The organism is Catenulispora sp. EB89 (genome assembly GCF_041261445.1).
Classification (GTDB): domain Bacteria; phylum Actinomycetota; class Actinomycetes; order Streptomycetales; family Catenulisporaceae; genus Catenulispora.
On record NZ_JBGCCU010000033.1, the window covers coordinates 1 to 112,843 of the forward strand.

The following is a 112,843-nucleotide window of genomic DNA, read 5'->3' on the forward strand; positions in this document are numbered from 1 at the left end:
GACCTCGCCGCCGTCGCCGCCCAACTCAACCGCCGACCCCGCAAAACCCTCGGCTGGGACACCCCCGCCGAACGCCTCGCTAAACTCCTGAACACAAATCAGTAGCCGCCGTTGCAACGACCACTGAAATCCGCCCCTCGAGGTGCCCGCCAAACGCGGCAGACGGCCGCCAGACCAAACGCGTGCGCAGTGACTCGGACCCATGCGCGGTCGTGGACACGAAAACCGCCAGCCGCCAGTGCATTGCCCCAGAGATCTGAACCAGCGCGTGGTCGTGCACGCGGAAACCGGCGGCCGCCAGCGCAACCTGCTGCGCTCAACCGAACTGCGTCCCCCCGCGAGGTCACCAAACCTTAGGCGAAGCCGTAAAAGGCCTCTAAAACCACAGCCCAACCGCATCCCGTGCAACGCACAGGACCCCTGCCCGACATCGACAACCACTCACAAAAGCCAGGGGCACCAAGTCACCGCACCAGAGATCGATCAGCGACAGCAGCAGCATCGGCACCGACACCGACACCGGCGACAGCAGCACCGACACCAGCGACAGCAGCATCGGCAGCGGCACCAGCGACACCGGCATCGGCATCGGCAACAGCGACACCGGCACCGACACCAGCAGCAACAGCAGCGGCGACCTCGGCGGCGGCCCGCACAAAACCCGCCACCGCCACCGACCGCGAATCCTGCGGCCAGGCGACCGCGAGCATCGCCGGCCGCAGGTCCTTCACCGGCAGGTACACAATGTCAGGGCGCGGATACCGCGCGGTGAGCGAGGCGGGGAAGAAGCACACCGTGCGGCCCAACTCGATGAGTCGGAAGATCTCCGGCAGGTCGGAGCCGCCGCTCCGCGAGCCCCCGCTCGCCCGCCCGAAGCTGTCGGAACCGGACTGCGACGTACCGTCGAAGCCGAGGCTACACACCTGCGCCGACACAGGCCCCTGATCCGCCGGCTCGCCGCCGGGCATCGAGCGTCCGGCCAGGTCGGCGAGGCAGACCTCCGAGTAGGCCGCCAGCGGGTCGGTCGCCGCGACGGCGAGCAGGAACGGCTCGCTCAGCAGCGGCTCGAAGTCCACGCCGCCGCCTCGGGCGTCGCCCGGGTCCAGTACCAGCGCGACGTCCGCGCGGCCGTCGCGCAGGGCCGCCACCTGCTCTCCGTACCGCCCGAGCACGAATGCGACCGGCTGCCCGGTCTCCTGCGCCGCGTACGCGTCCAGGATCCGCGGCAGCAGCCCGCCGTCGACGTCCGCCTTCAGCGCCACCCGCAGCTGCGGGCTCGCCTCCCCCGCGTGCTGCGCGCGCCGGCCCGCGGCGCTGACTGCGTCCAGCGCCGTCCGCGCGTCGCGCAGCAGCACCTCGCCGGACGGTGTCAGCTCCACCCGCCGCGTCGTGCGCTCCAGCAGCGACACGCCGAGTTGGCGCTCCAGCTCCCGGATCGCGCGCGACAGCGGCGGCTGCGCCATGCCCAGGCGCTCGGCCGCGCGCCCGAAGTTCAGCTCCTCCGCCACCGCGACGAAGTAGCGGAGCTGGCGCGTCTCCAGCTCATTCATACCTCCAGGGTATCAAAGGTGACCGAAGCGGTCCTTCAGCTCGGCGTGCGCCGCGGATTGACTGGGCGGTGGGGATCCGCCGGCATCGGGCGGACCGAACGAAACAGGAGACATCCATGCGTGCCATCGCAGTATCCGAAATCGGCGGCAAGCCCGCGCTCGTGGACCTGCCGGTGCCGAGCCCGGGTCCGGGGGAGATTCTGGTGCGGATGACCGCGGCCTCGCTGAACCCGGTCGACATGAGCGTCGCCGACGGCCTGTTGTCGCTGCCGACGACCCGGCCGCTCGTCCTGGGAACGGACGGCGTGGGCACCGTCGTCGAGGTCGGCGCGTCGGCGACCGGGTTCGCCCCGGGGGATGTCGTCCACGGCCAGTTCTTCGACGCCCCCCTTGGTCGCGGCACCTTCGCCGACTACGCGGTCATCGCCGGATCGCCGAGCCACGGAGCGCTGCGTCGTGTGCCGGACGGCCTGTCCGCCGAGGTCGCCGCCGCGCTGCCCACCGCGGGCATGACGGCCCTCGGCGTCGTCGAGTCGCTGGACCTGGGACCCGGACGATCGATCCTGATCGTGGGCGCCACGGGCGGCGTCGGGGTGTTCGCCGTACAACTGGCGGCGGCACGCGGAGCCGAGGTCATCGCCACGGCACGGGCCGACGCGGACGCGTGGATCCGCGGCCTCGGGGCGTCGCAGACCATCGACTACGCCACGCACGATGTCGCCGAGCTGGTGCGCAAGACCCATCCCGACGGCGTCGACGTGTTCCTGGACCTCACCCGCGACCGGGACCGCTTCGGCACGTACACCGCCGTGGTCCGCGATGGCGGCTTCGCGATCTCGGCGACCAACACGGCCTCCCCGGAGCTGCTCGCCTCCGAGCGGATCACCGTCATCAACTACATGATGCAGGACAAGCCGGGCCTGCTGGCCCGCATCGCCGACGAAGCCGTCGCCGGCCGGATCAGCGTGCCGGTCGAGCAGACCATCGCGCTGGACCAGGTCCCCGAATCCCTGGCCCGGTACGCGGTCGGCGGGGCGCGGGGCAAGACCGTCGTGCTGATCTGAGCGCGGCTCCGGCGCTCCCAGCGTTCCCGGCGTTCCCAGCGCTCCCGGCGCGCCTACTCCGACCAGTCGGAGTTCCTGATCACCTCGACGAAGTCCCCCCGCACGAAGCCGGGCACAAAGTGCTCCAGCACGTCCGCCTTCACATTGCCGAACGTGGTCTCCGGACGCTCGCGGATGCCTTCGGTGAAGGCGGCGAGGATCTGGTTCTTGAAGTCAGGCCGAGGATGCGCCGCCACCACCGCGGCCCGCTCCTCGTCGGAAACCGCGTGATAGCCGATGCCCAGGACGTCCAGCTCGACGCCCCGGGTGACCAGCGCGATCTCCGGCGCCATGTGGAGCGGGATCTCGGGGGTGGTGTGCAGGGCGATACCGGTCCAGACCCGGTCGGCCGGGTCGCCGGTGATGCCGTGCACGGCCAGGAAGCGGCGCGCCTCGTCGGCACCGTCGAGCTCGAAGCGCTGGTCGGTGCGGCGGTAGCGGGAGGTCAGGCCGAGGTCGTGGAACAGGGCGCCGATGTAGAGGAGTTCGGGGTCGAAGGTGAGGCCTTGCTCGCGGCCGCGAAGGGCGCCCCAGAGGTAGACGCGGCGGGAGTGGTGGAAGAGCAGGGGCGAGGCGGCGTCGCGCACGAGGTCGGTCGCTTCGCGAGCGAGGGTGCTGTCGGGGATCTGGATGCCGGCGATGGTTTCGACGGTCCTCGTTGTCTCGGTCATGGTTCCTCCATCAGTGGCTCTTTTGCTGTGCCTCCACAGTCGCTCGGGGACGTAGGCTGGGGCCATGTCCTTCCAGCCACATGAACCACAGATTCAGACATGACGACGCACCGCGTGGGCATCGTCGTGTTCGACGGAGTCACCATGCTCGACGTGAGCGGCCCCTCGGACGTGCTGCACCAGGCCGGCCGCGTCGCCGAGCCGTACGAGCTGGTGCTGGTCGCGGCACGCGGCGGGCAGGTCGCGACGTCCAACGGCCTGGCGCTGTCCGGCGCCGTGACCCCCGCCGACGCCGGCGCGCTGGACACCGTCGTCGTGGCCGGCGGCGACCGGCTCGCCGAGGAGCCGCTGGAGCGGGAGCTGCTGGACGCGGTCGCCGAGGTGGCCGCGCCCGCCGACCGCGTCGCCTCGGTCTGCACCGGCGCGTTCGTGCTGGCCGAGCTGGGCATGCTCGACGAGCGCCGGGCGACGACGCACTGGCGTCACGCCGGGCGGCTGGCGCGCCGGTATCCGCGCGTGCGGGTCGAGCCGGACGCGATCCACATCCGCGACGGCCGCTACGTCACCTCGGCGGGGATCAGCGCCGGCATCGACCTGACGCTCGCGCTGGTCGAGGAGGACCACGGCGCCGACGCGGCCCGGGCCGTGGCCCGCGAACTGGTCGTCTTCATGCAGCGCCCCGGCGGCCAGTCGCAGTTCTCGACCGCGCTGCAGACCCCGCCGCCGCACACGGACCTGCTGCGCGACCTGATCGCCGACGTCCTCGCCGACCCGGCCGCCGACCACACGCTGCCGACGATGGCCGCCCGCGCGGCGGTGAGCTCCCGGCACCTGACGCGCTTGTTCAACTCCGAGCTGAACACCACGCCGGCCCGCTGGCTGGAGAACGTGCGCCTGGACCGCGCGCGGCAGCTGCTGCTGTCCGGGCACAGCGTGACGACGGCCGCGCGTGCCAGCGGGCTCGGGAGCGACGAGACGCTGCGGCGGGTGTTCGCGAAGCACCTGGGGACGACGCCGAGCGAGTACCGGACGCGGTTCGCGACGACCGCGCGGGTGTCAGGGGACTGACGGGCGCGGGCCAGCTCGCAAACGAGCGCGGGCCGATCGGATCGCCCCTACGATCGCGCCCATGACGATCTCGCTGGAGGACCTGGCCGCACGCCTCGACCGCGTCGAATCCGAGCTGGCGCTGCACCGCCTGGCGCACGACTACTGCATCGGCGCCGACCACCGCGACCTGCCGCGCTGGGAGTCGGTGTGGACGTCCGACGCGGTGTGGGAGGCGGGCCCCGACCACGTGCTGACCGGCATCGACGCCATCCGCACCGCGGTGCGGGAGCAGTGGGAGACCTTCCCGGTGATGCAGCACGCCACCGCCAACCACACCGTCGAGGTCGCCGGCGCCACCGCGACCGGCCGCAGCGACCTGGTACTGCTGCTGCAACTGCCGGACCGGCGCTGGGTCGTCGGCGGCGGCACGTACGAGGACGAATACCGCCGCGAGGACGACGGCCGCTGGCGGATCGCGCGCCGACGGGTGCTGCGGCCCTTCGACCTGGCCCCGCTGGCCGCGAGCGATGGTGCGGGGCATGTCGAGGAGGACGGGACTTATGTCAGCGGGATGGAGATCGCTGAGGCGGAATCAGGGTCCTGACCGACGCCGGTACCGGCACCGGCACCGGCACCAGCACCGCGCACCGACACAGGCCCGGCTCGCCAGCTCGAGCGTCGCCCAGCTCCCCGCGCCGGCACCGATGCCGACCCGGGACCAGTTCCAGCGCCGACTCGGCCCTGCGCTCCAGCCTCGGCTCGCGCGCCAGCTCCAACTCCTGCTGCGGCACCGGCACCGCCACCAGCTCCGGCGCGCGCTCCGAGCCCGCGCCTCACCCCACCGGCGCCTCCCAATCGATCCGATACCGCTGCTCGGCCCCCATCACCTTGTCGAAGTTCATCATCCGGAAGAACAGCGGCATCATCACGTGCATCGCCTTCCGCCCCACCGGCCCCGGCGTCTTCGTCCGGTTCGTCCGGGCGCCGCGCTTCGTGATGCGCTCGACGCGTTCGCGGCGCAACGCCTCGTACGCCGCGAACGCCGCTGCCGGGTTCGGGATGTCGCGCAGGCAGCGTGCCAGTTGGAGCGCGCTCTCGATGGCCATCGAGGCCCCTTGCCCGGTGCTGTTCGAGGGCGCGTGGACCGCGTCGCCGACCAGGACCATGCGGTCGCTGTGCCAGTGCGGGACCGGCGGCATGATGTGGATGGCGCCGGTGACGTCGAGGTTGTCCGGGGTGGTGCGTTCGGCGAGCAGGCGGCCCGGGGCGTCGTCGCGGTAGGTCTCGCGCAGCTGGCGCAGCCACTGGTCGGCGGGGACGGCGCGCGCCTCGGTCAGCGACGTGTACTGCTTCGACGGCAGGTTCGCGCCCCACGTCAGGCGGCCGTCGGCCATCTTCCAGTACAGGTAGTAGGCGCGCTTGCCGAAGGCGAAGGTCATGACGCCCGGTTCGGTGTCGAGGTCGGCGGCCGCTTCCACGTAGCCCTGGAAGGCGAGCAGGCCGGTGTAGTCGGCGCCGGGGGCGGCCGGGTCGATGAGGGTTCGCACGGTCGAACGCACGCCGTCCGCGCCGATCAGCACGTCGGCGGTGGCGGTGCCGCCGTCGGCGAAGCGGGCCTCGACGCCGTCGGCCGTCTCGGCGGCGCCGGTCAGGCGCCGGCCGTACTCGAAGCGCACGCCGGCCTGCGCCGCGCGGTCGCGCAGCACGCGGTGCAGGTCGCCGCGGCCGACGATCTGCAGCGGCTCGACGCCGGCCAGGGCCGGCAGGGCGTGCGGCCGGCCGTCGATCGCCATCCGGGTGTGCGTCACCGGCGTGGCCACGGCGCGGACCGCGTCGGCGGCGCCGATGAGGTCGAGTGCGGCCATGCCGTTCGGGGCCAGCGCCAGGCCGCCGCCGATGCCTTCGCCGAGTTCGGGGTAGGCCTCGTAGACGGTGGCCTCGATGCCGGCCTTGCGCAGCGCGGTGGCCGTCACCGGGCCGGCGATGCCGCCGCCGATGACGATGGCGGTGCGGACGCCGGTCGGGCGCGATGAACTGGCAGTGTTTTGGGATGCAGCGTTCTGAGATGCAGTGTTCTGAGACGTGGACATGGGATCCCTCCGCGGTGCGTGATTGATCAGCCGCGCTGCGCGCAAAGGCGCGGCGGCTCCGACATCACGCCCGGGAGGCCCCCGTAAACTGGGGTTGGCACCTCGTGGCCGGGGTTCGCCCGTGCGGACGTCGGTCCGAGAGCAGGTCCCGGCGGCGGTGTTGGCGCATCGCCGCCGGGGCATATCGCGTGTTGCGTGTGGCGTATCGCGTGTGGCGTATCGCCTGGTGTCAGTCCTGTGGCTGGTCCAGACCCCTTTCCTGGAGTTCGAGCATCTCCGGCGGCAGCCCGGCCCCGTCGTGGAACGCCTGCCAGCCGTCGAGCCCCGGGAACGTCCCCGAGCTCAGCTCCGCCAGCAGCCCGCGCACCCACGCCGCCTCGGCCTCGACCATCGCCAGCGCGTACTCGTCCTCGACGAGGAACAGCCGCGGCACCGTCTGCAGCGTCCTGTCCAGCGCGGCCTTTCGCGCGCCGATCCCCTCCTCCAACGCCGCCAGCCGCGTCCGCAGCAGCTCGATCACCTCGGCCGGCGGCAGGATCATCTGCACCGACAGCCCGGCGGCGAACCGCGTGTGCTCGGGCTCGGGCGTGCTGATCAGCTCGCGGGTCCAGTCGGCTAGTTCGGCGCGTCCGGCGTCGGTGATCCGGTACACGGTCCGCTCCGGCCGCGCGCCCTGCCGGCTGGTGCCGACGACCTCCAGGAACCCGTGCTTGGCCAGGTTCTGGACGACGGTGTAGAGCGACCCCCACTTGACGTCCATCTGCTGGTCCTTGCCGTGCGCCCGGATCAGCGAGGCGATCTCGTACCGGTGCATCGACCGCTGGACGACGGTGGCCAGCACCGCGAGCGCGAGCAGGTTGTCGACCTTGCGTTTCGCGGCCACGGCCACCTCCCGGTTCCGACACTGCCGGCGGCATCCCCGAGATCCGCCGATTACTCGTCTACAAATATACGTCGACGAGTATTAGCGGGCAACCGCATCCTCCGACTAGCCGCGAGGCACCGCGACCGCGAAGCTGAAGGCAGCCGTCGAGCGCGACCGATGAGGAGACACGCACTGTGCGCCGTTCCGTCTACACCGAAGACCACGAGGCCTTCCGCCAGATGATCAGGGACTTCATCGCCGAGGAGGTGGTCCCGGTCTATCCCGAGTGGGAGAAGCAGGGGCACGCCCCGCGCGAGTTCTACTACAAGCTCGGCGAGCTCGGCCTGTTCGGCATCGAGGTGCCCGAGGAGTACGGCGGCGCCGGCGAGGCCAACGGCTTCAAGTACCAGGCCGTCACCACCGAGGAGCTGATGCGCGCCGGGGTGAGCTTCGGCGGCTCGTCGGTGCACACCGGGCTGGTGCTCCCGTATCTGCTGGAGTTCGCGAACGACGAGCAGAAGCAGCGCTGGCTGCCGGACTTCGTCTCCGGCGCGATGATGACCGCGATCGCGATGACCGAGCCGGGCACCGGCAGCGACCTGGCGGGCATCAAGACCACGGCGAAGCTGTCGGAGGACGGCACGCACTACGTGCTCAACGGCGCCAAGACCTTCATCACCGGCGGCGTGCTGGCCGACCGCGTCCTGGTGGTGGCGCGCACCTCGCCGTACGACCCGGACAACCGCCGCGCCGGCCTGTCGATCCTGGTCGTGGACACCAAGTCCCCGGGCTACGCGGTCGGCCGCAAGCTGGAGAAGATCGGCCTGCGCACCTCCGACACCGCCGAGCTGTCCTTCACCGACGTGAAGGTGCCGGTGGAGGACCTGCTCGGCGAGGAGGGCAAGGCGTTCTCCTACCTCACGCACAACCTGGTCCCCGAGCGGCTGGGCATCGCGGTGTCCGCGGTCGCCGCCGCCGACGCCGCGATCCAGTTCGCGCTCGCGTACACCAAGGAGCGCGAGGTGTTCGGCACGCCGGTGGCCTCGTTCCAGAACACGAAGTTCGTGCTCGCCGAGTGCACCGCCGAAGTGACCGCCGGGCAGGCGATGATCGACCGCGCCATGGACCTGTACGAGGCCGGGGAGCTGACGGTCGCCGACGCCGCCGGGGTGAAGCTGTTCACGACGGAGATGGCGAGCCGGGTCATCGACAAGTGCCTACAGCTGCACGGCGGATACGGCTACATGCTGGAGTTCCCCATCGCGAAGCTGTACGCCGACAACCGCGTGTACCGGATCTACGGCGGCACGAGCGAGGTCATGAAGTCGGTGGTCGCCAAGTCGCTCGGGCTGTAGCCGCTGGGAGCCGCCACACCGGGTTTCGCGGCTACCACACCAGGTTCAGCTCCTGGAGCGAGCCGTCACGCGGCACGACGCTGCGGCCCATCGTCCCGGTCTCCTGCGGCGCGAGTCGCAGGTTCGGCAGGCGCTCGGTGAGGACCCGCAGCGTCGCGCGCGCTTCCTCGCGGAACAGCTGCGCGCCGACGCACGCGTGCGGGCCGTGGCCGAACGACAGGTGCTTGGCGGCGGTGGCAGCGGTCGGACGGGTGATGTCGAAGGTGTCGGGCTGGTCGTGGATCCCCGCGTCGCGGTTCGCGGAGGCGAGCGCCACCAGCAGCGTCGCGCCGGCCGGGATCTCGACGCCGGCCAGCGTCACCGGGGCGGTGGTGATGCGGCGGACGCTCTGCATGGAGGTGTCGTAGCGCGTGGCCTCCTCGACGGCGGCGGGGATCAACTCAGGCTTCGCACACAGCAGCTCCCACTGCTCGCGGTGTCGCAGCAGATTGAGAACCATCGTGCCGAGCAGCGGGGTGGCGGTGATGAAGCCGGCGATGAACAGGTTCAGGACGTTCGAGGCGACTTCGTGGCGCTGGTCGAGGGTGAGCTCGGCGCCGTTTCCGGGCGCCAGAGCCGCGAGCAGCGTGCTGGACAAGTCATCGCGCGGCTCGGCGTGCCGCCGCCGGACGTGCGCGTCGATCATCGCCCGCATCTCGGCGAACTTCCGCGCGGCCTCGGCCTTCTGCCCGTCGCCGACCGGGAAGAAGTACATGACCAGCGCCTGCGTGGTGCCGTGCACCGCCTGCGCGACCTCCTCCGGCTCCAGCCCGATCAGCCGGCCGATCGTCTCGCTGGCCAGGACGGACGTGTAGCGGCTGACGAACTCGACATGGCCGTCCCCGGCGAAGCCGTCGACCAGCTCCGTCGCCCGCTCCTCGATGAACGGCACCACCTGCTGCACCCGCGCCGGCGTGAGCCCCGCGAGCAACGGCGCACGGTAGCGCCGGTGCGCGGCGCCGTCGGAGTTCACCACGACCGGCCGGCCGCCGATGCTGTCGGCCAGCTCGGCCCGCGCCGCCGGCGGCAGCATCTCGTCGCGCGGCAGGGTGTTGGCCGAGGAGAACTCGTCGGCGCGCCGCAGCACCTCCAGCACGTCGTCGTGCCGGGCCACCACCCACGCGCCGACCGCCGGGACGAAAGCCGGGCCCGCGCTCTGGCGGCCCTGGGCGAAGGCGGCGTACGGGTCCTGAAACCAGATCTCTGATTCGGTCATGGTTCGAGTCAACCGCAGCACGCGGCACAGGCCAACGGGTACCGCACGGGCCGGAGGCCCAATGCTGCCGTGGCCGACCGTCAGTGGATTGATTCGGGGCCGCGGGCAGAGGCCAGCGGCGCCGGGAGCGGGCCACTGTCGAGCATCGCGGCCAGACTCTGCGTCATACCGGTGCCGAAGTCGCCGGTGATCTGCAGACGGCCGTCGGCGATGGGCTGCTTGATCACCAGCGCCGCACAGACGAATCCGTCCACGGTGACCGCGACCTGCCGCCCGGAGCCGGCCAGCGTGATCGTCAGCGTCCTGAGCCGGGCCGCGCCCTCGCTGGTGAGCTGGATGTCCAGCTGATCAGTGCCCTGCGGACTGACGGACGCGCCTGCCGAGGCGACAGAAGTCCGGTCCAGCACGCTGGCGTCCAGCGCGTACTCCCGCGAATCGTCCCACTGGCAGGCGGCGATCTGCTCGCTCGGCTGCTCGACCAGCAGCTCGGAGCAGTCCAGCGTCTCGTACCAGTGCCAGAGGTCCGCCGACATGCCCTGCGGCGCGGGTCCGCCGGGCCGCGGGGCGGAAGTCATGGCCAGCACCGGCCGCAGTCCGAGGACTCCGGTATCCGCCAGCAGCACCAGTTGCTGGGTGTTCACGGTCAGGCCCTGCAGGACGACGTCGTGACCGTCCGGACTGAGGCTGGCCGTGGCGTTCTTCAGCTGCTCGAACGCGATCCGCCGCCTGATGACCGCCAGCTCCTGGCTCTGTGTTTCCGACGTCGTTCCGGACGTCATGAACGCGAAGGAGACCGATTCTCTCGGAGGCGGCGTGGGAGAGAAGGTCACGGTGGCGGGGTGATCGACGTGAATCGGTGGGACTTGACCTGGCGAACCGGCCCCGTCGCACCCCCCGACAGCAACCGCCAGCCCCGCCCCGACAACCGCCGCGACCGCCTGAACCCACCGCCCGAACGCAGACATGATCTGCCCCCATAAGACCGATTCCGCACCCTCTGTACGAAGGCTGACACGGCGGCGGAGGCTGGGGAACCTCCGCCGCCGCGGTCTTATGCGATCGGTATCGAAGCTAGTTCAGGGCGTAATGCTGGAAGTACAGGAAGATGGACTTCCAGCCGGAGCCGACGTTCAGGATGTGCAGCTGGCCGCCGGAGGGCCCGAGGTCCAGGGCCACCAGGCCCTCGACTTCGTCGTTGGGCTGGACGTCCTGGGTGAACTGCTCGGTGGTGGCGCCGGTGGTGGGGTCGATCGTCCAGACCGACTTGTTGCCCGCGATGTCGGCCGAGGCCCAGAGCTGGCCGCGCCACACCTTTGCGCCCTGGATGCGGCTCAGCGGCTGCGACAGTTTCACGGTGCGCAGGACTGGCAGGGCCGCGCCGGCCGGGAGGGTGAGCAGGTCGTGGAGGCTGTAGACGACCAGGTGGTCGCTGCCGTCGGCGGTGCTCTGGTTCCACGGCGCGGTGTAGACCAGGCCGGCCGCGGCGTCGACGGCCACCCACGGGACGCCGCCGGGCATCAGGTTCAGCGGCAGCTGCACGTACCGGCCGGTGTAGCTCAGGTTCGAGGCGTTGAACAGCGCCAGCAGCGGGTGCTGGTAGGCGCTGCCGTCCTCGATGCCGGTGATGACGTAGCCGCCGTAGTAGTCGTTGTCGCCGATGTGGTTGGAGCCGTACTGCGAGGAGAGCTGGGAGGGGATGGCCGTCGCGTTGGACGTGACGTCGTTGATGCCGTTGACGGTGGCCTTGTCCAGGGAGTACGTGCCGGAGAAGTAGTAGTAGGTGCCGTCGGTCGAGACGCCCTGGCCGCGCTCCAGCGCGGTCACCAGCGTCCAGGTCTGGTAGCCCGGCAGCCGGGTCCAGCCCGATGCCGAGGCGGAGGCCAGGGGGAACAGGGCGAGCAGCGCGGCGATCACGGCGGCGCGCCACGACCACGAACGGTGCTTCATGAGGCAGGTGTCCTTTCTCAGGGGACAGAGAGGGTGTCCAACAGCTGTCACGACGCCGGCGGCTCGGTGCACGGCGCACCGCCGCAGACGTCGATGACCACACCGGTGGTGAGGAACACGGCTTTCTGCAGCCGTACCGCCGGCGAGTTTCGGGGATCCTCGTGCGGATCGTGGCCGTATTGGGGGCCGGTCGGCGCGGTGTTCGTCGGCGGCGCCGGGGGCGTGCCGCTGTCCCAGACCACCATCGCCGAGCCCTGATAACCGGGGCGGCGGATCGGGCTGATGCCCCAGTACGGGACGGTGTCGGGCGACCGGCCGGGCGCTGCTGCCGGGACGTGCAGGCGGGCGCCGATGGTGCGGGCCTCGACGTCGGCCGCGACGTTCGCCACCTGGTGGTCGCCGAACGCGACGTCCATGAGGACCTGGTGGTGGTCGGTGAGGTGTTGGGCGTAGCCGTCGGTCTCGGCGTGGTCCCAGAGCAGTTGCATCAGCTGGAAGACCACTTGCTGCTGGAGTTTGTCGGGGTAGCCCGCGTCGAGCGCCGGTTGCAGGGCGGTGAAGTCGACGGAGCGGTTCAGCAGGAGGCTGTAGTTCATCGCGGTGACGCCGAGGACGCCGCGCTTCACGTCCGGCGAGACCGCGACGAGGACGCCGCCGAGGATACCGCCCTGGCTGTTGCCGTCGTAGACGACGCCAGCGTGGGGGTCGAGGAGGGGGCGGCCGTCGGGGGTCTGGAAGGCCGGGGAGGTGGCGAAGCCGTCGGCGGCCGGGTCGGGGGCGGGGCCGGGGGCGGCGTCGGGGGCCGGGTCGGGGCCGGCGAGGTCGCGGCCGAGGAACAGGGCGTTCAGCACACCTTGCTGCGTGCGCTCGGTGACTTCGGGGAACGCGCTGAGGTTCGCCAGCGCGGACACGACAGTGTTCTGATCCCCCGCCGCCATACCGATCCAGTCCGTCGCGCAGAAGGTGAAGTCGTGCTCGCCGGCCATGGCCCGGACGTTGGCGGCGCCGACCTCGTCGCGGCTGCCGAGCAGGCCGTGGCCGTAGAGCGCGGCTTGCGACGGCTTCGTGAACGCCGCGCGGGGGATCTCGCAGCGGAAGTCGGCGGTCTGGGTGTTGCCGGGGAGTTGCGCGGGACGGCCGTCGGGTGCGCGGTGGAAGACCGAGCCGGTCGGGCCGCCGGGCTGGGACAGGTAGCTCGGGAGCTGGATCGTGCCTTCGACGACGCGGGCTATGTTCGGGTCCTGAGCCGGGGTCGGGTCGGTCACGGACGTGACGGTGAACGCCGGCGCGGCCGAGCCGAGGCGGGCGAAGGCGTCGTCGCGGATCGAGGTCAGGTCGCCGGTCAGGCTCACGGTGCTGGCGACGGTGAAGTCCCAGGCGAGGTAGAGGTCTGAGGTGCGGATGCCGTTACCGCGCAACGCTTTGAGCGCCGGTTGGAGTTCGCGCTGGCGCTCGCGCAGCGGATCGCGGCGCGGCAGATGGCCGAGGATGCGTGCGAACGGCGCGGGTGCCGGGATCGGGGCGCCGGTCGCGGTTCGCAGGTTCCTGATACCGACGACGTAGTGGTGGCCGTCGAGGAAGTCGCGCGCGGGGTGCACGAGCAGGGCGCGGTGCTGCAGGTCGTTGGCGTCGAGCTCGGCCCAGTAGGGCCAGCGGGCGCCGGTGGTCGCGTCGAGGATGACGATCGGCGCGTCCGGGGCGAGGGAGCGGCCGATGTCGGTGACCGGCGCGAGGCCGCTGGCGGCCGGATCGAGGCCGGGGACGGTGAGGACCAGCGCCGAGCCCGGAGAGAAGCCGTCGAGGCGGTTCCAGGCGGTCGGGTCGGCGGAGCCTGCAAGAGCGCTGGCCGGCAGGTCGGAGGCGGAGAAATCGATGCGCCGGCCGGTCGGGGTGGAGGGGTCGGGGCGGGTGTACCAGTCGTCGGGGAACGGCAGGAGGCAGGCGGGGCCGGCGATCGGGTCGCAGCCGGTGTGGGCCGGCGAGGGTGCCGAGGGCGGTGGTACCTGCGCGTCGTCAGCGTCCGCCGGCGAGGTGAGACCGGCGACAAGAGCGGCGGCGAGCGCCAGGCCCGCCGCCGACCTCAGCAAAGAACGTGCACGCATGATCCTGGCTAGCCGTTCGCGACCACGGCGCCGATGATGCGCGCGTAAGCCGCCTCGCCGGACTGGTTCGGGTGCAGCGGCGCGGCCAGCGACAGCGGCACGAAGCCCTCGACCCAGCGCGAGCCCTCGCCCTGGCACGAGTCGTGCCCGGCGCTCGGCGTGCGCACGTCGACGTAGGTCGCGCCGTTGGCGGCGGCGGTCGTGGCGATGGTGCTGTTCAGGTAGTCGACCTCGCTCTGCAGCCAGGTGGCGTCCGAGCCGAGCAGCGGTTCGACCGGCCAGCAGCCGCCGGCCTTGATGTAGAGCCCGTATCCGGTGACCAGGACGCGGGCCTGCGGGGAGCGCTGGTGGATGCCGGCCAGGACGGCGGCCAGCTTCGGGGCGAAGGCGTCCGTGCGCGCGGCCACTGAGTCGACGCCGTTGACCACGTACTTGCCCTCGCAGGGTGCGGCGAAGGGGTTCAGCTGCTCGCAGTTCTGCGCGACGCCGACCAGGCCGACGTCGTTGCCGCCGATGGTGAGCGTCACCAGGGTGGTGTCCGGGGTCAGGGCGTCGAACTGGGGCGGCGCGGTGCCGGCGGACACCCCGGCGATCGACAGCGGCTGCGGGTTCGTCATGTGGAACGTGCTGGCGCCGCTGCACGTCACGTCGCGCAGGACCGGGATGCCGAGCGCGGCGGCCATGTCGTGCGCGTAGTTGTGGGTGGAGCGGGCGCAGGCGAGCTCGCCGGTCGGGTTCGGGATCAGCGGCCCGGAGGCCATCGAGTCGCCGAGTGCGACGTAGACCTGCGGGATCGCGCCGGCCTGGGCCGTGCCCGAGGTGGCGGCGGTGGCGAAGACCGCGCCGAGCAGAGCGCAGAGCCCTGCGGCGGCCTTGACGGTGCGAGACGCTTTCACGGTAGGTAGTCCTCCGGGCTTCTGCACGCTGGGGGGTTGGACGCTGTCGTCTGTCATCATGCAGACTCTTCGGGCACTGATTAACTGGACGGTGACCCAGACTTCAGCGAGGGATTCTGTGACGCGTCACAAAGGCGTTGAGGATCCGGACGCGCGTCAAGGCGGTGCGGATGAACGGCGGCTGACGGCTGCGGGACCGCCCGACGCGCTGCGCATCGGAGGCCGGCCGGTCGCCGCCGACCTGCGCGCCATGGCGCCGGACCTGTCGCGCCGCGTCCTGGCCCGCCTGCTCGACGAGCTGCCGGTCTACGCGACGCTGCCGAGCGAGGAAGTCGCCGGGGACATCGCCGAGATCGTGCAGCAGTCGGTGCGGATGTTCGCCGACGCGGTCGAGGCGCGGCGCGTCCCGGACGAGACCGAGCTGGCCGCTCAGCGCCGGTCGGCCCAGCGCCGCGCCGAGGAAGGCGTGCCGCTGGACGCGATCCTGGCGGCGTACCAGCTCGGCATCTCCATGGTGTGGTCGCAGGTGTCAGCCGGTGCCACACCCGCGGATCACACCGACCTGCGCGAGCTGCTGGAGATGCTGCTGGACATCCAGCGCCGGATCCTGTGCTCGGTCACGGAAAGCTACCTGGCCGCGCGGCGCGCGATCGACAGCGAGGAACACAGCGGCCGGCACGCATTAATGGCGGCGTTACTTTCCGGGACGGAGCCGGACGGGACCGCGCAAGCGGCACCGCGCTATGCCGTGTTGACGCTGCATCTCGAACGCCATCCCGACGAGGACGCGGCCGCTCCCGGGGTAGCGGCGCGTCGAAAGATCCGGCGCGTACGGGAGGCGTTGGACGCGTTCGCGCAGCAGCCTTGCCTGACCGCGTTCCGGTCGGATCGTGGCACGGTCCTGATGCCGCTCGACGACGACGCGGCCGTCCTGAACCACGACGAACTACGAACCCTGATCACCGACGCGGCCGACGTCGCCGGGGCTCCGTTGACGGCGGCGGTCGCGGTCGCCGACGTCGCGGAGGTGCCGACCGCGGTCGCGCACACGGCCGAGATCGTCGATCTGGCGCGGGCGACGAAGCGTCCGCCGGGGTTGTACCGGCTTGCGGACGTGCTGCTGGACTACCAGCTCAGCCGGCCGTCGGCGGCGCTGCCGGCGCTCGCGGCGCGGCTGGAGCCGCTGGCGGGCAAGCCGGAGTTGCTGGCGACCTTGCAGACGTACCTGAACCTGGACCGCGACCGCCGGACGACGGCCGTCGCGCTGCATGTCCACCCCAACACCGTCGACTACCGGCTGCGCCGTATCAGTGAGCTGACGGGGTTGTCGGCACACCGCACCGAGGACCTGGGCGAACTGCACGCGTCGCTGGTCGCGCGGCAGGCGCTCGGCGAGCGCTCGTAGCGGCGGCACGCCGGCGACTCAGCACGGAGCACTACAGGGCCTTATGGGGGAATTATCCGTCCATCAGGCATTCATCCACCGTCCCCGGGAATCCGCTGGAAGTGATCAAAGGACTTTCTCGCAAGCTCAGAGCCCTCGCCGTCGCGACCGTCCTCGCCCTGGTCGGCGTCACGCTCTCGGCGGCGCCCGCCGCCGCGGCGGGCAAGGTCGTCTACATCACGTTCGACGACGGGCCCAGCCTCTACACGCCGCAGGTCCTCAGGATCCTGGCGCAGTACGGGGTGCACGCCACGTTCTTCGAGGTGGGCCAGAACGTGGCCGCGCACCCGGCGGCGACCTCGCAGGTCTACCGGCAGGGCAACAGCGTGCAGAACCACACCTGGTCCCACCCCGACCTGCGGAAGCTGTCGGCCTCGCAGTTCGCCTACCAGGTGAGCGCCACCGACCGGCAGATCCGCGCGCACACCGGCTACCGCCCCTGCTGCCTGCGGCCGCCGTACGGCGCGGTGAACGCCGGCGTGCGGTCGCGGGCGTCGGCACTGGGCAAGAAGATCGCGCTGTGGACGGTCGACCCGCGCGACTGGTCGCGCCCCGGCACCGCCGCGATCCGGAACCGGGTGCTCAGCCAGGTCCGGCCGGGGTCGGTGGTGCTGATGCACGACGGCGGCGGGGACCGCAGCCAGACCGTCGCGGCGCTCGGCGGGATCCTCAAGACCCTGAAGGCGCGGGGATACACCTTTGCGATCTGGGCCCGCTGAACGCCTGACAAGCCATCGGGTCTGCCGCGACGGTACGAGAGTCTGTCAGACCCCTGTGTCGATCAGACTCACCAGGTGGTCCCCCGCCAGATCCAGCGCTGCCCGGCACGAAGCATCGTCGCCCTCGTTCAGCCACAGCAGCGTCATCCCGTCCATGACCGAGATCAGGTAGCGCGCGATGACCGGCGTCGGCGCCTTCCACCCCACGTCCAGCGACTCGATCAGCGTCGAGGCCGCCGCGATGTACGCCTCGTACTGCCGCTTCGCGATCGTCGCGAGCCCGGGATGGCGGAGCGCGTACTGCGTCAGTTCGTAAGTGACCCGGTGCTCCCCCGGGTTGGCGACCACGTGGCTCCAGTACGTCTCCAGCGCCGAGCGCACCTTGTCCTCGGCGCTGCCGTCGCCGACGAGGACCTCGACCGCGAGGTCGAGGGTGTGCGCGGTGATGGTCTCGATGACGTTCTCCAGGAGTTCCTGCTTGGAGCGGAAGCTGTAGTGGAACGTGGCCAGCGCCATGCCGGCCTCCGCGACGATCGACCGCGTGGTGGCCTTGGCCACGCCGTCGCGCACCATCACCCGGATCGCCGCCTCGACGAGGAGTTCACGGCGTTCGTCGACGGCTATTCGCGGCATGCGGTGATCCATCCCTATGTGCTCGGGCCCCGACCGGCCTCGCCCGGACCGCGAGGCGGTCCGGGCGAGGCCAGGTGGGGTTTCAGTGGTGCTGGTCCTGGTGGTTACAGGGCGTAGACCTGGAACTGGTACAGAGAGTAACCCCAACCGGTGCCGCGTTGGACGCCCTGCATCCGTACATAGCGCGCGGTGGTGGCCGGGAACCGGTCGACTTCCTGGCCGCCGTGGCCGGTGGTCGTGGAGTAGACGGTCTGCCAGTTCTTGCCGTCGGTGGAGACCTCGATGTTGTACGCCTTGCCGTACGCGGCCTCCCAGTTGAGCATCACGCGTCCGACCTGGCGGACCGAGCCGAGGTCCACCTGCAGCCACTCGTTGTCGTCCCAGTTGCTGGCCCAGCGGTTGGCGCCGTTGCCGGTGATCGCGTTGCTCGCCGGATACCCCGACTGGCTGCTGGAGGCGGTCGCGGTGCTCGTCGTCGCCAGGTCGGCGACGTTCGAACCACGGTGCGCCGGGTACTGCACGACCTGCTGGAACGTCGGGCGGTTCTGCCAGTTGCTCTGGTTGTCGGTGATGCCGCCCAGCGGGTGCTGCTGGATGGAGTCGGCGCACCACTGGTCGCCGGCGGAGCACACGGAGTCGGCCGGGTAGACGGAGCTCGCCGGGGTGGCGATCGCCGTGGACAGCGCGGACAGCAGGGCCGTGCGGCACTGCGTCAGGTTGCCGCCGCCGCAGTAGCTCTGCGCCAGCGGGCCCTGGACCGACTGTCCGAGGACCGAGCGCAGGTCCTTGTCGACGTAGGAGTACCAGCCGGACTGGAACGACGAGCCCTTGTGCGACACGCCGGCCTCGGAGCCGCCGTACGGCGAGTCGTCGACCGGGAGCACGCCGGTCATCGCCGAGTACAGGTCGGCGCCCATGCCGGGCTGGAACTCGGCCTGCACCAGCAGCGGCCACCAGGCGTCCATGATGCGGATGGCGTCGGAGTCGGCGTAGGTCTTGCTGCCGGCCGAGGTCTCCTTGCGCTTGGCGCCGTCAGTGAGCCAGGTCTTCAGCTCGGCCACGGCACTGGCCTGTGTCGGATCCGTCGGCGTGCCGATGACCTGCAGGATCTCCGGCAGCAGCTTCTCACCGCGCAGGTCGGTGAGGGCCGCGTCCTCCATCGCCTGGGCCAGCGAGGCCCGGGTGACCTTGGTGCCGGAGTTGATCAGGCCCTGGATGCGCTCGTCGAGCAGGTTGCTGCGGTAGATCGAGCCGTCGCCGAAGCCGGAGGTGGTGTAGTTCAGCGCGATCTTGTTGTTCCACGACTCGTAGTAGTTCTGGTCGATGGAGTTCGGATGCGACGCGAACGGCGTGTTGGAGACCGTGTTCGTACTCGGATCCCAGTTCAGCCACTGGTGCGCGGCGTCCGCGGCGATCGGCAGGTTCGGGTCGTCGTTGGCCGGCCGCGTCGGGTTCAGGCCCGAGTTGTAGTACGCCGTGTGCTGGGAGTCGACGTAGAACCAGTTGAACGTGTAGGTGATGTTCGAGGCCGCCTGCTGGAAGCCGGCCGGGTCGGTCACCACGCTCGGATCGTTGAACATCTGGAAGCCGACGATGGTGTCGACCTCGTGTTGGTACGTCGAGCGCAGCGAGGTGTACGCGACGGGTTTACCGCCGACCGTGGCGCGCGCCTGCACGATGCCGAAGTTGGTCCGGAACGCGATGAGTTTGTACGAACCCGCCGGCGTGCTGTCGGCGATGGTCGGGCTCCAGGAGTCGTCCCGCTCGATCTGCTGCATCGGCGTGCAGACGCCGTTGTACAGGTAGGCGGTGGAGTCCTTGGTGGCCGGCGTGCCGTCGGTGTTGCACAGCGTCACGGCGAAGGTGTCGATGATGTCCTGGCCGGCCGAGGTGGCGCTCCAGGAGTAGTCGGCGCCGCGGCCGAGTTCGACGTAGAAGTTCAGGCCGGCGAAGGCGGCGCCGCGGGCGCTGATGCCAGGGGCCTGAATCTCCTCCAGCATGAGCAGCTGCGGGGCGAAGTAGCCGGTCTGCGGGCCGAACACGGCGACCGGGTTGCCGGTGTCAGTGTACTGACCCGAGACGACCAGGGCGTTGGACATGCCGCGCTTGGTCTGGAACAGACCGGCCGGCAGCACGCCGTTCCCCATCGAGTTCGTCTGCTTGCCCAGCGCCGGGTCGGCCTTGAGGTTGGCCTTGGACGTCGCCGACTTCGCCGCGGCCGCGCCGGTGGCGGTCGTCGCGGCGGTCGTGCTGGACGCGGCCGAGCCGGTGGGGTCGAAGACGATCTGCTGCGGCGTCACCGAGCCCGGGTCGGGCATCGCCACGCCGGAGGGGTTCGCCGGGGTCCCGTTGAACGGGAACGACTGGCCGTTGTGCAGCGTCAGGTTGGCCTCGGGGTCGTTCTCCTCGCGGAAGGAGTTCCAGACCGCGTCGCCCTGCGCCACCCCGTACTTGGCCTCGGCGGCCTCCTTGACCAGCGCGGAGGCGACCTGGTTGCCGCCGCCGGCGCCGAACAGCGCGCCGATGACGGTGCCGATCGCCACCAGGTCGGTGGGCTGGAAGTTCTGGATGCCGTCGCCGGTGAAGATGTTGGCGTTGCCGGTGAGGTCGTACTCGCCCGGGAAGTCGTCGCCGGCTTTCACATCGGCGATGTACTGGTTCAGGCCGGCCAGGTAGTCGGTCATGTCCTGGTAGGCCTGCGCGCCGCGCGGACCGCTGTTCTTCACGCGGTCGACCTGGGCCTGCAGGTCGGGCTCGGTGTAGGCGCCATTGAGGAAGAAGTTCTGCTCCAGCTGCCGGTTCCCGGCCGCGCCGCCGGCGAAGCCGCTCAGCTCGCCGCGGCCGACGTGCCGGAAGACGTCCATCATCCACAGCCGGTCCTGGCCCGCGGCGTATCCGGCCCCGTATTCGGCGCCGGAGCGGGTGGTGCCGTAGATGTGCGGGATGTCCTGCTGGTCGCGGGTGATGGTGACGTCGCTGCGGCCGCCGGGGTTCAGGGTGCTGCTGACCTGGTTGGCCGGGACGCCGAAGGAGGAGTCGTTGAAGAAGTTGCCCAGCGTGCTGTTGGTCAGCCCGGTGTAGCCGTCGACCAGGCTGGCGTACTTGCCGAGCTGGTCGTCGGTGTTCGCCGGCCGGTTGCCGGTGGCCTTGAACCACAGGATCTGCGCGGTCGTGGCGCTGCCGTTCTCGCCGGGCGGCAGGATGTCGTTGCACTGGCCGAGACAGTAGTCGGCGGCGCCGGAGGCGGAGACGGTCGCCGCCTTGGCCCTCACGGCTCCCGCGGAGGCCGCCGAAGCAGTCACCGCCGGAACCGCGAGGGCTCCGCCCACTACCAGCGCGGTCACCGCCGCGGCCATCGTTCGGGCACGGATGTGCATGCTCGGTCTCCTTCCGGGATGTGTGGCGCGGCGCACGCTACTACCGAGTAACACGTTGCGGAAGAGTTTCCGAACGATTGACTGGGACAGTTGACCTGGTTCCGTCACCGCCCCTGATCGTCATCGATGCCTGATAAAGGAGTGGGTCATGAGAAGTACCTGGTGAACGGTCCGGTATCGGCTCCGACACCGTTGTTGAAGGGGTTGTCCAGGTTGTAGATCAGGATCAGCATGAAGCCGATCAAAGCGGCCAGGCCCATCACCATGCCGATGTGGGTGAAGCGTTGTTCGATCCCGTAGATGAAGGTGAGTGCGACGGTCAGCAGACCGCCGAGGATCAGGCCGACCCAGAGCACCGACGGCATGCGTTTCTCGGCGTCGTCCAGCCGTCCGCGGCGTGCGTCGGCCAGGTTGCTGATTTGTGTCGTGGCGTCGGAGAGCACGGCTTGGCGAGCCGGGGTCGCGACGTCGGCGTTCAGGAACGAGGTGCGCAGGGTCGCCAGCAGCTGCCAGCCGTTGTCGCCGACCTCCTTGCCGGAGCGCATGGCCGGCCATTCGGTGTGGACGACGTAGTCGGCGTAGGCCGTGGCCGCCGCCTGGATCTTCTCCTGGTCGGCGGGCAGCATCGAGGCACCCAGCAGGTAGGTCTCGTTCAGGCTGCTCGCCTCGGTCGCCACGTGGCCCTCGGCGCTGTCCTTGTCCTCCCACACCGAGACCAGGGCCAGGGCCAGGATCAGCGCGAACATCACGCCGACCATCATCGTCACGTAGCCCGCGACGTCCTCGCGCTCCTCGTCCTCCTTCCCCGGGAACACCTTGACGCGCACCAAAAGGCCGAGCCCGCCGATGAGGCCGGCCACGGCCACGACGATCAGACCACTGATCACATTGGACATTCGCCGCTCCCGCGGGTCTATTTCCGGCGCGCCGCGAGCACCGCGGCGGCGCCGGCTGCCGGCATCATCATGACGAGGAGGAACAGAGAGGTCTTGACTCCCGGGCGCGGGGGGTGCGCCACAACGGGCTGGGCCGGGATGGCCGTGTGCGACGGGGACGGTGTGGGCGGGGCAGCACGCGGAGACGGAGGCGGCGTGCGGGGCACGGTCTTGATCGGAGTGGGCGTCGGGGTGGGCTTGGGCGTCGGGGTCGGGGTCGGCGTGGGCGTAGGTGTCGGGGGCGGAGGGGGCGGCGTCGACGGCGGCGGGACCGGGGTCGGCGTGGGTGTCGGAGTCGGCGTCGGCGTCGGAGGGGGTGGCGGGGGCGGCAGCGCGACCACGGTGAAGCCGGACGCCGCGGAGGCCGAAAGCGTCGGCGGCGGGACGGTGCCGCCGTCCGAGCCCGCGGTCGAGGTGCGGTCGCTCGCGGAGACCGACAGGGTGCTGCGATGCGGACCGGGAGTCAGATCCACGACGGCGCCGCAATGAGCGACCGCACCGGGAGACAGCCCTGAAGCGGTTCCGGTGCACGTGATCCCGCCTGCCGGGACCAGCGGATCGGACAGCGAGAAGTCGTAGACCGGCAGGTTGCCGGTGTTGGTGACGGTGTAGGCGAAGGTCGCCCGGCCGCCGGTCGCGGTCGGCGTCACCGAGACCGAGTCGGTCGCGGTGATCAGGCCGCCGACGCCGCGGTAGCCCACCGGCGCGGAGACCGACACCGAGCGGTCCCAGTCCCCGCCGTCCCAGTCTCCGCCGAGGTCGTCGGTGCTGACGACGTGGCCGCTACTGCCGCGGTCGCCTTCGTCGAAGGGCCAGCGGCGCCCGTAGTGCCCGGTCGCCGTGACCGTTCCGTCGTGCGCCCCGGCGGTCGCGCTGACCGTCGCGACGCAGACGACGCTGTCGTGCTCTTCCAGTTCCGGGACGTCGGCACCGCCCGTGGGACAGACGATCGTCTCGCCGAGCGCGGCGGCCAGGTGGACGTTCTCGACGTCCCGGTCGCCGGCGTTGGTCAGCCGGTAGACGACACGGACCTGGTTCCCGTTCCTGATCAGCGGATCGGGGGACGCGGGGCGTCCGTTCACCGTGACCGATATCTCCAGGCGCGGGGGATGGCAGTCCGCGTCGGAGAACAGGGCCGACACCGGCAGGGTGCCGAGTAGTGCACACAATATCGAGACAGGGCTCGCCAAAGGGGTCATCGAGGCGCAACGTAGCAATGCGCCATGACCATGACCAGCGGCGGAGCACCTGGCGAAAGTGGCGAAAATTCGAGGGAAGAAGCATCACCGACATATCCGCGAAAGGCGACGCGTTCTCACTCTTTCGGGAATGCCCTCAGGGCATTATTCCGGCGTCGCAGAGTCCAGATACGCCAGCGCCTCGGCCGGCTCGTCGGAGAAGTGCACGAGATCGGCGAGCGGCAGCGGCAGGAAGCCCTCGTCCTCCATGCGGCGGAACTGCTGCTTGAGGCCGTCGTAGAAACCGGCGGTGTTGAGCAGCACGATCGGCTTGGTGGTGCGGCCGTGCTTCTTCAGCTCCAGGATCTCCGTGGCTTCGTCCAGCGTCCCGGTGCCGCCGACCATCACCACTACCGCGTCGGCCTTCTCCAGCAGCAGCTTCTTACGCTCGGCGAGATCCTCGGCGACCACCATCTCGTCGGCATCGGCGCGCACCGAGGCCGACAGGAAGCCGACCGACACCCCGACCAGCCGGCCGCCGCTGGCGCGGACCCCGTCGGCGAGGACCTTCATCAGACCGACGTCCGAACCGCCCCAGACCAGGGTGTGGCCGCCCTTGCCGAGGCGCTCGGCGAAGTCGCGGGCCGGGCCGGTGTAGCGCTCGTCGAGGTCGGCGGCGGAGAGGAAGACGCAGATACGCATGAGATCACCGTACCCGCGGCCGATCACAGCTCGGCGCCGGTCTCAGGCGTCCCGTCCACCCCTTTCGCGTCCAGCAGCCCCAGCCCGGCGGCGATCACACCGGCCTGGAACCGGCTGCGCGCCCCGAAGGTCTCCATCAGCTCGGCGATGTGGCCGCGGCAGGCCCGCACGGACAGGCCCATCCGCTTGGCGATGACGTCGTCCTTGAGGCCGTTGGCCATCAGCGTCAGGATCGAGGACTTGATCTCGGTCACGGCCATGCGCGCGGCCGAGGGGCCGGTCTGGAACGGCGTGCCGAGGTTCCAGGACTGCTCGAACGCCGCGCACAGGTAGGCCAGGATCGAGGGCTCGCGCACGACGATCGCGCCGAACTCGTGGTGGACGTGCGGCAGGAAGGCGGTCCGCTGGTCCACGATGATCATCTGGCCGGGGATCTCCGCGACGGTGCGGATCTGGGAGCCCTCGGCGAGGACGGCTTCGGCGTAGTCCTGGGTCGGGACGTGGAAGCGCGCAGTGTGCTGATACAGGCTGCGCAGCACGATGCCGCGGCGCAGCAGGGCCAGGTCCCGGGGCAGCGCGTCGGCCAGGGCGCGCGGGGGCCGGCCGCCGCCCGGCTGGCAGGCCATGATCTCGCTCTCGCAGGTCGCCGTCAGGTCGCTGATCAGGGCCCGGACAGCATGCATGTCCTCGATGACGTCGACGCCGGGCGAGCCGCCCTCGCGGACGAGCGTGGAGTAGACCGGGGCCAGCGCCGCCAGCCGGGCCCGCAGCCGGTCGGTCCGGTCGCGTTCGGCCAGCAGTTCGCTCTCGGCCTGCCGGTGCGCGCTCTCGCGCGGGCCGACCAGGGCCGCGATGGCCACGTCGGGACTGGCCGCGGCGACCGTGCCGCCGTCCCGGATCAGGACGTGGCGCTCCTCCAGGATCGCGACGGCCCGCCGGCACTCCGCCTCGCTGTGGCCGAGGTCGGCGGCCATGCGCGGCAGGTCCCCGTCGGCCGGCCGCCGCTCGGCGACCACCCAGGCGTAGACGGCCGCCAGGGCGTCTTCCCCGGGTCCGGTTCCGGACGGTCCGTCCATGTTCGTCTTCCTTCCGGTTCTTCCCAGCCACATGGTGAACCATCTGGCCTCTGTCACCGCACACATTCAAGGAATCACTGTCTATGCAGGACCCCGGCCGACCTCTGATCCACCCGGGCGACCGGGTGTGGTGAGGCGGCGGCAGCCGGCCGTCGTCGGGTGGGTGGTGGGACCTCGCCCGGAAGCCTTCGACAGCACTGAACAAGTGTGCTCCATGGCCGGGTCCGAACGGGGCGCCGGTCGACGACCGGCGGCGGGGTTCACGGGGCGAAGATCGCCTTGCACCTGGAATCAGACATTGATGAAAGGACCAGAGATCTCGTGAGAATCACGCACAAAACCCGCCTTCGGGCGGCGCTGGCGGTCGGTGCGATGGCCGTCGGGCTCGTCGCGGCGGCGGTGCCGGCGTACGCCTCGCCCGCCGGCGGTGCGGCCCGGGCCGCGGCCGTCACTCCGGCGGACTCGGCGACTACGTGCACTGACACCTCGACCGTGGACGGCTCGATCGCCGGCTGCATGGCCGCGACGCGTGCCGAGCAGTGGCAGGCCGCCAACGGCGGCACCGGCGTGCCCTACACCGTCGCCACCGACACGACCAGCTTCGGCCACTACCGTGCCGACTGCTCCGGATTCGTGTCCTACGCGCTGGACATCAGCGCCTACTCGCCCACCGATGGCGGCCTGGTCTCGGGCGACATGTACCGGGCCAACGGCTTCAACGACGTCGCCAAGGACAACCTCCAGCAGGGCGACGTGCTCACCAATCCGTCGCAGGGCAGCCAGGGCCACGTCGTGCTGTTCGACCACTGGTCGGACTCGAGCCACAGCGCCTACTGGGGCTTCGAACAGACCGGCCCGACGGGCCACAAGGGTCCGCAGTACCGGCTGATCACCTATCCGTACGACGACCCGAACGCGGGCACCTTCTACCCGCAGCACTACGACAAGCTCGTGCCGCCGACCCAGCCGCCGCCCCCGCCGGCGCAGACCCCGGCCGAGACCGCCGCGAGCTCGACCCTGGTGCACGACGGCTACACCAGCGTCTACTCGGTCGACGCGAGCAACGGCCATCTCCAGGAGACCTACCTGCCGAAGATGGGCGGCAATTGGGCCACGCAGGATTTCTCGGCCAACTTCGGCACGCCCGCAGTGCTCGCGGGCACGCAGCCGGTCGCGGTCTACCACGACGGGTATACGAGCGTTTACACCGTCGACGCTAGCAACCACCACGTCCAGGAGACCTACCTGGACAAGCTCGGCGACAAATGGGCCACCCAGGACCTGACAGCGAACTACGGCACCCCGACGACGACCGTGACGCCGACCACCGTCCTGCACCAGGGCTGGCTGAGCGTGTACACGATCGACGAGAGCAACGGCCATCTCCAGGAGACCTACCTCGACAAGCTCGGGGACCGCTGGTACTCCAAGGACCTCACCACCGCCACCAACGCCCCGGCCTCGGCGAACATCAAGCCGGTCGCCATCATGCACAGTGGCTACACCAGTGTCTACACGGTTGACGCCGGTACCGGCCACGTGCGCGAGAGCTACTTCGCCGCACTCGGCCAGCCGTGGGCGACGCAGGACTTCACCGCCGACTACGGCACCCCGGCGACGACCGTCGCCCCGACCGTGGCGGTGCACCAGGGCTGGACCAGCGTCTACACCCTGGACAGCGCCGGCCAGCTCCAGGAGACCTATCTCGACAAGATCGGCGACCTCTGGCACTCCAAGAACCTCGTGCCCCAGTCCGGCACGCCGGCGGCGAGCCTGGCCACCGCGCCGATCGCGCTCTACCACGGCGGCTACACCAGCGTTTACACCGTCAACGCGAGCAACGGCCACCTCGAAGAGAGCTACTTCAGCCAGCTCGGCGCGCCCTGGACCAGCCAGGACCTGTCGGCCAACTTCGGCACCCCGAACCCGACCGGCGACATCGACGCCCTCGTGCACCCGGACGCCAACCAGAACATGGTCTATGCCAGCGTCTACTCGGTCGACTCCGGCAGCAACCAGGTCCAGGAGACCTATCTGGCGGCCATCGGCCAGAACTGGAGAACCCAGAGCCTGTCCGTCGGCTACAAGACGCCTGCCGCGTCCGCGATCTGACACCGCCACCCGGTAACTAAGGACTCTTCATCATGAGCACCCATCGCAGATATCGAATACCCATAGCCGCGTTCGGCACGGTCCTGCTCGCCGCGACCAGCCTGGCGACCGTGACCGCGGGCTCGGCCGGCGCCGCCACGGCCACCCCGGCGAGCTGGCAGGAGAACGTGGGCCAGGCGCACTCGACCGACGTGAACACCGTCTGGACCGGGCACGCGCTGAGCGTCCGGAACATCCACGCCGGCACCGTGCACGACACTCGCGGCTACGCCCTGGACACGTTCCCCGTGCACGCCCTGTCCACCGCGACGGACTCGCTGACCGTCAAGGCCGACCTGCTCCAGCCGAACGGCTCCAGCGCCGAGGTCGACGTCCGCGGCCAGGCGGCGAACGGCGTGTGGAGCGAGTGGATTCCGGCCGCGGCCACCGGCGCGACCCGGCTGCCCGCCCCGGCCAAGGCCGTGCAGACCCAGGTGACGCTGTACACCGGCACCCAGGGCGCCGCGCCGAGCGTCACCGGAATCACAATCACCGCCGCGCCGGACGTGCTGGCAGCAGCCGCGACTCCGGCGGCCTCGGCCCCGCTGAGCTTCAAGGTGTTCGCCACCGACGAGGGCGACGTCGGCGGGCAGACCACGAGCGGCCACATCATCCAGCCGAACGACCACTTCGTCGCACTGCCGTCCGGGCGAGTGGTGTCCTGGGAAAGCCCGACCGTCTACTCCGTGCAGGTCTGCGGGCCCGCCAAGTGCGTCACCGCCCCGGTCCTGGACAAGGGCCCCTGGAACATCAACGACAACTACTGGGACAGCCCGCGCGACGAGTTCACCGACCTGCCGCAGGGCGAGCCGGAGGCGCAGGCCGCCTACCAGAACGGCTACAACAACGGATACGACGACTACTACGGCAAGAAGATCGCCAACCCGGCGGGCATCGACCTGGCCGACGGCACCTTCTCCGACGTCGGGCTCACCGACAACGGCTACGTCACCGTGACCTACCTGTGGACCAGCGGCGGAGCGACGCCGCCGCCTCCGCCGGCGCAGACCCCGGACGGGACCGCGGCGAGCTCGACCCTGGTGCATGACGGTTACACCAGCGTCTACTCGGTCGACGCGAGCAACGGCCACTTGCAGGAGACGTACCTGCCGAAGATGGGCGGCAATTGGGCCACGCAGGACTTCTCGGCCTTCGGCACTCCCGCAGTGCTCGCGGGCACGCAACCGGTCGCGGTCTACCACAACGGGTATACGAGTGTTTACACCGTCGACGCGAGCAACCATCATGTGCAGGAGACCTACCTGGACAAGCTCGGTGACAAGTGGGCCACTCAAGACCTGACGGCGAACTACGGCACTCCAACGACATCGGTGACGCCCACGACCGTCCTGCACCAGGGCTGGCTGAGCGTGTACACGATCGACGAGAGCAACGGCCACTTGCAGGAGACCTACCTCGACAAGCTCGGCGACCGCTGGTACTCCAAGGATCTCACCACCGCCACCAACGCCCCGGCCTCGGCGAACATCAAGCCGGTCTCGGTCGTCCACGACGGCTACACCAGCGTGTACACCGTGGACGCCGGCACCGGCCACGTGCGCGAGAGCTACTTCGCCGCACTCGGTCAGCCCTGGGCCACCCAGGACTTCACGGCCACCTACGGGACGCCCGCCACGACCGTCGCGCCGACCGTCGCCGTGCACCAAGGCTGGACCAGCGTCTACACCATCGATTCCAACGGTGATCTGCAGGAGACCTACTTGGACAAGATCGGTGACCCCTGGCACTCCAAGGACCTGGTTCCGCAGTCCGGCACGCCGGCCGCGAGCCTTACCACCGCGCCGATCGCGCTCTACCATGATGGATATACGAGCGTTTACACGGTCGACGCGAGCAACGGCCATCTGGAGGAGAGCTACTTCAGCCAACTCGGCGCGCCCTGGACCAGCCAGGACCTGTCGGCCAACTTCGGCACGCCGAACCCGACCGGCAACATCGACGCCCTCGTCCATCCGGACGCCAACCAGGCGATGACCTACGCCAGCGTTTACACGGTCGACTCCGGCAGCAACCAGGTCCAGGAGACCTACCTGGCGGCCATCGGCCAGAACTGGAGAACCCAGAGCCTGTCCGTCGGCTTCAAAACGCCCCCGGCGTCCGCGATCTGACTGGAGCAGACAACGCCATGAGTTCCCCCGCCGGTCGCTGCGACCGGCGGGGGAATCTCTTGATCCGAATCCGAATCCGAATCCGGCCCCGGACCGGACCCGGACCGAACCCGAACCCGAGCCCGAACCGACCCCCGAGGCCCGCATCGCGAAGGGACCGCCCAGTGCCCAGCCCAGTGCCCAGCCCAGACCCCACTCCCACCCCCGGAGAGCCGCTCGTCGGCCGCCGTGGCCTGCTGCGGAACACCGGCCTGGCGGCGCTCGCCGTGGGCAGCGGGATCGGTGCCGCCACGAGCGCGTCCAGCGCCGCGGCGACTTCGTCCTCTGACTCGCTTTCCCGGTCATTCGCGGCGACGGGTGCGGCCGCCCGGACGTCGCCGTCCATATCGTTCACGCCGCTGCGCGCGCCGGCCACGCCGCTGGCGGTGCGCTCGCCGTATCTGAGCACGTGGCTGCCCGGGGACAGCCTGGTCGGGACCTGGCCGACGTTCTGGAACGGGCACGTGACGGCGATCTGCGGCATCGCGCGGATCGACGGGACCGGCTACCTGTTCGCCGGCGCGCCGGTGTCCAGCGTCGTGCCCGACTCGATGACGCAAACCTCGGTGCAGGTGACGGCGACGCGGTCGATCTTCACGTTCACCGCGGCCGGGGTGAACCTGACCGTGACGTTCTTCTCCCCCGTGGACCCGAACAACTTGCAGCGGCAGTGCGTTCCGCTGAGCTACGTCACGGTGCAGGCGGCGAGCGCCGACGGCCGGGCGCACAGCGTGGACGTCCACCTGGACATGTCGGCGGAGTGGGCGCACGGCGACGTCACGCAGCAGGTCACGTGGGCGCAGGAGCAGACCGGCGCGGGCAGCGTCGTCATGGGCTTCACGCCGCAGAGCCCGACGGTGCTCGGCGAGCACGGCGACCAGGCGTCGTGGGGCACATCGGTGCTCGCGGCGGCCGATGCCAGTGGTCTGACATGGCAGCTGGGTCAGGACACCGTGGTGCGGACGGCTTCGGCGTCGCAGGGCGCGCTGGCGGACACGGTCGACCAGAACCAGCCGCGGGCCATCAACGACAACTGGCCGGTGGCGGGGCTGAACCGGGATCTGGGGACGGTGACCTCGGCCGGTCCTTCGGCGTTGTTCGTGGCGGCGATCGGCCATGTGCGCACTCCGGCGGTGTCGTATCTGGGTGCTGATCTGGCGCCGTGGTGGACGACGTACTGGAGCAGCCAGGAGGCGATGATCGACTGGTTCCTGGCGGACTATCCGGCGGCGCTGGCGGCGGCGCAGACGCTGGACGCGCAGATCGAGAACACCGCGTCGGCGGCCGTCGGCGGGGGAACAGTCGGCGCGCAGTACGCGGCGTTGTGTGCGCTGGCGACGCGTCAGGCGTTCGGCGGGACGGAGCTGGTGGACCACAACGGGACGCCGTGGGCGTTCCTGAAGGAGATCTCCTCGGACGGGAACGTCTCGACGATCGACGTGACGTATCCGGGGTTCCCGGGGTTCTTGTTCCTGTCCCCGTCGTATCTGAAGCTGCTGCTGGAGCCGATCCTGGACTACAGCGAGAGCGGCCTGTGGCCGAAGACGTTCGCCGTGCACGACCTGGGCAGCAGCTATCCGAACGCGACCGGCCACAACGACGGCACCGAGGAGGACATGCCGGTCGAGGAGTCGGCCAACATGCTGATCATGACGGCGGCCCTGGTGCAGCGGCTGCCGGCGGCGGACGCGGCGGCGTTCGCACAGCAGCACTACACGATTCTGAAACAGTGGGCTGACTATCTGGTCGGCGCCGCATTGGACCCGGCGAACCAGAACCAGACCGACGACTTCACCGGCTGGATCGCGCACAGCGTGAACCTGGCGCTGAAGGGGATTGTCGGGATCGGGGCGATGAGCATCGTCTCCTCGATCGCCGGGTCCTCCTACGCGGCGGATCAGGCCTCGTACTACTCGACGGCGCGCAGCTACATCAGCCAGTGGGTGAGCAAGGGCGAGGATCCGTCGGGGCCGTACCTGGATCTGGCCTACGGCTCGGCATCGACGTGGAGCCTGAAGTACAACGGGTTCCCGGACAAGCTGCTCGGCCTGAACCTGGTGCCGACCGGGGTCAAGGCGCAGGAGGCGGGCTGGTACCAGTCCCACGCCGGGTCGTACGGCGTGATCCTGGACCCGCGGCACAACTACACCAAGGCGGACTGGGAGATGTTCACGGCCGCGTTCCTGGCGGACCAGCCGGTGCGGGACACGCTGATCGCGGGGGTGTACGGGTTCGCGAACGGGACCGGGAACCGGGTGCCGTTTTCGGACTGGTACGACGTGAGTTCGGCGGCGCAGCAGGGGTTCCAGAACCGGCCGGTGGTCGGGGCGATGTTCGCGCCGGCGCTGACGGTCGCGGCGGACCGGACGCAGTGGTACAAGGTCCAGAACCAGAACTCCGGCAAGGTGCTGGCGGTGACGAACATGTCGTTGGCCGACATCACGAACGTCACGCAGTACACGGACAACGGGACGCCGGACCACCTGTGGGCGGTGGTGCCGAACCCGGACGGGACGGTGCGGATCGTCAACCGGAACAGCGGCAAGGTGCTGGCGGTGCACAACCAGAGCACGGCGCCGGGGGCTTTCGTGCAGCAGTACCAGGACAACGGGACGCCGGACCACCTGTGGCGGATCGTCGACGCCGGCGGCGGGTGGTCGAAGATCCAGAACGTGCACAGCGGGCTGGTCATGGCCGTCTCCGGGGCCTCCACCGCCGACGGTGCTCAGGTGACGCAGTGGACTGACAACGGGACCACGGATCACTTGTGGCGGCTGGTGTAGCCGTTCGGGCTTCACCTCTCACCCGCCCTCGTATGAGCGTTCGGCATGGGTTTCATGCCGAACGCTCGCTTGTCGCGGGTCGGGCGCGCTCGTAGCGTCGGGACGTGATCGATGAGATGCCTGTGGTGGGAGTTTTCGGGATCGGGATGGGGCCGTGCGCGACGGCCGCGGGGGTGCGCAGCATCGGCGCGCTGGCCGAGGAGTTGGGGTACGAGTCGCTTTGGGCGCCGGAGCACGTGGTGCTGCCGAGTCCCCGGGAGGCGCCGTCGCCGCTGGATCCGGACTATCCGATCCTCGATCCGCTGATCGCGCTGGCGCTGGCGGCCGGGGTGACGCGGAGGGTGCGACTGGGGACCGGGGTGGTGATCCTGCCGCAGCACAATCCGGTGCGGTTGGCGAAGGAGGCGGCCTCGCTCGACGCGGTCAGCGGGGGCCGATTCGAGCTCGGTGTCGGCGTGGGGTATCTGGAGCCTGAGATGGCGGCGCTGGGAGTGTCGCCGCGCGGGCGGGGCGCGCGGGCGGACGAGTTCCTGCAGGCGATCCAGACGCTGCTCTACGACGAGGCGCCGGCGATGGACGGACGGCACGTGTCGTTCGCCGGGATCGACGCTCATCCGCGGCCGGTGCAGGAGCGGATCCCGGTGGTGGTCGGCGGCGGGTCGGAGGCGGCGTTTCGGCGGGCGGTGCGGTTCGGGTCGGGGTGGTACGGGTTCGCGCTGGATCGGGCGCGCGTGGCGGAGTGTGTCAGTTCTCTGCGGACTGCTGCGGACGTGGCCGGTCGGGACTTCGGGGAGCTGACGATCACGGTGACGCCGACGGAGACGTTGAGCGCCGACGTGGTCGCCGACTACGCGGCTTTGGGCGTGCACCGGCTGGCCGCGATGCAGCCGGATTTCCGGCACCGCGTGGTGACGGCTGCGGAGTTCGAGGAGTTCGTGCGGGCCAACGCGCCAGGGGAGATCGGGGCCGCTGCTGTCGCATGAGGGGAACCGGGCTCGGCTTCGTCCCGTCCAATCCAGGACGGGGACGAGCGAGAGAGGTGACCGGAATGAAGCGAACCCGGGTAGTCATCCTCGGCGGCGCCGCTGTCGTCGTGCTGGCCGCCGGTACCGCCGTCGCGGCGACGCAGCTGGGACACCACGGCACCGGTACGACGACGACGTTGCCGACGGCGAACTGCGGGTCGGCCACGGCGCGGTCAGTCGACGCCTCCACGGTCGTCACCATGGCCGATCCCGGCGCTCTGACCTGCTTCACCAACGCTGCGCGCGCCTGCCAGCCGGCGGCGGTCCAGATCGTCGCGCGGGGCGTGGACGCCGGAACCGACTACGTCTTCAAGGTCCAATCCGGCGGCAAGTCCTGTCGGGTGACCGAGTCCAGCCAGACGTACGTCGAGCCGGGACGGCACGGTCCGGTGCGGTCGGTGACCTGCGACCAGACCGGGGTGACCGATGAGGGCGTCACGCTCGCCTGCGGCGGGCAGGACGTGCTGGTCCCGTCCGCCGGCGGCGGTCATGAGCGGCCGATGGCGGGCTGAGGTGCCGCGGCCGATGGCGGCATTTACGAAACTGGTAGTATAGTTTCTTCCGAGACCGACACTTCGGGAGACTTCGGAGGAATCATGGGAACCACACAGCTGCCCACCGTCCCGCTCGGCGCCACCGGCCTGCCGATCACCCGCGTCGGCTTCGGCGCGTGGGCCATCGGCGGCGGGGACTGGGAGTTCGGCTGGGGGCCGCAGCAGGACCAGGCGTCCGTCGACGCGATCCACCGGGCGCTGGAGCTCGGCGTGAACTGGATCGACACCGCCGCGGCCTACGGCTTCGGGCACTCCGAGAACGTGGTCGGGCGCGCGTTGCAGGGGTTGGAGCGGCCTCCGTACGTCTTCACCAAGTGCTCGCTGCTGAACGACGGCAACGGACGCGTCGTGCACAGCCTCAAGCGCGACTCGATCCTGCGCGAGGCCGAGGCCAGCGTGCGGCGGCTCGGCGTCGACGCCATCGACCTGTACCAGATCCACTGGCCGAACCCCGAGGCCGACGTCGAGGAGGGCTGGGCCGCGATGGCCGAGCTGAAGGAGCAGGGCGTGGTCCGGCACATCGGGGTGTCGAACTTCGACGTCGAGCAGATCCGGCGCGCGCAGGCGATCGCGCCGGTGGAGACGCTGCAGCCGCCGTACTCGCTGCTCGAGCGCGAGGCGGAGGCGGAGATCCTGCCGGCGGCGCTGAAGGACGACATCGGCGTCATCGTCTACTCCCCCATGGGCTCCGGGATGCTGACCGGCGCGATGACGCGGGAACGGGTCGAGGCGATGCCGGAGAACGACTGGCGCAAGAGCGACGACTGGTTCACCGAGCCGCGGCTGACGCGGAACCTCGCGCTGGCCGACCGGCTCCGGGCGGTCGGGGAGCGGCACGGGATGTCGGCCGGCGCCGTCGCGGTGGCGTGGACGCTGCTGAACCCGGCGGTGAGCGGGGCGATCGCCGGGTTCCGGCGCCCGGACCAGGTCGACCCGATCATCGACGCGGTGTGGCTGAAGCTGACCGAGGCGGACCTGGCCGAGATCGCTGCCGACGCCGACGTCTGAGGCGCGCGGAGATGAAGGGGACTGTGGGTCCGGCGGGCGGTTCGGCGGGCACGGCGGCGGCAGGCAGTTCGGCAGGCACGGCGGCGGCAGACGGTTCGGCGGGCACGGCGGCGGCAGGCACGGCGGCGGCGGGCGGTTCGGCGGGCACGGCTGCTGATTCGGGCACGAGTCCGGCGGCCGACGCCCCGCAGCGGGGTCGGCCGCGCAGCCATCGTGCGCATCAGGCGATCCTCGCCGCGGCCTCCGACCTGTTGCTGACGCGCGGCCTGTCGGCGGTGAGCATGGACACCGTCGCCGAGCGCGCCGGGGTCAGCAAGGCCACCATCTACCGGTGGTGGCCGACGAAGGAGAGCCTGGCGCTGGACGCGTTGTTCACCGAGTGGAGCGCGGTGCAGCCGACGGTGCGGGACACCGGTTCGCTTCGCAGTGATCTGGTTTCGCTGATCCGGCCGTGGGCGCGGCTGGTGGCTTCGCGGCCGTACGGCCCGGTGATCGCGCAGCTGGTCGCGGCGGCGCAGGCGGATCCGGTGTTCGCCGTCGAGTACCGGCAGCGGTTCGTGGAGCCGCGGCGGGAGTTGGCGCGGGCGGCTTTGCAGCGGGCCGTGGAGCGCGGCGAGATTCCGGCGGGCACACGGATGGAGGTCGCGCTCGATCTGATCTACGGGCCGATCTACCACCGGCTGCTGCACGGGCACGGGCCGGTGAACGACCGGTTCGTGAAGGAGGCCATCGACATGGCGCTGGACGGGATCCGGGGCGGCGGCGGGCCGGCTCCGGCGTAGAAGGGTGGCGTGGCGTCCGTATGCTCAGTAGGGAGCAGCGCACGACGTCCTCACCCGCCCTCCACACCCCGGGAGCCGCAGAATGTTCGAACTGGGTACGGACGGCCCACTCGTGATCATGGCCGGCATCGACGGCTCCGAGAGCTCCGTCCGGGCCGCCGCGTACGCCGCGGGGCTGGCCCGGCGCCAGAACGCGAAGCTGGCCCTGGTCTACATCCAGCCGTACCCGGCCAGCGTGTCGCCGTCGGCCGCCTCGGAGATGATCGCCGCCGGCCGCTCCACCGCCGAGGATCTGCGCCGCCAGATGGAGGAGGCGGCCGAGCGGGTGCCGGAGGGGACCGTCGTGCGCTGGGAGTTCTACACCGGCGAGGGCGATCCGTACCACGGGCTGTGCGACTTCGCGGTCAAGCTCAAGGCCGACGCGGTGGTGATCGGGGCTTCGCAGAAGGCCGGGCACCGGATCGTCGGGTCGGTCGCGATCCGGCTGGTGAAGGCGGGGAAGTGGCCGGTGACGGTGGTGCCGTGAGCAGCGCCGTGAGTGGCGCCGCGGGCCGTGCCGGGAGCAGCCCGGCGGTCGGCCCCGGCAGCACCGGCGACCGCACCCGGCTGCCGTAAACTGGGCCGATGAACAGCGAAGCGCCTCCGCCCGAGGGCACCGCCCTCGGACTGATGCGGGCCATGACGCGCCTGCGGGCCCGCCTGCGCTCCGAGGCGCCGATCGTCGACGACGTACCGGTCACCTGGTCGCACCTGACGGTCCTGCACCGCATCGTCGAGCAGGGCCCGGTCACGGCGACGGAGCTGGCGCAGGCCGAGCACGTCCGCCGGCAGTCGATGGCCGAGACCCTGGCCGGTCTGCGCGCCAACGGCCTCATCACCGACGGCAAGGACCCCAGCGACGGCCGCAAGGTGCTGGTCAGCGCCACCCCCGAGGCCCGCGCGCTGATCGAGCGCAGCTCGGCGACGCGCGAGGCGTGGCTGTCGAAGGCGATCTCGGCGACGCTGGACGCCGAGGAACGCAGGGTGCTGGATCGGGCGGCGGAGATCATGGACCGGCTGGCGGACGCGCAACCGTAGGTACACGCGTAGCTGACCGCTACGGCCCTTCTGTCCGGTCGGCGCGCGCCAGGTGGCGGTCCAGGACCGTCATGACCAGGACCACCGCGGCGATCAGGACCAGGATCCACGCGACGTGGTGGAGGCCGGGGTCGGAGACGCGGGTGTGGAACGCGACGCCGGTGATGGCGGCCGAGGCGATGGAGCCCAGGTAGCCGAACGTGCGCAGGAGGCCGGAGGCGGTGCCGACGGTGGCGGCGGGGGCTTCGCGGTAGAGCACGGTCTGGTTGGCGACCGTGCCGGCGCCGGAGGTGAGGCCGAAGACGGCGCTCGCGGCGATGACCGCGGGCATCGGGGTGCCGGTGTTGACGAAGAGCATTGCGATCGCGCCGACGACCAGGAGGACCGCGCTGGCCAGGAGTGGGATGCGGACCTTGGTGCGGCGGGCTGTCATGCGTGCAGTGACGGCGGACAGGACGCCCATGGGGAGCAGGGCCAGGCCGGCTTGGTAGGCGGACAGGCCGCGTACCGCTTCGAGCCACTGCGTGAGGCCGTAGAGGATGACGTAGGTGCCGAGGAGTGTCAGGCCATTGCGTATGTAGGTGCGTGTAAGGGCTCTGTTGGAAGCCAGGAGGCGCACGTCGAGGAACGGTTGGGCGGCGCGCAGTTCCCAGCCGACGAGGAGCGCGGCCAGGATCGCGGCGACGGCGAGGGCCGGCCAGTTCAGGCGTGGCAGGGTGTTGAGGAACACGACGAGGGCGGTGAGCGAGCCGCCGAAGCCGAGCATGCCGAGCAGGTCGATGCGGGAGGCCAGGCCACGGGGTGCCGTATCGGCGCGGTCGGCGCGGGCGGCGTCGTCGGCGACGGCCGGTGCGGTCTTGGCGTCCGGGGCGATGCCGATGAGCGTCAGCACGAGGGCCACGGCGGCGAACGGAATGTTGATCCAGAACGCCGTACGCCACCCGAGCCAACCGACCAGCAGCCCGCCGATCGCGGGACCGACGGCGACCGTCGCGGCGCCGGCCACCGCCAGCCCGCCGAGCACGCGGTGCGGCGGCGCCTGTAGACCGGCCTGCTGCGCACGTCGCCGGATGAGCAGCATCGCCGACGGATAGCCGGCCGACGTGCCCGCGCCGATCAGGACGCGCGAGGCGATCAACCCCGGCAGCGACGTGGCCAGCGACCCGACGACACCCGCCACCAGCACCAACCCGATGCCCGCCAGGAACACCCGGCGCGGCCCGAACTCCTCGGCGAGGCGGCCCGCCGCCGGCTGGGCCAGGGCGCTGGTCAGGTAGAGGCTGGAGATCAGGATCGCCGTGGCTCCGACGGTGATGTGCAGAGCGGCGGCCAGGGCGACGAGGGCCGTGGCGATGATCGAGCTGTTGATCGGATTGAGCGCCGAGCCGAGGTACAGGGGCGCGACGAAGCGGGGGCGGTAGGGATCGGCGGCGATATCGGGATCGGCCGAGGCGGCGGAGACGGCAGGTCCCGCGCGGAGATTGTCGGCGACGGACATGGATGCTCCCGGTGGTCGAAGAAGCGCAGGCTACCTGACAAGAATAGCAGGCTTCCTGCCTATCCCGACCGGAAGTGTGACCGGACAGACCGCGCCGCCGAACCGTCTCGGGCAGCGCATGCTCAGCGACCCGGCCCCGCCGTCGCCCCTTTGAGCTCGCCGGGCGCGATGAGGCGTGTACGAGGGCTCGTCGGTGAACCGCTGGGCAGCGAAGCCGACCATCAGCCGGAGCTCTAGCGCTTTACCACCTCCTACCTGCGGTGGCGCAATTTTCACCGTTCTGAGTCTTCCCAGAGCGAAATCTCGGAGTACCGTCATTCAGACAACGGCGCGCGCCTCCCAGCGCGGCCCGCGCCACCCCTCGGACTCGGATCGTCCGGCACGTTCCTGCCGGCCAGAAGGGTAAGGATCACGATGGCTGGTGTCGTTTATCAGGACGCGTCCTGCGTCTACCCCGGGGCGGACTCGCCCGCGGTCGACAAGCTGAACCTGGAGATCGCCGACGGCGAGTTCCTGGTCCTGGTCGGCCCCTCGGGTTCCGGTAAGTCCACCGCTCTGCGCATGCTCGCCGGCCTGGAGGAAGTGTCCTCCGGCGGCATCTTCATCGGCGATCGCGACGTCACGCACCTTCCGCCGAAGGACCGGGACATCGCGATGGTGTTCCAGAACTACGCTCTCTATCCGCACATGACCGTCGCGGAGAACATGGGCTTCGCCCTGAAGATCGCGAAGGTCGACAAGGCCACCATCGCCAAGCGCGTGGAGGAGGCCGCGAAGCTGCTGGAGCTCAACGAATACCTGGGCCGCAAGCCCAAGGCCCTGTCCGGCGGCCAGCGCCAGCGTGTCGCCATGGGCCGCGCGATCGTCCGCGAACCGCAGGTGTTCCTCATGGACGAGCCGCTGTCGAACCTGGACGCCAAGCTGCGTGTGCAGACCCGTACCCAGATCGCCTCGCTCCAGCGCCGCCTGGGCACCACCACCGTCTACGTCACCCACGACCAGGTCGAGGCCATGACCATGGGCGACCGGGTCGCCGTCATCAAGGACGGCCTGCTCCAGCAGTGCGACACCCCGCGCGGCATGTACGAGAAGCCCGCGAACGTCTTCGTGGCCGGCTTCATCGGCTCCCCGGCGATGAACCTCGTCGAGGTCCCGATCGTCGACGGCGGCGTGCAGCTGGACGGCCTGGTGGTCCCGGTCTCCCGGGACGCGCTCGGCGTGGCCACGTCCTCCGGCGCGACGACCCTGACGCTCGGCGTGCGCCCGGAGTCCTTCGACCTCGTCGGCGACGCCGAGGGCGCCATCGCGATGACCGTCCACCTGGTCGAGGAACTGGGCGCCGACGCGTTCGCCTACACCAGCGCGCACGTCGGGGACAAGGACGTCGACATGATCCTGCGCGTCGACGCCCGCGCCGTCCCGATGAAGGGCGACACCCTTTACGCCAAGCCGCACGGCCACGAGACGCACCTGTTCTCGTCCAGCACCGGCGAGCGGCTGGAGATCTGATCCGCTCCAGGCGGAACGGGAAAGCCGGGCGGTCCCGACCGCCCGGCTTTCGCCGTCTCTGCTCGCCGGCCGGCGTGTGCACGGCCCGAGCTTCACGGCCGGTCGAACCCCTCGAAGCGCTCCAGGGCGTCCCGCAGCGCGGCCCGGGACGTCACGCCCAGCTTGGGGAACAGCTGGTAGAGGTGGGTCGAGACGGTCCGCGGGGACAGGTAGAGCTGCGAGGCGATCTGCTTGTTGGTCAGCCCGGCGGCGGCCAGGCCGGCGATCTCCCACTGCTGCGGGGTCAGCGACACGTCCTCGCCGGCCGCGATGTGCACGGCCCGGCCGCCGGCCCGCAGTTCCTTGTTGGCGCGCTCGGTCCACGGCTTGGCGCCGAGCCGGTCGAAGGTCTGCGCGGCGGCGCCGAGCTGGTCGCGCGCCTGGACCATGGCCCGGCCGCGCCGCAGCCGCTCGCCGCAGTGGAGCTGGATCCGGGCCAGGTCGAAGGGCCAGCGTTCGGCGCCCTCGACGGCCGCGGCCGCGCGGAGCCCGGCGACCGCCTCGTCGTCGTCCTCGGCGGCCATCGCCTCGCCGGCGGTCAGGACCATCGCCAGGCGCGGGGACACCGTGTGCAGCCCGGCTTCCCGGGCCGCTGCTACGTGCGCGAGCGCTTCGGCCCGGCGGCCGGTGCGCACCGCCGCCTCGATCAGGTCCAGGACGGCCCACAGCGCGTGCCCGGCGAACGGCGCGAAGGTCCCGGCCGGGGTGATCGCGTTCGCATGCTGATAAGCCTTCTCGAACTCGCTCTGCGACAGCGCGGTCAGGGTTCTGACATGCGAGGCGTAGCGGCGGACGGCCAGCGCGCGCCGGGGTGCGGCCCAGCGGTCCATCTCGTCGGCGTACGCGGTGGCCAGGGCGTAGTCGCCGCAGAGTGCTGACACGCAGCCGAGGACCCACTTGCCGGTCCAGGAGCGCAGCGGATAGTCGAACTCCTCGCACAGTCGCAGTCCGTTGCCCACGATCTCGCGCAGTTCGGACCACTGGCCGGTGGAGAAAGCGTGGCTGGCCCACAGGAACGAGGCCTGGATGGCCGGGAAGTTGTTCTCGCCGGTGCGGCCGCCCCGGGCCGCCAGGCGCAGCGGTTCCTCCATCGCGCCGAGGCGGTCGGCGAAGGCGCCGGCGGTGGCGACGCGGATGATGCGGGCCAGGTCCGGACTGCCGGACATCTCGGCGATGGTGGCGTCCAGCCGGGCCCAGTCCGAGGGCTTGGCGCGGGCCGGGTCGGCGAAGGTGGCGCGCAGCATCTCCAGGCTCGGCGGGACGTCGACGCAGGCGGCCAGCAGCGCGTCGTAGCCGGCCCACATTTCGGGGCGGCCGCCGTGGACGCAGACGATCAGCAGGGTGGACAGCGCCACGCGGAGGGTGACGTCGGTCGCGTCGTAGGGCTCGGGCAGCAGGGCGATGGCGCCGGTGAGCAGGCGGTAGGCGGTGTCGATGTCGCCGTGGCTGTTCATCAGGTAGGTCGCGGTGGCCACCGCGGCGGCCAGGGAGTCGGCGTCCGGCGCGACCTGGTGTGCGGTGTCGAGCAGGCGCGGCACCTCGTGCAGGGCACCGGTGAGGTGTGCGCCGACGTAGGCGGCTTTGGCCAGGCGGCGGGCGCGTTCGGTCGCGGACGGCGTCAGGTCGGCGGCGCGTAACAGCGCGGCGACGGCGTTGACTCCGTCGCCGCGCCGGAATCCCAGGTCGGCGACCTCCTCCAGCAGCGCGGCGATCGACTCGTCGGGGTCGACCGCGGCCTGCGCGAGGTGCCAGGCGCGTTGTTCGGGCACGGCGGCCCAGGCTTCGGCGAGCGCGCGGTGCACGCCGCGCCGTTGGTCGCTGGTGGACAGTTCGACGACGGCCGAGCGCATCAGGGAGTGCCGGAAGGCCAGGCGGCCGGTGACGTCGTCGACGTGGACCAGCCGGGCGCGTTCGGCCGGGGCGAGGTGCTTCAGGCTGCACCGGCCGGCCACCGCGCGGCGCAGGACCTGCATGTTGCCGCTGCCTTCGAGGGCTGCGACGAGCAGCAGGTGGCGGGTGGCCGCCGGCAGGCTGTTGATACGGGAGGCGAACGCGGATTCCAGGCGCTGAGTCAGCGGCAGGCGGGTGGGCAGGGCCTGGGAGGAGCCGCGCTGGGAGTCGGTCAGGGCGGCGGGGAGCTCCAGCAGCGCCAGCGGGTTGCCTTCGGCGTCGGCCATCAGGCGCCGGCGGACGCGCGGGGCCAGGGCCGGGAAGCGTTGGGTGAGCAGTTCTTCGGCCGCGGCGTCGCTGAGCGGGCCGAGTTCGTGGACCGGCAGGCCGGTGGAGTCGAAGAACCCTTCGTCGCCGGGGCGCGCCGCGCACAGCAGGCCGGAACCGGCGGACAGGCGGCGGGCCAGCTGGCCCAGGACGTCGGCGCTGGCGCGGTCCAGCCACTGCACGTCGTCCAGGACGAGCAGCGTCGGCACCTCGGCGGACAGCTTCGCGACCAGGGCGACGACGGCGTCGGTGACGGCGTCGTGGCCGGGGGTGGTACCGCGGCACAGGCCCAGGGCGACGGCCAGGACCGGGGTGGCGGTGACCGCGGCGCGGCCTTCGGGCTGCGAGGTCAGCAGGCGCTGCACGGCGCTGTAGCCGACCTGCGCCCGGTACTGGACGCCGACGGTCGACAGGACCCTGATACCGCTGGCCTCGGCCGCGCCGGTGACGGCGGCCAGCAGCGCGCTCTTGCCGACTCCGGGTTCCCCGACGAGGAGCATCGATCCGTCACGGTCCGGCACGGCGGCCGCGAACTCGCCGAGCCGTGCCAGATCGGTCTCGCGGCCCACCAGGGGTTGCTGATCACCGGTCATGACTGCCAGTGAACCCGGTCCGGGATTGGATCACCAGGAAATCCGGGGTGCGAAAGTACGTCACATGACGGGAGCGAGCGTCCTGGCCGCTTTCCTACTGTCCTGATCAGGGGCCGGATCCGGCTCGCAGGACCAGTGGAGGAACGATGAACGAGGGTGCGGGACGCGGGAGTGTCGTGCTGGTGCACGGCGGCTTCGTGGACGGTTCGGGCTGGCAGGGCGTGTACGACGTGCTGACGGCGGACGGGTACAGCGTCGGCGTGGTGCAGAACGCCACGGTGTCGCTGGAGGACGACGTGGCGACCACGCACCGGGTGATCGAGGGCATGCCCGGGCCGGTGACGCTGGTCGGCCACTCCTACGGCGGCGCCGTGATCACCGAGGCCGGCAGCCACCCGAAGGTGAAGGCGCTGTGTTACATCACGGCCTTCGCCCCGGACAAGGGCGAGTCGGTCGGCACGCTGATCGCCGACCCGCCGCCGGGCGCGCCGGTGCCGCCGATCCTGCCGCCGCAGGACGGGTTCCTGTTCCTGGACCGCGAGAAGTTCGCGGACTCCTTCGCCGGGGACCTGCCGCGGCCGCAGGCGCAGTTCATGGCCGACTCGCAGGTGCCGTGGGGCCTGGAGGCGCTGAACGGCGCGGTGTCGCAGCCGGCGTGGCGCACGAAACCGGCGTGGTACCTGGTGGCCGGGGACGACCGGATGATCCCGCCGCCGGCGCAGCGCGCGATGGCCGAGCGGATCGGCGCGACGACGGTCGAGGTGCCGGGGAGCAGCCACTCGGTGTACGTGTCGCGGCCGGCGGCGGTGGCGGATCTGATCAAGCAGGCTGTGGAGGCTGAGGGCTGAGGTCGCCTTTCGGCGGCGGTAGGTGAAGGCGGAGGCCGAGGTAGTCGCGGAGGCCGACGCGGTACGGCCGGTACGCGGACGCGGACGCGGACGCGGGTGCTGAGGTGGACGCTTAGGCGTGCGCTGCCGACCGGCCGGGGCGGGAGTCGAGTGGATCGGCTCCCGCCCCGGCCGTTTTCCCCTCCGCAGGAGGTCTTGTCAGTTGGCTGCCGCGTTCCAGTCGACCAGCTGCACGATCACGCCGTTGGGATCGCGGACCTGGAACGCCCGCTCGCCCCACTCCTCGGAGGTGAGCGGCATGGTGATGGCGACGCCTTCGTCCTGCAGGCGTGCCAGCTCGCCCTCCAGGTCCTCGACGGTGAAAGCGAGGATCAGGCCGTTGGCGTGGTCGTCGCGCTGGTCGGCCGGCAGGGTCGGCAGGCCGCGGCGCAGGAACACGACGTGCATGCCGGAGTCGTCGCGGGTCAGGGAGGCGAAGCCGTCGGCGGCCATCTCCTCGCGGAAGCCGAAGTGGTCAGTGAGGAATGAGCTGGACGCGGTGACGTCCTCGACGTTCAGGGATATGGCGCTGGCGGTGATGCGCATGGTTCTCCTCCTGCCGGTTAAACTGTACGGCGTACAGTGTACAACGTACAACTCATGATGCGGGAGGATTGTTCCCGTGCCGACAGAACGAACCAGCGCCGGTGATCCGGCCCACACCTTGCGCCTGCTCTGGCGGACCGGCGAGGACCCCGCCGCGACCGCCGCACCGCGCCGCGGACCCCGCCGTGCGCTGAGCGTGGAGGCGGTGGTCGCGACCGCGACGGCGCTCGCCGACGCCGAGGGGCTGGAGGCGGTGACGATACGGCGGGTCGCGCAGGAGCTCGGCGTGGTGCCGATGTCGCTGTACACGTACGTGCCGGGCAAGGCCGAGCTGCTGGACCTGATGATGGACACCGCGTACGCCGCGATGCCGCGCCCGCGGACCGCCGGCCGGCCGTGGCGCGAGCGGGTGCGGGCGGTCGCCGAGGAGAACCGGGAGCTGTTCGAGCGGCATCCGTGGGCGGCGGAGGTCTCGACGGCGCGGCCGCCGCTGGGGCCCGGGTTGATGGCCAAGTACGAGCACGAACTCACGGCGTTCCAGGACATGGGCCTCAGCGATGTGCAGACGGACGACTGTCTGACGCACCTGCTCGGCTTCGTGCAGGGCTGGGCCCGCAGCGCGGCGGACACCCGGGCCGCGCAGGTCGACAGTGCGATGAGCGACCGGCAGTGGTGGCAGGCGAACGCGCCGTTGCTGGAGAAGGTTTTCGACGCCGAGAAGTACCCGACCGCGGTGCGGGTCGGGTCGGCCGCCGGCGAGGCACACGGGACGGCGTACGACCCGGACCACGCGTACGAGTTCGGGCTGGAGCGGGTGCTGGATTCGTTCCAGGCGTTGGTGGCTTAGCCGTCGCTCAGCCGAGCAGCTCCAGATCCTGCGGCGTCAGCCGGATCGCGCCGGCGGCGATGTTCGCCTCCAGGTGCGCGATGTCGCCGGTGCCGGGGATGGCCAGGACGTGCGGGCCCTGAGCCAGGGTCCAGGCGAGGCGGATCTGTTGGGGGCTGACGCCGTGGGCCTCGGCGACCTTCGCCGCGCGGTCTTCTTCGGCTTCGGCTCCGGCCTCGGTGGCGGCGGCGGTGGCCTCAGCGGCCTCGGCTCCGGGGCGAGCGCCGGCGATGGCGAAGAAGGGCACGAAGGCGATGCCCAGATCGCCGCAGGCCCGCATGACCTCGACCGATTCGGTGTCGTCGAGGCCGAACTTGTTCTGCACCGCGACGACCGGGGCGATGGCGCGCGCCTCGTGCAGCTGCGCGGCCGAGACCGAGGACACGCCGAGGTCGCGGATCAGGCCTTCCTCGCGCAGTTCGGCCAGGGCGCCGAAGTGGTCGGAGAGCGAGTCCCAGCGCATGTTGCGCAGATAGACCAGGTCCAGGTGGTCGCGGCCGAGTTCGCGCAGGTTCTGCTCGACGTCGCCGCGCAGGTCCTCGGGGCGGGCTGCGCCCTCCCAGCCGCCGGCGCGGTCGCGGCGCGGGCCGACCTTGGTGGCGACCAGGACCTCGTCGGCGGGGAAGGCGGCGAGAGCGGAGTTGACGATCTCGTTGGCCGAGCGGAGGGCGGAGAAGTAGAACGCGGCGGTGTCGATGTGGTTCACGCCGAGTTCGACGGCGCGGCGGACGACGGCGATGGAGGTGGCGCGGTCGCGGGGCGTGCCGTTGTGGAAGGCGCCGGTGCCGGTCAGGCGCATGGCGCCGAAGCCGAGGCGGTGGACGGTGCGGTCGCCGAGCTGCCAGGTGCCGGAGGCGGCGGCCGGGGAGGCCTGGGTCGGGGAAGTGTGCGGTGTGGCGGAGTGCGGAGCGGTAGTCACAGTGACTCCTATCAGATCGCGGGAGCATGCCGCCAGCCAGAATCAGCGCCGATATCGGCTATAAGGAATGCCTGTGGCCGCCTCGGAAGTGTGCGATGGCGCGTGGGGTTCGATGAAGTGTCACCATCGGAATTCCATGAAAGGCAATTCTCATGACTGCATACTCCCTGGACGGGAACGTGGCCCTGGTCACCGGCGCGACCAGCGGGATCGGGGCTGCCGTCGCGAAGGCGCTGGCCGAGCAGGGGGCGCACGTCCTCGTTGCCGGACGGGACCGGAAGCGCGGCGACAGTGTCGTGAACGGCATTAGGGAACGTGGCGGAAAGGCCGATTTCATTTCCGCGGATCTGAGCGACGCGGCGGCGGTGCGACGGCTGGCGCGCGAGGCCGTCGAGGCCGGCGGCGGGCGGGTGGACATCCTGGTGAACAACGCCGGGGCGTTCCCGTTCGGGCCGACCGCGGAGATGACCGAGGAGCAGTTCGACGAGCTGTACGCGCTGAACGTGAAGGCGAAGTTCTTCCTGGTGGCGGAGTTGGCGCCGGCGATGGCCGCACGCGGCAAGGGTGCGATCGTCAACATCAGCACGCAGGTCGCCGCGTACGGCAAGGCGGGGATGGCACTGTACGGGTCCAGCCTGGCGGCGGTGAACCTGCTGACGAAGGCGTGGGCCGCCGAGTACGGGCCGAGCGGCGTGCGGGTCAACGCGGTGGGCGTCGGGCCGACGCGCACCGAGGGGACGGCCCCGATGGGCGATAATCTGGACGGGCTCGCGGCCGAGGCGCCCCTCGGACGTCCGGCGGCGCCGGAGGAGATCGCGGCGGCGGTGGCGTACCTGGTGGGGGACGGGGCCAGCTTCGTGCAGGGCGTGGTGCTGCCGGTAGATGGCGGTCGGACCGCAGTCTGACAGAGCACTGACAGAGTACTGACAGAGCACCGATGTGGCACTGACCGAGCCCTGCCAGTGCCCTGAGTAAGTCTGGATGATCGCCGATCAGTCGCGCTCGAACGCGGCGATCAGCAGCCCCAGGTCGCGGCGCCGGGAGTCGGCGGGCCAGACCGCCCAGGTGCGGCGCACCAGCGGATGGCCCGCCAGCGGCTGCCACACCACCCCGTCGGGCAGCGGCTGCGACCAGTCGGCCGGGGCCAGCGCGAAAGCCTGGCCGGCCGTCACCGCCGCCAGCTTGACCTCGGCGATGAGGCGCTGGTTCGGCGGGGCGTCGGCGCCGAGGGTCAGGCCGTGGCTGCGCAGGATCGCGGTGACCTCGTCGTACCAGGCCGGGCTGTCGGTGCGGGGGAAGGCCAGCCACTCCAGGCCGGCCAGCGCGTCCAGCGGCACGCCGTCGGCGCCGGCCAGTTCCGCCGCCGGCCCGGCGGCCAGCAGCACGCCGAGCCGTTCGCGCGTCACCAGCATCGCGTCGAAGTCGTCGCCGGCCGGGCGTTCGCGCAGCAGGCCGACGTCCAACTCCCCGGCCCGCAGCGCGGTGATCTGCTCGGCGGTGGACAGGTGCCGCGCCTGGACGCGGGTGTTCGGGCACGATTCGGCGAGCTCGGCCACTGCCGGCGCGAGCACGGCCGAGGGGAACTCCAGCGGGATCCCCAGGCGCAGGACGCCGCCGCTGTCGCCGGCGATGAAGCCGGCCACGACGCGCTGCGCCTGCTCGTAGCGGGCCAGCACGGCGCGCGCCTCGCCGAGCAGCACGCCGCCGGCCTCGGTGACCTTCACGCCGGTGCTGCTGCGCTCCAGCAGCCGGACGCGCAGCGCGCGTTCCAGGCCCGCGATGGTCTGGGACAAGGCCGGCTGACTGACGTGCAGCCGGCGGGCCGCCGCCGACAGGCTCCCGGCTTCGACGACCGCCACGAAGCCCTGCAACTCCCGCAACTCCATCGGACGCAACTCCATCGGACTATCGCACCATGACGGCGGGTTCGGTGGCGTGACGGACACACCGGCGGGCGTCCTCGGGTTGCGCGCCGCCCTTGCGGGGCCCTTGGCGTGCGTTTTTGTTCAGCGTTCTGACATGGGTCTAGACCTAATGGACTAGACCAAGGGTCCGGAAACCCTTGACGCGGTCCGCGCGCGGCAGTAGACCTTCCATGACGAAGGGTTATCCGCATCACAAATCCCGTATATGCGGATCTTCACCACATCGCCTTTCACGTGACGTGCGGGCTGCGGCGACGCCGGCGTGGGACGTGGGGGCGGCTGTCAGCGCTCTGCCTCGCTCGTTCCCGGGGCACCGCGCCATGCCACGGCACCACCTCGGTTCCCGGCATGCCCGCCGGGACCGTCCTGATGAAAGGACTCCCCGCATGCAACGCATCTCCACCAAACGGGGCCTGGCCGCCGGTCTGGCCACCGCCGCGGTCGCGGCCGGGATCGCCGCCCTGGGCTCCGGCGGCAGCGCCGCGGCGGACAGCGCCGCGACCTCCGCGGTCTCGGCCGGGCCCGCGACCTACAGCCAGGCGGTGCCCACCGGCGCGCCGTCGGTGTACAGCTCGCCGCTGGAGCGCTGCGCCACCGGCGTGGACCACCCGGTCAGCGGCGCCAACCCGATTCTGAGCGAGCCGCTGACCACGCAGTTCAGCAGCAACGTCGGCCTGTCGGAGGCGGTGTCGTTCAGCGGCGACCAGTGGTACGGGAACTGGACGTTCACGTTCACCAACACCTCGTCCGAGACCCTGGCCACGGACTGCGCGGTGCTGATCTGGCGCGCGCCTTCGAGCTCTGACAACCACGGCTACACGGCTTCGGTGGCGTACGGGCATCCGCAGCAGGACTACCTGGAGGTGCCGCGCGGGGACGGGACGTCGTTCTACATCGCGCGGCTCGGGTTCCACGACGTGCCGCTGAGCCAGCGGCAGGTCGGGCCGGGGCAGACGTTCACGTACACGTGGGGCGGGGCGCCGAGTACGGCGATCACGAACGAGCAGATTCGGGACTCGCTGCGGTTCACGGCGGACCTGAACCTGAGTGGGAACCAGAGCATGATCCTGCACTACGGGACGAACCGGCTCACGAACTGAGCCTGGCGGTGCTACGGGCGGCGGTTGCGCGGGTTCGGGCCGCCGTCCCGTTCTCAGCTGTCGAGAGGAGGGTTTGATGCGCGCTGCGCGCCTCGGATTGCGCGGCCGGGCCGCCGGGTGGTGGTTCCTGCTGGCGGTGGTGGTCGCGGTGGTCGCGGCCAACTCGGTGTTGGCGGGGTGGTCTCGGGGGTCTGCTTCGGGTGGCGCTTCGAGTGCTTCCGGGCCGTCCGGGCCGTCGATGGTGCGGGCGCGGTCGGTGGCGACGCAGGAGTTCGGGCTGATGTCCGGCGGCGGGTGGGCGCAGGCGTGGGGGCTGTGGTCGGCGGCGGGGCGTGCGGCGTTGAGTGAGGGGGACTTCGTGCGGCTGAACACGGAGTGCCGGCCGGCACTGGGCGAGCCGTACGTGATCGACGCGGCGGCGGACGTCTCTGCGACAGACGTGAAGGTCGACTGGCATCAGGGGTCGATGACCGGCAACAGCACGGTGGTTTTCGAAGGCGGGGCGTGGAGATTCCAGCCGGACGCACAGACGCTGGCGGGATACCGGAGCGGCGTCGCGGCGGTGGTCGCGGAGCGGAAGGCGGCTGGGGAATGTCACTGAGGTCATCGCTCGGACGGCGCATCCTGACGGTGTGCGCCGCGGCGTTCGCGGCACTCGTCGTGCTCGCGGGTCCGGCTTCGGCGCACGCGGAGTTGGCGTCGTCGACGCCTTCGCAGGGCGCTGTCGTGGGCAGCGAGCCGACGCGGGTGGGGCTGCGGTTCTCGGAGGAGATCGTGCTGAAGCTCAGCGCGGTGAAGGTGATCGGCCCCGACGGAAGGCGTCTGGACGCGGGGGCGCTGCATGCCGGGCCGTCCGGAGCAGACAGCCTCGCGGTGGACCTGGCGCCGGACACGCGGCACGGGACGTTCGTGGTGGTGTGGCAGGTCACGGCGGCCGACGACGGCCACGCGAGCTCCGGCACGGTGATGTTCGCGGTGGGGGCGGCGAGCGTGCCGGCGAGCGTCGCGGGGCTCGGACACAACCGCTTGACGAGTGCGACGTACGACGCGGGGCAATGGATCGGGTTCGCGGGACTCGCGATGATCGGCGGGGTCGCGGCGCTGCACACGTATCGGCGGCGGGAGGATGGCGACGCAGGCGCCGGGCAGCTGACCGCAAGTATCGCCGCCGAGCAAGCAAGCCTCGCCACCGACTCGCCTACCACGCAAGTAGGCCTGACCACCGAGCGCATCGCGGCAAGCCCGGGCTCCGGGCAGCCGCCCGCAAGCATCGCCGCCGAGCAAGCAAGCCTCGCCATCGACTCGCCTGCCACGCGAGCAAGTCTGAGCGCCGAGGACTTCGCGCCAGAGCCAAGCACCGGCTCGGGCGCCGGGCAGCCGCCCGCAAGCATCGCCGCCGAGCGAGCAAGTCTGAGCACCGAGCGCAGCGCGGCAAGTCCGGGCGCCGGGCAGCGGCCTGAGAGATCGGCGGCCAGCGCTGCCGAATCCGCGTCCGCGCCGAGCGCCACTCCCACCTGGCCGGCGGCGTTCGGTTGGTCGCTCTTGCTTGTCGGAACTTTGGTCCAGCTCACTGCCTATGCCCCTGCGACGCGCGGGCTGTCGCTTGGCCACCTGCTCGATCGCTCGCTGCTCTCCGTCACGCTCGGGACGCGCGAGGGCCACGCGTTCATGGCGCGGCTTGTCGTGCTGGCTGTGGCGGCGGTGGTGGGGGATGCGGTGTTGCGGTGGGCGCGGGGGCCGGTGGTGCCGTTGGCGTTCACGGTCGCGGTGGCGGGCACGTGGGGTGCGACCGGGCACGCGGCGACCGGGGGTGGGGCGCCGGTGGCGATGGTGGCTTTGACGCTGCATGTCGCGGCGATGGCGGTGTGGGTCGGGGGGCTGTTCGTGGTGGCGGTGTTGTTGGCCGGTGGGGGTGCGGCGGTGGCGGCGGCGGTGCGGCGGTTCTCGCGGCTGGCGCTCGGGGCTGTCGGGGTGTTGGTGGCGACCGGGTTGTATCAGGCGTGGCGGGAGGTCGGGAGTGTCAGTGCTCTGCTGGACACCACGTACGGCCGCCTGTTGCTCGCCAAGGTCGCGATCCTGCTGTGCGTGATCGGCGTGGCCAGGGGGTCGCGCGGGATCGTGGCGACGTGGCACGGCGGGAGTGCGGCGGCGCTGCGGCGGAACGTCGTGGTGGAGCTCGCCGGCGCGTCGGTGCTGCTGTTGTTGGCTGTGTTGCTGGCTGGGAACGCACCGGCGCGGTAGGTGAAGCGCGGAGCTCAGCCCACCCGCAGCACCGTCTTCCCCGACCGCTCCCCCGCCTCGAACCCCCGGTGCACCTCGGCCACCTCGGCGATCGGCACCACGCTCGGCGCCTCGTACGCCAACTCCCCCGAGGCCAGCGCTGCCAGCGCGCGCTCCAGGTGTCCGCCGATCGTGGCCGGGGCCCGGCGTGCCACGTCGCCGATGTTGAAGCCGGCGACCGCCCGCGAGTTCTTCCACAGCGCGAACACGTCCTCCGACCAGTCGTCGTGCCGGCCCTGGTCGCCGAACACCACCACCCGCCCGAACGGCGCCAGCGCCCGCAGGCTCGCCGCGCGCACCGGCCCGCCGATGGGGTCCAGCACCAGGTCCACGCCGCGGCCGTCGGTAGCCTCCAGCACCTGGTCGGCGAACGCCTCGCGCGCGAACAGCGCGTCGTAGCCCGCCGGCTGCTTCGCCGGGGAGCCGACGGTCCCGAAGACGTGCCGCGCCCCGGCCGCCCGGGCGATCCGCGCCGCCGCGCCCCCGACGCCGCCGGAAGCCGAGTGGATCAGCACGCTGTCACCCGCGCGCAGCCGCCCGACGTCGGACACCAGCCCGTAAGCCGTCGGGTAGACACACGGCACCCCGGCCGCGACCTCCAACGACAGCCCGCCGACCGGCCGCACGAAGTCGGCCGACGTGACCGCGTACTGCGCGTACCCGCCGAACGACGGCAGATACGCGGCGACATCCTCCCCCACCCGCACCTCGGTGACGCCATCCCCAACGGCGACCACACGCCCGGACGCCTCCAGCCCCGGCACGTCGTAGCCGCCCGGCCCGTCAGGCTCCCCGAACTCCCCACGCCGATGCTGAACCTCGGCGAAGTTGACGCCGGCGAAGGCGACTTCGATCAGGACGCTGCGATCATCCAGGCCGGGAACCGGCAGCTCGATGGATTCGAAGACCTCGGGGCCGCCGTTGGACCGGAAAGCGTGGGCGCGCATCGTCGCCGGCAGGGTGCTCATGAAAAGACCGCAACAAATCCTTGACGGCTGATCATTCCCACGCCGTCACCGGCGGCCGGCACCGACGATCAGGCGCCGCCCCGCACCGCCACCAGATGCAGTAGCGCAGCGACATGCCGATACGGATCAGTCCGCCCGGCCCGCTCCTCGGCGTCCAGCACGGCCTCCATCGTGGCCTCGTCAGGCAGTTCGGCGTGCACCGCGATATCCGTGAACACGCGAACCCCGTACCACTGCGCCACCGCCAAATCCCGCCGCGCCAACTCCGCAGTCAGCTCCTCCAGCCGATCCGCCCGCGCGTCCACGCCCAACCGGTTGCGATACCCGCTGCCCTCGAACGCCGCGTTCGCCGCCTCCCAGTCGCCGAGCAGCCCGGGTCGCATCGCGAGCGCGTCCCCGTTCCGGACCAGCAGCGACACGGTCCCGCCGGGCGCCACCGCCCCCGCTATCGCATCCAGCAACGGCCCGGGGTCGGCGAAGTACATCAGGACGCCGTGGCACAACACCACGTCGAAACTCCCCGCAGGGAACAGCGAACCGAGCGCCGTAGCATCGCCCCGCACCAGCCGCACCCGCTCGCGGACGTTCTCAGGTTCGGCGGCCAGAGCGGCGCGGAAATCGTCGAGCAACTGCTCCGAGGTGTCCAGTCCGGTCACCGAATGACCGCGTCGAGCCGACAACAGCGCCTGAGTCCCTTGCCCGCACCCGATGTCCAGCACCCGCCGCGCCGGCAGATCCGGCACGTGTGCGGCGACCTGCCGGGTCACCATCTCTTGTCTGACAACCTGCCGAAGCGTCCCCAGGCGCGAACGCCACCGGTCGGACGGAAAAGCCACGCTCACACCAAGCTCCTCAAAGATCCTCAACCCATGGGGCTCGCCATGACCTGCCGGAACCCCCCGCACGCCGTTTGCTACTACTCTCTTTAGTTGTTCTTAACACCGTTCTTACCTAGCGACCGACCATAATGGAGTGAGCATGGCCGGTCGCGTCGCCACCCGAGGGCTGCCAGGCCTGACGTCTTAATGGCTACGACGACTCGAGAAAAACTTCATGCAACCCACCCAGGACACGGTCACGACCATGCCCCTCGGGCGCATCCTGCCGGCCTCGCTGGACCACGCGGTCTGGCCGGTGGCCCAGGCTGCGCGGGCACGGACCCTCGTCGACGTCCTCGACGCGACCGTCCAGCAGCACCCCGAGGCGCCCGCCCTGGAAGCGGCGGGTACCGCGCTCAGCTACCGCGAGCTGCGCGGTGCCGTCGCCGCGCTGGCCGACACCCTGCGCGGGCACGGAGTCGGGCCCGGCGACAAGGTCGGCGTCCGCGTGCCGTCGGGGACCCTCGATCTGTACGTCGCGATCCTGGCCGTGCTGGCCGCCGGCGCCGCGTACGTGCCGGTCGACGTGGACGACCCCGACGAGCGCGCCGAGATGATCTGGCAGGACGCCGCGGTGTGCGCGGTGCTCGGCGAGGACCGTGCGATCGGGCCCGGGCCCGGGACGGCCGGACGGCGCCCCGGACCGCCGGCGCTGACCGACGACGCGTGGGTGATCTTCACCTCGGGCACCACCGGACGTCCCAAGGGCGTCGCGGTCTCGCACCGCTCGGCCGCCGCGTTCGTCGACGCCGAGGCCCGCCTGTTCGTCCAGAACCGGCCGCTGGGGCCCGGCGACCGGGTCCTGGCCGGGCTCTCGGTCGCCTTCGACGCCTCCTGCGAGGAGATGTGGCTGGCCTGGCGGCACGGCGCCTGCCTGGTCCCGGCCCCGCGCTCGCTCGTGAAGGCCGGCACCGATCTGGGGCCGTGGCTCGTCGAGCGCGGCATCACCGTGGTCTCCACGGTCCCGACGCTGGTCGCGCTGTGGCCCGCCGAGGCGCTGGACCGGGTGCGGCTGCTCATCGTGGGCGGCGAGTCCTGCCCGCCGGAGCTGGTCGAGCGACTGGCGGTGCCGGGCCGGGAGTTCTGGAACACCTACGGCCCGACCGAGGCCACCGTCGTGGCCTGCGCCTCGCTGATGCGCGCCGGAGCGCCGGTGCGGATCGGGACGCCGCTGGACGGCTGGGAGCTGGCCGTCGTCGACGGCCAGGGGCAGCCGGTGCCCTGGGGGCAGACCGGCGAGCTGCTGATCAGCGGGGTCGGCACCGCGCGCTACCTGGATCCGGCCAAGGACGCCGAGAAGTTCGCGCCGCATCCGGCGTTGCCGAGCCGGCGCGTCTACCGCACCGGCGACCTGGTGCGCGCCGAGCGCGAAGGGCTGATCTTCGTCGGCCGCGCCGACGAGCAGGTGAAGATCGGCGGACGCCGGATCGAGCTCGGCGAGGTCGACGCGGCGTTGCAGGCGCTGCCCGGCGTGCGGGCGGCGGCCGCGGCGGTCAAGGACAGCCCGGCCGGCGGGCAGGTGCTCGTCGGCTATCTCGTCGTCGACGGCTCGGCGGGACAGCCCGGCGGCATCCCGCATCAGCGTTCTGCCGACGCCGACGCCAGCGGCGGCAGCGACAGCAACAGCGGCGGCAGCAACGGCAACGGCGGTGCGGCGGCAGCGAGCGACTTCGACAAGAACGCGGCGCGCGAACTCCTGCTCCACAAGCTCCCGCCGGCGCTGGTCCCGGTGCTGGCACTGGTCGACGACCTGCCGACCCGCACCTCCGGCAAGGTCGATCGCAAAGCCCTGCCCTGGCCGCTGCCCGGCCAGGAGGCGGCCGCGGCCGGTTCGGCGGCGGGTCTGGGCGGCACCGCCGGCTGGATAGCCGAACAGTGGCAACGGCTGCTCGGCGTCCCGGTCGAGGCCGACAGCGACTTCTTCGGCCTCGGCGGCAGCAGCCTCACCGCGGCGCGGCTGGTCGGCGAGATGCGCGACCGGTTCCCCGGGTTCACCGTCAAAGACCTGTACCAGCACCCGAAACTGCCGGAGCTGACCCGGTTCCTGGACGCCTCCGAACAGGCTGGCGGCCAGGCCGGCAAGCCGCGGGTGCGGCACCGCCGCGTGCACCTGACGCCGGCGACCGCCGGGCTGTACCAGGGCGTGGTGCTGGCGGTCATGTTCGTCGTCACGGCCATCCCGTGGGTGCTCGGCATCGCCGCGATGGACGACGTCATCGGGCCGGTGACGTGGGCTCCGCACACCTCGTGGTGGCTGATCGTCGGCGGCTGGCTGGCGCTGGGCAGCGCCCCGGCGCGCATGGTCATCAGCGGCGTCGGCGCGCGGGTGTTCACGCACAACCTGCAGCCCGGCTCCTACCACCGCGGCGGCTGGACGCACCTGCGGTTGTGGACCGCCGAGCGGCTGGTCGGCGCGTTCAGCCTGGCCGGGGTCACCGGCACACCGATGGCGTCCCGCTACGCGCGGATACTGGGGTGCCGGGTCGGGCGCGACGTGCAGCTGCACTCGCTGCCGCCGGTGACCGGCATGGCGGCGTTCGGGGACGGCGCGGTGCTGGAGCCGGAGGTGGACTGCGCGGGCTGGTGGATCGAGGGCGACCTGCTGCACGTCGGCGGGATCCGGGTCGGGCCGCACGCCTCGGTCGGGACCCGGTCGATGCTGATGCCCGGCGCGGACATCGGCGCCTGCGCTGAGGTCGCGTCCGGCAGCTGCGTGTCCGGGACCGTCCCGGAGGGCCAGCGGTGGCACGGGACGCCGGCCCGGCGCGACGAGGACGTGCCGACGTTCAAGTGGCCGCCGCCGGAGTACCGCACGTCAGGGTTCTGGAACCTGGTCTACATGGTCACGCTGCCGGCGATGCAGCTGCTGCCGTTGCTGGCGGCCGCACCGGCGTTGGTGTTCCTGTACTTGTGGCGCGGCGCGCATCCCGAGCCCGGCGGCCTGGCCGACCTGATACTGCTGTCGTCGGTGCCGTTCACCGTGGTCACGGTGGTCTGCTACGCGCTGCTGACCGCGCTGGTGGTGCGGGTCCTGTCGCGCAAGATCGTGCCGGGGGTGTACGCGGCGCACGGCCGGGTGGCGTGGAACGTGTGGGTCGTGCACCGGCTGATGGAGACCTCGCGGGTCGCGTTGTTCCCGCTGTACGCCAGCCTGGCCACGCCGGTGTGGCTGCGGCTGCTGGGAGCCAAGGTCGGACGGCGCGTCGAGGCCTCGACCGTGCTGGCGCTGCCCAGCCTGATGGAGGTCGACGACCACGCGTTCCTGGCCGACGACACGCTGATCGCGCCGTTCGAGATCCGCGGCGGCTGGCTGCGGCTGGGGCCGGCGTACGTCGGGAAGCGGGCGTTCGTCGGGAACTCCGGGATGGTCGGGCCGTTCCGGCGGGTCGCCGACGAGTCGCTGATCGGCGTGCACTCCGACACTCCGCCGCGCACGTCCCCGGGCGACTCGTGGCTGGGGCGGCCGGCGTTCACGGTGCAGCGGCAGGTGGAGGGCGGAGAGTCCACGGCGCGGACGTACGACCCGCCGTTCCGGCTGGTGGCGGCGCGCGGCTTCGTGGAGCTGTGCCGGTGGCTGCCGTTGTTCCTGACGGTGCTGCTCGGGGACCTGGCGGTGATAGGCGTGCAGGCCGCGTACGACAAGCTCGGGTTGTACGGCGCGCTGCCGGCCGCGATGGGGCTGCTCCTGGCGACCGGGGTGGTCGCGTGCCTGCTGACCACGGCGGCGAAGTGGCTGCTGGTGGGGCGGTTCCGGGTCGGGCAGAAGCCGTTGTGGAGCTCGTTCGTGTGGCGCAACGAGCTGTTCGACACGTTCATCGAGGAAGTGGGGATGCCCTGGCTCGGGGCGTCGCTGATCGGGACGCCGTTCATGAACATGTGGATGCGCAGTCTCGGGGCGCGGATCGGGCGGGGCGTGTGGTGTGAGAGCCACTGGCTGCCGGAGACCGACCTGGTGACGCTGGGCGACGGCGCGACGGTGAACCGCGGGGTGGTGCTGCAGACGCACCTGTTCCAGGACCGGCTGATGCGGATGGACACGGTGACGCTGGGGCGCGGGGCGACGTTGGGGCCGCACGCGATCGCGCTGCCGGGGACGCAGCTGGACGACGCGGCGGTGGCCGGGCCGTACTCGCTGGTGATGCGCGGGGATCGATTGCGGGCCGGCACGCGGTGGCATGGGAATCCCGTCGCACACTGGGATTCGGAGAGTTAGCGGTCAGCAGTTGGTAGTTGGCGGATAGCGGACAGCGGTTTGTGGCCGGGCCGGGGATGGATCCCGGTCCGGCCACAGACGTTTCCCGCTAGGGCTTGCGCGCCAGCACGCCGTAGGTCCGCAGGATCGGCGTCTCGACGCTGTTCGGCTCGGGCTGCCACTGGTCGACCGTGACCAGACCCGGCGGCTGAATCTCCAGGTCTTCGGCGGCCAGCCAGCCGGCGATCACCTCGGGCTCGCGGTTGATGAACGGCACGCGCGTCGAGCGCTGGTAGTCGTCGAGCATCTGCTGCTGTTCGCCGGGGTGCGCCAGGTCCGGGGCGGCGTGCGACAGGGCCAGGTAGCTGCCCGGGGCGGCGGCTTCGATGTAGGCCGCGACGATGCCCGCGGGGTCGTCGGCGTCCGGGACGAAGTGCAGGACCGCGTTCATCAGGATGGCGACCGGCTTGGTCAGGTCCAGGGTCTGCCGCAGCAGCGGGTGCGCCAGGACGCTGTCGGGGCGGCGCAGGTCGGCCAGGATCGCGACCGCGTTGGGGGTCTGCGCCAGCAGCATGCGGGAGTGCGCGATGGCAACCTGGTCGACGTCGACGTAGACCACGCGCGCCTCGGGGTTCACCTCCATCGCGACCTCGTGCACGTTGCCCGCGGTCGGCACGCCGGAGCCCAGGTCCAGGAACTGGCTGACGCCGACCGTGCCGGCCAGGTGGCGGACCACGCGGCCGAGGAAGGCGCGGTTGGCGCGGATCGCGCCGACCAGGGTGGGCATGGCGTCGGCGGCGCGGCGGCCGGCCTCGCGGTCGGCCTCGAAGTTCTGGCTGCCGCCGAGCCAGAAGTCGTAGATACGGGCTGGGCTGGGCTGCGACGGGTCAATGTCCGGAAGACTCAAGGCCAGCTCCGCAGCGTCGATCGCGTCCATGGGCACCAAACTAGCGGCGGCACCGGGTCACGGGCCGGGTTGAGCGGGGGGAAGGGGGCGTCGCGTTGAGGATTCGGCGACGGCACCGCTTTGCGCGCTAGCCTGCCTCGATCACCGGCGCTGCGCAACTGCGCGGTGGTGGGGCGGGGTTTTGGGCCCAGTTTTGGGCCGGTTTTGGGGCAGGTCGCGGGGCGGATCGTGGGTGTGTCCTATCGGGTCGTGGGGAAACGGGGTCGCGGGCGCGGTTCGAGGCGCTCTGGGGCGCTCTGAGCCGCTCTGAAGCGCCGTTCCGGGGTGCGCTACGGTCGAGCCCATGGCTGCGGACGGACGGAAACACATCCTGGCGATCGGCGGCGGGGCGCTCATGCCGCGCGAGACGTTTCCGCTGTACTGCGCGGAGGCGATCCGGCTCAGCGGCAAGGCGCGGCCGAAGATGTGCGTGCTGAACACCGCCGAGGGCGACAACCCGGCCACCACGCAGCGTGTCCACGACCGGCTCGCCGGCGGCCCGGGCGAGCTGCGGCACCTGGCGCTGTTCCCGATGCCGAACGTCGCAGACCCCGAAGACCTTCTGCTGTCGCAGGACGTGGTGTTCGTGGGCGGCGGGAGCGTGGCCAACATGCTGGCGGTGTGGCGCGTGCACGGGCTCGACGAGGTGTTCCGCAAGGCGTGGGAGGCCGGCGTGGTGCTGCTCGGGTCGAGCGCCGGCGGGATCTGTTGGTTCGAGGGCGGGACGACGGACTCGTTCGGTCCGCGGCTGCGGCCGTTCACGGACGGGCTGGGGCTGCTGAAGGGGTCTTACTGCCCGCATTACGAGTCGGAGGAGCTGCGGCGGCCGCTGTTCCAGCGGCTCGTGCAGGACGGGACGCTGCCGGACGGGTACGGGTGCGACGACGGGGTCGCGGTGCATTACGTGGACGACGAGTTGGCGGAGGTCGTCGCGGATCGGCCGGGGGCGCGGGGGTTCTCAGTGCGGCGGGGTAGCGAGGGCGTGGTCGAAGAGTCCGCACTGGACGTGCGGTTTCTGGGCGAGTGACCGGGCGCCGGCAGCTCGCGGCGTCAGCCTGAGCCGGCGAGGCCGGTGAGCACGACGTCGATCGCGCCGCACATCGTCGCGGCGGGGACCGGGGACGCGGCGGCGGCCTGCGCGAGGCCGCGGACCAGGAAGTAGACCTCGTCGACGGTGACGCCGGGGCGGATCGCGTTGGCGTCCTGAGCGCGCTGCACCACGGCCCCCACGGCTTCCTTGAGACGGTCCGAGGCCTGCTCGGCGTCGGCGGGGATGCGGCCGTCGGCGGTGATGAGGGTGGCGAGGGCGATCTTCGTCGGGCCGTCCTCGATCATGGTGCGGACCAGGGTACGCAGCGCCTCGGCGGGGTCGTCGGACGCGGCGAGCCGGAGTGCCAGCTCGGTACGGCGCTCGAAGGTGCGGACCAGCGTCGCCTCGATCAGCTGGTCCTTGGTCGGGAAGTTGCGGAAGACGGTGGCGATGCCCACCCCCGCACGCCGCGCGACCTCCTCCGTGGACCCGGTGCTCCCCTGCTCGCTGAAGACGTCCTCGGCCGCGGCCAGGATGCGCTCGCGGTTGAGGCGGGCGTCGGTGCGCATTGGTTTCTCCCGGGCGTGGTGCGGTCGCGACGACTATATCCGGAGTCTGGACTCTGGTACGGTAAGTGGAGTCCAGACTCCGGAAAGGGGTGCGCGTGAGCATGTCCGAATCTCAGACGCGGGATCCGCAGCAGGTGCCGGCGCCGGCCGACGTCGTCAGGGCGGTCGCCGCAGGAGTGAGCCGCCTGGTCTCCGACGACCTCGACGCCGCCCAGCGCGAGGAACAGCTCGACCGCCTGGCCGCCCTGTACGGCGAAGCCACCGACGTCCGCCACCCCTTCGCACCGCTCGGCGACCACCCCCGCTCCAGCCGCGCCGGCATCCGCGAACACTTCGCCGCCGCCCGGGTCCCGGTCGAGTCGATGACCGCCGTGGACGTCCACGTACACGAGACGGCCGATCCGGAAGTCGTCATCACGGAGTTCCGCTACGTGGGGACGACCGCGGGACGGCCGTTCTCGTTCCCGTGCATCTTCGTCACGCGGGTGCGCGACGGCGTGATCGTCGAAGCCCGCGACTACACCGACCACGTCGGCGCCGCGCGGGCGTTCGGGCAGCTGGACGGTTTGGCCGCGGCTCTGGCCGAGCAGGCAGGGGCCTGATATCTAACGGCCGACGACGGGGAGGGCGCCGAGCAACGACGACCGGCTCGCACGCCGGGCACGAAGCCGCCGACTTCGGCAGTTCCACGCCGGTACCGATCGGCTGATCGCCGACGGGCTCGCTCGTACGCAGGTCCCACCGGCGGATGCGGCCTTCCGGTCCGTGCGACCCAGCGCGCCAACCCGCCGTAGACAGTGCCCGCCGACCGCCGCAGGCGCGCCTAGAACCCGGCCATCACCTCGCGCCCCTGCGGGATCGCCAGGTCCAGCAGGCCGGGGAACAGCTCGTCGAGATCGGTGCGGCGGAGGCGGTTCAGGCGGCGGGTGCCTTCGTCGCATTGGCGGATGACGCCGGCCTCGCGCAGGGTGCGGAAGTGGCCGCTTTGGGTGGACTTGCTGACCGGCAGCTGGAAGACGCCGCAGGCGAGTTCGCCGTCCGGCTCGACGTCGGCGAGGCGGGCGACGATCGCCAGGCGCATCGGGTCGCTCAGGGCCGCCATGACGGCGGTGAAGCGCAGCTCGGCGCGGGTGGGGTGGGTGAGTTCGGTGGCGGTGCGGCTGGCCATGCGGCCATTGTAGGACACCATGTTCAGGATTCCCGAACATCTGCTATGTTCGGGATCTCCGAACATGTTGCCTCGGGAGGACTCTCATGGCGCTCGATCGTCCTGGTGCGGTGCGTACCGCCGATGCCGTTGGTGCCGTTGGTGCCGCGCCGGATGTCGGCGGCGGTGCCCGCACGCTGTCGGTGGCGGGCAAGCGGATCCGTTTCTGGGGAACGGCGTACACGTTCCTCGTCCTGCTCACCGGCACGAACCTGCCGACACCGCTCTACAAGGGCTACGAGGCGCGCTTCGGTTTCTCGCCGCTGACCCTGACGCTGATCTTCACCGCCTATGTCGCGGTCCTGATTCCCTCGCTCCTGGTGGTCGGGCCGGCGGCGGACGCCGTGGGCTACCGCGTCATGCTGCTGCCGGCGCTGTTCGTCGCGGCGGGCGGGGCGCTGGTGTTCGCGCTCGCGTCCGGTACCGGGTGGCTGTTCGCGGGGCGCATCTTGCAGGGCGTCGCGATCGGGGCGGCGACCGGGCCGCTGACCGCGACGTTGACAGAGCTCGAACCCAACGGCGACCGGCGGAAGGCCGCGTTGATATCGACCGTCGCGACGGCCGGCGGCCTCGGATTCGGGCCGCTGCTGGCGGGATTCCTCGCGCAGTACGCGCCGGCGCCGCGGGTGTTGCCGTTCGCGGTGGAGATCGCGTTGCTGGTGCCGGCCGTCGTGGTGGTCCTGTCGCTCCCCGCGCACAGCGCCCGGACGCGCTGGCGCCCGCGACGCCCGGAGATCCCGGCGGCGCTGCGTGCGGAGTTCGCGACGAGCGGGACGGCGTGCTTCGCGGCGTTCGCGGTGGTGGGCCTGTTCCTCACGCTGATCCCGACCTACGTCGCGACGCTGTCCGGCAGCAAGAACCTGCTCCTCGGCGGCGCGGCGGTGGCGCTGATGCTGGCCTGCTCGGCGACGGCGCAGGTGCTCGGCTACGGCCGTTCGGCGCGCGGGCTGGAGATCGCGGGGCTGCCGCTGCTGGCCGCGGGGCTGGTCGCGCTCGCGATCGCGGGAAGCGCGTCATCGCTGGCGCTGCTGATCGGCGCGACGGTGGTCGCCGGCCTCGGGCAGGGCCTGACCTTCCTCGGCGGGCTGACCGCGATCAACAGCGCGGCACCCGCGGACCGCCGGGCCGACGTGCTGTCGAGCTTCTTCGTGATCCTGTACCTGGGGGTCGGCGTACCGGTGGTGGGCGTCGGGTTCGTGGCGACGCGGGTGGGGCTGCTGACGGCGGTGCAGTACTTCGCATGGGGCGCCGCGGTGCTGTGCGTGGCGGTGTTGGCGGCGCTCGTGCGGATGGCGCGGAAGGTTACGGTTGATCTCACGTAAGACCTCTCGGGAAAGGACGGCGTCCATGGCCGGGCTGCTGGAGTCTGATCTGCCGATCGTGGCGGCGCCGATGGCGGGCGGTCCGACCACGGTCACGCTGGCCGAGGCGGTGCTCAAAACCGGGGCGTTCCCGTTCCTGGCCGGGGGCTACAAGACGGCCGACGCGCTGGCGGCAGAAATGCGGCAGGTCCGGGAGTTCGGCGGGGCGTTCGGTGTGAACCTGTTCGTGCCGGGCCCCGGGGCCGTCGACGAGGCCGCGTTCCGCGCCTACGCCGCCGAGGTGGCACCGGAGGCGGCGCGGCTCGGGGCCGACGTGAATCCCGTCCCGGTCCTCGACGACGATGACGCGTGGTCCGACAAGCTGGCGCTGTTGCTCGCCGAGCCGGTGTCGGTGGTGTCGCTGACGTTCGCGTTGCCGGACGCCCGGGACATCGCGGCGTTGCGCCGTGCCGGGAGCCGGGTGCTGGCGACGGTGACGACCGCGGCGGAGGCCCGGGCCGCCCGCGACGCGGGGGTCGACGGGCTCGTGGTCCAGGCGCCGGCGGCCGGTGGGCACAGCGGCACGTACGACCCGCTGCGCGCCCTGACCTCGGTGAGCGCGCCGGATCTGGTGCGCGAGGTCCTGGCGGCGGTGGAACTGCCGGTCGTGGCCGGCGGTGGCGTGGCCGGCGGCGAGGATGTACGTGCCCTGTTTCAGGCCGGCGCCGAGGCGGTCGCGGTCGGGACGCTGCTGCTGCGCACCACCGAGTCGGGGGCCTCGCAGACCCACAAGGACGCGCTCGCGAACCCGGCCTTCACCGAGACCACGATCACCCACGCCTTCACCGGACGCCCGGCACGCGGCCTGCGCAACGCCTTCATCGACCGCCACGAGGCCACGGCGCCCCACGGCTACCCGGCGATCCACCACCTGACCCGGCCGCTGCGTCAGGCTGCTGCGAAGGCCGGGGATCCGGACCGGCTGCACCTGTGGGCCGGCACCGGGTTCCGGGCCGCACGGGAAGGGTCGGCGGGTGAAGTGATTCGGGGGCTGGCCGAAACCTTGTAGCCGTCAGCGGCCTGGCATGGCCAGGCATTTTTGCCACAAGACTCAGCATTTTGAGAGACGCCCGGAACCCGCTGCGATCGGACACTCACTTCGCGTGCACCATCCCGCGCGCCCCCGACCCCGATCGTGCCGGAGGCCCCGTGAGTTCCCTCACCGTGTCCGAGACCCCCGCTTCCCCGCCCGCGCCCCAGACCTCGCTGTTCGTCAACGGCTGGTTCCCGCGCCACCGCGCCCTGTGCTTCCTCGTCGGAGCGCTGGGCGGCTTCCTGTTGTCCTACTTGTGGTCGGCGTCGTTGGCGGACGAGACCATCGGCTTCAACTCCGCCGACGCCATGCTCGGCCACTCTGCCTCCACCGCCCCGATCGGCAGCATCGCCTCCGGCATCGTCTTCGCCTTCGTCTCCGGCCTGGCCGGGTCGTTCACCGCGTGCAACGTGGCAGTGTTCGGGGCGGTGGGGCCGCTGGTGGGACGCGCGGAGGGCCGGCGGACCAAGTTCCTGCAGACGCTGCGGCCGGTGGGGTGGCTGACCGTCGGCATGGTGCCGGTGTCGGCGCTCTACGGGGCCATCGTCGGCGTCGTCGGGACGCGGATGCCGCAGTACTCGAACGCGAGCGGGCACGGGATCACGCCGCGGACCGCGCAGTCGATGATCGCCTTCGGGGTGGTCGGGGCGGTCATGATCGTCATGGGGCTGGCCGCGCTCGGCGTCGTCAGGGATCCGCTGGCGCGGGTGTCGCGGCGCTTCCCGAACGCCCCGCTGATCCTGATGGGAGTGCTGATCGGCGGGTTCCTGATCGGGCGGCCGTATCCGTTGTTCCACAAGATGTTCCAGCACGCGGCGAACACCCACAACCCGCTCTACGGCGCCGTCGCCTTCACGCTCCAGTCCATCGGCAACATCATCGTGATGGCGACGCTGTTCCTGCTGCTGTCCTACGGCCTGGGCGGACGCGTCCAGCGCTACCTGGCCGCGAACCCGACGCGAGCCAGTGTCCTGACGGCGACCACGTTCCTGATCGCCGGCTTCTTCACGGTGCTGTACTGGGACGTGCGGGTGCTGCACCGTTTGAACTACCTGTGGTTCCCGACGCCGCCGTGGACGTGACGGACCCGGTGGCTTAGGCGTTCACGACGGCGGCCGCAGCTGTCGCGGCCGTCGTGGCAGTGGCGGCGGTCGTCGCAGCGGCGGCCGTGGGCACGACCGCACGCCGGCGGCTCAGCGAGCGGTAGATCATCGCCGCCGCGTAGACGACGGTGGCGACCGCGGTGATCGAGAAGCTCGGCGGCATGCGCGGGACGAAGTAGGCCAGCGTCAGGCCGGCCCACATCTCCCCCACCGCCAGCGCGATCGCCAGGCCCAGCCCGCGGAACGGCCGGTCGGTGAGCACCAGCGCGGCGCCGGCCGGGGCCGCGACCAGGCCGAGCAGCAGCAGCGCGCCGACGGCCTGGGTGGCCTCGGCGGTGGCCGCGCCGACCAGGGCCAGGAACAGGAATCCCAGGACCCTGACAGGCACGCCGCGGGCCGCGGCCACGGCCTCGTCCAGCGTCGCGAACAGCAGCGGGCGGGCGATGACCAGCAGGACCGCGACCACGCCGACGCCGATCCACAGCGCGGTCTGCGCCTGGCTCGACGACAGCCCGAGGATCGAGCCGAACAGCACGTTGATCGTCGCCGAGCCGTTGCCGGAACCGGAGCGGTCGGTGGTGTACATCGTCAGGAAGAAGACGCCGAGGCCGAGGATCCAGGCGAAGACGTTGCCGATCACCACGTCGTCGGCGCGGCCGCGGCGGCCCAGGGCGCCCAGCAGCAGGGCCACGGCGATCGTCGCGGCGAACAGGCCGATCCGCAGGTCGACGCCGAAGGCCAGGGCAGCCAGGGCGCCGGTGAACGCGACGTGCGACAGGGCGTCGCCGGTGAAGACCTGCGCGCGCAGCACGAGGAAGAACCCGACCGCGCCGCAGGCGGCCGCGATGCCGGTGCCGCCGAGCAGCGCGTAGATCATGAAGGGATGGCTGAACATGCTCATGAGGCCCCCAGGACTTCCACGACGTGGCGGCGGCCGGTCCCGCGCCAGCGCGTGACGAAGCCGTAGACGTTCGCCAGCAGGTAGCACCCGAACGCGAACGTCGTGATCCAGAACCCGATCGGGTACGGCGAAAAGTACGCCGCGCCGAGGCCGAACCAGGTCACGAGCAGCCCGAAGACCACGGACAGGAGCAGGCTCAGCGCGGGGCGTGCGGTGATCCGCTGCGCGGTGGCGGCGGGCATCACCAGGAGTGCGAAGACCAGCAGCGAGCCGGTGATCTGCGAGACCTCGGCGGTGGTGGCGCCGAGCAGGACCAGGAACAGCACGCCCAGGGCCCGGGTCGGGACGCCGCGGGCGGCGGCGACGGCGGGGTCGACGGAGGCGAACAGCAGCGGGCGTCCGATCAGGGCCATCGCGGCCAGGACCACGACGGCGACCACCGCGAGGACCGCGATGTCGCCGGGGGTGACGCCGAGGAAGCTGCCGAACAGCAGGGAGTTGACGCCGTTGAGGAAGCCCTTGTACAGGGCCACGAACAGCATCCCGCAGGCCAGGGTGAAGGACTGGACGATGCCGGTCAGCGCGGACTCCTCGGCCAGGCCGCCCTTGCCGTTGCGGGCCAGGGCCGCGATCACGGCGCCGGCGCCGACGCAGAAGCCGAAGTAGCCCCAGGAGGCGCTGACGCCGAGGAAGACGGCCGCCGCCGCGCCGGGGAAGCCGGCGAGGGCGACGGTGTGGCCGGCGAAGGTCTGGCGGCGCAGGACCATGAACCAGCCGACGACGGCGGCCAGGATGGCGACGATGGTGCCCGCCCGGTAGGCGTTGACCATCGAGTCGAGCTGCCACATCTGGGTGATGTCGGTGATCGGGTTCCAGGAGAGGCCTGCGTCAGCGGACATCGTCGGCCCCCGATCGGGGGGCGGGGGTGGCCGGGGTGGGCGGTGCCGGGGTGGCGGTGCCGGTGCCGGTGCTGGTGCTGGTGCTGGTGGCGACGCCGACGCCGGTGCTGGTGCTGGTGCTGGTGGCGACGCCGACGCCGGTGCTGGTGCTGGTGCTGGTGCCGTGGCCGGTGGTGGCGCCCGGGCCGATGACGCGGCGCACGCCGACGCGCGGGTCGTGCCCGGCGTGCGGGTCGTGCCCGTGCCGGTCGGAGTGCAGGGCCGGGGCCTCGGGGCCGCCGACCACGACCAGCCGGCCGTCGGAGGCGCGCAGCACCTCGACCGGGGTGCGGAACAGGTTCGAGAGGGTCTCGGTGGTGATGACCTCCTCCGGGGTGCCGGAGGCGGCGCCGCCGTCGGCCAGGTACACGACCCGGTCGAGATAGGGCAGGATCGGGTTCACGTCGTGGGCGACCATCACGACCGCGACGTCCTCGGACCGGGATATGCGTCCGATCAGGGCCGCGACCGCCGCCTGGTTCGGCAGGTCCAGGGAGTCCAGCGGCTCGTCGAGGACCAGCAGTCGGGGCCGGCGGACCAGCGCCTGGGCGATCAGCAGGCGCTGCTGCTCGCCGCCGGAGCACTCGCCGATCGGACGGTGCGCGTAGGCCGAGGCGCCGACCAGGTCGATGACCTCGCGGACGCGTTCCTGCTCGGCGCGGCGGCGGGCGCCGAAGCGGCGGGTGCCCGGGAGCGGGACGCCCCAGCGGTCGCCGTCCAGGCCGAGGCGGACGACGTCGACGCCGCGGATGCGGAGCGAGGCGTCGAAGGAGCGGCGCTGCGGGAGGTAGCCGATCTGCGCGCCGGCCGCGCCGGGGCGCTGGCCCAGGACGCGGACCTCGCCGGCGGCCGCGGGCAGGACGCCGAGCAGGACTTTGATGAGGGTGGACTTGCCGACGCCGTTGGGGCCCAGGACGGCGACGAACTCGCCGCAGTCGACGGTGAGGTCGACGCCGCCCCAGAGCGTGCGGCCGCCGACGGCGGCGGAGGCGCCGCGGAGTTCGACGACTGCGACGGGGGTGTCGCCGGCGTTGCAGAGCTGGGGTTCCGGGGGCGCGATGTTGTTGCCGGTCGCGATGTCCTCGCCGGTCGCGGCCTTGTTGCCGGTCGCAAGGTTCCCGCCGGTCGCGGTGCTCTCGCGGGGCGCGATGTTCTCGCCCTCGAATGCTGCGGCGACCGCTTCAGAATTCGTATCCGTATCCGTACTCACTGCTTCCACCGCATCCATCGCCGTCGTCGTCTCCGCCGCTTCTTGCCGTTCCTACCGGCCCGTCGCCTGTGCCAGCGCCGCCTTCAGCCCTTGCAATTCCCCGACCATCCAGTCCTGGAAGGTAGCGGACGCCGGCGCGAGGGTTTCCGTCACGGTGGTCACCGGGATGCCGGCGGCCTTGGCCTCGGCGACCTGAGCGGCGATGTCCGGCGTGGAGTTCTGGGAGTTGTAGACGTAGACCTTGATCTGCTTGCCCTTGATCTGGCCGTCGATGGCGGTCTTGTCGGCGACGGAGGGATCGGTGCCCTCGGAGATGTCCTTGAGGAAGGAGTAGGGCGTGAGCATCTTCAGACCGAGCGTGTCGGCCAGCGGCGAGACGATGGACTCCGAGGCGCCGATCGGGACGCCGGCGTACGTGGTCTTGATGTCGGACTCGAGCTGGTTGTAGGTGGCCAGCGTGGTGGTCTCGAAGGTCTGCTTCTGGGTGTCGAAGTAGGCGGCGTCGGCCGGATCCAGCTTCTTGTACTCGGCGACGATCGCGTCGATGACCTTGTAGACGCTGTCGTGGGAGTACCACTGGTGCGGGTTGTCGCCGTCCTTGAGGCCGACGACGTCACCGACGGTCAGCACCGCGCGTCCCGAGGCGGGGTTGGCCTTGACCAGGCCGGGGGCCCAGGAGGTGTCATAGCCGATGCCGTTCTGGATGAACAGCTGCGCACCGGAGATGAGCTTGGCGTCGTTGGGGGTCGCCTCGTAGGAGTGCGGGTCGGTGTCGGGGTTGGTGATGATCGACGTCTCGGTGACGTGCGCCCCACCGAGCTGCAACGCGACCGAGCCCCAGAAGTTCTCCGCGGCCACGACCGCGATCTTCGCCGACGACCCGACGGCCCCGGCAGGCTGGCTCGCGGGAGCCGCCGACTTGGTCGAGCACCCGGCGGTCAGCGCCGCCGCCGCGCCGATGGCCAGCACACCCCCGGTGACGCGCTTCAGGCTCTTGGTGGTGTTCTTGGTCATGGTGAGCCCCCCTCCTTGATGATGAAAACCGTTTTCAAGTCCCGATAAGGGAAGCATATGAAAATCGTTTCCAGTTGGCAAGGTCACGGTGGGTGGCGAAGAGACCACGGGGACGGCGCGCAGGGCGCGGTCGGGCCGGTCCGTCGGCGGGCTCCTCTAAAGTTCGGCGGATGAGTGATGAGCGTGCGAATCTCCTCCGCTACCTGCGCATTCAGCGTGAGCATGTGCTCGGGGCGCTGGAGGGGTTGGACGAGGAGGCTCTGCGGCGGCCTGTTCTGCCTTCGGGGTGGACGTGTCTGGCGTTGGTGAGTCACCTGACCTACGACGACGAGCGCTTCTGGTTCCGTGGGGTCATCGAGCGGGATCCGGAGGTCATCGCTGCGGTGGAGCGGCGGGAGCCCAATGGGTGGCAGCGGCTTGATCCCGGGGTGGCGGCCGGGGAGGTCTTCGCGCGGTATCGGGCGGAGGCCGCGTTGGCCGATGACGTGTTGGCCGAGTGCGATCTCGATGCCGCTCCCGCGTGGTGGCCTGAGTACGTGTTCGGCGAGTGGCGGTTGGATTCGGTGCGGCAGATCGTCCTGCACCACATCACCGAGACCGCGACGCATGCCGGGCATCTGGATGTGGTGCGGGAGTTGATCGACGGCGCGCAGTGGATCGTTCAGGACTGAGTCGGCTGGAGCAGGCGCCGCCGCTCCACCAGCGTCCAGAGCGTCGTTGTCGCGACGTAGAGACTGCTGGCCAGCGGGAGCACGAAGGCCCCGAGGACCGTGAAGTACGGCAACAGGGCCATCAGCTTCGTGACGCCGGCTGTCGGCGCGCCGGCGGTAGGTGTACCGGCGGTAGGCATGCCGAAAGCCGCGGCGTCGCCCGCAGTGCTCTGCCGCATCCGGCGCGAGGACCACGTGGCGAGCGCCGCCAGCGCGGCGAGCAGGACCGTGAAGACCGCGACGTGGCCGAGGACGGCCGGTGAGCCGGCGGCGCTGAACGCGTCGCGGAAGTGCGAGCCGAGGCCGACGCCGAACAGCTGGTCGGTGAGCAGCCGGTTGTGGTGCCCGCCGATCGTCGGCGACACGAACAGCCGGTACACCACGAAGAACACCGGGATCTGCACCAGTCCGAGGCCGATCCCCGGCACCAGCTTCACGCCGTTGGCCCGGTACAGCTCGACGGTCTCGCGCTGGGCCCGCAGCGGGTCGTGCTTGTACGTGCGCTGGAGCTTCTGCACGGCCGGGGCCAGCGCGGCCCGGCCCTTCTGCGAGGCCAGCTGTGCGTTCATCTGCGCGCGGTTCAACGGATGCAGGCACAGGCGGACCGCAGCGGTGAACATGACGATCGCCACCGCCGGTCCCAGGCCGCCGAGGACGGGGACGAGCATGACCGACAGGCCGGTGACGGCGTGGTAGGCGGCGACGATGGCAGGCGTGAACAACGAGTAGAACGGCATGGAGGACGAACCCTTCGGGACATCTTGCGGATGAATGAGATCAGCGAGATGGACCGTGCGGCCGGTGCGAAGAACAACCGGTCAGACGGTCACAGGGTTCATTCCTGGCGCTCGTGGATGAGGCTTGCCGGCGGCGTCGGGATCGCGTTGCGGCAGGAACGCGGTGTCCCGCAGCGAGGAACGCGCGGCCGCGGCGGTCTGCGCGGCCATCGTCGTACCGGCCATCAGCACCGCGAGCACGCTGCCCCGCAACGCGGCGGCGAGCAGCGTCAGGGCGGTCGCCGACGCGACGAGCACGGCCGTGTTCTGGCCGCCGAGCAGCACCAGGAGCGTGACGAACGCGGCGAGCAGGCTCGCGGCGGTCGCTCCTCGATGCGTCACAGAGCTCAGGGTACAACTGCGAGCGCGACTACGGATCGTTCGATGTGGCGCACCCCAAGATCAAGCCGTCTGCGGCTCGGGCACCCCCTCCAGCTCCTCCACCGTCGCGGTGACCATCGCCAACACCTCGTCCTGAGTAGGTGCCGCAGCGCGGTTCACCCAGCGCAGCGTGGAGACGATCGTGTCGAACAGGAACACGATCCCGCGCACGACCGGATCCTCGACGTCGTCCCCGGCCACCACCGAGAACGTCACCAGCCCCCACACCCCCGGGCGCTCCGGATGCGGCAGGTAGTACGACACCCGCACCGCCGCCGTCTGCCTGCCGTACATCTCCTGCCGGATCACCGCCGAGATCCGGGCCGCGGTGGAGCCGCCGACGTCCAGGCAGGTGCCGTCCGGCCCGGCGTCGTCCAGGATCGAGGCCAGCAGCTGCTCGGGGTCCTGCGGATCCTGGTCCTCCAGGATCGTCAGCAGCAGCGAGCCCGGGATCCGGGTCCCGTTGAACTCCCGCAGCGGCAGCACCACCCAGCGCGCGCCCTGGCGGCCGGCCTCGTCGGTCGCGGCGGTGAGCTGCTTGCGCAGTTCGCGGCGCCAGGGTTCGGCGCTGTCGCGGGGCAGGGTGGACGGCAGGGCGCGCGCGACGATGCGGTCGACGGCCCATTTCCGGACGCGCTCGGTGTCGGGGGCGGTGGGCAGCACGGCCCAGCCGGCCGGCAGTACCAGTTCGACGTCGATCATCGGGCTGCGCCTTCCGGAATCGCGGTCGGAGTCGGTGTGCTCATCGGCTTCGGGTTCTCGGCGATCTGCTGCATCAGCCCCTCCACGCCCGGACCGATCAGCGCAAGCAGTTGCAGGTCCATCACGCGCGTGGTCAGGAGCACGTCGACGCGCGCCGCCGGCCGATCCCCGGCGGCCGGCCAGTCCAGGCGCATCGCGGCGTCGAGGCGGCCGTAGGCGAGGCGGTCGGGAGTGCGCTGGACGCTGAGCACGCGCAGTCCGTCGCCGTACGGCGTGGTGACGTACTCGATCTGCCGGTCGGTGACGTCGTCGGGACCGGCCTCGGCACCGGATCCCGCGCCGACCAGCTCCATCAGGTAGATCGGGTCGTCGGCGACCGGGGCCCGGTACTCGACCACCACCGGCACCGGGGACCAGCGCGGCCAGCCCTGGACGAAGGCGGTGCCCCAGGCCATGCGCTGCCAGTCCGGGAGGGTGGCGGCGCGGTCGGTGAGCCAGCGCGCGATGCCGCGGCCGACGTTCTCGGCGGTGAAGGGGTAGTCCTCCGGCAGGCCGCCTTCGGCGATCCAGCTCGCGCGGAATCTCTCGTCCCAGCCGTCGCGGGTCCATTCGTCGAACATCGTGACCAGGCGGTCGGCCCAGGCCCGCCGTTGGTCTTCTGAAGCGTCCGGTTCGGGGACGCCGCCCCAGAACCAGGGCACTGTGATCTCGGCAGTCTCGTCGTCCACTGTCACGGCCGTCGCCTCCTCACGGGTTCACTGCGGGGATCAGGCCGGATTCCCGGCCGCCGGTGTAGGAGATCCCGATGCCCAGGCCGAACAGCCCGTTGAAGCCGCCCCAGACGTACCAGGCCGGATTCATCTTGCCGCCGACGGCGCCCAGCACCCCGGACAGCCCCTTGTAGCCGCTCCAGCCGCCGAGCACGCCGGCCCAGTCGGCGATGGACTTCAGCGGGTTGGTGCCCAGGCCCTTCCACATGTTCCAGGCGTCGCCGATCTGCTTGCCGGCCGAGCCCCAGAAGCCGATCTCGGGCTGGGAGCCCATCATGCTGCCGAACCGGCCCCAGTCGCCGGGCAGCTTCCCCAGCTGGCCGCCGAGCCAGCCCAGGGCCTTGTTGGTGACCGGGTTGTTGTACCAGTCGGACATGTGGGACCACTTGGAGGCCGCGTTGCTCACCGGGTCGATGAGGAACTGGTCGTTCATGGTCGACGGCGCCGGTCCGATGGGGCGCAGCGGGATGTGGTTCAACGACCCGCCGAAGGTGTTGTCGGCGAAGCCAAGCTGCGGGGCGCCGGGCCGGCCGGTGATCCCGGACAGCGCCTTGGCGTCGGAGGCCAGGCCCTTCGCGAGCTGGGAGGCGCCGACCCCGATGAATCCCAGCCCCAGCCCGATCGCGCCGAAGACCACGTCCAGCACGCTGCCTTTGCCGTCCGCGTACAGGATCGAGTTGACGATCAACGACGCGGCGCCGACCACCACCCCGGCCAGCACCACCACGTCCAGTCCCGGGATCAGCAGCGCGATCGCGCCGAGGGCCATGCCGATGTAGCCGAGGATCTTGCTGAACCAGCCAAGGATCTCGTCCATCTTGTCTTTCCAGGTATCGCTGAGCCCGTCGTTGTAGTTCTTGCTGTTGACGGCGTCGCCGAACCGTTTGCCGGCCGTGTTCAGGTCGTCCAGCGCGGTGTTCAGCCGGTTCTTGGCGGCGGTCAGGGCGTCGTTGGCCTGGTTCTCGGCGTTGGTCTTGTCAGTGCCCTTCTTCTGCTCCTCCGGCGTGGTGGTGCCGTCGGAGGCCTTCTGCGGGTCCGGCATGGAGCTGGCCTGTTTCTGATCGCCGACGGCGGTCTTCGCGTCGTTCAGCGCCCCGGCGGTCTCGTCCAGGCCGGTCTGCAGCGGCGTCTCGTAGATCTTGATCTGGTCGGCGACGTCGTGGTAGCGGACGCCGGCCTTCTGCAGCTTGTCGTGCAGATCGCCGGCGGTCTTGCGCAGGCCGTCGATGTACTGGCCGACGAGTCCTTCGGCGTTGTCGTCCATCACCTTCTGCAGGCGGGACACGGCGTCGTCGATGGTGGCGGCGACGTTCTGGTAGTGCGTCTGGGCCTCGGCCACCGCGTCCGGGTCGGCGTAGACCGGGTCGGAGTCCAGGCCCAGGGCGTCCCAGCCGTCGAGGTTGCGGATGCTCACGATTCCTCCTGCCGGCTCACGACTGCTGGTTCAGGCTGTCGTGGAGCTGCTGGTCGGCCTGCTGCCAGGCCTGGTTGACCTTGTCGACCGAGTCGCGCAGCGATTTCATGTCCTTGACCATCGCGTCGCGGTGGATGCGCCAGTTGGCGGCGAAGTCGCCCATGGACAGGTTGGCGTTCTTCTGGCCCCACAGGCCTTTGTCCTCGTTCTGGACGTCCAGCGCGCCCTCGAACTCGCCGATCAGGGAATTGAGATCGCTGACCAGGCTCACCAGGTCGTCGCGGACGATGAGGTCGGCCATCAGCCCTCCTTCGGTTTCAGGGTGGGGATCTGCGCGGTGATGAGGACGCCGTCGCCGAGGTGGACCAGGCAGGCGCCGGGCACCACGCGCGGCGCCAGCTGCGAGCGGGCCAGCCGGATGCCGACCAGGTCGCCGTTGCTCAGCTCCGGCGGGGACAGCAGCGCCCCGCGCCGGTTCTTCTTCACCTCGGCCTGCCAGCCGGAGAAGCCCATCGCGACCGAGCCGATCTCGCCGCCCAGGACCAGGCCGCGCCGGCGGCCCGAACCGGTGCGGACGTAGGCGCGCAGCCATTCCCGGGCCCGGCACTCGCGCCATGCCTCGCCGTCGTCGAGGATCAGCGCCACCGGGCCCTCGCCGGGGTCGAGCAGCTCGGCCAGCTCCTCCTCGACCGGGTCCGGGGCGTTCACGACGCCGCGCACGCCCGGCCGGCCGGCCAGCGCGGTCAGCGGCGACACGCCCGGCGCGCCGATCACGATCTCCGCGCCGGTGCGCAGCAGCGATTCGGCCATCACCGCGAGCGCCGTGCTGCGCCCGGAGCCGGAGGGCCCGGCGATCAGGAACGTCGGTCGGTCCTCGAACAGCGCCGCGCCGACCGGTTCCAGCTCGTCGCCGCCGACGCCGAGCAGCGCCCACGGCTGCTGCGCCTGCCCGCGACCTGCCTCGCTCGAATCGCGCTCGCCCTCCAGGTATCCCCAGGCCTCTTCGAAGGTCAGCTGCGCGGGCAGCACCGCGATCCGGCCCGGGCGCAGGCTCTTCGGCACGTCGGCCTCGCGCTCGCCGAGCCGGGCGGCCAGCGCGCGCAGCGCGGCGACCTGGGCCGGTCCGGAGGCGTCGGCGGCGACCAGCGCGACCTGGGTCTCGACCGCGCCGGCGGAGCGGTAGCCGCGGCCGGGCGGCATGTTCTCCGGGATGGTACGCGGGTTCAGGCCGACGAGTGAGTAGTCGGTGCGGTCGGGCAGCCGCAGCACCAGCTTGTCCTCGGTCAGGGAGCTGATCCGGCCGGACATCAGGGTGCGGTCGCCGGCGATCACCACGTGCACGCCGACGCTGGCGCCCTCGCGCATCAGGGTGTGGATGATGTCGGTCAGCGAGCCGTTGTCGTGCTCGCTGAGCGTGCCCATGAAGCCTTCCCAGCGGTCCAGCAGCAGCAGGATGTGCGGCAGCCGCTCGCCGGGGGCACTGGCCTGGCGCTGTTCGGTGACGTCGGCGAAGCCGCCCTCGCCGAGGATCCGCTGCCGGTTCATCACCTCGCCGTGCAGCCGCTTCAGCATCCGGGAGGCGCGTTCGGTCTCCGAGCGCTGCACGATCGCGCCGCAGTGCGGGAACTTGCTCAGCGGGAGCAGCGCGCCGTTGCCGCAGTCCAGTCCGTACAGGTGCAGGTCGGGCACCGAGGCCGCGCTGGCCGCGGCGGCGGCGATGGTGCGCAGCGCCTGCGACCGGCCCGAGCGGGGCGCACCGATGATGTGCAGATGGCCGAAGGTGGCCAGGTCGAAGGTGACCGGTTCCTGCTGCTGGGCCGCCGGGAGGTCCTGGATGGCCCAGGAGAACACCGGCTCGCCGGAGTCGGCGGTGGTCGGTTCGGCGGCGAGCTCCACGACCGGGGCGAGGGGCAGCGGCGGCAGCCAGGGCCGGCGCTGGTCGGGCAGGCCGAGCAGATCAGTGGTCTGCCGAAGGGCGGAGACCAGCACCGACAGGTCGGTGACCACGTCGGTCTCGGCGGCCGCGGCGGGCCGCTCGGGTGCCGGACGGCCCAGGTCCAGCCAGCCGACGGGGCGCAGGAACGGTGCCGGGGCGGCGACGGACCGGTCCTTGCTGGGACGTCGTCCGCCGACGCGGCCGGTCTGGAACGGCAGCAGCGAACTGTGGCCGAGGCGTGCGTAGGCGCGGCCGGGGTGGGCCTGAGAGATGTTCGCGGCGTCCCGGGCGTCGATGACGTCGGTGCTCTCCCCCGCGTCGGTCACGCGCAGCGCCACCCGCAGGTTGGTGTTGGCGCGGATCTCGGCCGAGACCACGCCGGAGGGCCGCTGCGTGGCCAGGATCAGGTGGATGCCCAGGGACCGGCCGCGCTGGGCGACGTTCACCAGGCCGGTGACGAAGTCCGGCAGCTCGCGGACCATTGAGGCGAACTCGTCGATCACGATCAGCAGCCGCGGGATCGGGGCCAGCTCGGGGCGCCGGGTGGCGTAGTCGAGGTAGTCCTCCAGGTCCTTGGCGCCGGCCGCGGCCAGCAGCCGCTCGCGGTGCGTCAGCTCGGCGCCCAGGGAGGTCAGCGCGCGCTCGACCAGGTGCGTGTCCAGGTCGGTGACCATGCCGACGGTGTGCGGCAGGTCGACGCAGTCCTTGAACGCGGCGCCGCCCTTGTAGTCGACCAGCACGAAGGTCATCGCGTCCGGCCGGTTGGCCACCGCCAGCGAGGCGACCAGGCTCTGCAGGAACTCTGATTTGCCCGAGCCGGTGGTCCCGGCGACCAGGCCGTGCGGGCCGTGCGCGACCAGGTCCAGGGCGAAGGGGCCGTCCAGGGACGCGCCGATGACCGCCTTGGTGCTGCGGCCGGAGGCGTGCCAGCGTCCGCTGATCGCCGCCGGGCTCGGGTCGCGCAGGTCCAGCAGGTCCAGCAGGCGTGCCGAGTCCGGCAGCGCCACGCCGCCGGCGACCTCGCTGACGTCGCGCAGCGGCGCCAGGCGGCGGCCGACCACCGGGTACCAGTCGGCGCTCACCTCGTCGGCGAGGATCGGCTCGATCAGCGCGGCGCGCTGCTGGCGCAGGCCGACCGGCCGGCCGGGGATGCCGCCGGCCAGGATCGTGGTGCACTCCTCGGGCAGGGTGCGCTCGTCGGCGTCGACGCAGATGCTGTAGACGCCGACCGCCGGGCCCTCGCGCAGGACCGTGACGACGCCGGGCAGCGCGCGCAGCCGCAGCGCGCCGTCGAGCACGACGACGATGTCGGGGTCGACGCGGACCGCGCCGGCGCCGGCGTCCAGCCGGGACCGCTGCCGGGCCGCGATCAGGTCTCCGAGCTCTGCGACGCGGTGGCTCAGCGTCTCGGCGTCCGCGCCGACGAGGGTCAGGGCCCGTTGTCCCAGGCTGGGCCGGGCGTGCGGGAGCCAGGTGGCCCAGTCCCACAGGCTGTCGCCGGCGGGGTCGGTGAGGACGTAGAGCTGGAGGTCGCGCGGGCTTTGCAGGACGGCGATCTGGCCGACCAGCCAGCGGGCCATCCGTCGGGGCCACTCCCCGCGTCCGGCCACGCCGACGACGCCGGCCTGTGCGATGGAGAACGCCGCCGGGGCGTCGTGCGCGGCGCGGTACTGCGAGGTGCGCTGCGCTCCGTCCACCTGCTCGACGACGACCGAGCTGTCCAGATCGGCCAGCCCGACCCGGACCAGCAGGTGGTCGGGGTCGCTGCGGCGCCGTTCCCACAGCCGGCTGCGCGGGCCGGTGGCGATCAGCAGCAGTTCGGCGGCATCGGGGCTGGAGGCCCGCAACCGCAGCCGCTCGGCCTCCATCGCGCGGCCGATGTCCTGCTCGGCGGCGGCCAGCCGTTCGACGTACTCGGCCTGGATCCGGCGCTGGCCGATCTTGCCGGTGCGGCGGCTGTTGAGCCAGTTGCCGACCATCATCACCGGCGAGAACCCGGCCATCAGCAGATAGCTGGAGTTGTGCATCACCGTCATCATCACCAGGCCGAGGCCGGCCGGCAGCAGCGCGGTGATCCACGGCAGCGGGCTCGGGCGGGCCGGGAGCGGCTCGGCGGGGAGCCGGAAGGAGGTGCGGGCCTCGGGCGGCAGCAGCCGCGGCGGACGGTTGTAATCGAGCCATTCCCCTTCCGGCGAGACCTCGATCATCGCGTCGGGCTGGCGGACGGCGGCCTGTTCGTACCTGCTGTCGCCGATCCGCAGCGCCGTGGTCTCCGGCCAGACGGTCTCGGCGTCGAGCAGCGGGACGCGGTCCAGTTCCGGCGGCTCGCGCAGCGCGACGGGCCGGATCACGACCGAGGCGTCCAGGCTCACCCGGACCGTCGCGACGACGCCGGGCTGCTCCGATCCGAGCCGGACCGCGCACGCGGGGTCCGAGCCGATCTGGTGCACGCCGGCGTTCAGATGCCAGACCCGGCCGCTGTCCAGGCCGGCGACGGCGCGGACGGTGACCAGGCCGGAGGCGGCGCTCTGGCTGCCCTGGCCGGGCGCGCCGAGCCAGAGCACCGCGCCGTCGTGGATGCCGGCGGCGCCGAGCAGGGCGGACAGGTCGAGGCGGACGCCGTCAAGGAAGACCGCCTCGTCGGCGCCGCCGGCATCCGCGCCGACCGCGTCCAGCAGCCCCTTGACGACGTCCCGGACCGGCGTCGCGGGATCGGCGTCCACCACGACGTCGTGCGCCGGGCCGGCGGGCCGGGCCACGGTGATCATCATGCGCATGGCGGTCGCCTCCGCGAATCCTGGTTCGGCCGGTCTGGATCTACTTCTGGGGCAGCGACTGCGCCATCTGCGTGTCCATGTCCTGCATCGCCGAGACCGCCTTGTCGAGCCACTGCGACAGCTGGTCGAGCGAGTCCATCAGCTGGTTCGCGGAGGTCACGAACTCGTTGTGCACCTCGTCGAACCGGCCGGAGGCCTGGTCGGTGACGAAGCCGCTGGCGGTCAACTGGTCGACGATGCTCTTGCACTCGGCGATCTTGGAGTCGATGTCGGCCTTGTCGTTGCGCATCCGGCTCGCGGCATCCGACATCTCCCCGTAGGTGACGTTGAGGTTCGGCATCGGTGGATGCTCCCTTCGAAGTGGTCTGGGCTGACACCGCCTCACGCTAGGCGCCGCGCCCCGCCGCGAGCCAGCCTCTGGCCTGCGGTTATGGGCCCAGGGACCCAGGGTCCTGCGTTGACACCCCGTACCGGACGGGCCAACGATTCACCCGTCGAAGAACGCCCCGCCGCACCCGAGGAGACGCAGATGTCAGTGAACAGAGCGGGGAAGGCCGCGGGCGAACGCTGGCTGCGCCGCACCCTGACGTCCGCCGTCGCGGCCGCGCTCGTCCTGCTGGCCGGACTCCAGCCGGCGACCGCGGCGACCGCGGCGGCCGTCCAGGCCCCGCCGGCCGCCGTGAAGTACTACGTGGTGTCCAGCAGCTACCAGGGGCAACCGGAGTTCCTGTACGAGATCGCACAGCGACTCCTGGGCAACGGCAACCGTGCGACCGACATCTTCAACCTGAACAAAGGCCGTCAGGAGCCTGACGGCAACACGGTCAGCGACCCGACGGTGATCCGGCCGGGCTGGCTGCTGCAACTACCGAACGAGGCGAAGGGCGACGGCGTCATCACCGGGGCGATTCCGGTGCTGCACTTCGATCCCCAGGGCCAGCCGGTGAAGTACTACTGGATCCGCAACGGCTACCAGGGCAAGCCGGAGTCCCTGGCCGAGATCGCGCAGCGGTTCCTGGGGAACCCGAACCAGGCGCAGGCGATCTTCGCGCTGAACAAGGGACGCCGGGAACCCGCCGGAAAGACGCTGGCCGACGCGACGAAGATCGAGTCCGGCTGGTTCGTGCAACTGCCGGACAACGCTCAGGGCGACGGCGTCATCGCCGGACCGCTGCCCCAGCTCGGCGCCGGGACCGGACAGCAGCCACCGCCCTCGCAGGCTTCTGTTTCCGCACCGCCGACGTCAGCTCCGGCAAGCGTTTCGCAGAGTGCTTCCGCTCCGGCTTCGGCCCCGTCCTCGACACAGCCCTCGGCGTCCTCGGCGTCCACGAAGTCCTCCAGCAACCCGCTGCCGCTGATCCTCGCGATCGTGCTGCCCCTGCTGCTCATAGCCGGCGCGGTGTGGTGGGCGCTGCGCGCCGGCCTGTTCGCCAAGCTCGCAGCCGGAATGCGATCCCGCCGGACACGTCGTCCCGGACCGGCCGCACCCCGCGACGAGGCCGCGGCCTGGACCATCGACCGGGTCCTGCGAACGCTGGCGACCGCGTGCGCGCAGCACAACCGCCCGCTGCCGGGGGTCGCGGCGGTCGTGGTCGGGACCGACACCATCACGCTGCGCCTGGCCCGCCCGGACGAGCAGCCGCCGCAGGGCTGGAGCGCCGAGCACCAGGGCCGTTCGTGGTCGGCATCGCTGCGAGCGCTGCAGAGCGCGCCGGTCGACGACGCGCTGCCCGCGCCGTACCCGCGCCTGGTCTCCACCGGCGACACCGAACAGGGCAGGGTCCTGCTGAACCTGGCCGAGGCGCACGGCATGATCAGTCTGGAGGGCGAATCCCGCCTGACCAAGCCCCTGGTCGCGGACTGGATCCGGGAGCTGGCCGGCAGCCCCTGGTCCCGCGGCACCGCGGTGCTCCGCATCGGCTTCGGCTCCGCCGGCGAGGAACTGCCGGGGGTCGAGGACGCCCCGAGCATCGAGGCCGCGGCCGCCACCCTGGACGAGTCCGACGGCGGAGTGCTGGTCCTGGCGCACGCCCCGAGCGGCCGCGAACCCGAACGCGTCGGCGCGCTGGCCGGCGCCGCCGACGGCCGCTGGTCGGTCCTGGTGCTGGGCAGTCCGAAGAACGCCAGCTGGCGCCTGGTCGCCGACGCCGCCGGGACGCTGGACACCGGGCTGCTGGGCGAGCCGGTGCGGCTGCACGGGAAGCGGCCGCTGGAGCACGCGTGAGGTGACCGACAGGCATCCACGGAACGCACGTCAGACCGCTGACATCTTGACCTGACACCGATCCAAGCGTAAACAATGCGAATACCACTCCGAATCGCAAGTGAAGCAACATTCGGACGTGGCTCGGATCGGTCGGGGAGGGACGTGCGCATGCAAGACAGTGGTCGACACCTCCGCGTCGAGGTCCTGGGCCCGCTGCGGGCGTTCGCCGACGAGCGGGAGATCGCGATCGGCGCCCCGAAGCAGCGGGCGGTCTTCGCCGCCCTGGCGATGGCCGCGGGCACCGTGGTGGCGCGCGGAGAGCTGATCGACCGCATCTGGGGCGAGGACGTCCCGATGACCGCGGCGGGCAACCTCCACACCTACGTCTCGGGGCTGCGGCGCGCTTTGTCGGGGCTCGGCCTCGGCGACCCTCTGGCCAGCAACGGCTCCGGCTACCTGTTGCGCCTGAGCCCGGACGCGTTGGACCTCAACCGGGCCGAGCGGTTCGCAGCGGCCGCACGCACCGCCCGAGACGCCGGCGACCGCCACCGCGCGATCACGGCGCTGGATTCCGCGCTGGCCCTGTGGCGCAGCGGCCGTCCGTTGGAAGCCCTCCCGGGACCGTTCGCCGCCGAGCAGCGTGCGCGGCTGGCCGACATGCGGCTGCGCCTGCTGGTGGACCGCACCGAGCTGATGATCGACGCCGGGGAGGTCGGCGACGCCCGGTCCGCCGACCTCGCCGCCGCCGCCGACGAACTCGCCATGCACGCCCGGGCGCATCCCTTCGACGAGCGGCTGCGGTCGGCGCTGATGATGGCCTTGCACCGCAGCGGCCGTACCGCCGACGCCTTGGCGCAGTACCAGATGCTGCATCGGGTCCTGGCCGACGAGCTCGGCATCGAGCCGGAGGCTTCGACGCGGGCGGTGCAGATGGCGATCCTGGCTCAGGAGGCGCCACGCGTGCGTCGTCCCGGTCCGCGTTTGGGAACCGGCCTCCGTGCCGGTCAGGGCGCCGGTCCCGGTCACGGTGCCGGTCCCGGTCCGCGCCCGGTCAAGGAGCTGCTTCGTCCGATCGCCGACGCGACCGCCCGACCGACCGTTCCGGCCCAGCTGCCCCACGACAGCGCCTCGTTCGTCGGCCGCGCCAAGGACGTCGGGCAGGTGCTCGACCACGCGCGCGCCGACGGAGCCTGCTCCCCGCGCGTGGTGATGGTGGTCGGCGTCGGCGGAATCGGCAAGACGACGCTGGCGGTGCGGTGCGCGCACCTGCTGCGCGAGGCGTATCCGGACGGCCAGATCTACATCAACCTGCGCGGCTTCGACCCGACGCACCCCGCGCTCACACCATCGGCCGCGCTGCACCAGCTGCTGGCCTCGCTCGGCGTCGCGGCCGTCCCGCCCGAGCACGAGCAGCGCGTGGCCCTGTGGCGGAGCATCGTCGCGGGGCGCCGCATGGTGGTGCTGCTGGACAACGCGCGCTCGGCCGAGCAGGTCGAGGACCTGTTGCCGGGAACGGGATCCAGCTTCGTGATGGTCACCAGCCGGGAGCGTCTGGGACGGCTCGCGGTGAAGTACGCGGCGCGGCGCGTGACGCTGGCCCCGCTGGCCGTGGCCGACGCGCTCGGGCTGCTGGCCGACGCGGTCGGCGCGGAGCGGGTGAACGCCGAGGCGCCGGCGGCGCGGCGGCTGGCGCAGCTGTGCGACCACCTGCCGTTCGCGCTGCGGATCGCGGCCGAGCAGCTGGTGGCGGTGTCCGACGGGCGGATCGCGGACCTGGTCGGGAGCCTGGAGGACGCGCATCAGCGGCTGGACACGCTGCGGCTGGAGAACGACGACCTGTGTTCGGTGCGCAGCGTCATGGCGTGCTCGTTCGATGCGCTGGACGCGGATACGGCGCGTGCCTGCCGGATGCTGGGGGCGTTTCCGGGGGTGAACCTGACGCGGTACTGCGCGGCGGCGCTGCTGGACGTGCCGGTGGCGCAGGCTTCGGAGCTGATGCAGCGGCTGACTGCGCAGCATCTGCTGGAGCAGCACGGCGACCGCTATACGATGCACGATCTGACGCGGACGTATATCAGGGAGCTGGCTCGGGGGCTGCGCGACGACGAGGTGCGGGCGGCGCGGGACCGGGTGAGTGGCTGGTACACGGTGACGCTTTCGCAGATGGCGGGTGTGGGGCGGCGGCGGGTTGTCGGCGACGGCGACGGCGAGGGTGCGGGCATGGGTGCGGGTGCGGGCGTGGGCGCGGGTGCGGGCGTGGGCGCGGGTGCGGCCGGCGATGTCCCGCCCCACGAGCCGCAGCCCTTCACCGGCCAGGACGAGCTGCTGCGCTGGTGCGCACAGGAGTGGCCGAACATCAGCGCCCTCATCCGCAGCACGGCGCGGTCGGCGGACCACCTGTCGACGTGGCGGCTGACGTACTTGATGTTCGACTACTTCTACGCCAGCGGCTCGGCGGCCGACTGGCTGGAGCTGCTGCGGATCGCGACGCGTTCCGCCGAGGCGTCGGGCGACCGGCGGGCGCGGATCGTGCTGCTGATCCATATGAGCGTCGCGCACTGCCGGACCGGGCGGGCCGACGCGGCCGTCGCGGACCTGTGCAAGGCCCTGGACCTGCTCGACGCCGCCGACGAACCGCCGCTGCGCGTGAGCCTGCTCAGCACGCTGGCGTCGGTGATGCGGGCTTCGAAGGCGTACGAGCAGGGGCTGGCGGCCGGGTTGGAGGCGCTGGCGCTGGCGGCCGAATGTGACGACGCGTACCAGCGCGCGGCAGCCGAGGACGTGCTCTGCGAGCTCTACACCGAGACCGGCCGCCGGCTCGAAGCGGTCGCGCACGCCGAGGCCGGACTCGTCGAGGCCCGCGCCTGCGGCAGCCCGCTGTTGGAGGCGAACCTGCTGATCAACCTGGGCCTCGCCCGCAACGGCCTCGGCGACCCGGTCGCCGCCCAGGCGTGCCTGGTGCGCGCACTCCGCGTGACCCAGGCCGCCGGCGACCGCTACCACGAGGGCCTGGCGCTGCTGGCGCTGGCGCGGGTCCGGTCGCTGGAGCGGGACGCCGCAGCGGCGATGGCGAAGCGCGCGCTGGCGCAGTTCCAGGAGTTGGCGGCCGAGGAGGCGAAGGAAGTTCTGGAGTTCCTGGGGGATCTACAGCTGGCGGGGAGCGTCGTGGCGGCGTGAGCGCGAAGCGCGCGCCAACCGCGCTGAGGTGCGCTAATGTCGCAAAAATGGGAGAAGTCACCGACTACTACGCGACCCTGCCGGCGGAGGTCGGGGACCTCTTCGACGGCATGCGTCGGCGAGCGCTGGAGCTGGTACCGGACGCGGTCGAGGGGCGCAGCTATGCGATGCCGGCGCTGCTCTATCGGGGCAAGGGTCTGATCGCGACGATGCAGACCGCGAAGCATCTCGCGCTCTACCCGTTCAGCGGGAAGGTCGTCGCGCGGGTGGCCGAGCGGCTGGACGGGTTCTCGCTGTCGTCGGGGGCCATCCGGTTCAGCGTCGAGCATCCGCTGCCGGCCGAGGTGCTGGACGACGTCGTGCGGCTGCGCGCGGCCGAGATCGAGGCCGCCGCGGCCGGCGGTGCTCGGCGGCGTACTGGCTAGCGGCGTGGCGCGCGTGTAGAACATCTTCTGCGGACTTCGCGCGGGGCAAAGTCGCAGTTGGGTCGGGGGAAGCGATGAGCAGGCGGCGTTCGCGGGACCGGGTGGAGCGACCACGGCGCGGACCGGCGGCGGCGGTCGCGGCGGTGCTGACCGCGATCGCGGTGGCCGGCACGGTGCACCTGGCGAACCGGGCGTCCGCGGTGACGGCGGACGAGCACGCGCTGGCCCGCGCGCAGCCTTGTGCGGCTCAGGGATCCGGGAACCGCGACTGCGTCGAGGACGTCGCGGGTGTCGCCGTCGGACCACTACAGCACGTTTACAAGAGTCCGGTCGTCAAGCTGCGGGTCTCCGGCGGCGGCACGCAGACGACGCTCACCTTCCCGCGCGGAGTCGGCGCGGTGTTCCAACAGGTCCAGGACGGCGACTTCGTGGCCTTGACGACCTGGCACGGAGCCATCGTCTCCGTCACTGCCCAAGGGGACACGGAAATCCCCTCCGCGGCGCCGTCCGAGCAGTACCGGTCTCGGTTGACCGCCACCTTCTACGCGGCCGCGTTCACGGTGGTCCTGGCCGGGCTCACGCTGCTCTCGGCCGCGTTCACAGGATGGTTCGGCGACTCGCGCAGGGGGCTGGGGTTCTTCCTCGCCGCTACCGTGATCTTCGCGGGCTTCGCGACGGCTCTCAGCGCCGCAGTGATCGCCTCGGGCGGGAGCCTGCGTGCCGCGCTGGTGACGGCACCGGTCACCGTCGCGGTGGGCTTGGTCGTGGCGGGTGGGGTCAGCCTTTGGCGGCTCGTCCAGCGGCGTCGGGAGACAGAGCGCATGCTCCGCGAACTGCGGGCCGAAATGAGCTGAGGGGCCCAGTCAATGAAGGCACCGGCGCCGCGTCGTCACGCGCCGCCGCCCTCCCGCCCCTGCCACACCAGCACCGCCTCGACGCGGCTGCGCGCGCCGAGCTTGGCGAAGATGTGGTTGACGTGGTTCTTGACCGTCTTCTGGCTCAGGCGCATGCGTTCGGCGATGTCGGCGTTCAGCATGCCGTGGCTGATGCAGGTCATCACCTCGGCCTCGCGCGGGGACAGCTCGCGGCCGTGCGGGCGGGCCGTGGGGCGGTGCCCGGGGGCCGGGTGCCCGGGCGCCGGGTGGCCCGGCGGGGCCGTCGGGGGCCGGCGGCGGCGCGGGCGCGTGGCGTCGGCGTCGGTCCGGGCCGCCTCGGCGACGAGCGAGAGCTGGTAGTGCGCGCTGGCGGCGGGAGCCTTGTGCGCCGCCGGGCCGGCCAGGCGGCTCAGCACGTCGGCGAGCGCGGCGGCGGCCGGAGGCGCGCCGGGGCCGGGCTCGACGGTGAGTTCCAGGGCGGGCAGACGGTCGATGCTCACGGCCAGGCCCTTGCTGGCGAACTCCTGCCGGATGCGGGCCAGGATGTCGGGGCTCACGATCGCGATGCGGACCCGGCCCCGTGAGCCCGGCGCCGCCGCTGTCCCGTTAGCTGTCCCAGTCGCAGTTACCGTCATGTTTCCAGCGTCTGACACTCGGCTTCAGGTTTCCTCCAGACAGTCTCCAGAGGTTACATGTAGGTTCCCGTTGAACGTGTCGCATGTCCTATCGAGTTGTCGCTGATCTGTCACTTGCGACAGTTCGGTGGGATTGGCTGCTTGGGCTACAGGTCCGGCCAGTCGTGTCCAGGCAGATAGGGGCTCTGGCCGCTGAACAGCCAGGAACAGAGGTCGAACGTCCTTCGCTTCGCGTCCTCGAAGTACTCCTGCGGTTCGGGATCCGGGAAGGACTCCTCTTCGCGCACGAAGCCCTCGGCGTACCAGAATGCGTCGGCGATCCAGCGGTCGATGCGGTCCTGACCTTCGAGTTCTTCACAAACCTCGCGCATGGTGCGCTGGAGCCGGTTGTAGGCGTCACGGTCCCACGTGCGCTCGATGCGGCCGGGGTACAGGAAGGTGCCAGGGTCGGCGTCGTATTCGCTGCGCAGCGCGTCAATGGAAGACACGGCGACCAGGATGCCAGCGGGGTCTGACCGGCCGGTCCGGGCCTTGGGGTTGTCGTGACCTGGCCCTATCCTGGCCGGCATGAGCATGATCGGGGAGTATCTGAGGGTCACGCCGTCCGAGCTCGATCGGGCCGTGAACAATCCGGAGTGGGCGCAGAAGCTGGCTGAGCAGGTCCAGGACGAGCAGGAGGATGGCGGGCTCGGTCCCGAGGACGCCAAGCACTTCAGCACGTACCAGACGTGGCACCTGCTGGACTTTCTGCTGCGTCGCCGTGGCTTCCCGGTGGATGTGGTGATGGGTGAGACCGAGTTTGGCGGGGAGGACTGGGGTTACGAGCCGCCCCGTTTCCTGTCTGTCGACCGGGTCCGGGTCGCGGCCGAGGAGCTCGGCCGTCTGTCCTACGACGACTTGATCGATGGTGTGGATGTCGCCGAGGTGGCCGCCGCCCAGATCTATCCGCAGGGTTGGGACACGCGGGAGTCGCTGGAATGGGGACGCGACTACTTCGGGTCGTTGGCGTTGTTCTTGCAGGCGACCTCTGCTGCCGGTGACGCGGTCATCGCCTGGATCGACTGAGAGGGGGGCCGTCGTGTCTTTGGGGATGCACTTCGCGTTGGACGCCGGTGATCTGGCCCGGTTGCTGGCGGCGAACGGCGACGACGACCTCGCGGAGGTCTTCGAGGAGATTGAGGAGTCGCCCTACGGTGAGTGGTCGATGGGCACCGACAAGGCGTGGGACGCGATCCACCGGTGCCTGACTGACGGCGAGTTGTTGTTCGAGAACGGCGAATACCCGCTGTCCCACGTCGTACTCGGCGGGCGTCAACTTCATGAAGGCGACGACTACATCGTCGCGCTCGTCACGGCCGAACAGGTCGTCGACGTCGCGCAGGCATTGGAGCGTGTCGACGAAGGGTGGACGCGGGAACGGTTCTTCGGTCTCGACTTCGACGACTACGACGGGGCGCGCGACGAGGACGACTTCGGCTACACGTGGACCAACCTTGACGACCTGCGGGGCTTCTACCAGCGGGCAGCACAGGCCCGGAGAGCCGTGATCTTCACCGTCGGCCTGTGACCATCATTCGAGTCCGCCGCGGCGCCGGCGCTGTTGTGAGCCCGAAACCGGCAGGAAGCACACGCCCACGAGTGGGTAATCTGCGCCCGTGACACAACCGGCAAGCGTTGAGGACTGGCAAGACGTCGAGGGCATCGAATACTTCGTCGCCTACCTTCATCTGCTCGCGGCCGAGGCCGGGGCCGCCGAACATGGCATGGGATCTTGGCGCAATGCCACGATTCCCGACTTCCTCGCGGCGATCGGCACCTTGCTGGCGTTCACACAAACGCAGATCGCGCTCGGCAACCCCGTGTTCGCCGAGCCGATGATGACCGACTGGTGGGAGGTCGCATGCCTGCTGAGCACCGCCAGACACGAAGCGCCTGCTTCCTTGCCGGAGGCGACGACCGGCAACCTCGGCGACGCCAAGGCGGTGGAGGGGCTGGACAGCCTGCTGGACTACGTCCGTTGGTTGATTGGCGACTTCCGCCTCGACGCCGCTGAGGTTGCTGAGCGCACCAGCTGGAACAAATGGGATAGCCAAGGGCGATGGGCCTACGGGGTCTTGTCGAACTGGCTGGGAACCTGGGCGGCGAAACTGGAGGACGCTTACCTCAAACCACTGCCTGCGCTGATGATCAAGCTCCGGATCCAGCGCGACCCGGTGGAGCCGGTGAGTTGGCGGTCTATCGCCGTCCAACTCTCCGGCGCCCGAATCTACGAATGAACGGACCCAGCGCCGAGGAAAGCGACAACTTACTGGAACAGCCCGCCCGCCAAGACGATGGGAATCAGAGTGAAGGACCAGGTCGGCGTCGCTAGGGGCGACAGATCCAACGGGAACCTACATTACAGACTGCGCTCATACGTCGGCGGTGGCCGTTAGCAGGAATCAGAGCCGCGATCCCCCGGTCACCACCGGCTCCGGTGCCTCCAGGATCAGCTCGCCGCGCTCGGCGTCGTAGGCGAACAGCTCGGCCCAGCGGCCCCAGTCGATGGCGATGTCCAGCTGCCGCCGCGCCTCGTCCTCGGAGAAGCCGCGGCGCAGCAGGTCGACGAAGAACCCTTCGCGCAGCGAGCCGTCCTTGGTCGCCCGCAGGGCCTTGACGATCGCGCCGACCAGCGGGGCGTGCTGGACGACGAGTCCGGCGAACTGGGCTTTGGCCGGGTCGGTGGGAGAGGCCACGAAGGTGCGGCCCTCGTCGGTGATCTCGATGTCGGAGCCGGAGACCTTGGCCATGGTGAGCATCACCGCGGCGTCGACCAGCGGCAGCAGGTCGTCGACCTCGAAGTTCAGGTCCTCGGCGATCTCGGCCAGACCGTCGCGGCCGCCGCGCGCGTCCAGGATCTCCAGCAGGCCGGACAGCCCGCCGACGGAGGCTTCGGGCAGCGGCAGGTCGATCGGGGTCAGGGCGGCGACGGCGGCCGGCGCGACCACCGCGGCCTTCTCCAGGGCGGACTCGCGGCCGGTGAGGATGTCGTAGACGGTGTCGACGAGTTCCTCGTAGCCGGGGTCGCGCTTGTCGCGGGGGCGGGGCAGGTCCACGCGCAGCTCGGCCAGGATGCGGCCCGGGTTCGAGGACAGGACCAGGATGCGGTCGGCGAGCTGGACCGCCTCGTCGATGTTGTGGGTGACGATCAGCACCGCCTTGGTCGGGAACTCCCGGCTCTCCCACATCTTCGTCAGCTCGCCGCGCAGGTTGGCGGCGGTGAGGACGTCCAGAGCGGAGAAGGGCTCGTCCATCAGGAGCGCGTCGGGTTCCACGGCCAGGGCGCGGGCGAAGCCGACACGCTGGCGCATGCCGCCGGAGAGCTCCTTGGGGTAGGCGGACTCGAAGCCGTCCAGGCCGATCAGGTCGATGGCGCGCAGCGCCTTGTCGCGGCGCTCGGCCTCGGGGACGTCGCGGGCCTGCATCGCCAGCTCCACGTTCTGCTGCACGGTCAGCCACGGCAGCAGCGCGAAGGACTGGAACACCATCGCCACGCCGGGGTTGGCGCCGTTCAGCGGCTCGCCGCGGTACTCCACGGTGCCGGAGGAGGGGGCGATCAGGCCGGCGATGCAGCGCAGCAGCGTGGACTTGCCGGAGCCGGACTTGCCGAGCAGCGCGACGATCTCGCCCTCGCGCAGCGTCACGGAGACGCCGTCGAGGACCGGCAGCGCGTGGCCGCCGGGGGTGGTGAAGGTCTTGGTGACGCGTTCGGCCTCGACGATGACGGTGCTGGCGGCGTGCGGGACCTTCTCGGTCACGGCCGGCTCCTTCGCGCTCACAGGGAATACCTCGCCTCGGCCAGGGCGTACAGGCGCCGCCACCACAGCCGGTTCAGTCCGACCACGTACACGCTCATCACGACCACGCCGATCAGCACCTCGGGGAAGTCGCCGGACGCGGAGGCCTTGGCGATGTAGGCGCCCAGGCCCGCGGCTTCCAGGTGGTGTTTGCCGTAGTCGACGATCTCGGCGACGATCGAGGCGTTCCAGGCCCCGCCGGCGGCGGTGATGCCGCCGGTCACGTACGCCGGGAAGATCGCCGGCAGGATGAAGCGCTTCCAGCGCAGCCAGCCGCTCACGCCCATCAGCCGCATCGCCTCGCGCAGGTCGGAGGGGATGGCGCTGGCGCCGGCGATGACGTTGAACAGGATGTACCACTGCGCGCCCAGGGCCATCAGCAGGATGCCGCCGAAGTTCAGGCTGATGCCGGCGGCGATGAAGAACGCGGTCGCGAACGGGAACAGCAGGTTCGCCGGGAAGCTGGCGGCCACCTGCACCACCGGCTGAGCGATGCGCGAGACCCGGGGGTTCATGCCGATCCAGACGCCGATCGGCACCCAGATCACCGTCGAGAAGATCAGTAGCACCACGACGCGGGAGAACGTCAGGCCGCCGAGGAGGAAGGCGTGGCCGAACTGGCCCAGGGCGCCGCGCGCGTGCAGGTAGGTCGCGGCGCGCCAGGCGCCGAAGGCCACCGCGGCGGTGACGACGCCGGCGAAGAACACGTCCCCGGTCCGCTGCCGCACCACCGGCTTGGACAGCGGGTGCTCGGCCAGCCCGAAGGGCCGCGTGAGCCGGTCCAGGAGCCGGCCGACCGGCCGCACCGGCCGGGCCACCGCGGCCGGCACCACCGAGCGCCGCAGCAGGTCCAGCACCACACTGCGCGGCTTGTCGGCGGCGGCGGAATCCTCGGCGCGGAAGCGCTCGGACCAGGCCACCATCGGCCGCCAGAACAAGATGTTGACCGCGATGACCATCACGACCATCACCACGATCGCCATGCCGACCTTGCCCAGGCTGCCCTGCTTCATCGCGGCGGCGACGTAGGAGCCGATGCCGGGCAGCGCGTAGGTGTGGTTCAGGACGCTGATGGACTCCGAGGCCGCCAGGAAGAACCAGGCCCCGCCGAAGCTCATCATGCCGTTCCAGACCAGCGGGATCATGCCGCTGGGCACGTCCAGCCGCCAGAACCGCTGCCACTTGGTGAGGCGCATGATGCGCGCGGCCTCGTCCAGGTCCCGCGGCTGGGAGACCAGCGACTGGTAGAAGGCGAAGGTCATGTTCCACGCCATCGCGGTGAAGATCGCGAAGATGGACGCGCACTCCAGGCCGAGCGAGGAGCCGGGGAAGAAGTTGATGAAGGCGGTGACCGTCACGGTGAGGAAGCCCAGCACCGGCACGGACTGCAGGATGTCCAGGAGCGGGATCAACACCTTCGAGGCGCGGGGCAGGCGCGCGGCGGCGGTGGAGTAGACGAAGGTGAACAGGACCGAGAGCACCAGCGCGATGAACATGCGCAGCAGCGAGCGCACGGCGTAGTACGGCAGCTCGCCCGGATCGGTCGACACGGTCGAGGGCGCCTGGCTCGGCAGGAACGGCGCGTTCAACGACGGCGCCAGGCGCAGCAGGCCGAACAGCAGCACGGCGACGCCGACCAACACGACGGCGTCGACCCAGCGGAACGCCGGACGCCGCCAGACCCCGCTGGACGGGAACTGCCCCCACGACGCCATCGACCACCTCCGCGCAGACCCGGGCTGCCGCCGTCGGCGGCGGGGACGGGTTCATGATTCCACGGTCGGTTGGCCGCGCCGGAGCGGTTCGGAACGTGGGCGCGGCGGGAGCATGAACAGAAGTTGATTCCGCACGGAAGGCAAACAGCCTCCTCACGGGATCGCTCAGTCGGCAGCCTCCCGAGCCAGCTCCGCGACCGCGCCGACCGCGGCGTCCAGCTGTGCCTCGGTCAGGAAGTAGTGCGGCGAGGCGCGCACCACCTCCGTCAACCCGCGCCGGACCATGTCGTAGAACGTCGACGAGCGCCGCGAAACGCTCACCGCGACGCCCCGTCGGGCCAGCCCCGCCTGGACCTCGCCGGCTTCGAGGCCGGCGATGCCGAAGGTGACCAGGCCGCTCTTGCGCGCGCCGAGGTCGTACCCGGTCACGCCGGGGATCGCGGCCAGTGCCGTGCGCAGGTAGGTGCTGCGCTGCGTGACCTCCTGCTCCACCGCCACGGGGCCGAGGTCGAGCAGGTAGCGGGCGGCGGCGATCAGGCCGAGGCGGGCGGCGGTGTCGTTCTCCCAGAGTTCGTACACGCGCGCGTCGTCGCGCAGCGTGTAGGTGTCGGCACCGGTCCAGGTGCCGCCTTGCAGGTCGGCGAGCTTGGGGCGCAGCACGGCCCGGGCGCGGTCGCGGACCACGAGGAAGCCGGTGCCGCGCGGGCCGCGCAGCCACTTGCGGCCGGTGCCGGTGAGGATGTCGGCGTCCAGGGCTTCGGCGTCGACGGCCAGTTGGCCGACGGCCTGGCAGGCGTCGAGCAGGACCAGGGCGCCGGCGGCGTGGGCGGCGTCGCTGATGCGGCGGACGTCGGCGACCGCGCCGCCGTTGGTCGGGACCTGGACCACCGACACCAGCTTGACGCGCTCGTCGAGCAGGTCCGCGAGCGCGTCGGCGGAGAACGTGCCGTCGGCGTCGCTGGGCACCAGCTCGACCGACGCGCCGACGGCCTGGGCGCGCATCAGCAGCGGGATGGCGTTGCCGCCGTACTCGAGCTCGCCGACCAGGATCCGGTCGCCGGCGGCCAGCGGCAGCGCGTCGAACGCGGCCAGCCAGGAGCGGGTCGCGCTGTCGGTGAAGGCGACCTGGTCGGGGCGGCAGCCGAGCAGCTCGGCGAAGACCGTGTAGCCGGCTTCGAGGTCGGCCTCGCGCTCGTCGAGCGCCTCGTAGCCGCCGATCTCGGCCTCGCGGCGCAGGTGGCCGATCACCTCCTGCAGGACCGGCGCGGGAGGCAGCGAGCTGCCGGCGCTGTTCAGGAAGACCTGCTTCGCCGCCCCCGGCGTGTCCGCCAGGATCCTGGTCATATCGATCATGGCTCTGAGATTATCGGACCGACGGCCGGGACGATCTGTACTGACGGCCGAGACGATCTGTATCCATGGCCGGGACGATCTGTATCCATGGCCGGGACGATCTTGGATGATCGGTACGACTAAGCTCCGAAGGCGTGGCGAACTCCGACGAATCCCTGCGGCCGTTCCGGATCGCGATCCCCGAGGCCGACCTGGAGGATCTGCGCTCCCGGCTGGACCGCACGCGGTGGCCGGACGAGCTGCCGGGGGTCGGGTGGGCGTACGGGGTGCCGCGCGACCACCTGCGGGAGCTGGTGCGCTACTGGCGGCACGAGTACGACTGGCGGGCGGCGGAAGCGCGGCTGAACCGGTGGCCGCAGTTCCTGACCACGATCGACGGCGCGACCGTGCACTTCGCGCACCTGCGCTCCCCCGAGCCGGACGCCACGCCGCTGATCGTCACGCACGGCTGGCCGGGCTCCTTCGCCGAGTTCGAGCACATCGCGGGCCCGCTCACCGACCCCCGCGCGCACGGCGGCGATCCGGCCGACGCCTTCCACCTGGTGCTGCCGAGCATCCCCGGGTTCGGGTTCTCCGGGCCGACCCGGGAGACCGGCTGGGACCACCTGCGGGTGGCGCGGGCGTTCGCCGAGCTGATGCGGCGGCTGGGGTACGAGCGCTACGGCGCGCAGGGCGGGGACTGGGGTTCGGCGATCTCGCGGGAGTTGGGGCGGCTGTTCCCGGAGCAGGTGCTCGGCGTGCATCTGAACCTGATTCCGGGCGCGGCGGCTTCGGCGGAGCCGACGGCTGAGGAGCTGGACGCGTTGAGCGCGGCGGAGCGGGAGCGGACGCTGGCGTCGTGGGCTCGGACGCAGGCGTGGCTGAAGGAGAAGCAGGGTTATGCGGATGTGCAGTCGACGCGGCCGCAGACGTTGTCCTACGCGCTGACGGATTCGCCGGTGGGGCAGTTGGCGTGGATCGCGGAGAAGTTCAAGGAGTGGACTGATCCAGGGGATGGGGTGGGTGACGCTGTCGATCGCGATCATCTGCTGACGAACGTGATGCTGTACTGGCTCACCGGGACGGCGGGGTCTTCGGCGCGGATCTACTACGAGCGCGCGCACGCGCCGTACTGGGGTTCGGCGCCGGAGCCCTCGCGGACGCCGACCGGGTTGGCGTGCTTTCCGGCGGAGAACTTCATCGTTCTGCGACACCTCGCCGAGCGGAGCAACAACCTGGTGCGGTGGACGGAGTTCGACCGGGGCGGGCACTTCGCGGCGATGGAGGTGCCGGAGTTGTTGGTCGGGGACGTCCGGGCGTTCTTCCGTCAGTTGCGGGAGGCCTGAGGCGTTTCGGAGGCATTCCTGAGGCGTTCCGGAGGCGTTCCGGACGACAGGGCTCTGACCGGCCCGGGCGTGTCGTCTCACCCGTTCGGGTGCCGGAATCATCGAACCTTAAGATCCCCTGAAAAAGCTCTCTGACCTGCTGGTTATCCGGGTTCCGGGACGGGCGTCTACGAGTTCGATCATCAGACTTCACGCATCATCTGTCCGGTCAGCGGCTATTGCCTGTTTCGTGACACGGGGATCCAGCAGCGGCGCACCAGGCGTCGCGGCCCGTGGACGAAAGGGCTGACAGATGCGCTCGATCAAGACCACCGTGACCGCCGCCGCCGTGCTGACCGCGGGCCTCGTCCTGACCGCTCCGGCGGCCCACGCCGCGACCGCCGCCCCGCAGGCCGGCAAGGCCACCTGCTGGAGCGCGATCTCGGCCGCGGAGAAGGCCAAGCACGACTTCAACGCCGCGGCCGCGGACCTGAAGAAGCAGGTCGCCGCCGGCGGCCACCCCGGCACCGCCGAAGAGGAGAACCTGCGCGACCTGATGGGCAAGGCCAAGGCGGCGATCGCGTCGGCCGAGAAGGTGTGCAAGGGCGACCGGGACCGCGACCACCGCCACCCGCGCGGCGCGATGCGCACCGGCGTGGGCAGCACGAGCCAGGGCGTGAACGGCGGCGAGCTGGCCGGCGGCGTGGGCATCCTCGGCGCGGCGGGCGCGGGTGCGCTGGTGCTGCGGCGGCGTCGCGCGGGCGGCGAGAGCTGACGCCGCACCTGACGGTGTCGGCATATCGATAAATCGGCGTCATGTGGTCGAGCGCGCCTCGGGTGTTGGTTCGGGGCGCGCTAAGACCGTTCTACGTCACAGCGGATTCATTACTTGCCTGACCTCTGCGAGAGATGCGCAATGAAGCACGGAGATGCTCGGCGGCTGTTCGATGGCGGCGACACGACGGCTAAGACGGCGAAGGCCCGGCATGGGATCTCAGCGCGGGGCGTGCTGACCGCGTCGCTGGTCTCGCTCGGGCTGTGCGTCGGCGTCGTGATGGTGGCCGACAGCCTGCACACCCCGGCTCCCCCTCCCCAGCCGACGGCCGCGCAGGGCTTCCCGAAGGCCGCGAGCCCGGCTCAGGCGGCGGTGGCGGCACCGGCGTTCGACGTCAGCAAGTTCCAGCCGCTGGACGCGCCGCCGATCCTCGCGCCGGCGACCCCGACGCGGGTGCGCATCCCGGCGATCAACGTCGACGCGCCGCTGATGTCCCTCGCCCTGGACTCCACCGGGCGCCTGGCGGCCCCGCCGGAGCGGGACCGGAACCTCGCGGGCTGGTACGGGGACGGGACATCGCCCGGCGACATCGGGACGGCGGTGATCGCGGGGCACGTCGACAACGATCAGGGCCCTGCGGTGTTCTACGCGCTGGGCGCGCTGAAGCCCGGCGCGGAGGTGGACGTCGACCGGGCCGACGGGGTGACGGCGGTGTTCACGGTCGACGCGGTGCAGGCATACGACGCGCGGGCGTTCCCGAACGACAAGGTGTACGGCGACGCGGCGCGCGCCGAGCTGCGGGTCATCACATGCGGGGCGGGATTCGACAAGCGGCGCTATGAGTATTTGGGGAACGTGGTGGTGTTCGCGCATTTGACGGCTGCACGGGGGCAGGCGGCCGGGAGCTAGCGGCGCGGGCAGCCGACGGCGGGACCGGTCAACCGGCTTCAGTCAATCGGCCAGGCTGGGGTGCGGCGGCCGGTCGGCGGCGAGCAGTCCGGTCTCGGCGAGGATGCGCTCGACGGTGTCGTGCTCGGTGCTGTCGGACCCGATGACGCGGTCCACGCCGCCGGGGAGCACGTCGTGCTCGACGTACCAGTCGCGCATGTCGTCCACGGTCCAGTCGGCGTGGTTCGGCTTGGTGAAGTGGCGCTCGACGGTGACGTCGAAGGGGATGTCGAAGTAGTAGGAGTGCGCGGCGCCGGCGTGGTCGGCCAGAAGCGCGGCGAGCATGGCGCCGTAGCGCCCGGCGTCCATGATGCCCTCCACGAGATCCCGCTCGCGGAGGATGTCGCGCCGGACCACGTCCTGCCGCACGATCGCCAGGCCCCGTCCATAGCGCTCGCGCAGAGCGGTGGCGGTGCGGCTCTTGCCGGAGCCGGAGGGGCCACGGAGGACGATCAGAGGGCTGGGCATGGTGGTCAGGTTAAGTGGGGGGTCAATCAGTTTTGTCGCGGCGGGCGACGCAGAAACGGCAGGCGGCCGGCGGCAGGCCGGTCGGCGGGGGGCACGGCGCGGAATGGCACGTGCGGGCGGCAGCGGGCGCGGCGGGCCAGGCGGGGCGGCGAGCGCGGACTCTCGGGGCGAGACAAGTGGCAAGTGGCAAGCAGCAACCTCGTGATCCGCAGACCGACAGCGCCCCACCGCCTCAGCGCATCGGCCTGTTCCGCGGCGCCCGCGGAGCGCGGCGCGGCGCGGCCCCTGGCGTGAGCTCCAGCAGCCGGCAGACCCGGTAGCGGTGCGGGCGCCACTGCTCGTAGAAGGCTTCGACCTCGTCGTCGGCGAGGGGGCGGCCGAGCAGTGCCATGCCGGTCATGCGTCCCAGGTGGTAGTCGCCGAGCGGCAGGGCGTCGGCGTCGCCGAGGGCGCGGTGGCCGACCTGCGCGGCGGTCCAGACGCCGATTCCTGGTATCGCCGCCATCAGGCGGTACGCCTCCTGGGGGTCGGCGGCGGACTGGTCGAGGCGGGTCGCGTGGCGCGCCGTGAGGATGACAGTGCGCGAACGCTGGTGGTCGATGCCCGCCTGGCGCCAGTCCCAGCTGGGGATTTGCTCCCATGTCGCTGGCGTCGGGGGGACGCGCATGCCGGCCGGGGCCGGTCCCGGGGCGGGCGCCGGGGTGCCGTGGATCTTGACCAGGCGGGTCCAGGCCGCCATGGCGTCCTTGCCGACGACGCGCTGTTCGATGATCGCCGGGACCGCGGCCTCGAACAAGCGTCCCGTGGCCGGGACGCGCAGGCCCGGGAGACGGCGGCGCGCCGCGCGCAGCAGCGGGTGCTCCGGGTGGAAGTGCTCGGGGTGGTCGCGGGCGCCGAGTTCGTCGCGGATGCCGTCCGCGAGTTCGGCGGCGCCGGGGCCCCAGGCCTCGATGACCAGGTCGTCCAGGCGGTGCTGGCGGATGCGGTAGGTGACGGCGCCGGTGCCGGTCAGCGCGGTGCGCCACAACGTCCCGTCCGGCTCGACGCGGTGGGTGGGGTCCCGGAGGCCGTGGCGCAGGCTCGACAGGGTGAGCCGGGCGTTCACCGGGAACGCCGGCTGCCAGTGCACGGTGTGGTCCGCGGGGTGCTCCACGGCCGGGTGGGACACGGCACAGGCTCCTCGGCTGGCGGTGATCGCGGGACGCTTACTGTCCTACAGCCTCCCGTAAGGCGCCACCGCCGCTCGGCGCCACCAGGGTGAACGTCGCGCGCCTCCGTCCCCGCGAATGGTTCGTGGTCCTGCGGCGAGGCGCTACAGGCTCCGGTCGTTCCGCGTCGTCACCCGGCGATTTCCTGGCGCCAGCGGCCGGGCGGCAGTCCGACGTGGCGCCGGAACGTCGCGGCGAAGGCGTTCGGTGAGCTGTATCCCGTGCGGCGGGCGATCTGTTCCAGGGTGAGTTCGTCGGCCAGCAGGTATTCGCGGGCCAGGGTCAGGCGCCAGTCGGTGAGGTACTGCATCGGGGTCTGTCCGAGGGCTCGCTCGAAGTTCCGGGCGAAGGATGCGCGTGACATCGTGCTGAGCTGTGCCAGTTCCGGCACGCTCCAGGTGCGCGCCGGCTCCTCGTGCATGGCCTGGAGCGCGCGGGCGAGCCGCGGGTCCTCGGCCGCGCGGTACCAGCGCGGTGCGGTCGGGCTGTGCTGGTAGGAGGCGCGCAGGACCAGGACGAGCAGGACGTCCAGCAGGCGGTCCAGGACAGTCTGCTGGCCGGGCGCCGGCTGGGTGAGTTCGCGGGAGATCAGGGAGATGACGTCGTGGACCTGGTCGTGCGCTGATGGCCGGATGACCAGCATCGGGGGCAGGGCCTGCAGGAGGCTGCGGCCCACGTCGCCGGCCAGGCGGTAGGCGCCGCACAGGAAGACGGCGGCCCGCGGGTCGTCGGCGCCGGCGCCGGCGCCGGTGTTCGCCGCCCAGAACCGTTCGTGGTCCAGGCACCGGTCGGGGGCCGGCTCGTCGGCGATGTGGTGGTCGCGGCCGCCGACGACGATCGCGAGGTCGCCCGGCAGCAGGCGTTCGGCGGCGGCCGGGTCGTCGAGCCATACCCAGGCGTGGCCACGCAGCACCGTGTGGAGCGACAGCTGGATGGAGCCGGGCAGCGTCAGACCCCACGGCGGCCGGGCGACCGAGCGCGCGAAGACCGCGCCGGACGCCCGGGCTCTCACCAGATAATCATGCAGAAGGTCCACGGCGCGAGCGTATCACTGTGCTTTTTGAGCGAATCAAGCATTGATCGGCGCACTTTCCACGCCATAGCGTCGGATCATGAACTTCGCCCGCGAGAACGCCGCGGTACGGAAGGAGTCCTCGAAGTGATCGACCACGTCTACATCTCCGTCACGAACGTCGACAAGTCCCTGACGTTCTACCTCGCAGCGCTCGAACCCCTGGGCTGGCGCGCGTTCGGGAACTACGACGCGGCAGCAGGCCCCGACACCGTCCCCGACTTGTTCGGCATCGGCGACGCCGGCTACGTCTCGGGCACCGGTGTCGGATCCAGCATCTGGCTGCGCCGCCGGCAGCCCGGCGAGACCGGCCTCTACCTCGGCATCGTCTGCGACACCGACGAGGCCGTCGAGGCCGCCCACGCCGCCGCGATCGCCGCCGGCGGCCTCGACGAGGGCGGTCCCGCCGACCGGACGTACTTCGCGCCGGGCTACTACGCCGCCAACGTCGCCGACTTCGACGGCAACCGGCTGGAGTTCGTCCACAAAGCCTGGAACAGAGTCTCCTCCCCGGCCTCAGCTCCAGTCGAAAGTCAGTAGCGCGAGCCGGTCAACAGGCTCGAAGAACAGCAGAATCGAGTCGGCGCCGCCACGTCGGTAGTGCCAGCCCGGCACCGACGCCACGAACCGGAACGGGTTCCCGGCCGGGCTCACCGGCCACGCGATCTGGTCGTCGTGCTCGATGTCGAACAGATCGGGCTGAGCCCAGTTGCCGTGCGCATCCGCCTCGCCGCCGAGCTGCTCCAGGAAAGCCACCGCCTCGGCCCCGTCGAACTGCGGAGAGCCGTCCTCCCGCCGCATGAGCAGGACGCCTTCACGCCGGAAGGCGTCCCGGTGTGCCAGGTAACTGCGTTCCTCGGACTCGCAGTGCTCGTGGAGCTGCGTACGGAACCCGGGCCAGGGATCGGGCAATTCCTCGGGGGTCGTCGCCCGCGCGAAGTAGCGCCAGTCGCCGAGCAGACGGTAGCGGTCGTCCTCCATCGAGAACCCGAGCCAGTTGGGTTTCTGCAGGGACGAATGGAAGGCCTCCGTGTGGTCGCCGAGGTAGCCCTCGGTCGGCTCCAGCGGGCTGACCAGATGGATCCACCCATGCCAGGCCGGGTCCACCCCGGCCAGATCGATCGAGATCAACGGGTGCACGTGCTGCGCCAGTTCGACCTGGTCGGCGACGAACACCTCCGCGGGCTCGGGGTAGACCCGCAACCCCGCCCCGGCCGTCATGACGTCTTCCTGCATCGTGAACCTCCACCGCTGTCCCCCCGGCAATCGGCCGAGGCCGCCGGGCATGTAGATCGATCGAGGGACAGTCAACCGTACCCATCGGACACTCGCAGGGCCCCTCCCCATTGATCGAACATTCGTTCTATAGTGGCTCGCATGAGATGGTCCGGCCAGCTGATCAGCGGAAACACCGATCCGACGGAGGATTCGGAGGACGACGCCCCGGGTTCCGGCGCCGCGCAACCGGTGCAAGCCGGGCTGTTCGCGGCGTCCGACACCGTCGTCCGCACCTTCGACACCCCGGGCTTCCGGGGTGCCACGTTCTACGAGGTCCGCGCGAAGTCCGTGCTGAACAAGGTGCCGGGCGAGTCGCCGATGTTCGGCTGGACCATCAACCCCTACCGGGGCTGCGGGCATCGCTGCGTCTACTGCTTCGCCCGCAAGACGCACACCTACCTGGACTTCGACGCCGGGCTCGACTTCGACACGCGCATCGTCGTCAAGGTGAACGCCCCCGAGGTGCTGCGGCGGGAGCTGGCGCGGCCGTCCTGGCAGCGGGAGCACGTGGCGATGGGTACCAACGTCGACTGCTACCAGCGCGCCGAGGGCCGGTACCGGTTGATGCCGGAGATCATCGAGGCGCTGGCGCGGTCCGGGACGCCGTTCTCCATCCTGACCAAGGGCACGCTCATGCTGCGCGACCTGCCGTTGTTGGAGGCGGCGGCGCGGGACGTGTCGGTGGGGCTGGCGATGTCCGTCGGGTCGATCGACGAGAGCGTCTGGCGCACCGTCGAGCCCGGGACGCCGAGCCCCGCGCGCCGCCTGGACGCCGTGCGCACGCTGGCCGACGCGGGCCTGGGGTGCTCAGTGCTGATGGCGCCGATCCTGCCGTTCCTCACCGACTCCCCCGAGCAGCTGCGCGCGACGGTCGCGGCGATCGCCGAGGCCGGGGCGCGCTCGGTGACCCCGATCGTGCTGCACTTACGCAGCGGGGCCCGCGAGTGGTACTACGAGTGGCTGCAGGCCACCTACCCGAGCCTGGTTCCCCGCTACCGCGCGCTGTACCGCAACGGTTCGTACGCCCCGTCGTGGTATCAGGACCGGATCACGTCGGCGGTGCGCGAATTCGCGAAGGCTTACGGGCTGAACCGCCCGAAGCCGGTTGCGGAAGAGCAGCCCGCGAACTTCCGGAAGGCAGGGCCGCGGCCCCCAGCGCGGGCCGTCGAAAGCCAACCCGCGCTGTGGGACGACGATGAGCTCGGTCCGAGCTGACCGTCGGCGTCGGTGGAACTCGGTGCTTTCAGCAGAATCGACCGGTGTTTCGCAGGATCAGCGCCCCCGGCGCGAACTGGGCTTGGCGACCGCACGCTTCCCGGGCTTGGCGGCGGCACGCTTCGGCGGCGGGGCCGCCGCCTTGTTCGCGGCCTTCTTCTCCTCGGCGGCCTGCTTGTCCTTGACCCGGATCGCCTCGCGGCGCACCTCGGCCTGGATCGCCCGCTCGGTCCGCAGCCACTCGGGCATGTCGGCCCGCATGGCCTCGATCTGCGCGCTGGTCAGCGGCTCGGTGACACCGCCGCGCGCCAGCCCCGAGATGGAGATCCCGAGCTTCGCGGCGACCACAGGGCGCGGGTGCGGTCCGTCACGACGCAGGTCGCGAAGCCACTCCGGCGGGTCGGCCTGGAGCGCGTCGAGCTCGTCGCGGGAGACGACCCCCTCCTGGAACGCTTCGGGGGTGGCCTCAAGGTATACGCCCAGCTTCTTCGCCGCTGTCGCGGGCTTCATCGTCTGGGGGGACTTCTGCGACGTCATGGGTCCAACCCTAATCGAGCCGGACGCGGCCGGTGATCGCACCGGGGGATACCGATCACGGCAGGTACCCTGACCGAGTGACAGGCACCGTTCCCACCCCGACCTTCCGGCTCGCCTACGTTCCCGGCGTGACGCCGGCGAAGTGGGTGCGCACGTGGGGTGAACGCCTGCCCGAAGTCCCGTTGGAGCTGGTGGCGGTGACGGCCGCCGAAGCCCACGCGACGCTGGTCGAAGCGGGTGCCGACGCCGGCCTGGTACGGCTCCCGGTGGACCGGGACCGACTCAGCGCCATCCCCCTGTACGCCGAGACCACCGTGGTCGTGGTGCCCAAGGACCACGAGCTGACGGCGCTCGACGAGGTGGCCCCCGACGACCTCGGCGACTACATCGTGCTGCATCCGATGGACGACTGCCTGGAGTGGGAGCAGCTGCCGGGCCGACCCGCGATCTCCCGGCCGGAGACCACCGCCGACGCGATCGAGCTGGTGGCGGCCGGGATCGGGGTGCTGCTGGTGCCGCAGTCGCTGGCGCGGCTGCACCACCGCAAGGACCTCACCTACCGGACGATGACCGGCGTGCCGGAGTCGCAGGTCGTGCTGTCCTGGCCGGCGGGCGAGACGAGCGACCTGGTCGAGGAGTTCATCGGGATCGTGCGGGGGCGGACGGTGAACAGTTCGCGGGGACGCGGTGCGCAGGACGCGGCGTCGGCGGCCAAGCCAGGTAAGACCGCGAAGACCGCGAAAACCGCCAAGTCGGCCAATGCCGCGAAGTCGGCCGTGAGCAACAAGAGCGCCAAGGCTGCGCGGACCGCGAAAACCGCCAGGTCGGCGAAGGCCGCCAAGCCCCGGCGCCACAAGTAGCAGCGCCCGGACCACCAGGACGGCCGGCTCAGTTCCACATCTGGAAGCCGTCGCTCCCGGCGCACGTCCATTGCCAGATCGCCGCGCCGTCGGCATGGCTGGTCCGGTCGGCGGCCACGCAGGTGCCGTTGCGACTGTTCTGCATCAGCGCTTGAGCCGAACCGTCGGTGTTCAGCCGGCCGCTGCCGACGAACGAGAACTGCTGACCGCCGTCGGCGGCGTCGCAGCTCCACTGGACGATCGGCTGCGCGTTGCCGGCCTTCGTCCCGTCCCACTCCAGGCAGGTGCCGGTGCCGACGTTGCGCAGGATCGGCGGCACGCCGACGCTCGATGAGACGACGGTCCACTGCTGGTGGGAATCGGCGGCGTCGCAGGCCCACTGCCGGATCGGGGCGCCGTCGGCGTGGTCGCCCCGATCGGCGTCCAGGCAGGTGCGGCCACCGGAGTTCGCGAGCTGGAAGCTGAAGCCGCCGGAGATCGCGGCCCGGGCGTCGCCGACGAAGGACCGCCAGGAGCCGTTGTTGTAGGCACTCCAGGGGCTCCAGTTCGCGCCGTGGTCGGAGACCTTCCAGGCGGCGTTGGCGTTGCACTGGATCTGGAAGGCGCAGGCGTTGGAGACCTCGGAGTGGTAGACGCTGTTCATCTGCCACAGGCCGCGGTCCTCCGAGCCGCCGGAGTTGACGTTCACCGCGCCCGGGTCGCAGCTCGATTCGGCCATGGCCACCGCGATCGCGACGACGATCTGCGGTTCCCGGCCGAGCGAGGTGGCGACGGTGCGGTCGAAGGAGTAGCCGGCCTTGGCCGCGACCTTCGCGCACAGCAGCGTCGAGGCGGGGACCTTGGCGTAGCTCAGGCCGAGGGTGTGCGGTGAGCGGTGCGAGCCGCCGTCGGCGGGGCGGGAGACGGCCCGGGCCGGAGCCGCGGCGAGGAGAGCCGCCAGAGCCGCAGTCAGAACCGTGGCCAGGGCAGCGGTCACGGCAGCGGTCACGGCCGCAGCCGGGGCGCTGGGTCGGGGGACGCGCACGCTCCACCTGTCCTCTCGACGGCCCGGGCCGGTCCGGTAAGCCATTGACTATGTGCTCTGATATCAAGTCTATGGTTCACGACCTGCGAAACCGCTGAAGACCGGCGTGGCGCGACGGGGAGGCGAACGCCTGGCGTACAGGTGGCGGATCGAGGTGCACAGTGCCGCCCGGCGTGGTCTGCTGGAGTCGAGGCGGTGATCGCGATGGTGTACGTCGTCTACTTGCAGGGCGGGCCCGAGCCACTCGGGGTGCGCACGGACAACCGCGTCGTGACCACGACCGAGGCGGTTCCGGAGATGAGGGTGCCGTGCGAGGGCGGCGTGGGGCTGTGGCGCTACGCCGACGAGCACATCACCATCGGGACGGGGCAGGCCGCGGTGTTCGAGTTCGTGGAGCTGGTCGAGCAGGAGCCGCCGCCGGCGTGACGTCGGTGCGCCGGTGCGCCGGTGCTGCCGGTGCCTCGGTACGCCGACTGGTTCCGGGGCGTCGCGGACATGACAGCGGCCCGGGTCCGACGGGAGTCTCCCCGCCGGACCCGGGCCGCTGTGCCCTTGCCCTTGCCCTGCTGTTCTGAGCCGTGTGCCCCGGCTCAGCCCATGTGGACGGCCCCGCCGGTCGGCAGGTCGTCCTTGCGCGCCTTGACCAGGGTGGCGACCACCAGGGTGGCCACGGCCAGGATGGCGGCGCTCCAGATGAACGCGGTCACGTAGCCGTGGACCGCGGCGTGCGCGGCGAGCGACGCCGGGTTCGCGGTCGGCGAGGCGTGCGAGGTGAAGTAGTTCGTCGTCGCGGTGGTGGCGAACGTCACCAGCATCGCCGTGCCCAGCGCGCCGCCGATCTGCTGCGTGGTGTTCACCAGCGCCGAGGCCACACCGGCGTCGTGGTCGGCGACGCCGATCAGCGAGGTCGAGGACAGCGGCACGAAGAACAGGCCGATGCCGAAGGACATGACCAGCTCGGCCGGCACCACGTGGGTCAGGTAGGAGGTGTCCACGCCGATGAAGGTGAACAGCACCATGCCGACGGTGGCCAGGCCGAAGCCGACGCTCATCAGCAGCCGCGGGCCGATCTGCGGCAGGAACCGGGTGGCCACGCCGGCGCCGGCGACCACGCCGAAGGTGAACGGCAGGAACGCGAAGCCGGACTTCAGCGCCGAGTACCCGAGGATCTGCTGCATGTAGTAGGTCAGGAAGATGAAGACCCCGAACATGCCCACACCCATCAGCAGGGAGCTGAGGAACGAGCCGCCGCGGTTGCGGTCCAGGATGACGCGCATCGGCAGCAGCGGGTGCGAGGTGCGCAGCTCCCAGAGCACGAAGCCGATCAGCAGCACCACGCCGGCGGCCAGCAGGCTCAGCGTCGTGGTCGAGCCCCAGCCGTCGGTGTTGGCCTTGTTGAAGCCGTAGACCAGGGCGGCCAGGCCGATGGCCGAGCTCAGCGCGCCGGGGATGTCGTACTTGGTGTTGCCGTGGGCCTTGCTCTCGCTCAGCACGCGGGTGGCCATGAACGCGGCGATGGCCGCGATCGGCACGTTCACCAGCAGCGTCCAGCGCCACGAGGCGTACTGGGTCAGCACGCCGCCCATGATCAGGCCGATGGCGGTGCCGCCGCCGGCGATGGCGCCGTAGACGCCGAACGCGCGGGCTCGCTCCTTCTCCTCCGTGAAGGTGACGGTCAGCAGCGACAGGGCCGCCGGGGCCATCAGCGCGCCGAACACGCCCTGCGCCGCGCGGGCGCTGAAGAGCATGGCGGCGTTGGTGGCCGCCCCGCCGACCGCGGAGGCCGCGGCGAACCCGAGCAGACCGATGACGAAGGCCCGCTTGCGTCCGGTGTAGTCGGCGACCCGGCCGCCGAGCAGCAGCATGGAGCCGAACGCCAGCGCGTAGGCGGTGATGACCCACTGCTTGTTGACGTCGGAGATGTGCAGGGAGCGCTGCATCGTCGGCAGCGCGATGTTCACGATGGTCGCGTCCAGCACGATCATCAGCTGGGCGATGGCGATCACGACCAGGGCCGCCCAGCGGCGCGGGTTGAGTGCCGGACTCTCCGTCTCGGTACCGGCGCCCGCGCCGGTCGGCGACAGGCTTTCTGTGGTGGTTGACATGCGCTTCTTCTCGCTTTCGACGGGCGGCCGTTTCCGGCAGCACTCGATCGACGCGCGGCCCCCTCGAGTCGCGCGAGTCCTTGTGTGGGCAGGCTGGTCCGGCTCGCCTAGCGGCTTCGGGCCATCAGTGGAATGAGGATGTCGTCGGTCAAGTGGACCAGGAACGCGTCGTCCACGGGCTCGGCGTTGAGGAAAATCCGCATGAACATGATCCCCGGGGCGACCTCGGGGAAGATGGCCGGATCGGTGTCGGCCGGCACTTCGCCGCGGGCGATGGCCCGGTCCAGGATCCGGCGCGTGACCTGCTGCTTGTCCTCCAGCATCGAGGTCTGCACGGCGCGGGCGAGCTCCGGGTCCTTCTGCAGGGGGGCGACGAGTCCGGCGATGAGCTGGCCCATCTCCCCGGACATCAGGTCCCGCATGGCGGTCAGCGTGGCGAGCACGTCGCCGCGCAGGCTGCCGGTGTTGACCTCGTCGGTGAGGTCGGCCTGCTCGTAACAGCTGATGGCGTCCACGACCAGCTCGGCTTTGCCGGGCCAGTGCCGGTACAGGGTCGCCTTGCTGGCCTTGGCCCGGGACGCGACGGCGTCCAGCCGCAGCGCCTCGTAGCCGCACTCGGCGAGCAGGTCGAGGGTCGCGCCGAGGATGGCCTGCTCCCGCTCGGGATCGAGCTTGGGCCCGGCTTCCATGGCCGCTCCTTTCGGCTGGGTGTACTAAGTCTTGATGAGTCTCGGTGTACGAAACCGTTTCGTACAGTAGCACTATTCCCGCGCGAAACGAAACCGTTTCGTACACCAGAGGACCATCCGGGTGGTGACGTTCGCCACAGGGGTAAAAGGGCTGGTCGTTGAGGGTTGTCGAGAGTCGGTCAGCTGATTTCGGCGGCGGCCTCGGCGGCCCACGCCAGCACGTCCGGCAGCGCCGCGGCGTCCACCGGCGCCCACAGCGAGCAGGAGCTGACTCCGGCGTCGGACAGCCGGCCGAGCTCGTCGACGATGCTCTCGCGGCTCGGTCGGTCGCCGCCCAGGAGCGGTCCGGGGGACTTGCCGGACAGCTCGAAGCCGGGCGGCAGCAGCATGGCGACGGTCGTCAGGTCGAGGGTGGACGGGTCGCGGTCGGTGCTCTCGGCGAGTCGGGCGATACGGGTCCGGATGGCGGCGACGGTCTCGGGGTCGCCGGAGCCGTGCCAGGCCGTGCCGAATCGCAGGGCTCTGCGGAGAGCCGCGTCGCTGGTGCCGCCGACCCAGACCGGCGGACCGTCGGGGGTGCGGGGCGGCATACCGAGGGAGTGTTCTGATTCGCCGCGCCACAGGGCTCGCATGGCGGCCAGGCCGGCGTCGGTGCGCTTGCCGCGCTCTTCGAAGGGGGTGCCGACGGCCGCGAACTCGGTGCGGTCCCAGCCGGTGCCGACGCCCAGGACGAAGCGGCCGTCGCTGAGCGCGTCCAGGGTCGCGGCCTGGTGTGCGGCGACGAGCGGGTCGTAGAGCGGCGCGATCAGGATGCTGCTGGCCACCCGGACGCGGGTGGTGGCGCCGGCGACGGCGGAGAGCAGGACCAGCGGGTCCGGGGACAGGCCGAGGTCGCCGGCCAGCAGGTGGTGGCCGGCGATGACGTGGTCGAAGCCGAGGTTCTCGATGAGGCGCGCGGTGTCGAGGACGTCGGCGAGGTCGGCGGGGGCGGTGGGCCACAGGCGGTGCGGGGCGAATCCGAGGTGCATGACAGAAGCCTAGGCACGCGACGGTGTCAGTGCGTTGATTGCAGGACTCGCCACCTCCACCCCGCCTGGCGGCCGGCCGGGGTTCATCCCCCGCACCACCCCCGTGGCTGGACACCGCCACTCCAGCGCTCACCAGACAGTTGACGTTGACGCGCCCGGCGGCCGGTTCTAGGTTCCGTGCTGCCTTCTCGCCGAACCGCCCCCCACCGTTTCAGCGCACTGATTCAGGAGGCCCACATGTCCCACTCCCCCACGACCCGCCGTCTGGCCGCGGCCGCCGGTGTCGCGCTCGGCGCGGCACTCGTGCCGGCCCTGACCGCCACCGCCGCGACCGCGCAGGACCCGGTCGTCATCACGCCGAACACGTTCTTCGTCGGGCTGGTCAACGGCAAGACCGCGGACGCGATCGTGACCGTGGTGTGCCCCGGCCCGATCACCCCGACCTCGCTCGGGCACCCGGTCGCGAACCAGACCGCCGAGGTGCGCAGCATCCTGCCGCCGGTGACCCCGGTGGGCTACACCGGCAGCCAGGGCCGGGAGATCCTCGCCGGCTTCACCTCGCCGACGGCCGCCGACCAGAGCATCGTGTTCGGCGCGTACTACGCGCCGGCCGCGATCCCCACGACGTGGCTGGTGCCGTGCGGCGGCACCGGGGTGATGACGTTCGTGCCGGAGCCGACGAGCCCGACCGCGCGGGGCTACACCGTGACGGTCACGTTCGCGAACATCGCGGTGTGAGCGACGGCGGCGCCCGCCCGGACATCCCGGGAGGGCGCCGCCGCCACCAAGCGCCGGACCTACTTCCCGCGCAGCCCGATCGTGTTGCCGTCCTTGTCGAGCAGCACGCACACCCGCGCCTCCGGGGCCACCTGCTGCGGCGCGTCCCGCTCGGTGGCGCCGGCCGAGAGCAGCGTCTCCCGGGTGCCGTCCAGGTCGTCCACGTCGACGTAGGCCACAGGGCCGCCCTGGACGTTCCCCGGCGCCAGCGCCACTTCGAAGCCGTCGACGTTGTAGCCGACGTAGTACGGCGTATCGGTGTGCGGGGCGCCGAACAGCGCGGTGTAGAGCGCCTTCGCGGCTTCGAGATCGGAGACGGGGATCACCTGGCTGCGGATCGCTGTGGTCATGAGAGGAAGCTACATCCGCCGCCGGGCGCGCGGCAGCAAAGCCATCCGTCCAGGTGAAGCGGCACTTGTCAGCCCGCTCCCCTACCATCGAACCCATGACCGCCCCCGCGACCCCCGAGCAGCGCCTCGCCGACCTCGCCCGCCTGCGCCGCGTCCGCGACCGCATCGACCGCGAGTACGCGCAGCCGCTGAACGTCGAGGCGCTGGCGCGCGGGGCGCACATGTCGGCGGGGCACCTGAGCCGCGAGTTCAAGGCGGCCTACGGCGAGTCGCCGTACTCCTACCTCATGACCCGCCGCATCGAGCGGGCCATGGCGATGCTGCGGCGGGGCGACATGACGGTCACCGAGGTGTGCTTCGCGGTCGGGTGCTCGTCGTTGGGGACGTTCAGCACCCGGTTCGCGGAGCTGGTCGGGATGCCGCCGAGCGAGTACAAGCGGGTGGCCGCCTTCGCGACGGCGGGACTGCCGTCGTGCGTGGCCACGCGGGTGACGCGACCGGTCAGGATTCGAGAAGCCCGGCTGGGGGCGCTCACCTAGGGTGAAGGCCATGGACCTCACCATCAACGCCAGTTTTCTCCCCGCGACCGATCCGGAGGCCTCGCTGGCCTTCTACCGGGACGTGCTCGGCTTCGAGGTGCGCAAGGACGTCGGCTTCAACGGGCTGCGGTGGATCACCGTCGGGCCGGCCGGGCAGCCGGGGACCTCGATCGTGCTCTACCCGCCGGCCGGGGACCCGGGGATCACCGAGGCGGAGCGGCAGACCGTCGCCGAGATGATGGCCAAGGGCACGTACGCTGTGGTTCTGCTGGCCACGCCCGATGTGGACGGGACGTTCGACCGGATCCAGGCACACGACGCGGAGGTCGTGCAGGAGCCGACGGACCAGCCGTACGGGGCACGGGACTGCGCGTTCCGCGACCCGGCCGGGAACCTGGTCCGGATCCAGCAGCAGAAGTAGCAGCAGCAGCGCCGACCGCCCGAAACGAGGAGACGCACCATGCACGCCGCCGACAGCCACGACCTCATCCGCGTCCACGGCGCGCGCGTGAACAACCTCAAGGACGTCAGCATCGAGCTGCCCAAGCGCCGGCTGACCGTCTTCACCGGCGTCTCCGGCTCCGGCAAGAGCTCGCTGGTCTTCGGCACCATCGCCGCGGAGTCCCAGCGCCTGATCAACGAGACCTACAGCGCGTTCGTCCAGGGCTTCATGCCCACGCAGTCGCGGCCGGAGGTGGACGTCCTGGACGGGCTGACCACCGCGATCATCGTCGACCAGCAGCGCATGGGCGGCGACCCGCGCTCCACGGTCGGCACCGCGACCGACGCCAACGCGATGCTGCGCATCCTGTTCAGCCGCCTGGGCGAGCCGCACATCGGCTCGGCGAAGGCGTTCTCCTTCAACACCGCCTCGATCAGCGGCGCGGGCGCCGTCACGATGGAGAAGGGCGGCCAGACCGTCAAGGAGCGCCGCAGCTTCAGCATCGTCGGCGGCATGTGCCCGCGCTGCGAGGGCCGCGGCACGGTCAGCGACATCGACCTGGCCGAGCTGTACGACCAGAGCCGGTCGATCAACGACGGGGCGATCACCGTGCCCGGCTACTCCGGGGGCGGCTGGAACTCGCGGCTGTACGCCGAGTCGGGGTTCTTCGACCCGGACAAGCCGGTCAAGAAGTTCACCAAGAAGGAGCTGCACGACTTCCTGCACCGGGAGCCGACGCGGATGAAGATCGCGGGCATCAACATGACCTACGAGGGTCTGATCCCGCGCATCCAGAAGTCGATGCTGTCCAAGGAGCGGGAGTCGCTGCAGCCGCACATCCGGGCGTTCGTGGACCGGGCCGTCACGTTCACCACGTGCCCGGACTGCGACGGGACGCGGCTGTCGGCCGGCGCGCGGTCCTCGAAGATCAGGGGCATCAGCATCGCCGACGCCTGCGAGATGCAGATCAGCGACCTGGCCGAGTGGGTGCGGGACCTTTCCGAGCCGTCGGTGGCGCCGCTGCTGGAGGCGTTGTCGCAGACCCTTGACTCGTTCGTCGAGATCGGGCTGGGCTACCTGTCCCTGTCGCGTTCCTCCGGCACGCTGTCCGGCGGAGAGGCGCAGCGGGTGAAGATGATCCGGCACCTCGGCTCCTCGCTGACCGACGTCACCTACGTCTTCGACGAGCCCACCGTCGGCCTGCACCCGCACGACATCCAGCGGATGAACGAGCTGCTGCTGCGGCTGCGCGACAAGGGCAACACGGTGCTGGTGGTGGAGCACAAGCCGGAGATGATCGCGATCGCCGACCACGTGGTCGACCTCGGGCCGGGCGCCGGATCCGGCGGCGGCACGGTGTGCTTCGAGGGCACGATCGACGGGCTGCGGGGCAGCGACACGGTCACCGGACGGCACCTGGACGACCGGGCCGCGCTGAAGAAGGAGACGCGCGAGGCCAAGGGCACGCTGGAGATCCGCGGGGCCTCGGCCAACAACCTGCGGGACGTGGACGTCGACATCCCGCTCGGCGTGCTGGTGGTCGTCACCGGCGTGGCCGGCTCCGGCAAGAGCTCGCTGATCCACAGCTCGATGCCCAAGCGGGACGGCGTGGTGTCGATCGACCAGAGCCCGATCCGGGGCTCGCGGCGCAGCAACCCGGCCACGTACACCGGGCTGCTGGAGCCGATCCGCAAGGCGTTCGCGAAGGCCAACGACGTGAAGCCGGCGCTGTTCAGCGCCAACTCCGAGGGCGCCTGCCCGACCTGCAACGGCGCCGGGGTGGTGTACACCGACCTGGCGATGATGGCCGGCGTCGCGACGGTCTGCGAGGACTGCGAGGGCAAGCGGTACCAGGCCGAAGTGCTGAAGTACCACTTCGGCGGCCGCGATATCGCCGAGGTGCTGGCGATGTCGGTGGACGAGGCCGAGGCGTTCTTCGCCGACGGCGAGGCGAAGCTGCCGGCCGCACACAAGGTCTTGGCGCGGCTGTCCGACGTCGGGCTGGGCTACCTGAGCCTGGGCCAGCCGCTGACCACGCTGTCCGGCGGCGAGCGCCAGCGGCTGAAGCTGGCCACGGCGATGGCCGACGACGGCGGCGTGTACGTGCTCGACGAGCCGACCTCGGGGCTGCACCTGGCCGACGTGGAGCAGCTGCTGGGGCTGCTGGACCGGCTGGTGGAGGCCGGGAAGTCGGTGATCGTCATCGAGCACCACCAGGCGGTGATGGCGCACGCGGACTGGATCGTGGATCTGGGTCCGGGGGCCGGGCACGACGGCGGGCGGATCGTGTTCGAGGGGACGCCGGCGCAGCTGGTGAAGAAGAAGTCGACGCTGACCGGGCAGCATCTGGCGCAGTACGTGGGGGCGTGACACGCCCCAGCACACAAAAACGCGCCACCCGAGATCATGTTCCCGAAGGAACGGTCGGCGACGGATTCCGCTCCTGGGCTTTCGCCTGGTTAGCACGAGCCGAAGCTCTCAGGCCTGATCTGTGTTCAACCTCGGGCAGCGGACCGAAGTTCCCCCAGATACTGCCCTACCTTAGGGACGTTATAGTTACGAAGTATCCGTTTCCTACGCACCGGGAGGCGCTGGAACGGAGTATGCCAGATCATGCCGGTGCAGGTGGAGCGTATTACCGTGGAGAGGTGACGCAGCAACTGCCGGTGATCGACCTGTCGCTGGCCGGCGGGTCCGCCGAGGAGCGGGGCAGGCTGCACCAAACGCTGCGCACCGCAGCCACTGACGTCGGCTTCTTCCAGCTCGTCGGCCATGGCGTCACCGAAACCGAGACCACCGCGCTAGGCGACGCGATGCGCTCGTTCTTCGCGCTGCCGAAGGCCGACCGGCTGGCGGTCAGCAACCTCAACTCGCCGCACTTCCGCGGCTACACGAGCACCGGCGACGAGCAGACCGCCGGCGCCCGGGACTGGCGCGACCAGATGGACATCGGGCTGGAGCTGCCGCCGCGCGTGCCGGGGGCCGGGGAGCCGGCGTACTGGTGGTTGCAGGGCCCCAACCAGTGGCCGGAGAAGCTGCCCCAGCTGCGGACGGCGACGCTGGGGTGGATCGACAAGCTCAGCGCGGTCTCGCAGCGGCTGCTGCACGAGCTGCTGGCCTCGATCGGCGCCCGGCCGGACTTCTACGACGACGCCTTCGCCGGGCATCCGCACCTGCGGCTGAAGCTGGTGCGCTATCCCGGTACCGCGCCGGACGGCGCCGCTCAGGGCGTCGGCACGCACAAGGACTACGGCTTCATCACGCTGCTGCTCCAAGACTCGGTCGGCGGGCTCCAGGTGGCGCGGCCGGACGGGTCGTTCCTGGACGTGCCGCCGATGCCGGGGGCGTTCGTGGTGAACCTCGGGGAGCTGCTGGAGGTGGCCACGGACGGGTATCTGAAGGCGACGAGCCACCGCGTGGTGAGCCCGGCCGGGGCGCGGGAGCGGTTCTCGGTGCCGTTCTTCTACAACCCGCGGCTGGACGCGCAAATCGAGCCGCTGGAGTTCCCGCACGCGCACCACGCGCCCGGGGCCGACGACGACCCGTCGAACCCGCTGTACGCGGAGTTCGGGCGCAACGAGCTGAAGGGCTATCTGCGCGCGCATCCGGAGGTGACGAAGAAGTTCCACGCGGATCTGGCGACCGCGTAGCCGCTGTTGAGCGGGGCGGGGAATTCGGCGGGGAATGCCGTCCCGGCTGTGGACGTTGACCGACGACGCACACCGCTGACCGCACGGAGCAACGCGCGCCAGGACGTGTCCGCGTGCTCCGGGAGACGAGGGTTCCATGAAGTATTCGCTGCTCGACGTCGCCGCGGTCGCGCCCGGCGAGCATCCGGGCGAGGCCCTGCACGGCGCGGTGCCGCTGGCGCTGGCCGCCGAGCGCGGGGGCTACGAGCGCGTCTGGTACGCCGAGCACCACAACATGCCGGCCATCGCCTCCGCGGCCACCAGCGTGCTGATCGCGCACGTCGCGGCGAACACCGGGCACATCCGGCTGGGCGCCGGCGGCGTGATGCTGCCGAACCACTCGCCGCTGGTCATCGCCGAGCAGTTCGGGACGCTCGCGGCGCTGCACCCGGGCCGGATCGACCTGGGGCTGGGCCGCGCGCCGGGCTCGGACCAGGCCACGATGCGGGCGCTGCGGCGCAGCCCGGAGTCGGCGGACAGCTTCCCGCAGGACGTGCTGGAGCTGCAGGGCTTCCTGTCCGGGGACACGCGGATCCCGGGGGTCCGCGCGACGCCGGGCGACGGCTCGAACGTGCCGCTGTACATCCTGGGCTCCTCGCTGT

Annotated in this window: 101 protein-coding genes (1 of these 101 cut by a window edge); 49 read left to right on the plus strand and 52 right to left on the minus strand. The window is 71.2% G+C overall.

The features are described from left to right. Positions 1-464: 464 nt before the first annotated feature. On the minus strand, positions 465-1,550 hold the full coding sequence (locus ABH920_RS43395; RefSeq protein WP_370355175.1) for a LysR family transcriptional regulator: 1,086 nt from the start codon (positions 1,548-1,550) through the stop codon (positions 465-467). A 116-nt stretch (positions 1,551-1,666) separates the two neighbouring features. Here ABH920_RS43395 and ABH920_RS43400 point away from each other — a divergent pair, with 116 nt between their 5' ends. Beyond that, positions 1,667-2,614 carry an NADP-dependent oxidoreductase gene (locus ABH920_RS43400; protein WP_370355176.1) on the plus strand — a complete coding sequence of 316 codons (948 nt, stop codon included), beginning with the start codon at positions 1,667-1,669 and terminating at the stop codon, positions 2,612-2,614. 53 nt (positions 2,615-2,667) lie between these two features. On the opposite strand, the gene ABH920_RS43405 is transcribed toward ABH920_RS43400, so the two are convergent. Beyond that, complete coding sequence (locus tag ABH920_RS43405; protein WP_370355177.1) at positions 2,668-3,324, minus strand: HD domain-containing protein; 657 nt, start codon at positions 3,322-3,324, stop codon at positions 2,668-2,670. 99 nt (positions 3,325-3,423) lie between these two features. On the opposite strand from ABH920_RS43405, the gene ABH920_RS43410 reads away from it, so the two are divergent. Together ABH920_RS43410 and ABH920_RS43415 are read left to right on the plus strand one after the other, a co-directional pair. Next, positions 3,424-4,392, plus strand: a complete 969-nt coding sequence (locus tag ABH920_RS43410; protein ID WP_370355178.1) for a GlxA family transcriptional regulator — start codon at positions 3,424-3,426, stop codon at positions 4,390-4,392. A 61-nt stretch (positions 4,393-4,453) separates the two neighbouring features. Beyond that, positions 4,454-4,978 carry a nuclear transport factor 2 family protein gene (locus tag ABH920_RS43415; protein WP_370355179.1) on the plus strand — a complete coding sequence of 175 codons (525 nt, stop codon included), beginning with the start codon at positions 4,454-4,456 and terminating at the stop codon, positions 4,976-4,978. A gap of 229 nt (positions 4,979-5,207) precedes the next feature. Here the strand turns inward: ABH920_RS43415 and ABH920_RS43420 are convergent, their stop codons facing one another. Then, positions 5,208-6,464, minus strand: coding sequence for an FAD-dependent oxidoreductase (locus ABH920_RS43420; protein ID WP_370355180.1), 1,257 nt, complete (start codon positions 6,462-6,464; stop codon positions 5,208-5,210). Between the two features lie 229 nt (positions 6,465-6,693). Beyond that, positions 6,694-7,347, minus strand: coding sequence for a PadR family transcriptional regulator (locus ABH920_RS43425; protein WP_370355181.1), 654 nt, complete (start codon positions 7,345-7,347; stop codon positions 6,694-6,696). Between the two features lie 176 nt (positions 7,348-7,523). Here ABH920_RS43425 and ABH920_RS43430 point away from each other — a divergent pair, with 176 nt between their 5' ends. Next, on the plus strand, positions 7,524-8,684 hold the full coding sequence (locus ABH920_RS43430; RefSeq protein WP_370355182.1) for an acyl-CoA dehydrogenase family protein: 1,161 nt from the start codon (positions 7,524-7,526) through the stop codon (positions 8,682-8,684). A gap of 31 nt (positions 8,685-8,715) precedes the next feature. Here ABH920_RS43430 and ABH920_RS43435 read toward each other — a convergent pair whose 3' ends face one another. The 5 genes from ABH920_RS43435 to ABH920_RS43455 all read right to left on the minus strand — a co-directional run bounded on the left by ABH920_RS43435 (position 8,716) and on the right by ABH920_RS43455 (position 14,884). Next, complete coding sequence (locus tag ABH920_RS43435) at positions 8,716-9,939, minus strand: cytochrome P450 (RefSeq protein ID WP_370355183.1); 1,224 nt, start codon at positions 9,937-9,939, stop codon at positions 8,716-8,718. 80 nt (positions 9,940-10,019) lie between these two features. Then, complete coding sequence (locus tag ABH920_RS43440) at positions 10,020-10,718, minus strand: hypothetical protein (RefSeq protein ID WP_370355184.1); 699 nt, start codon at positions 10,716-10,718, stop codon at positions 10,020-10,022. A gap of 292 nt (positions 10,719-11,010) precedes the next feature. Beyond that, a complete protein-coding gene (locus tag ABH920_RS43445) occupies positions 11,011-11,886 on the minus strand; it encodes a hypothetical protein (protein ID WP_370355185.1) in 876 nt (291 codons plus the stop codon). Positions 11,887-11,933: 47 nt separating this feature from the next. Further along, a complete protein-coding gene (locus tag ABH920_RS43450) occupies positions 11,934-13,988 on the minus strand; it encodes a hypothetical protein (RefSeq protein WP_370355186.1) in 2,055 nt (684 codons plus the stop codon). 8 nt (positions 13,989-13,996) lie between these two features. Further along, complete coding sequence (locus ABH920_RS43455; RefSeq protein ID WP_370355187.1) at positions 13,997-14,884, minus strand: SGNH/GDSL hydrolase family protein; 888 nt, start codon at positions 14,882-14,884, stop codon at positions 13,997-13,999. Between the two features lie 118 nt (positions 14,885-15,002). On the opposite strand from ABH920_RS43455, the gene ABH920_RS43460 reads away from it, so the two are divergent. Both ABH920_RS43460 and ABH920_RS43465 read left to right on the plus strand, forming a co-directional pair. Then, complete coding sequence (locus tag ABH920_RS43460) at positions 15,003-16,289, plus strand: PucR family transcriptional regulator (protein WP_370355188.1); 1,287 nt, start codon at positions 15,003-15,005, stop codon at positions 16,287-16,289. A 101-nt stretch (positions 16,290-16,390) separates the two neighbouring features. Further along, positions 16,391-17,047 (plus strand): polysaccharide deacetylase family protein, encoded by a 657-nt coding sequence (locus tag ABH920_RS43465; protein ID WP_370355189.1) that lies wholly within the window; start codon positions 16,391-16,393, stop codon positions 17,045-17,047. A gap of 45 nt (positions 17,048-17,092) precedes the next feature. Here ABH920_RS43465 and ABH920_RS43470 read toward each other — a convergent pair whose 3' ends face one another. From ABH920_RS43470 to ABH920_RS43495, 6 genes are all read right to left on the minus strand, one after another. Continuing rightward, positions 17,093-17,680: a TetR/AcrR family transcriptional regulator gene (locus ABH920_RS43470; protein WP_370355190.1), complete on the minus strand. Its 588-nt coding sequence runs from the start codon at positions 17,678-17,680 to the stop codon at positions 17,093-17,095. A 104-nt stretch (positions 17,681-17,784) separates the two neighbouring features. Then, entirely contained in the window at positions 17,785-21,057 is a 3,273-nt protein-coding gene (locus tag ABH920_RS43475; RefSeq protein WP_370355191.1) for a penicillin acylase family protein, read from the minus strand. 146 nt (positions 21,058-21,203) lie between these two features. Further along, complete coding sequence (locus ABH920_RS43480; RefSeq protein ID WP_370355192.1) at positions 21,204-21,953, minus strand: DUF4239 domain-containing protein; 750 nt, start codon at positions 21,951-21,953, stop codon at positions 21,204-21,206. Positions 21,954-21,970: 17 nt separating this feature from the next. Continuing rightward, entirely contained in the window at positions 21,971-23,191 is a 1,221-nt protein-coding gene (locus tag ABH920_RS43485) for a hypothetical protein (protein ID WP_370355193.1), read from the minus strand. A 144-nt stretch (positions 23,192-23,335) separates the two neighbouring features. Next, positions 23,336-23,872: a TIGR00730 family Rossman fold protein gene (locus tag ABH920_RS43490; RefSeq protein ID WP_370355194.1), complete on the minus strand. Its 537-nt coding sequence runs from the start codon at positions 23,870-23,872 to the stop codon at positions 23,336-23,338. Positions 23,873-23,895: 23 nt separating this feature from the next. Continuing rightward, positions 23,896-24,948, minus strand: a complete 1,053-nt coding sequence (locus ABH920_RS43495) for a response regulator transcription factor (protein WP_370355195.1) — start codon at positions 24,946-24,948, stop codon at positions 23,896-23,898. A 321-nt stretch (positions 24,949-25,269) separates the two neighbouring features. Between ABH920_RS43495 and ABH920_RS43500 the strand changes: the two genes are divergently transcribed. From ABH920_RS43500 to ABH920_RS43540, 9 genes are all read left to right on the plus strand, one after another. Continuing rightward, complete coding sequence (locus tag ABH920_RS43500) at positions 25,270-27,060, plus strand: hypothetical protein (protein WP_370355196.1); 1,791 nt, start codon at positions 25,270-25,272, stop codon at positions 27,058-27,060. 32 nt (positions 27,061-27,092) lie between these two features. Continuing rightward, entirely contained in the window at positions 27,093-29,228 is a 2,136-nt protein-coding gene (locus ABH920_RS43505) for a hypothetical protein (RefSeq protein ID WP_370355197.1), read from the plus strand. Positions 29,229-29,392: 164 nt separating this feature from the next. Further along, a complete protein-coding gene (locus ABH920_RS43510; RefSeq protein WP_370355198.1) occupies positions 29,393-32,050 on the plus strand; it encodes a DUF5127 domain-containing protein in 2,658 nt (885 codons plus the stop codon). Between the two features lie 104 nt (positions 32,051-32,154). Next, positions 32,155-33,033: an LLM class F420-dependent oxidoreductase gene (locus ABH920_RS43515; protein ID WP_370355199.1), complete on the plus strand. Its 879-nt coding sequence runs from the start codon at positions 32,155-32,157 to the stop codon at positions 33,031-33,033. 65 nt (positions 33,034-33,098) lie between these two features. Then, complete coding sequence (locus tag ABH920_RS43520; protein ID WP_370355200.1) at positions 33,099-33,587, plus strand: hypothetical protein; 489 nt, start codon at positions 33,099-33,101, stop codon at positions 33,585-33,587. 84 nt (positions 33,588-33,671) lie between these two features. Next, on the plus strand, positions 33,672-34,637 hold the full coding sequence (locus ABH920_RS43525; protein WP_370355201.1) for an aldo/keto reductase: 966 nt from the start codon (positions 33,672-33,674) through the stop codon (positions 34,635-34,637). 11 nt (positions 34,638-34,648) lie between these two features. Then, positions 34,649-35,419 (plus strand): TetR/AcrR family transcriptional regulator, encoded by a 771-nt coding sequence (locus tag ABH920_RS43530; protein WP_370355202.1) that lies wholly within the window; start codon positions 34,649-34,651, stop codon positions 35,417-35,419. Between the two features lie 82 nt (positions 35,420-35,501). Further along, entirely contained in the window at positions 35,502-35,945 is a 444-nt protein-coding gene (locus tag ABH920_RS43535) for a universal stress protein (RefSeq protein ID WP_370355203.1), read from the plus strand. A gap of 98 nt (positions 35,946-36,043) precedes the next feature. Continuing rightward, the gene (locus ABH920_RS43540) at positions 36,044-36,496 is read left to right on the plus strand and encodes a MarR family winged helix-turn-helix transcriptional regulator (protein WP_370355204.1); all 453 of its coding nucleotides are present in this window, start codon (positions 36,044-36,046) and stop codon (positions 36,494-36,496) included. A gap of 19 nt (positions 36,497-36,515) precedes the next feature. Here ABH920_RS43540 and ABH920_RS43545 read toward each other — a convergent pair whose 3' ends face one another. Then, positions 36,516-37,994 (minus strand): MFS transporter, encoded by a 1,479-nt coding sequence (locus ABH920_RS43545; RefSeq protein WP_370355205.1) that lies wholly within the window; start codon positions 37,992-37,994, stop codon positions 36,516-36,518. A gap of 414 nt (positions 37,995-38,408) precedes the next feature. On the opposite strand from ABH920_RS43545, the gene ABH920_RS43550 reads away from it, so the two are divergent. Continuing rightward, positions 38,409-39,503 (plus strand): ABC transporter ATP-binding protein, encoded by a 1,095-nt coding sequence (locus ABH920_RS43550; RefSeq protein ID WP_370355206.1) that lies wholly within the window; start codon positions 38,409-38,411, stop codon positions 39,501-39,503. A gap of 92 nt (positions 39,504-39,595) precedes the next feature. Here ABH920_RS43550 and ABH920_RS43555 read toward each other — a convergent pair whose 3' ends face one another. Continuing rightward, positions 39,596-42,352, minus strand: coding sequence for an AAA family ATPase (locus ABH920_RS43555; protein ID WP_370355207.1), 2,757 nt, complete (start codon positions 42,350-42,352; stop codon positions 39,596-39,598). 146 nt (positions 42,353-42,498) lie between these two features. Between ABH920_RS43555 and ABH920_RS43560 the strand changes: the two genes are divergently transcribed. After that, positions 42,499-43,200, plus strand: a complete 702-nt coding sequence (locus ABH920_RS43560) for an alpha/beta fold hydrolase (protein WP_370355208.1) — start codon at positions 42,499-42,501, stop codon at positions 43,198-43,200. A 198-nt stretch (positions 43,201-43,398) separates the two neighbouring features. Here ABH920_RS43560 and ABH920_RS43565 read toward each other — a convergent pair whose 3' ends face one another. Beyond that, positions 43,399-43,785: a VOC family protein gene (locus ABH920_RS43565; protein ID WP_370355209.1), complete on the minus strand. Its 387-nt coding sequence runs from the start codon at positions 43,783-43,785 to the stop codon at positions 43,399-43,401. Positions 43,786-43,861: 76 nt separating this feature from the next. On the opposite strand from ABH920_RS43565, the gene ABH920_RS43570 reads away from it, so the two are divergent. Continuing rightward, positions 43,862-44,632, plus strand: coding sequence for a TetR/AcrR family transcriptional regulator C-terminal domain-containing protein (locus tag ABH920_RS43570; protein WP_370355210.1), 771 nt, complete (start codon positions 43,862-43,864; stop codon positions 44,630-44,632). 7 nt (positions 44,633-44,639) lie between these two features. On the opposite strand, the gene ABH920_RS43575 is transcribed toward ABH920_RS43570, so the two are convergent. Continuing rightward, positions 44,640-45,590 carry an aldo/keto reductase gene (locus ABH920_RS43575; protein ID WP_370355211.1) on the minus strand — a complete coding sequence of 317 codons (951 nt, stop codon included), beginning with the start codon at positions 45,588-45,590 and terminating at the stop codon, positions 44,640-44,642. Between the two features lie 152 nt (positions 45,591-45,742). Here ABH920_RS43575 and ABH920_RS43580 point away from each other — a divergent pair, with 152 nt between their 5' ends. Next, entirely contained in the window at positions 45,743-46,495 is a 753-nt protein-coding gene (locus tag ABH920_RS43580; protein ID WP_370355212.1) for an SDR family NAD(P)-dependent oxidoreductase, read from the plus strand. 87 nt (positions 46,496-46,582) lie between these two features. Here the strand turns inward: ABH920_RS43580 and ABH920_RS43585 are convergent, their stop codons facing one another. Beyond that, positions 46,583-47,491 carry a LysR family transcriptional regulator gene (locus ABH920_RS43585; RefSeq protein WP_370355213.1) on the minus strand — a complete coding sequence of 303 codons (909 nt, stop codon included), beginning with the start codon at positions 47,489-47,491 and terminating at the stop codon, positions 46,583-46,585. A 410-nt stretch (positions 47,492-47,901) separates the two neighbouring features. Between ABH920_RS43585 and ABH920_RS43590 the strand changes: the two genes are divergently transcribed. The 3 genes from ABH920_RS43590 to ABH920_RS43600 all read left to right on the plus strand — a co-directional run bounded on the left by ABH920_RS43590 (position 47,902) and on the right by ABH920_RS43600 (position 50,856). After that, the gene (locus ABH920_RS43590; RefSeq protein WP_370355214.1) at positions 47,902-48,615 is read left to right on the plus strand and encodes a hypothetical protein; all 714 of its coding nucleotides are present in this window, start codon (positions 47,902-47,904) and stop codon (positions 48,613-48,615) included. Positions 48,616-48,691: 76 nt separating this feature from the next. After that, positions 48,692-49,216 carry a hypothetical protein gene (locus ABH920_RS43595; RefSeq protein WP_370355215.1) on the plus strand — a complete coding sequence of 175 codons (525 nt, stop codon included), beginning with the start codon at positions 48,692-48,694 and terminating at the stop codon, positions 49,214-49,216. Continuing rightward, positions 49,207-50,856, plus strand: a complete 1,650-nt coding sequence (locus ABH920_RS43600) for a copper resistance CopC/CopD family protein (RefSeq protein WP_370355216.1) — start codon at positions 49,207-49,209, stop codon at positions 50,854-50,856. Before ABH920_RS43595 ends, ABH920_RS43600 begins: the two co-directional genes overlap by 10 nt. Before the next feature lie 14 nt (positions 50,857-50,870). Here ABH920_RS43600 and ABH920_RS43605 read toward each other — a convergent pair whose 3' ends face one another. Continuing rightward, the gene (locus tag ABH920_RS43605) at positions 50,871-51,863 is read right to left on the minus strand and encodes a zinc-binding alcohol dehydrogenase family protein (RefSeq protein ID WP_370355217.1); all 993 of its coding nucleotides are present in this window, start codon (positions 51,861-51,863) and stop codon (positions 50,871-50,873) included. A 68-nt stretch (positions 51,864-51,931) separates the two neighbouring features. Next, complete coding sequence (locus ABH920_RS43610; protein WP_370355218.1) at positions 51,932-52,633, minus strand: class I SAM-dependent methyltransferase; 702 nt, start codon at positions 52,631-52,633, stop codon at positions 51,932-51,934. 283 nt (positions 52,634-52,916) lie between these two features. On the opposite strand from ABH920_RS43610, the gene ABH920_RS43615 reads away from it, so the two are divergent. Next, positions 52,917-56,954: a Pls/PosA family non-ribosomal peptide synthetase gene (locus tag ABH920_RS43615; protein WP_370355219.1), complete on the plus strand. Its 4,038-nt coding sequence runs from the start codon at positions 52,917-52,919 to the stop codon at positions 56,952-56,954. A gap of 88 nt (positions 56,955-57,042) precedes the next feature. On the opposite strand, the gene ABH920_RS43620 is transcribed toward ABH920_RS43615, so the two are convergent. Next, on the minus strand, positions 57,043-57,870 hold the full coding sequence (locus ABH920_RS43620; RefSeq protein WP_370355220.1) for an SAM-dependent methyltransferase: 828 nt from the start codon (positions 57,868-57,870) through the stop codon (positions 57,043-57,045). 313 nt (positions 57,871-58,183) lie between these two features. Between ABH920_RS43620 and ABH920_RS43625 the strand changes: the two genes are divergently transcribed. Beyond that, positions 58,184-58,906, plus strand: coding sequence for a Type 1 glutamine amidotransferase-like domain-containing protein (locus ABH920_RS43625; RefSeq protein WP_370355221.1), 723 nt, complete (start codon positions 58,184-58,186; stop codon positions 58,904-58,906). Between the two features lie 23 nt (positions 58,907-58,929). Here ABH920_RS43625 and ABH920_RS43630 read toward each other — a convergent pair whose 3' ends face one another. Further along, positions 58,930-59,478 (minus strand): TetR/AcrR family transcriptional regulator, encoded by a 549-nt coding sequence (locus ABH920_RS43630; RefSeq protein ID WP_370355222.1) that lies wholly within the window; start codon positions 59,476-59,478, stop codon positions 58,930-58,932. Between the two features lie 101 nt (positions 59,479-59,579). Here ABH920_RS43630 and ABH920_RS43635 point away from each other — a divergent pair, with 101 nt between their 5' ends. Next, complete coding sequence (locus tag ABH920_RS43635) at positions 59,580-60,080, plus strand: nuclear transport factor 2 family protein (protein WP_370355223.1); 501 nt, start codon at positions 59,580-59,582, stop codon at positions 60,078-60,080. Between the two features lie 221 nt (positions 60,081-60,301). Here the strand turns inward: ABH920_RS43635 and ABH920_RS43640 are convergent, their stop codons facing one another. Beyond that, complete coding sequence (locus tag ABH920_RS43640; protein WP_370355224.1) at positions 60,302-60,646, minus strand: ArsR/SmtB family transcription factor; 345 nt, start codon at positions 60,644-60,646, stop codon at positions 60,302-60,304. An 86-nt stretch (positions 60,647-60,732) separates the two neighbouring features. On the opposite strand from ABH920_RS43640, the gene ABH920_RS43645 reads away from it, so the two are divergent. The 3 genes from ABH920_RS43645 to ABH920_RS43655 all read left to right on the plus strand — a co-directional run bounded on the left by ABH920_RS43645 (position 60,733) and on the right by ABH920_RS43655 (position 64,161). After that, the gene (locus ABH920_RS43645) at positions 60,733-62,007 is read left to right on the plus strand and encodes an MFS transporter (RefSeq protein WP_370355225.1); all 1,275 of its coding nucleotides are present in this window, start codon (positions 60,733-60,735) and stop codon (positions 62,005-62,007) included. Positions 62,008-62,032: 25 nt separating this feature from the next. Beyond that, entirely contained in the window at positions 62,033-63,055 is a 1,023-nt protein-coding gene (locus ABH920_RS43650) for a nitronate monooxygenase (RefSeq protein ID WP_370355226.1), read from the plus strand. Positions 63,056-63,195: 140 nt separating this feature from the next. Continuing rightward, the gene (locus tag ABH920_RS43655; RefSeq protein ID WP_370355227.1) at positions 63,196-64,161 is read left to right on the plus strand and encodes a hypothetical protein; all 966 of its coding nucleotides are present in this window, start codon (positions 63,196-63,198) and stop codon (positions 64,159-64,161) included. A 13-nt stretch (positions 64,162-64,174) separates the two neighbouring features. On the opposite strand, the gene ABH920_RS43660 is transcribed toward ABH920_RS43655, so the two are convergent. The 4 genes from ABH920_RS43660 to ABH920_RS43675 are packed head-to-tail and all read right to left on the minus strand — an operon-like array spanning position 64,175 to position 68,245. Next, positions 64,175-65,083: a metal ABC transporter permease gene (locus ABH920_RS43660; RefSeq protein ID WP_370355228.1), complete on the minus strand. Its 909-nt coding sequence runs from the start codon at positions 65,081-65,083 to the stop codon at positions 64,175-64,177. Then, on the minus strand, positions 65,080-65,982 hold the full coding sequence (locus ABH920_RS43665) for a metal ABC transporter permease (RefSeq protein WP_370355229.1): 903 nt from the start codon (positions 65,980-65,982) through the stop codon (positions 65,080-65,082). The genes ABH920_RS43660 and ABH920_RS43665 overlap by 4 nt, the downstream gene beginning before the upstream one ends. Then, on the minus strand, positions 65,972-67,231 hold the full coding sequence (locus ABH920_RS43670) for a metal ABC transporter ATP-binding protein (RefSeq protein WP_370355230.1): 1,260 nt from the start codon (positions 67,229-67,231) through the stop codon (positions 65,972-65,974). Before ABH920_RS43670 ends, ABH920_RS43665 begins: the two co-directional genes overlap by 11 nt. 51 nt (positions 67,232-67,282) lie before the next feature. Next, positions 67,283-68,245 (minus strand): metal ABC transporter solute-binding protein, Zn/Mn family, encoded by a 963-nt coding sequence (locus ABH920_RS43675; RefSeq protein ID WP_370355231.1) that lies wholly within the window; start codon positions 68,243-68,245, stop codon positions 67,283-67,285. A gap of 170 nt (positions 68,246-68,415) precedes the next feature. On the opposite strand from ABH920_RS43675, the gene ABH920_RS43680 reads away from it, so the two are divergent. Then, a complete protein-coding gene (locus ABH920_RS43680) occupies positions 68,416-68,916 on the plus strand; it encodes a DinB family protein (RefSeq protein ID WP_370355232.1) in 501 nt (166 codons plus the stop codon). Here ABH920_RS43680 and ABH920_RS43685 read toward each other — a convergent pair. From ABH920_RS43685 to ABH920_RS43720, 8 genes are all read right to left on the minus strand, one after another. Continuing rightward, entirely contained in the window at positions 68,907-69,692 is a 786-nt protein-coding gene (locus ABH920_RS43685) for a YidC/Oxa1 family membrane protein insertase (protein ID WP_370355233.1), read from the minus strand. The genes ABH920_RS43680 and ABH920_RS43685 overlap by 10 nt on opposite strands. An 81-nt stretch (positions 69,693-69,773) precedes the next feature. Next, positions 69,774-70,073, minus strand: coding sequence for a DUF6412 domain-containing protein (locus ABH920_RS43690; RefSeq protein ID WP_370355234.1), 300 nt, complete (start codon positions 70,071-70,073; stop codon positions 69,774-69,776). A 60-nt stretch (positions 70,074-70,133) separates the two neighbouring features. Then, complete coding sequence (locus ABH920_RS43695; protein ID WP_370355235.1) at positions 70,134-70,814, minus strand: hypothetical protein; 681 nt, start codon at positions 70,812-70,814, stop codon at positions 70,134-70,136. Further along, a complete protein-coding gene (locus ABH920_RS43700) occupies positions 70,811-71,548 on the minus strand; it encodes a hypothetical protein (protein WP_370355236.1) in 738 nt (245 codons plus the stop codon). Before ABH920_RS43700 ends, ABH920_RS43695 begins: the two co-directional genes overlap by 4 nt. Before the next feature lie 13 nt (positions 71,549-71,561). Continuing rightward, a complete protein-coding gene (locus tag ABH920_RS43705; protein WP_370355237.1) occupies positions 71,562-72,998 on the minus strand; it encodes a WXG100 family type VII secretion target in 1,437 nt (478 codons plus the stop codon). Positions 72,999-73,014: 16 nt separating this feature from the next. After that, on the minus strand, positions 73,015-73,299 hold the full coding sequence (locus tag ABH920_RS43710) for a hypothetical protein (RefSeq protein ID WP_370355238.1): 285 nt from the start codon (positions 73,297-73,299) through the stop codon (positions 73,015-73,017). Then, complete coding sequence (locus tag ABH920_RS43715) at positions 73,299-77,711, minus strand: FtsK/SpoIIIE domain-containing protein (RefSeq protein ID WP_370355239.1); 4,413 nt, start codon at positions 77,709-77,711, stop codon at positions 73,299-73,301. The genes ABH920_RS43710 and ABH920_RS43715 overlap by 1 nt, the downstream gene beginning before the upstream one ends. Before the next feature lie 40 nt (positions 77,712-77,751). Continuing rightward, positions 77,752-78,051 (minus strand): WXG100 family type VII secretion target, encoded by a 300-nt coding sequence (locus tag ABH920_RS43720; protein WP_370355240.1) that lies wholly within the window; start codon positions 78,049-78,051, stop codon positions 77,752-77,754. Positions 78,052-78,240: 189 nt separating this feature from the next. On the opposite strand from ABH920_RS43720, the gene ABH920_RS43725 reads away from it, so the two are divergent. The 4 genes from ABH920_RS43725 to ABH920_RS43740 all read left to right on the plus strand — a co-directional run bounded on the left by ABH920_RS43725 (position 78,241) and on the right by ABH920_RS43740 (position 84,373). Continuing rightward, entirely contained in the window at positions 78,241-79,935 is a 1,695-nt protein-coding gene (locus ABH920_RS43725) for a hypothetical protein (RefSeq protein ID WP_370355241.1), read from the plus strand. Positions 79,936-80,085: 150 nt separating this feature from the next. Further along, positions 80,086-83,094 carry a BTAD domain-containing putative transcriptional regulator gene (locus ABH920_RS43730; protein WP_370355242.1) on the plus strand — a complete coding sequence of 1,003 codons (3,009 nt, stop codon included), beginning with the start codon at positions 80,086-80,088 and terminating at the stop codon, positions 83,092-83,094. A gap of 47 nt (positions 83,095-83,141) precedes the next feature. After that, positions 83,142-83,519, plus strand: a complete 378-nt coding sequence (locus ABH920_RS43735) for an iron chaperone (RefSeq protein WP_370355243.1) — start codon at positions 83,142-83,144, stop codon at positions 83,517-83,519. A 74-nt stretch (positions 83,520-83,593) separates the two neighbouring features. Beyond that, positions 83,594-84,373, plus strand: a complete 780-nt coding sequence (locus tag ABH920_RS43740; protein WP_370355244.1) for a hypothetical protein — start codon at positions 83,594-83,596, stop codon at positions 84,371-84,373. Between the two features lie 35 nt (positions 84,374-84,408). On the opposite strand, the gene ABH920_RS43745 is transcribed toward ABH920_RS43740, so the two are convergent. Together ABH920_RS43745 and ABH920_RS43750 are read right to left on the minus strand one after the other, a co-directional pair. Further along, entirely contained in the window at positions 84,409-84,951 is a 543-nt protein-coding gene (locus tag ABH920_RS43745) for a LuxR C-terminal-related transcriptional regulator (protein WP_370355245.1), read from the minus strand. Between the two features lie 224 nt (positions 84,952-85,175). Beyond that, the gene (locus ABH920_RS43750; protein WP_370355246.1) at positions 85,176-85,517 is read right to left on the minus strand and encodes a hypothetical protein; all 342 of its coding nucleotides are present in this window, start codon (positions 85,515-85,517) and stop codon (positions 85,176-85,178) included. Positions 85,518-85,596: 79 nt separating this feature from the next. Between ABH920_RS43750 and ABH920_RS43755 the strand changes: the two genes are divergently transcribed. The 3 genes from ABH920_RS43755 to ABH920_RS43765 all read left to right on the plus strand — a co-directional run bounded on the left by ABH920_RS43755 (position 85,597) and on the right by ABH920_RS43765 (position 87,305). Next, positions 85,597-86,094 (plus strand): YfbM family protein, encoded by a 498-nt coding sequence (locus tag ABH920_RS43755; RefSeq protein ID WP_370355247.1) that lies wholly within the window; start codon positions 85,597-85,599, stop codon positions 86,092-86,094. A gap of 13 nt (positions 86,095-86,107) precedes the next feature. After that, positions 86,108-86,596 carry a YfbM family protein gene (locus tag ABH920_RS43760; protein ID WP_370355248.1) on the plus strand — a complete coding sequence of 163 codons (489 nt, stop codon included), beginning with the start codon at positions 86,108-86,110 and terminating at the stop codon, positions 86,594-86,596. Between the two features lie 88 nt (positions 86,597-86,684). Beyond that, positions 86,685-87,305, plus strand: a complete 621-nt coding sequence (locus tag ABH920_RS43765) for a hypothetical protein (RefSeq protein WP_370355249.1) — start codon at positions 86,685-86,687, stop codon at positions 87,303-87,305. Positions 87,306-87,470: 165 nt separating this feature from the next. On the opposite strand, the gene ABH920_RS43770 is transcribed toward ABH920_RS43765, so the two are convergent. The 3 genes from ABH920_RS43770 to ABH920_RS43780 form a co-directional block, all read right to left on the minus strand. Beyond that, on the minus strand, positions 87,471-88,826 hold the full coding sequence (locus ABH920_RS43770) for a nitrate/sulfonate/bicarbonate ABC transporter ATP-binding protein (RefSeq protein WP_370355250.1): 1,356 nt from the start codon (positions 88,824-88,826) through the stop codon (positions 87,471-87,473). Between the two features lie 17 nt (positions 88,827-88,843). Further along, entirely contained in the window at positions 88,844-90,580 is a 1,737-nt protein-coding gene (locus ABH920_RS43775) for an ABC transporter permease (RefSeq protein ID WP_370355251.1), read from the minus strand. A gap of 165 nt (positions 90,581-90,745) precedes the next feature. Then, positions 90,746-91,933: an aminotransferase class V-fold PLP-dependent enzyme gene (locus ABH920_RS43780; RefSeq protein ID WP_370355252.1), complete on the minus strand. Its 1,188-nt coding sequence runs from the start codon at positions 91,931-91,933 to the stop codon at positions 90,746-90,748. Between the two features lie 134 nt (positions 91,934-92,067). Here ABH920_RS43780 and ABH920_RS43785 point away from each other — a divergent pair, with 134 nt between their 5' ends. From ABH920_RS43785 to ABH920_RS43795, 3 genes are all read left to right on the plus strand, one after another. Continuing rightward, a complete protein-coding gene (locus tag ABH920_RS43785; RefSeq protein ID WP_370355253.1) occupies positions 92,068-93,258 on the plus strand; it encodes an epoxide hydrolase family protein in 1,191 nt (396 codons plus the stop codon). A gap of 292 nt (positions 93,259-93,550) precedes the next feature. After that, positions 93,551-94,012: a hypothetical protein gene (locus tag ABH920_RS43790; protein ID WP_370355254.1), complete on the plus strand. Its 462-nt coding sequence runs from the start codon at positions 93,551-93,553 to the stop codon at positions 94,010-94,012. A gap of 141 nt (positions 94,013-94,153) precedes the next feature. Then, entirely contained in the window at positions 94,154-94,921 is a 768-nt protein-coding gene (locus ABH920_RS43795; RefSeq protein WP_370355255.1) for a class F sortase, read from the plus strand. Between the two features lie 42 nt (positions 94,922-94,963). Here the strand turns inward: ABH920_RS43795 and ABH920_RS43800 are convergent, their stop codons facing one another. From ABH920_RS43800 to ABH920_RS43810, 3 genes are all read right to left on the minus strand, one after another. Next, a complete protein-coding gene (locus ABH920_RS43800; protein ID WP_370355257.1) occupies positions 94,964-95,428 on the minus strand; it encodes a kinase in 465 nt (154 codons plus the stop codon). Between the two features lie 232 nt (positions 95,429-95,660). Continuing rightward, entirely contained in the window at positions 95,661-96,596 is a 936-nt protein-coding gene (locus ABH920_RS43805; protein ID WP_370355258.1) for a DNA-3-methyladenine glycosylase, read from the minus strand. A gap of 170 nt (positions 96,597-96,766) precedes the next feature. Beyond that, on the minus strand, positions 96,767-97,672 hold the full coding sequence (locus ABH920_RS43810) for a cupin domain-containing protein (protein WP_370355259.1): 906 nt from the start codon (positions 97,670-97,672) through the stop codon (positions 96,767-96,769). A 123-nt stretch (positions 97,673-97,795) separates the two neighbouring features. Between ABH920_RS43810 and ABH920_RS43815 the strand changes: the two genes are divergently transcribed. Next, complete coding sequence (locus tag ABH920_RS43815) at positions 97,796-98,248, plus strand: VOC family protein (RefSeq protein ID WP_370355260.1); 453 nt, start codon at positions 97,796-97,798, stop codon at positions 98,246-98,248. On the opposite strand, the gene ABH920_RS43820 is transcribed toward ABH920_RS43815, so the two are convergent. Further along, entirely contained in the window at positions 98,225-98,944 is a 720-nt protein-coding gene (locus ABH920_RS43820) for a hypothetical protein (RefSeq protein WP_370355261.1), read from the minus strand. The genes ABH920_RS43815 and ABH920_RS43820 overlap by 24 nt on opposite strands. Before the next feature lie 141 nt (positions 98,945-99,085). On the opposite strand from ABH920_RS43820, the gene ABH920_RS43825 reads away from it, so the two are divergent. Then, the gene (locus tag ABH920_RS43825; RefSeq protein WP_370355262.1) at positions 99,086-100,201 is read left to right on the plus strand and encodes an Rv2578c family radical SAM protein; all 1,116 of its coding nucleotides are present in this window, start codon (positions 99,086-99,088) and stop codon (positions 100,199-100,201) included. Positions 100,202-100,258: 57 nt separating this feature from the next. Here the strand turns inward: ABH920_RS43825 and ABH920_RS43830 are convergent, their stop codons facing one another. Continuing rightward, positions 100,259-100,738: a DUF5997 family protein gene (locus ABH920_RS43830; RefSeq protein WP_370355263.1), complete on the minus strand. Its 480-nt coding sequence runs from the start codon at positions 100,736-100,738 to the stop codon at positions 100,259-100,261. Positions 100,739-100,815: 77 nt separating this feature from the next. Between ABH920_RS43830 and ABH920_RS43835 the strand changes: the two genes are divergently transcribed. Then, positions 100,816-101,598: a LysR family substrate-binding domain-containing protein gene (locus tag ABH920_RS43835; protein WP_370355264.1), complete on the plus strand. Its 783-nt coding sequence runs from the start codon at positions 100,816-100,818 to the stop codon at positions 101,596-101,598. Positions 101,599-101,626: 28 nt separating this feature from the next. On the opposite strand, the gene ABH920_RS43840 is transcribed toward ABH920_RS43835, so the two are convergent. Next, positions 101,627-102,586: an RICIN domain-containing protein gene (locus tag ABH920_RS43840; RefSeq protein WP_370355265.1), complete on the minus strand. Its 960-nt coding sequence runs from the start codon at positions 102,584-102,586 to the stop codon at positions 101,627-101,629. A gap of 231 nt (positions 102,587-102,817) precedes the next feature. On the opposite strand from ABH920_RS43840, the gene ABH920_RS43845 reads away from it, so the two are divergent. Continuing rightward, positions 102,818-103,048, plus strand: a complete 231-nt coding sequence (locus ABH920_RS43845) for a hypothetical protein (protein ID WP_370355266.1) — start codon at positions 102,818-102,820, stop codon at positions 103,046-103,048. A gap of 164 nt (positions 103,049-103,212) precedes the next feature. On the opposite strand, the gene ABH920_RS43850 is transcribed toward ABH920_RS43845, so the two are convergent. From ABH920_RS43850 to ABH920_RS43860, 3 genes are all read right to left on the minus strand, one after another. Continuing rightward, a complete protein-coding gene (locus ABH920_RS43850; RefSeq protein ID WP_370355267.1) occupies positions 103,213-104,727 on the minus strand; it encodes an MFS transporter in 1,515 nt (504 codons plus the stop codon). 107 nt (positions 104,728-104,834) lie between these two features. After that, positions 104,835-105,416, minus strand: coding sequence for a TetR/AcrR family transcriptional regulator (locus tag ABH920_RS43855; protein ID WP_370355268.1), 582 nt, complete (start codon positions 105,414-105,416; stop codon positions 104,835-104,837). Between the two features lie 179 nt (positions 105,417-105,595). Then, positions 105,596-106,444, minus strand: coding sequence for an LLM class flavin-dependent oxidoreductase (locus ABH920_RS43860; RefSeq protein ID WP_370355269.1), 849 nt, complete (start codon positions 106,442-106,444; stop codon positions 105,596-105,598). A 237-nt stretch (positions 106,445-106,681) separates the two neighbouring features. Here ABH920_RS43860 and ABH920_RS43865 point away from each other — a divergent pair, with 237 nt between their 5' ends. Next, entirely contained in the window at positions 106,682-107,182 is a 501-nt protein-coding gene (locus ABH920_RS43865) for a hypothetical protein (RefSeq protein ID WP_370355270.1), read from the plus strand. 59 nt (positions 107,183-107,241) lie between these two features. Here ABH920_RS43865 and ABH920_RS43870 read toward each other — a convergent pair whose 3' ends face one another. Beyond that, the gene (locus ABH920_RS43870; RefSeq protein ID WP_370355271.1) at positions 107,242-107,571 is read right to left on the minus strand and encodes a VOC family protein; all 330 of its coding nucleotides are present in this window, start codon (positions 107,569-107,571) and stop codon (positions 107,242-107,244) included. A 95-nt stretch (positions 107,572-107,666) separates the two neighbouring features. Between ABH920_RS43870 and ABH920_RS43875 the strand changes: the two genes are divergently transcribed. From ABH920_RS43875 to ABH920_RS43895, 5 genes are all read left to right on the plus strand, one after another. Beyond that, the gene (locus ABH920_RS43875) at positions 107,667-108,110 is read left to right on the plus strand and encodes a helix-turn-helix transcriptional regulator (protein ID WP_370355272.1); all 444 of its coding nucleotides are present in this window, start codon (positions 107,667-107,669) and stop codon (positions 108,108-108,110) included. A 10-nt stretch (positions 108,111-108,120) separates the two neighbouring features. After that, complete coding sequence (locus tag ABH920_RS43880; protein ID WP_370355273.1) at positions 108,121-108,531, plus strand: VOC family protein; 411 nt, start codon at positions 108,121-108,123, stop codon at positions 108,529-108,531. A 39-nt stretch (positions 108,532-108,570) separates the two neighbouring features. After that, positions 108,571-110,922 (plus strand): ATP-binding cassette domain-containing protein, encoded by a 2,352-nt coding sequence (locus tag ABH920_RS43885; RefSeq protein WP_370355274.1) that lies wholly within the window; start codon positions 108,571-108,573, stop codon positions 110,920-110,922. A gap of 278 nt (positions 110,923-111,200) precedes the next feature. Further along, positions 111,201-112,202, plus strand: coding sequence for an isopenicillin N synthase family dioxygenase (locus ABH920_RS43890; RefSeq protein WP_370355275.1), 1,002 nt, complete (start codon positions 111,201-111,203; stop codon positions 112,200-112,202). 136 nt (positions 112,203-112,338) lie between these two features. Further along, positions 112,339-112,843, plus strand: the 5' portion of a protein-coding gene (locus ABH920_RS43895) for an LLM class flavin-dependent oxidoreductase (protein ID WP_370355276.1). It continues 488 nt past the right edge of the window; only the first 505 of its 993 coding nucleotides appear in the window; its start codon is at positions 112,339-112,341; its stop codon lies beyond the right edge, outside the window.

Coding starts and splice junctions, on each gene's coding strand:
- ABH920_RS43445 (WP_370355185.1), bottom strand. CDS start 11,886: ATGAAGCACCGTTCGTGGTCGTGGCGCGCCGCCGTGATCGCCGCGCTG.
- ABH920_RS43780 (WP_370355252.1), bottom strand. CDS start 91,933: ATGATCGATATGACCAGGATCCTGGCGGACACGCCGGGGGCGGCGAAG.
- ABH920_RS43755 (WP_370355247.1), top strand. CDS start 85,597: ATGAGCATGATCGGGGAGTATCTGAGGGTCACGCCGTCCGAGCTCGAT.
- ABH920_RS43405 (WP_370355177.1), bottom strand. CDS start 3,324: ATGACCGAGACAACGAGGACCGTCGAAACCATCGCCGGCATCCAGATC.
- ABH920_RS43400 (WP_370355176.1), top strand. CDS start 1,667: ATGCGTGCCATCGCAGTATCCGAAATCGGCGGCAAGCCCGCGCTCGTG.
- ABH920_RS43775 (WP_370355251.1), bottom strand. CDS start 90,580: ATGGCGTCGTGGGGGCAGTTCCCGTCCAGCGGGGTCTGGCGGCGTCCG.
- ABH920_RS43550 (WP_370355206.1), top strand. CDS start 38,409: ATGGCTGGTGTCGTTTATCAGGACGCGTCCTGCGTCTACCCCGGGGCG.
- ABH920_RS43865 (WP_370355270.1), top strand. CDS start 106,682: ATGTCCCACTCCCCCACGACCCGCCGTCTGGCCGCGGCCGCCGGTGTC.
- ABH920_RS43530 (WP_370355202.1), top strand. CDS start 34,649: ATGAAGGGGACTGTGGGTCCGGCGGGCGGTTCGGCGGGCACGGCGGCG.
- ABH920_RS43635 (WP_370355223.1), top strand. CDS start 59,580: ATGTCCGAATCTCAGACGCGGGATCCGCAGCAGGTGCCGGCGCCGGCC.
- ABH920_RS43435 (WP_370355183.1), bottom strand. CDS start 9,939: ATGACCGAATCAGAGATCTGGTTTCAGGACCCGTACGCCGCCTTCGCC.
- ABH920_RS43610 (WP_370355218.1), bottom strand. CDS start 52,633: ATGGTGACCCGGCAGGTCGCCGCACACGTGCCGGATCTGCCGGCGCGG.
- ABH920_RS43825 (WP_370355262.1), top strand. CDS start 99,086: ATGAGATGGTCCGGCCAGCTGATCAGCGGAAACACCGATCCGACGGAG.
- ABH920_RS43630 (WP_370355222.1), bottom strand. CDS start 59,478: ATGCGCACCGACGCCCGCCTCAACCGCGAGCGCATCCTGGCCGCGGCC.
- ABH920_RS43620 (WP_370355220.1), bottom strand. CDS start 57,870: ATGGACGCGATCGACGCTGCGGAGCTGGCCTTGAGTCTTCCGGACATT.
- ABH920_RS43710 (WP_370355238.1), bottom strand. CDS start 73,299: ATGGCCGACCTCATCGTCCGCGACGACCTGGTGAGCCTGGTCAGCGAT.
- ABH920_RS43715 (WP_370355239.1), bottom strand. CDS start 77,711: ATGCGCATGATGATCACCGTGGCCCGGCCCGCCGGCCCGGCGCACGAC.
- ABH920_RS43475 (WP_370355191.1), bottom strand. CDS start 21,057: ATGCACATCCGTGCCCGAACGATGGCCGCGGCGGTGACCGCGCTGGTA.
- ABH920_RS43480 (WP_370355192.1), bottom strand. CDS start 21,953: ATGTCCAATGTGATCAGTGGTCTGATCGTCGTGGCCGTGGCCGGCCTC.
- ABH920_RS43640 (WP_370355224.1), bottom strand. CDS start 60,646: ATGGCCAGCCGCACCGCCACCGAACTCACCCACCCCACCCGCGCCGAG.
- ABH920_RS43685 (WP_370355233.1), bottom strand. CDS start 69,692: ATGCCGTTCTACTCGTTGTTCACGCCTGCCATCGTCGCCGCCTACCAC.
- ABH920_RS43590 (WP_370355214.1), top strand. CDS start 47,902: ATGCAACGCATCTCCACCAAACGGGGCCTGGCCGCCGGTCTGGCCACC.
- ABH920_RS43470 (WP_370355190.1), bottom strand. CDS start 17,680: ATGCCGCGAATAGCCGTCGACGAACGCCGTGAACTCCTCGTCGAGGCG.
- ABH920_RS43695 (WP_370355235.1), bottom strand. CDS start 70,814: ATGATCGACGTCGAACTGGTACTGCCGGCCGGCTGGGCCGTGCTGCCC.
- ABH920_RS43450 (WP_370355186.1), bottom strand. CDS start 13,988: ATGCGTGCACGTTCTTTGCTGAGGTCGGCGGCGGGCCTGGCGCTCGCC.
- ABH920_RS43525 (WP_370355201.1), top strand. CDS start 33,672: ATGGGAACCACACAGCTGCCCACCGTCCCGCTCGGCGCCACCGGCCTG.
- ABH920_RS43735 (WP_370355243.1), top strand. CDS start 83,142: ATGGGAGAAGTCACCGACTACTACGCGACCCTGCCGGCGGAGGTCGGG.
- ABH920_RS43490 (WP_370355194.1), bottom strand. CDS start 23,872: ATGCGTATCTGCGTCTTCCTCTCCGCCGCCGACCTCGACGAGCGCTAC.
- ABH920_RS43790 (WP_370355254.1), top strand. CDS start 93,551: ATGCGCTCGATCAAGACCACCGTGACCGCCGCCGCCGTGCTGACCGCG.
- ABH920_RS43495 (WP_370355195.1), bottom strand. CDS start 24,948: ATGGACGGACCGTCCGGAACCGGACCCGGGGAAGACGCCCTGGCGGCC.
- ABH920_RS43520 (WP_370355200.1), top strand. CDS start 33,099: ATGAAGCGAACCCGGGTAGTCATCCTCGGCGGCGCCGCTGTCGTCGTG.
- ABH920_RS43820 (WP_370355261.1), bottom strand. CDS start 98,944: ATGCAGGAAGACGTCATGACGGCCGGGGCGGGGTTGCGGGTCTACCCC.
- ABH920_RS43665 (WP_370355229.1), bottom strand. CDS start 65,982: ATGTCCGCTGACGCAGGCCTCTCCTGGAACCCGATCACCGACATCACC.
- ABH920_RS43675 (WP_370355231.1), bottom strand. CDS start 68,245: ATGACCAAGAACACCACCAAGAGCCTGAAGCGCGTCACCGGGGGTGTG.
- ABH920_RS43650 (WP_370355226.1), top strand. CDS start 62,033: ATGGCCGGGCTGCTGGAGTCTGATCTGCCGATCGTGGCGGCGCCGATG.
- ABH920_RS43660 (WP_370355228.1), bottom strand. CDS start 65,083: ATGAGCATGTTCAGCCATCCCTTCATGATCTACGCGCTGCTCGGCGGC.
- ABH920_RS43555 (WP_370355207.1), bottom strand. CDS start 42,352: ATGACCGGTGATCAGCAACCCCTGGTGGGCCGCGAGACCGATCTGGCA.
- ABH920_RS43850 (WP_370355267.1), bottom strand. CDS start 104,727: ATGTCAACCACCACAGAAAGCCTGTCGCCGACCGGCGCGGGCGCCGGT.
- ABH920_RS43440 (WP_370355184.1), bottom strand. CDS start 10,718: ATGACGTCCGGAACGACGTCGGAAACACAGAGCCAGGAGCTGGCGGTC.
- ABH920_RS43800 (WP_370355257.1), bottom strand. CDS start 95,428: ATGCCCAGCCCTCTGATCGTCCTCCGTGGCCCCTCCGGCTCCGGCAAG.
- ABH920_RS43545 (WP_370355205.1), bottom strand. CDS start 37,994: ATGTCCGTCGCCGACAATCTCCGCGCGGGACCTGCCGTCTCCGCCGCC.
- ABH920_RS43535 (WP_370355203.1), top strand. CDS start 35,502: ATGTTCGAACTGGGTACGGACGGCCCACTCGTGATCATGGCCGGCATC.
- ABH920_RS43855 (WP_370355268.1), bottom strand. CDS start 105,416: ATGGAAGCCGGGCCCAAGCTCGATCCCGAGCGGGAGCAGGCCATCCTC.
- ABH920_RS43870 (WP_370355271.1), bottom strand. CDS start 107,571: ATGACCACAGCGATCCGCAGCCAGGTGATCCCCGTCTCCGATCTCGAA.
- ABH920_RS43725 (WP_370355241.1), top strand. CDS start 78,241: ATGTCAGTGAACAGAGCGGGGAAGGCCGCGGGCGAACGCTGGCTGCGC.
- ABH920_RS43560 (WP_370355208.1), top strand. CDS start 42,499: ATGAACGAGGGTGCGGGACGCGGGAGTGTCGTGCTGGTGCACGGCGGC.
- ABH920_RS43880 (WP_370355273.1), top strand. CDS start 108,121: ATGGACCTCACCATCAACGCCAGTTTTCTCCCCGCGACCGATCCGGAG.
- ABH920_RS43830 (WP_370355263.1), bottom strand. CDS start 100,738: ATGACGTCGCAGAAGTCCCCCCAGACGATGAAGCCCGCGACAGCGGCG.
- ABH920_RS43645 (WP_370355225.1), top strand. CDS start 60,733: ATGGCGCTCGATCGTCCTGGTGCGGTGCGTACCGCCGATGCCGTTGGT.
- ABH920_RS43505 (WP_370355197.1), top strand. CDS start 27,093: ATGAGCACCCATCGCAGATATCGAATACCCATAGCCGCGTTCGGCACG.
- ABH920_RS43795 (WP_370355255.1), top strand. CDS start 94,154: ATGAAGCACGGAGATGCTCGGCGGCTGTTCGATGGCGGCGACACGACG.
- ABH920_RS43565 (WP_370355209.1), bottom strand. CDS start 43,785: ATGCGCATCACCGCCAGCGCCATATCCCTGAACGTCGAGGACGTCACC.
- ABH920_RS43860 (WP_370355269.1), bottom strand. CDS start 106,444: ATGCACCTCGGATTCGCCCCGCACCGCCTGTGGCCCACCGCCCCCGCC.
- ABH920_RS43600 (WP_370355216.1), top strand. CDS start 49,207: ATGTCACTGAGGTCATCGCTCGGACGGCGCATCCTGACGGTGTGCGCC.
- ABH920_RS43410 (WP_370355178.1), top strand. CDS start 3,424: ATGACGACGCACCGCGTGGGCATCGTCGTGTTCGACGGAGTCACCATG.
- ABH920_RS43625 (WP_370355221.1), top strand. CDS start 58,184: ATGGCTGCGGACGGACGGAAACACATCCTGGCGATCGGCGGCGGGGCG.
- ABH920_RS43395 (WP_370355175.1), bottom strand. CDS start 1,550: ATGAATGAGCTGGAGACGCGCCAGCTCCGCTACTTCGTCGCGGTGGCG.
- ABH920_RS43885 (WP_370355274.1), top strand. CDS start 108,571: ATGCACGCCGCCGACAGCCACGACCTCATCCGCGTCCACGGCGCGCGC.
- ABH920_RS43720 (WP_370355240.1), bottom strand. CDS start 78,051: ATGCCGAACCTCAACGTCACCTACGGGGAGATGTCGGATGCCGCGAGC.
- ABH920_RS43540 (WP_370355204.1), top strand. CDS start 36,044: ATGAACAGCGAAGCGCCTCCGCCCGAGGGCACCGCCCTCGGACTGATG.
- ABH920_RS43485 (WP_370355193.1), bottom strand. CDS start 23,191: ATGACCCCTTTGGCGAGCCCTGTCTCGATATTGTGTGCACTACTCGGC.
- ABH920_RS43595 (WP_370355215.1), top strand. CDS start 48,692: ATGCGCGCTGCGCGCCTCGGATTGCGCGGCCGGGCCGCCGGGTGGTGG.
- ABH920_RS43415 (WP_370355179.1), top strand. CDS start 4,454: ATGACGATCTCGCTGGAGGACCTGGCCGCACGCCTCGACCGCGTCGAA.
- ABH920_RS43420 (WP_370355180.1), bottom strand. CDS start 6,464: ATGTCCACGTCTCAGAACACTGCATCTCAGAACGCTGCATCCCAAAAC.
- ABH920_RS43615 (WP_370355219.1), top strand. CDS start 52,917: ATGCAACCCACCCAGGACACGGTCACGACCATGCCCCTCGGGCGCATC.
- ABH920_RS43875 (WP_370355272.1), top strand. CDS start 107,667: ATGACCGCCCCCGCGACCCCCGAGCAGCGCCTCGCCGACCTCGCCCGC.
- ABH920_RS43680 (WP_370355232.1), top strand. CDS start 68,416: ATGAGTGATGAGCGTGCGAATCTCCTCCGCTACCTGCGCATTCAGCGT.
- ABH920_RS43580 (WP_370355212.1), top strand. CDS start 45,743: ATGACTGCATACTCCCTGGACGGGAACGTGGCCCTGGTCACCGGCGCG.
- ABH920_RS43740 (WP_370355244.1), top strand. CDS start 83,594: ATGAGCAGGCGGCGTTCGCGGGACCGGGTGGAGCGACCACGGCGCGGA.
- ABH920_RS43585 (WP_370355213.1), bottom strand. CDS start 47,491: ATGGAGTTGCGTCCGATGGAGTTGCGGGAGTTGCAGGGCTTCGTGGCG.
- ABH920_RS43730 (WP_370355242.1), top strand. CDS start 80,086: ATGCAAGACAGTGGTCGACACCTCCGCGTCGAGGTCCTGGGCCCGCTG.
- ABH920_RS43605 (WP_370355217.1), bottom strand. CDS start 51,863: ATGAGCACCCTGCCGGCGACGATGCGCGCCCACGCTTTCCGGTCCAAC.